Raw genomic sequence first — 115343 nt, 5'->3', positions numbered from 1 at the left:
GCGGCCCAACCACTGGTTTTTATCAAGACTGGTCACAATATCTTTCACCCATGCCTCATATATTCCTGACTTTAGTGATGCTGTTCATGCACAGTATCGCCCTAATCTTTTATTATCTTGGCTCAGGTGTTCTTGATGCCTATCAAAATTCATTTAAGTTACTTGATTTCTTAAATATTTTCTTTTCACCAAACAATGGTGTGTATCAAAGATGGAATTTGGGATTGATCATACGTGATATGATTTATCTTGGTTTCGTGGCGTTTGGCTTGATGATGATTGTCCAATGGATAAAATTCATCATTACCGATGGCCGAAAAGGACGCGAATGGCCAAAAGGCATTTCAATTACAATGGCTATCATCACGGCTATGCCTTTAATTATCAGTATGCTCACTACAATAGGTACTTCCGCTTCTCAGGATATTATGGGAAATGGGAACGTTAGTGTGCTAACCAAATTATGGCAAGGAAATTCAATAAATTTGAAAACCCTAGCTGAAGTAAATTTTGACATGGATCTTTATAAAAAAGATTCAAAAACACATGGCATTGACAGTAAATCAATTACTGGGTCCGACTACCATTCAGTGATGAGTGATCAGGGATACACTGATGGCTTAAACGATGATCAAAAGAAAGTATTTACGAAAAAAATTGGTGGAAACGAATCCAAACTTGTAGATACAACAGGGGGAACGCTTGTACTAGGTAAGACATTCGCAGACGAATATCCTGTCATGAAAACAAACTGGTTAGGTATCATTGCTGGGGAAATCGTCTTTATTTTCGTAGTTTGTGGTGCTATTATGCGTTTGTTTTCTTCAATTTACAAAATGGCCTTTATGTCTGGTTCAATTGTTTACTTTGGTTTGCGAGATGGGACACAAGGTAAACGTGCACAACAAATCTTAAGTATGATAGAAGGGCAAATTACTGGCATTGTAATGATGCCCATTTCGCTAATTTTCTTCTTCGCTTGGGTTGAATTTGCGTTCAACACAATAAACGCTTTGAATTTAACTGTCTGGCCGTTTACTATCCTATCAATTGCCGCCTTATACGCTGGTGGAAAAGGCCTATTCAGTGGTTTTGAAATGATAGAACAATGGACTGGCGTTCGTTCAGGGCATAATCCTGTGGCGTCAATGATGTTAGCGAGTCAGGCCTCACGAATGGTTGGTGGTATGGCTAAATCAGCTAAACAAAACATTGGTAAGGGGTTACAAGCAGTATCACCATCGCAACAGAAGAAAAATCGAGAGTCAGCTCAAAATCTCGCTAATCGCCATCCTTTGGGCTTAGAAAATGCCAACAAGCAAGACCATACAATAGAAGGCGCGCCTGAGCAAAATGGTAGCACCGGTAAGGCAGCAGCGTTCGCTTCAGGAGTTGGCCGTGTAGCTGGAGCGGTTAAAAATCCGTCACAGTTAGTCAAAAGTAGTGGACAAGCGGCACTTGATGGTGCGAAAGCCACTGGACAAGCAGCTCTAAGCAGAGCCAAGAACGGAGTAAATAAGGCAGTTGAAGGCGCTAAAAATTACGCCGGTAGCATCCAAGATGGTTTCGAGGGCGGACAACAAGCTGTTGACGCATTTAATCAGCGGCATACACCAGTCGATCCAAATCGGGCTTTGGATCAAACTGTTGGACAACACAACAGTGCACATGAAGCGCTTAGCCGCGCGAGAAACAGTATAGAACGTCAAGAAAATAAAAACAATCCAAACAGTGACAGTGCGATTGAACAACAAGACTCAACTCCAATTCCTCGCTTTGCTCCAGCCCCAAAGCCAACAGGAAATAAGAAATATCTAGATGGGGGAACCGTGGCACCGTTAAACCCACCAGCTGGTTATACTGGCCCAACATCAACATCAACGTCATCAATCAGTTCAAGTCATGAGCCGTCTATGCCATCAAGTCAATCTCAATTTGATACTGCACAAGGCACTGGTATGTCTACTCTAGAAACAAATCAGGCGACAACTAAGATTCCAATAACGCAAATGACAAAAGAACAGAGAAAGGCGCACGATCAAGCGATTGCTAGAGCAGCTATTGATCGCTCTATCGCAAAATATAACAAAGAACATCCTAAAAATTAGTTTGTGCCTTTCTTTTCAAACAAATTTTGGTTAAAATGATAATAACCGTTTAAGGGAAAGGTTATCATGAACAAAATTAAAAAAAATAAATTGTGGTTAACAGTTGTGGGCTTTGGTATCGTTATTGTTATTATATTGTCATTAATACTACTTAACCAAAATAAGGCTAAACCTGAATCAGAAACAATTTCTTTCCAATCTAGTGTTAAAGCTTCTTCTTCTTCACAAAAGAACCGAGATGAAGAGAACCAAAAAAAATATGCTGAAAAGGCCGAGAAAATGAAAGGGCATGTTTTTGGAATAGGAACAAAAGCACAGTTCACAAACTGGAATAAACAACAATTTATAGAATGGGCGCATCAATATAGTTTGTTGAATGAAGAAAATAAACATAACGCGTCAACTAATTTTGGCACTACTACAACTATATCTAATGATTCCCTAGACACCAGTGCTCTTGATGAAGTCGCAAAAAGTGTCATATCAAATGATTTTAAGTCTATTAGTTATTTTGAAACAGTAAAAGATTTTAACAAAGCATATCCAACAGTCAATCCTGATGATATAAAGAAATAAACTAAAAGCGACTTACCTCATATGGTAAGTCGCTTTTTTATTTTTGTTTTAAAACTTGCTCTAATATCAGATCAACGAATGCACTAGCTGATCTAAATCCTTGTTCAGCTGCTAATTTATCAATGCCTTCCTTAACATCTGGTCGGATGGTATAAGTCGTTTGAACTTTTCGTTGGAACTGTGATGTGCTGGGTAGATTGAAGTCATCGCTTAACGTCACTTCTTTTTGTTCTTCTTCTGGCTGCTTAGCAAATGCTTTAGCTAATTGTGCCTTTGATGCTTCATCATCAAATACGGCTTCTTTTTTCTTGTTGTAGTCCATTATTAATCTTTTATCCTTTCGAGTAACTGACCGTATACTTCTGCAATCTCTTTTTCGGCTTTCAGGTCATGTTTATGTGTATCATCCGCGAGCATGATTGGCACACCAATCGTGGTGGCATAGTTATAAATTTCTCGATGAACTGTGTAACCAACAAAGTCTGACATATCTTTTGTCATGCGTACAAACTCATGGCTGATTGAGGTGTTGTGTTTAACCTGTGTCCCAATATAAATTGGTTTTGCTTCAATTAATGATTCCCTTGTACGCACATCAACGGCATCAGCTTTGAAGGACTCAAAGTGCAAGTCGAATTGATTCTTTGCTTGAATAAAGCCATAATCTGTTGGCATCAAGGGGACAACCACGTAATCCGATACCGCAATCATGTTTTGCGTCACTGTATTGAACCCGGGGTGCGTATCAATCAAGATATAGTCGTAATCTGATATTAAATCAACATGATCTTGCAGCCACATCATCATCAAGAAATGCTTGTTATTCTTACTATTCAATAAGCCGTCTAATTCTTCAAGACGAGGACTTGCGGGTAAAATGCTCAACAGGGGGCTAATACCACGGATGAGCACGTCACCACCGTTGAAGACATTAAATAATGATTGATCGTTGGTAAATTGATTGTAGGTTGATGATAAACTCCCTTGATAATCACTGTCAATTAACAGGACTTTATAGCCCAAACTATTCAATAAACCAGCGAAGTTGAAAGTAACGGTTGTTTTACCAGCGCCACCTTTAGGGACTGAAAATGTAATTGTTTTACTCATGATAATGCTCCTTAGTTATTTTATCTGTCAAAACGAAATAACGAAAGACTTACCAATCCAGGCATGTAAAACTATCAATACCTATATTATAACATACTTATGGTGTAATGATACATACATCATAACACACTTATAAGATATAGACATATACATCATAACACACTCATAAGATATAGATATATACACCATAAGGCACCCATAAGATATTGATATATACATCATAGGGTACTCATAAGATATGGATACATACACCACAAAACATTTCGATAGTCAGTGTATTGCTGATTATTGAGGTGTTTTTTTGTTCTTTCATAGCTAAACAGGGCAGAGGTCAAATATTTCCGTTCCACTTTTTGTACTTTTATCATTACTTGTTATCATGACCACAGATTGATTTACAATCCAGGCTAATTAACAAATAAAGGAGTGTCTTATGTACGAAAAATTTACCCCAGGGCGTAATATTTGGAAAAAAGTATCGCGCTATTTCTTTTTCACGATGGAACGCATCACGATTGTCGGTATCATGTTTGGCATCACTTACATCATGATAAAGCAAGCCTTTCCATATAATATTGGTATCTTTGGTTTGATTCTTATCATAAACAATGCCTTGTTAACAATATTCTTTATCTTACCAAGTCCTAGTAACCCTAATGGTTTGATGTATCAAGAAATTGTCCGTGGGCTTTTCAAACTCGATAAGCCAGCTACCGCAGACATCTACTCAGTCACTAAAAACAAAAAAGAGGATATGTAATTATGGGTATTAAAAAGTCAAAGCAAAGCCAGGTCAAATCAATGACCTATATCAAAAATAAGATTGCCGCTAAACGCCCGATTGCGATTCCTTATTTTTTACCTTATAAGGACATTATTGTGAAGCGTAAGGGTGAGCCGATTTTGTTGCAGGATAATACATATGCTGACTTACTAAATTTGCCTGGCAAAGACCTAGATTTCCTGGATAGTGAGGGCATTAATAGTTCAAAGTCGATTATTTCTGATTTTCATTTACTACTGTCTGTTTATTTAGAAGATTTTGACATCAAAATCATTCAGCTACCAGCTGACACCAGAGTGCAACAAGCCTCATGGGGTCAAGAACTCGTCAGAATTGATGCACAACTAGCAGACACAAACCAATCAGAACAACACTACCAACAACTATTGCAACTGCGCCGCACTGTTCTTCGCGAAATCAGTATCGAAAAAGATGTTGTCAGTGACATTAAACATCAAGAATATACAGCCGTGATTTATGGGAAAACAATCGCTGCTTTGGAAAAGAATAAACGTGATTTCATTGAACATGCAGGCTTAGCTTTTACCCCAGAACCCGTTTCTTTGGAGCGAAAGAAGATGGTTTTGTATCAAATCAATAATCCTGGTGAAACACTCGAATTGGAGGAAAAGTAACATGAGAATGAGTATTAATAATGCCAAACGGTCTGCTTGGAAAGCGCAAGGCTATAACCTTGATTTCATTGAAGAAGTTCAAAACCCCAGCGGTATGACTTTTCACACAAATTATTTTGATGATGGTATGACAGCATCTGCGATTATTGACGTCTACGATTTTCCAAAAACAGCCCAAAGCGCTGGGTGGTTTAAAGAATTAATTAATCATAAAAATACCATTGTCGATATTAAGATTGGCACGAACAGTAAATTTGAAGTGCAGAAAGCTTTAGAAAGTGCGACGAACGCTTATAGTTCAAAAGCAAATAGTGATTTAACGTCTCAGGGTGATGCCTTGGAGGCTCGTAAAGACTCACAAATTACTTTGGATGATTTAGATGATGCACGTAATGGTCGTGAAATCTATAAACGGGTCTATGTCAGGCTATTAGTTTCGGATGTTTCACCAGAAGAGTTACGTCGTCGTGTGAAAGAAATCCAGCAACAGCTTTCAAACTATCGCATGAAAGTTTATCCTTCGGAGCAGCTAACACATTTCCAACAATTCTTCAAACCAGCAATGGCTATTGAAAACGATACGATTCGTGACAAAGGTTTTCCAATGAAAGCCTACGCCTTAGCTGGTTCTTATGCCTTCAATCAAACATTTATTGCCCACCCACGTGGTACATATCTTGGCTTAACTACTCAGCGTGGTGAAGTCATGTATGATCCAAGCTACAATGACCATCGCACCCAATTGACGGCTTATAACTTGATTGTCGGTGGTGAGCGTTCCGGTAAGAGTGCCTTTGCAAAAAAGAATCTGCCTTCATTACTAGCTAGAGGTGATAAAGCATGGGTATTCGATAAGTCTAACGAATGGCGTGACTTGGTTAATTATTATTTCGGGGTCACTTTAACTTTGGATGGTAGCCAAAATATCATTAATTTATTGCAGGTCTTTGGTACGGTATTGGATGCTGACGGTAACATTGACGTGATTGCGAGTTTCAACCAACATCGGACAAAAGTCATCACTTATTACGCAACATTGAACCCGCAAGCTGACAAAAAAGAATTAGAGATGTTAGGCAACTATATCACTGACTTCTATATTGAACGTCGCATGTGGTCACCATCACCAAAAGATAACCCACAAGATTTACGTGTCATTAATTTGCGTAATGAAGATTACCCCATTATGGAGGACTTTGAAACCTTCTTAGAAACTCAGAACATGATGACACGCAATATGACACAACCAGCAGTTGAGAGATTGGACAACATCTTATCAACTATCCGTAGTTTGATTCAGAATCATGGCGACATGGTCAATGGCATCACCACTATGCCTGATTTAAGTGATGAAAAGCTTGTCCGCTTTGACACAAGTGGGTTATCTCGTTTGGAGAGTGACCTCTACAACGCCCAATACTTCACCATTCTTTCTCTTATGGAAAGTTACATCACCATTAATGGCACCGTGCAGCGTCAACGGATTAAAAATGGGGAAGTATCAAATCAATCCGATACCTATCACAAAAAATACCCGCAATACTTCTGGTGGGTACAAGATGAAGCCGATGATATTTTCAATGCCAAACACGCTTTAGGGATTACGTTTGGTGATAACCTAATGGCACAACATGGTAAAGACTTCTTTGGTATGATTGCGATTTTCCCAGGACTTAAAAACGTTGTTCCAACTGGCCAAGCACAAGACAATGATGCTAGTCGTGCCGCTTCATCTTTTTTCGGTCGTTTCCCTAAGCAAATTATTGGCCGTTTATCAAAAGCCGACACGGTAAGATTGCGTTCCGTTGTGAGTGAAAATAATATTACTGATGGTCAATTAGCTGCTTTGCAAAATATATCTCAGGGGGATTTCTTAATGAATTTGATTGGCAAACAAGCCACATTTATGCACGTTGACTTGAGCCAAGAAGAAATCAACCTATTCGGTGGAGGACTATAAACTATGAAACTACCACATCTATTCAAACAGGCTAAAGAAAATCGCCAAAAGATGCTTAAACAAGCCGAAAAACAATGGCAAAACTTTTATGCGAATCAGCATAAGAGTCCAGTACAAAATCAAGTCATTTACTATATGATTGGTGGTTTTGTCTTCGTGGCTATTCTCAAATTATTATCTCACTGGATAGGAGGATGACATGTTTGAAAATTGGTGGCGATACAAAAAATTTAAACTATACGCTTATGGCACACTGATCGCAACAGCTGTTGTCGTCGTAATCGCTGCAATTATGATGTTTATCATGATTTTTTCGACTCAAAATGCTGAGTGTTTCAATGATGATCAAACCGTGGCTGAAGCAGGTCAAGGAATTGGCGGTGATTGGCAAGACCATAATTCAAATACTTACAAAGCTATGCGTCATGCTGCTGATCGTTTTCAAAAAGAACTCCACATGTCAGGTGACAACATCGCAGCAGCACTAGCTGTGGGATTACGCGAAAGTGGTTTCAATCCTAAAGCCGTTAATCCTGGCGGTGCTGTTAAAGGGATTTGGCAATGGGGTGCTGGTGGTATTAACGGTGATCGTTATAAAGATACGCAGGATAATGTCGAGTCGCAAGTGCAATTAGCCATTAATGAACTAAAAAGTAGCCATAAAGGGGCTTTGATTGATTTAGCAACAGCTGATAATATCAATAGTTCGTTGGTTGCTTGGGACACCAAATTTGAAGGCGTGGGGGTCAATGACCCACAAAGAAGAGTCGCTGATACATTGAAAACGGCTAATGAAATCAAAAAGGTTTTCGCTCTCGATTTTCCTGGCAGCATCAATGTGTTTGATCACGGCAACAATAATTCTGGCATAGGTGATAATTCAACTAATGCGAATACCAGTGGCTTATCAGAGGCCACTTGTGATTCAGGTTTAAGTTCTAATGACAACGGTTTACCGGTAAAAGGTCAATATAGCATTACTGGTGGTTATCCAAACTATGGTGGTTTAACCGGAGCTACTCATTATGGTGTTGATTTTCAAACCACTGATCATGCTTTGTCTAGTTCTGGTGGTAATGTTTATGCGGTTCATGATGGCACGGTTGTCGCTAAAAGTTCTGATAGTACCGGTGGAAATTGGCTTGTCATCAAATGCACAGACAACGTCTTCACTTATTATGGTCATGCGCCAACTCAAGAAGCAATTGTCGTTAATAATGGGGACAAGGTCAAAGCCGGGCAACACATTAGTCATCAAGGTCAAACTGGTATGGCAACTGGTATTCACGTCCATTTTGCAGTGAATACGCACGATCAATTTGGCTGGGCGCCACAAAGTAACGGCTTAAAATCACCTGGCGATTATCTTAAGCTACCACAAAAGGTAGGGACCAATGTCGTTGTGCCTAACGGCCCATTTGATTCTGACAAAAAATAGGAGAAAAAAGGATGACAAAAGGAATTAAGAAAACACGCATTAAAGCACTTATAGTTATTATCATCGTGTCGATAATTGTGTTGATCAGTGGTTTGTTGTATCAAAAATATAGCTTAAATGGTTATCCTGATACTAAAAACTTCAGTCAAAAAATCAATCAATTAGATGACACTAACAAACAAAAAACAGTGCTGATATTCCATCGTCCTGGTTGCTCTGATTGTAAGAACGTTCGAGAACTCGTTAATCAAACTATCAAAACCAATCACAAGCGTATCAATTACATTGTGACAAACGTCAACAACAATCAGGCTAAAACTTTCATGATTAAGTATGGTGTCACGGAAGTACCAACAATTATCTACCTTGAAGGTACACAAGTGATTGAAAGCACGACGTCAACCCATGCAAAAGATGTAAAACGTGTAATGACAGGGGAATAAACGATGCAAAAAAGAACATACAGAATGGTCTATGGCTTTATTACTCTCTTAGCACTTGTTTGTTTAATTGACGCAGTTGCTACTGCAAAAAGGAACAACGATACCATCAAAGCTTCACAGACTGAGATTAAACAATTGAGTCATCAGACCCAAACTAATCAAAAAGCAGCAAAAGCCTATGAGCAAGTTGAATCAAGCGACATACGCAATACTGATGACTTCCAAAAAATAGGTCATCAGTTTATCGTTGAAATGTTTGACCTTTTGAAAAAGCAACAGATCAATGACCCAAAAAGCAAGGTAGCGAATGATAAGGTTGTCTCAGCTTTTCTGGGCGCAACCTTTGGTGGTGATGTGGATGAAGGCCGGCCAGTCATAAAACTTCTTGAAGAAGATATGACCTATTCAAAGTCAGCTGATGGTACAGGTATTGGGTTTGGTCAGGTAAGCTATACGCAAAGCGGCAAGAAACAAGAAATATCTTTATTGATGCACATGCAGGGGAATCAAATTACTGAGTTACAGGTAGGAAAAGTACGCGATACTTCAGGGAGTGGGGAAAAATAGAATATGTACAAAAGAAACTTATGGTGGTGGAGCATTCCAATCGGCTTACTTTTGATGTGGGGCATGTTATCAGGCGTTAATCACTTTACCCAGTCAGTTATTAATCAATATCAAGTCAAGGTTAGTGCCGCGCGTTTAGACAAGCAGAAGTCAACCAAACAAATTAATGTAACGCTTGATGATAAACAGCCAAACATTGCCGCTGCAACCAAAAAATTAAATCAGCTTTATGCATTAGATTGGACGATTGCAAACCAAAAAGAATTTGATGGTAAGGCAAAGGCTATGAGTTCATTAGTCAGTCAAGAGGTAGTTAACCAAAGTTTAGATTTTAAACCCGATACTGATCGCATGATGACGCAAACAAAAGTAATCATGGCCTATGATCACATGGACTTTATGCCTACTAGTGTCACAGATCAACTCGTAAAGGGAAAAGTGGTTGTCTACATCAAAAGCCATTATGAAGGCAAGCCCGAAGCCACAACACGTTTCGTATACAACATCAGCTACAACACACAAACAGATGTCATTACACAATTAGATCGCATTGGGGCTTTCCAATTACAAAGCAACAGTTCTCTATTATAAAATAAAGTGCATAATTATGATTACGCTTCTTTTTCAAATATTTGTGTTTATAATATTGACTTTTCATGACGCCATTGTTGATGCTATGACAAAAAAACACTCCTTATTTTGCTAAGAAACATAAAATATCAATCACTTGGTTTAAAATATTGACCTTAAATAATTAGTACGGTATAGTACTAATATGAAAGTAAATCAACATAAAATACCCTTGAATAAAAAAATTGTCATTGAAACCTCTGCTCAACTCTTTTTTGATAAAGGGTATGGATACACAAGCATGGATGATGTAAGTATGGTAAGCGGGGTTTCAAAATCAAATATTTATTATCACTTCAAAAGTAAAGAAGATCTTCTAGTTGCTGTTATTGAGTATTGGAGTGAATATTATCGGAAGTTAATTGAGCAAGCCGTTTACGCTAAAACTCTTTCCGTCGAAAGTCGAATAATTTCTTTCTTGAATTCACTTTCTATGGAAATTTCAAAACGCGAATATAAAGGAAGTTGCCCGTTTATTACGCTATACATGCAAAGCCCAATGGAACCTACCGATGCTAAAAGAAAGATAACCTTTTTCTTCACAAGACTTGAACCCGCTTTTGTGGAATTATTTCAACAGGGCATAGACCAGGGTGAATTCCAGGGTAAAATTACAGCTGAAAGTATGGGCAGTTTATTTTTGACAACCATGGAAGGCGCGTTATTACTTTCAGAAGTCACACAAGACAGTAGCAAAATAATCACAACGGCAAAAAACTTTTGTAAAATGCTTTATTAGTTTAATGCATTTTTGTTTTGCAATTTAATAGTACTAATTAGTACTAAAAGGAGAAAGAATGAACACTATTTTAATCACAGGCAGTACAGGTGCAATTGGGAAACAAATTTTAAAATCCTTTGCAAACACAGAAGCATCTTTTATTTTATTGGTTCGTAACCCCAAAAAAATTTTGAACCAATTGTCTTGGGCTAACAAAGATTTTTTGAACCGCATTACAATAATCAGTGGTGACTTAACCGCCCCAAAATTAGGTTTATCACAAAACGATTATCAGATTCCGTTAAATTCCGATGTGATTATTCATGCTGGTGGCACAATGGATATTCAATTAGATGATTTAACTGCAAAAAACATGTTTGCTACGGGAGCTGAATCAATGATTGAGCTTGCAAAATTAATTCAGCAGAGACAGGGTTTAAAACATTTTATACATATAGTTGGCTACATGAGCCCATTTAATGAATCTAACTCAGAAACAACTGAAGATGTTTGGAAATCAAAACGTTTTAAGAAAAATGATAATGCATATGAACGATACAAGTTTCTGGCTGACTTATACGTTCGTCAACAAGCTTTAAAAAATGGATTTCCTCTCTCTGTGATCAATCCAAGCACAGTGGTCGGTGGTCAAGAGACTGGTGAAACTGAACAAGTTGGGGGTCTCGGCCATTTAGTTAACATGAGTCGTAGAAAACTTATGCCATTTGTTCCTGGTGGGGAAAAATATTGGTTACCTATGGTTTCTGATGTTGTTTTAGGCGATGCTATTGCTTACCTTGCCCAATCAAATAATGTAAAAAATAATACTTACTCATTTACGCCGAACAAAATGAATTCAATTAACATGACTCAATTGACTCGTCTTATCTCTACGGAACTGCAAGTATTTAAACCTAAATTGAAGATTTCAATTCCGATAATAAAAGTAGCTTTGCATTTAGGTTTGGCCAAACTATTTAGAATACCGACTGGATCAATTAATTTCGTTTCTAAAAAATCATTTGATAATTACGAAACAACTAAACTTTTAGAAAAAATCGATATCCATGAAATATTTGATGAAAAATTATTACCAAATATTGTTTCTGATTTAGATTATCGTTTGACCTATTCATATCAATCACATCTCATCAAATTTGAACGTAAGGTTTCCCATCAGACAATATATTTTAGCAAAAAAGGGTATGGTACACCTTGGATTATTGTTCATGGCTTGTTTAGTGATGCTATTGATTTCACTTCTCTCGCACTTGAAATTCATAAAAAAACAGGTAACCCTGTATATGTTATCGATTTGCCTGGGTTGGGGCATTCTCCAGCATTAACTGAGGATTCAACAATTGAAAGTTACGTCTCTCAGATTGAAAAAATAATAAATAATATTGGTGGTCCAATTAACTTCGTTGGCCATTCAGTAGGCGCTAATTTGGCTGCTAAAGTTGCTGAAAAAAATATTGGGTTAGTTTCAAAACTCATTTTACTACAACCACTTACCCGTAAAGTAAACAGTGGTTGGCATATTAAAGCAATAACAGAACATTCTAAAATATTAAAAAAAATTCTAAGGCATATGTCCCGAAAATTTATCAACAAATATTTGACAAAAAGTGGCTCATTTATAGATGGGGAAGCAAAAGTACAACGGCACTTTAGCCAGAGAATGTACGAAAGTCTATCTAGTCCCAGAATATTATCAACTAACGCGAATCTAATGGCTTTAATTACGCACCAATCTAGCAAAATTAATTGGTACACATTGCCTTCCAAAACATTTATTCTTTGGGGGAAAGCAGACAAAATATATTTACCGCCCGAACAAGAAATATATTCAGTAATCTATTTGCCCTATGGCCATCAATTTCCAATCGCAGAGGCACTCGAAACTTCAGAACTACTCGTTAATTTTTAAAAATAAATTGAATAAGAAAATGGCTAAAAAAAGTATTTTCATACCGATGTGTGTCAATTGTACTCACATCTTTTTTATTTATATGAAATTCAATCAAAGTATAAGAGGTTGTTTGGCACCCTCTATTTTTAGTGTCTTTAACTAAACTTTTAGCAGTTCAATTTTTGTGAAAATCAGCTCCCTTTTTATAGTATGCATGTGTTTCGGACACAAACTATAAAAAGTGGGCTTTTCTTATGAAAAAGTCAAATCATTATTTCTCCAGATATGGTCAGGTTTTACAATCAAAAACCAAACCGTTATCTGTCGTCTTCGGGACATATTATCCATGTTGATGCACAATGTCGCCTCGGCCGACGTTGGCGATGTTGCTAAATCAACAAGGTCAGATGTAGCCAAAATTTTGTTTATCACTCTGATTTTTATAGAGGTAAACGATATTTTCTTCTCAAAGCAATCTGAAAGTGATTGTATTTTCGTTTTGTCAAAAACTTTACTAATCTCATAATTTTTGCAATTTTTTAAATTTTAATTCTGAAGCCGAGCAATACGGATTGGGATAAATAGATATATCACAATAATATATTTCCTGTCCGTCAAAATAATAGTTAAGTCACTTAATTAATATGTTACAATGTTAAGTGACTTAACTATTGATAGGAGATACACATATGCTTGCAAATAATTTTTTAGATCATTTTAGTCACTTTATGACTGAATATGAGAATTCGAAAACTGACCAACACGTTATTGATGGATTTAATACTGCAGAAGTTCATACGATTGTTACGATTGGTAAAAATAAAAATATCAGTCTTCATGAATTAGCTTCTAAAAGAAAAATATCGACTAGTGCAGCATCACAATTAACTAGCAAACTAGAATCAAGGGGAATTATTAAAAAACAACGATTAGAATCAAATACAAAAAAATCAGCATTATATTTAACAAATGAAGGTCAAGCTATTTTTGAAAAACATCAAGAGCAACAAAAATATTTAGAAAATAATTTACAAAATATTGTAAATGAATTGTCTGATGAAGACCGCAACCTGGTAATTAAACTACTGGATGACATTGAAGGTAGTTGGAATTCTTTGCCTTGGAGAAAAGAAAGTATGAAGGGTGATAAATAGTATGAAACATTTTAAAATTCAAAAAAATTCTTCAGCGGTTGATGAGATCATTAAGATGCAACTTGAAAAATTGCCTCCTCTAACTAAAGTTGAAATAGTAGTACGTACAGTAACACCATACTATTGTATTAATGCACCTAAAAAAATAAGCAAGAACTGTAAATGGGAATCTAAAAATACGTTTCGAAGTAATAGCGATGGCTTGATTGATTTGAATACTTTTCCTAGTTTAGCTGGTACTTATAGTGGAGTCTATCCTATGGGGTGTTTAACTTTTTTAATCCCTTCCAAAAAGAATCTTCTTAATAAGGAACAAAAAAGTAATAAAACATCTTTCAATGAGTTTTGTGTTTTTGAAATTACTGCGTTACTTGATGGAGAAATTCTAGATCAATGCCGGATTAAGCGATTCTTCGTAAATAAAAATATTAAACATAAACTAGTAGAGAGTAATACCTTTCAAGGAAGATTTTTTTACCCAGAAAATGAAACCAATCTACCTGCAATTTTAATACTAAGCGGTAGTGAAGGAGGAATCGAAAAAGCGCAAGCAATAGCACAATTGATAGCTAACCACGGATTTGCAACACTAGCAATCGGCTATTTTGGAATAGGAAATTTAACAAAAGATTTAAGTCGGATTCCATTAGAAATAATTGAAGATTCCATATCGTTTTTTAAATCTCAAAAAATGATTGATAGTAAGCATATTGGTATTTACGGCCGATCAAAAGGAGCAGAATTCGCTCTACTTGCAGCAAGCTATTTCAGTGAAATTAATTGTGTTGTAGTTAACTCACCATCAAATGTTGTTTACGAAGGAATTAGCAATAAAGGATTTCCAACAAGGACTTCATCGTGGTCTTATAGAGGTAAAAATATCAACTATTTTCCTTTTTCATTTAAAACCTTCTTTCTTTCCAAAATCACTCATAAAGACTTTCCACTAATTAATGAAAATAGCTCTTGTGAGATTCCTGTTGAAAAAATTAATGGTAATATTCTATGCATTGCATCATCCAAAGATGAAATTTGGAACGCATTAGAGGCAAGCAAACGAATTCAAAAAAGATTAGCTAAATATAATTTTCAACATCAATTTAATTCAAATTATGTTGAAAATGCTGGGCACATGCTGACTATTCCGTGTCAACCTAATAGCCGATACAAAAATATAGATAAAAAACTACTTATGAATGATACTTATGAAACATGGAATAATACTGTTTCACATTTTAAAGATAACCTTAAACAAAACTCATACCAGTTGTAGTTAATATAATACAGGCTAGCAAAATTAGTGCTTCATCACTATTTTCAAGCACAAAAATTCATTCATGAATATAATTATCAATTCAAAATAGGAAGTCAAATTAAACAACACTAATCCAATCATCTGAATACTTTGTCATTTTTCAGAAAATTGGAGTTCCTTCTAATTATTGAAATAGAAGTAATCACACAAAATAAAACTTATTTTTAACTTGATTTGTTCCAGCTGGCCAAAACAGGAACGACACATCGTTTTTTATTTTAATTAATTTTTATCAGAGAATACTGAGAGTATCTAGCAAAGCTATATTCTATCAGTATTTTTTTCGGTTCACTTTTTGTTAAATTCAGCTCCCTTGTTATAGTATGCGTGTGTTTCGGACACAAACTATAAAAAAGGGGGCTTTTCTTATGCAAAAGTCAAAATATTCTTTCTCCAGATGGGGTGGTGTTTTAAAATCAAAAACACAATCCTTGTCTGTCGCATTCGGGACATCATTATCCATGCTGATGCCCATTGTTGCATCTGCCGACGTTGGCGATGCTGCTAAATCAACTGGTACGGATGTAGCCAAATTCCTGTTTATTGGTCTAATTATTGTTGGTGGAATCAGTTTGTTAGTCGCCGGCATCATGATGTCCAGTGGTAGTCAACGCTTGCATGAAAAAGGCCAAAGCCGACTGCTCAAAACCTTAATTGGTATTGTTGTTGGTTGCTTAACAGGTATGATTATCACTTGGATTTACGGGGTAATTACTTCTGCTGGTGGTGGTAACTTCATCACTTGGCCATTCTAAAACAATAGGGAAGAGGAGCGCACATGTTTGGATTTAGAAAAAAGGAAACTGTCATTGAGACAAACTATTATGCCCGCATTGATGAAAATACACTAGATTTTAATGAAGACTTGGTGCAAAGCTTGGCAGAGAAATCTGGTGATTTGGTGTCAACTTGGCCAAACGCTAATTTAGCTGACTTACAACAATTCTTGTTTTTGCTAACTAACGATATTGTACGAGCGAGCAACCGTAATTTCAAAATCGGTAACATTACTTATTTTGAAAAAGACCACAAAGGTCGTAGCGAGCCAACTGGTTTGAGTTGGGATAATGCTGAAATTACACCAGCCTTTGAAAACATTGCTGTGGCGACTGCTGAACACATTTTCAATGCAGCGTCAGTGAGACAAGACGAAGAGACTGACTATGACACAATTATTGATGCCTTGACACCTTTTCTTGAGGCTGTGCTTGAAAATACCAAATTGGCAGTTAACGATATGCCTGTCCTACCTGATGCACAACAGTATCGTCAAGCTCAGGAAGACGGAGAAATCATTACCGTTGAAGCCAAAAAATTTGTGATCCAACGGACTGAAACAAGACAACCATCTGACAACGGTAAGTTAGTAGATCATGTGGAAGTTAAAGAACAGGCTAATGGGCCTGTCACACCTAGTGTACCTGTAAAGCCGAAAGCACCTGCGCCACAATCTACTGTGGTCCCCGTAATCGGACATAGCAAAGAGGCGAACGTCAAAACACCACCTACTTTGGTGAAAGGTCTCTCTGAAGCTCAGAAACTCATTGATCAGGTTAAATTACAACCAAAGGGGTTTGATGTTTCGAAAGACTTACAAGAGGTAGCACCTGTTAATGAGCAATACGTGCAATCGCAACTTAATCAGGAACGTCGCAAGGCCAATACATTCTTGGACGAGACGAGCACCATGTACACCAAAAAAGTTCGTAAAACCTTAGCTGACTTGTTACATCGCTTAAATGAGAACAAGAAAGAACGCTTGCAAGCCTTGCAACAAACTGATGTTCTCAGCGCAATTAATGACACGTTAGCAACTGAACGACCAGTAGTCTACGAGGAACGTTTTAATCGAGCACAGGCCGCTCGAAGAGCTGGTTTTGATTCTGAAATAAGTGATGAAAATGCCCGCCATGAGCAAACACTCGTTTCTTTGAAAGGGTCTTATGTTCGTGACATTGAATCATTGAAAGTCTCAGTAAATCAAGAAATTGATGACTGGTATACTGAACGTTCAAAAGAACTCGCAAACAGTCTTCAAGCTTCTTTGTCAGAAGATATGGCCAAGTTAGCTCAGCAAGCTGAAGAAGATGCCATGACGCAATTAACAGCCTTGCGCGATGATTTATTGACTAAGAATATGCAGTCGCTTATGGATATGAAAGCTAATTTGGCTAACGGCCTTGAAAAACAAGCAACTCTTTATCAGAAGCAGCATGACGAGGCTGTCTTAAATGCGACAAAGTTAGCGGCAGCGCGTGTCCAAGAAGGCAGCTTGAGTGAACTAGAAAAGCAAATTCAAGTCTTAAAAACAGCAAATAATGAGTTGGAGAGTCAGTTAAAAGCAAAAGATGCGACTAGTAATCAAGCATTGACAGAATTACAAGCAAAGCTTACTCAGGCACTAGCAGAAAAAAATCATTCAAGTACAGATGAAAAGACTAATGATCGGCTATTAGATATTTTGTCTCATCAAATGCAAACGCCACCAGTGACAGAAGTTAAAAAGTTGCCAGTTTGGAAACCAATATTAATTGGCTTGTTATCAGCAGCAGCGATAACAACAGCTGGTATTGGTGGTTATGTCATGGCACAACATCAAAACGTGCCAACACGTAGTGCACAAAACGCAACAGTTCCTTCTGAGGCAACCATTGCTCAGACTTCATCCAAACTTGAAGCATCCAGTAACACCAATAGTAAAATAAAAACACAATCTGCCAGTTCTAATTCTTCAGGTGTAAGTTCATCTGTTTCAAAGAACGACAACCAAGCGGCAAATAATCCACTTTTAACTCGCTTTCATATTGGTCAAGATGTACCTGTGACCATCAACGGGGCGGCGGTGACGGCTAAAATTGTGTCAATTCAAGACAAAGCCATCACAGTCTTCCATGACGGTTATAACTATAACGTGCCAATGGATTAAGTAGGTGGTCTTGTGGGATTAAATCAACAACAATTGCAGCAACACACAACACATCGTGTCAAAGCTAAAAAGTTACCAACAAAATTGCTCAAAATAGCTGTTTTGCTAGTCCCTGCACTGACTTTCATTGCTATCTGTGCGATTTATGGTAATCACTCACAGTGGCAGACTGCGGCTCAGTTGAGTAAAACGATTAAAAAGCATCCAGGTAAATCTCAGGCATCTCATAGTGGCTCAATTACAAAAGCGGTGCCAGCCGTGGATGTTGCCAAAGTGAGCCAGCAGGAAAGGGTTACCCCTGATTACTCTGGGCAAGGTGGTTTGATATCCAAAGAACATATGCTGAAGTTGGCCGCAAGTAAACAACCAGAAATATTACGTGGACATGTCGCCATGCCGAGCTATCAGATTAGCGAGCCCGTGTATGAAGGGACGAGTAATCATGTACTGGCTATTGGTGTTGGGATTAACGCACCACATCAAGTTTTTGGGCAAGCCAATATATCAATCTACGGTCATAATATGGGTGACTATAATGCTTTATGGCCATACAAACCAACAAAATTCAGTGCATTGCAAAATATGTCTGAAAAAAAAGTGATGAATCAATCGATATATTTATCTGATGGTCGTTCTGTTTACGAGTACCATGTGATCAAGTTAAATTACGGTATTTCTGTTACTAATTACGAAGCTAGTTTAACCCAATCAAGCACGTCCAAATCAACAATCAATTTGGTCGCTTGTCTTGAAGATGATGCCTTCTGGGCACAGGTTAAGCGCAGCGGCTATACCAACTTTAAAGCTGATAAGCGCATCGTGCTGACTGGCCAACTCGTAAATCAAAAACCACTCAATGAAATAGATACTAAAATCAAACAACAATTACAGTGAAAGTGAAGGAAAATAGCATGACAAACAAAACAGTAGTGAAGACAAAATTACAAAAGAACTGGCGTACTGCCGTGATGCTAGCGGGGGTTTCGCTGCCAATGATTACAGGTGTGGCGTCTATTAGCGCCGATGACAACACATCTCAAGGTGCATCAACAGCCGACAAAAATAAAGGCATTGATGTCGCCGTTGATCACAGTAAACTTGACGATGCGGTCAAGCAGGCGCAGGCCGCGGGCGTTAAGGTCACCACTAAAGACCCTAAAGTGATCACTTCAAAGTCTACTGACTTGGAAAGGAATCAAAAAGCAATCGCAGAAGATTACGACTCGCAAATCAAGGCTATCACAGCAGCTGTGGAAAAACAGAAAAAAGCTGATGCGGACTACAATGACAAGAAAGCGAAAGCTGACCAGGTCAAGGCAGCTAATCAGGCCGCTGATGACAAGTATCAAAAAGACACAGAGCAGTACAAAGTAGACGAAGCGCAGCATCAAAAGGACATGACAAAATATGATGATGACCTCAAGAAGTACGAAGCTGATACGATAACTCACGAAAATGAAGATGGCAAAACGCAATCTAACACTTCTGACACTGATCAAGCCATGAAAATGGATAAAACCAGACCAGTTGATAATTCTGACGTTGAAGGGGACATTAAGCCCAAGCAAACCTTCCAAGATAAGCCCAATTTCAGTAAAACAGCTTATGATGGTGGCAAAATCATGTCCTTTGATGGCCAAGATTATTGGGGGCTAGGTGAGTCCACTGGTGTTGCGGTCTTTTCCGGTCATGATATTATTGGCAAAACACTGACGAAGACCTATAAAAATTCTGTCACGGTTGGTGGTCGAAAAGCCAATGTCACCATTGCCTTAACGCCAACTAAGTTCACTGGTACAAGTGATCAAAAGCCATCCGTAGCGATCTCAAACAACCTGATTGATAATTTCAATATTGCTCACGCATCCTACAAATTCCAACTGCGCTTCAATTGGAGTGATGACGGCAAAGAACTATCACTTGATGAGTTGAATGGCGCGAATAAGGACAGTAAGTTGTTCTTCTTGGGTGGTTCGTTGACCCCACATCGTTCAGGAAAAGCTAATGAATATATTCAAACTAATGATGCCAAAAATGCCTATATTGGCAATAAGTCATTTGTCAGCAATATCAAAGGCGCCCCTCAAGATGGGATTACTTCCTATTATGCGGTAGCAGCTGATAAAACAGCAGAAGCCACAAAGGCACAAGATGAGCAATCCAAAAAGAGTGGTAAGGGCGCTGATGAGGACCCCGAAAACTTTGCTCAAATGGTTGGTGTCACGTTTGGTGAATTCACGACGACGCAACCCACTTTTTACGGGGGTGGTGTGAACACAACAAATGGTGAGGCAGCCGACATTGATAACAATCACTTTATGAACTTTGATGATGTGGCTTTTAACCCAAGACCAGTGAAACCAACACCACCAACAAAGCCAGTTAAGCCAACACCTGAGAATGTTGTTGAGCCTGAAAAGCCTCAGTCCGAAACCGCAACGCAACAACTCACAACATTACTTGATCTACCAACGCCAACAAAAGACGTTAAAGCAGATGAGACGAATGATGCCAACGCAAAATCAATTGATAAGCAGGAAGTTAAAGTTGGGGATAAATTGACTTATGCTTTGCGTGCAGACGCTTTGCCAAAGGACAGAACCACTGATGTCACCTCACTGACATATTCAGATAAATTACCAGTTGAAGTGGATTACGAATCAGCGACAGTCACCACTAAAGATGGAAAAACTGATCTGAGCAAATTTGTGACCTTTGATTTCAACAAAGAAACGCATGAATTCACAGCAAAAGTTAGCGAGGACTACCTGAAGCAAATTAACCAAGCTAAGAACGTCGTGCAAGAACTACCAATTATCATGGTTCATGTGAAAGCCAATAAGGCTAACGCAACAATTAAAAACCAATATAACCTCTTGTTAAACGATGGATCGTATCAAAGTAATGAAGTGGCAAACAAGACTGGTGATCAACCAAAAGCGCCAGAAAAACCATCAACACCAGAAACACCTAAGACACCAAATACAAGTTATGGTGAAAAGCCAAAGGGTCTGCTGTATGCTTCATTGGCAGCTGTCAGTCTTGTTGTTGGCTTATTAATTTTCTGGAAGCCAATTAAGAAATGGTTTAATAAATAATTTAAACCATCAGTTGGACGTTACCCAGGCTCAGCCGTAACCGAATGGGGTGGGAAGCCCAAAAATAAAAGATTACTAGGAGAGTAACATGACGATTAAAACATTATTACTAAGCGCAGCGGTACTAGCAACAGTAGGTTTAGGTGGCGCAATTGGGGCGCAATCAGTTGCCGCAGATAATAACCAAGGGCAAACTTATGTTAAAAATATTGATGTGCAAATACCTACTAAGGGTAAAGACGGTGGCGTTTGGACACGTCCTTATGGTCAAAATGGTGCCAGTTATTTAGGTAATGTTCGCGATATTGCAGGACAAAAAGTCGCTGGGTACAGTGCATATAAAGATACGGATAGTGGTGTCCTTTGGGTTGAAATCAATTTTCATGGCCAACGTGGTTTCGTTGACTCAAACACATTAACCCAATCAAATGATGTTGGAAGTGTTGAATATTATACTAACGACCAAGCCTTTATTACTAAGCAAAGCCAGTCAGCAATCGTTCATTCAACCAATTCATGGGATAACCGCTTTAGCAATGACTGGGGACGCGATAAAGATGTCACTTTTGGTGGTTATTCAGGTATCGTGGGTAGTTTAAACCCTTATAATGGCAAGGCAGTTAAAGTGTCTGGTTCGTTCGTCGATAAGAATGGCATTACTTGGTCGCGTATCAGTCCTTTGGATAACGTCAATGAATTTTCATGGGTTGATGCAAGATGTTTGGAGATGAAAAATACAAAAGCCATAGAGTTAGCAAATACGACTAATCATACTTACAAAGTACAAATCAAAAGTAATGTGGGTGATGTTTGGACGCGCCCTTATGGCTTAGATAACAGCCAGTACATGCGTAGCGTGTCTAGTTTAGGGAATAAATTATACGACGTCGACAAGGTTGTTTCCGTTGGCGAACGTGGCAAAGACACCATTCAAGAGTGGGTCCACTTAACCAATGTGGGTTGGGTGCACCGCAATACGGTCAAATTCATCAACTTCCACCAAGGCGGACATTATGTGACTGATCCTAAGTGGCACACAACGTCTTATGTCGAAGACCAGTATGACCCATTTATGTTTGGTGGTATTTCAGGTTCAACGCTGTCACGAGGTTATGACGGCTTGCCAGGCTTTGATAATTGGTACTATTAATCAACTGAGCATTCAATTTTTAGCAAAAAACCATATCTTTTCAGGTATGGTTTTTTTTGGCTATTTTTAATTATTGTCTTGTGTAATATAAATAGAAATTGTAGACTGGAATGAACATGCAGAATTGAATGATGCATCATATATACGTACATCTATCAATACATCATCTTATACTCATAACATACTTATGTCCGTATATATCATTACATCATCTTATACCCATAACATACGGATATACGTCTATATGACAAGGTCATAACCTATTTTTAAAGTAGTTGGTTTGAGTTACTCTACAAGGAGTCTTGTGTTTCAAACCAAGATTTTCTGATTGAAATGGAGCATCATAATGGGGAGAAAATATTTACAACTGAGTTATCGTGAGCGACAAAAGATCGAGACACTCAGAGAAGAGGGATATACATACGCAGCTATTGCAGAAAGGTTAAATCGCTCCATATCAACAATTCATAACGAAATTAAAAGAAATACCATGCGCCCTGATGTCACCAATAATACCAAAATATTTCCATACAACGCAGATTGGGCAGAAGTGCATTCAAGGCGTAGACGTTCATCCGCTTCAAGAAGAAAAGTCAGGCTGACTCGTCATTGGCAAAAGGTCATTAATGGCTATCTAGAGAAAAATTGGTCATTAGAACAAGTTGCCCTGGGAACAAGGGTGCCATACACCACAAATACACTCTATAATTATGCGAAAGATGGTTATTTACGGTATAAGCCAAAAAAGTATCGCTTAAAGAAAAAGAAATATCATGGTGTAAAAACTGAGCGTGAGGTTTTTAGCTTGCATCACATTTCATCGCGTCCCCAAAAAATTGAGAATAGAACAGAATTTGGGCATTGGGAAATAGATGGCGTTGAAGGTCCGAGAGGAAGTGATTCGTTATTGTTGACATTTTTAGAGCGAAAAACACGTTATTTGGTTGCAGTGAAATCGAGAAGTAAAACAAACAAATCCATAAACGCAGCCATGAACTATTTTTTCAGCTTATATGGAAATTATGTTAAAAGTTGTACATTTGACCGCGGTAATGAGTTTACAAATATCGGAAACGTGATGAATATTACACATGCGCACGGGAAACAAATATACTTTACTGATGCGTTTGCACCATGGCAACGCGGTTCAAATGAAGAACGCAATAGCCGAATTAGAGAATACTACCCGAAGGGGACATCGTTTTCTAGTAAACTACAAATGAGCATTGACGCTGTTATGAAAGAAATCAACAGCAAACCAATGAAAGTTTTGGACTGGCATTCACCGCAGTTTAAATTTGATATGGCTACTCGAAAAAAGAAATAGTGGAAGCAAGCATGTGGTCTTTTGGGATTAATCTACAATTAGGGACTTAACATGTATCAAAAACAGTTTAGAATTGAAATCAAAAAACGTGACCATGTTTTCTAATTAGTTACGAAATGCACAGAATGGTACCAAAACCGGTGATTCTGTAATCTTATTGTAATAATGCGTCTTGTTGCTGATTTAATAGGCTTTTCGCTCTAATTTTTATGATTAGAACGATGGATTTTATGTAATTATTTCTAATTGGGGTTGACATGTGCCTGTTGAGTACAGGTTGACATAATCTGGCAAGCCTAAAACGAAAATGTTGATGTGTCAAGGTTTATCGGGCAATTCAACCTCTTGACAAATTGTTATTTCTTAACGTATAATGTAATACAGTTCGATTGTAGTGTCGCAAATTGCTATTTGCGACTTTTGTTGTTGAAAGGTGATTTATGGCGAATCGTATTCCAGAATCATTCATTGCAGAAGTGCGTCAGAAAGTCAACATTGTTGATGTCATCGGTCAATACACACAGTTAGTAAAGCGTGGCCGACAGTGGACTGGTTCCTGTCCATTCCATGATGACCGTCATCCTTCATTATTCGTGGAAGAAAATAAGCAAGTTTTTAATTGCTTCTCTTGTGGACGATCAGGCTCGGTTTTTTCATTTGTGATGGAAAAAGAGGGTATGAGCTACCCTGAAGCAATCATATCATTGGCTGAGTCAGTTGATATGCAAGTTGACAGTCAATTTGTGGCGGATGCCACACCAAGAATTGACCCAAAAACACAAGCTATCTTTGACTTGCAGGCCGCAGCACAGCGATTGTATCAACATATTTTACAGCATACAACGTCAGGCGAAACGGCGCTACATTATTTACACGATAAGCGACAATTGACTGATGAAACAATTAAACAATTTGGCATTGGTTTTGTACCTGATGATAATGTGTTGTTGCAATATGCTGAGACCCAAAATATTTCACGTGAAATTATGCTAGCGTCTGACTTGTTTTTGAGCAATGATGAGGGCCGCTTGCGAGATCGTTTTGCCGGACGTGTTGTTTGGCCCATACGATCTACGAATGGTCAAGTTGTCGGCTTTTCCGGTAGGACACTGGATTCAAAAAATAGTATTAAATATATGAATAGTCCTGAAAGCCCTTTTTTCAATAAAGGTCAAATACTTTATAACTTTGATTTGGCTAAAGGTGACATTCGTAAAACTGGTACAGCAATGATTTTCGAAGGGTTTATGGATGTCATATCTTCGGAAATAGCTGGTAGACCGGCAGCAGTTGCAACGATGGGCACAGCATTGACCCAAGACCATGTGAGACAACTGACGCGATTAGCAAAACGTATTTTGTTAGTATATGATGGTGATGAAGCAGGTCAAAATGCCGCCAAACGGTCAATTCATCTCATACAGGCGCAAAAACAAGACGTTGATATTGGCATTGTGCATTTGCCAGATGACCTTGATCCTGATGAAGTACGTGTGCAAAAGGGCAAAGAGGTTTTAAAGCAAGCTTTAGACCAAAACATTCAGACGCCGATTGCTTTCTTGATTCAAGCAGCTAGATACAATAAGAATCTGAGTAATCAAACGCAATATTTGGCTTTCTTAGGTGAAGCGATGACAATTCTTCAGCAGGCGACGCCTGTTGAGCAAGATATGCAGCTAACCCGCATTGCTAATGAATTTGGTACATCCAAACAAGCACTGATTGAACAGTTAAAACAAACGCCAAAGCGGCAGTCAAAAGAAACTGTCAATAGGACATCACAACATTTTCATCAGCAGTCGCCACAAATAACGGATATGGAAGAGCCACCATTGACTGGGGATGATGCGGCCTTTAGCAGTAATCAGCAAAGTACTAACCAAATTGAACAAGCTGAAAGAGCATTAATTATGGCGATGATCAAGTCACCGCAAGTATTAGAACAGGTCAGCGACACCACTGGCTTTGCATTTGTTCATCCAGAGTATCAATTATTAATGATGTTAATTGCCATCTATCAAAAGCAACAGGCTCATTTCGATTTGGCACAGTTTATGGATTTTATTCAGAAGCCTGAGTTGAATCAGCGTATTTTGGCAATTGATCGTACTTTTGGCGATTTGGCAGTAGAGCCTGGGGCTATATCCGATTATTTACGCATTATTATGCACGACGCACCAGTTGAAGCACAAATTAAAACACTACAACAAGCCATTGAGGTTGCCAAACAGCAACATGATGATAATAAATTATTACAGTTAACCACTGAATTAATTAACATAAAAAAACAGCGAAACAAGTAGTCGTATTTGAGAAACGACTTTTATTGAGGAGAGATATTAATGGCAACAATTTTAGCTTCAAGCAAGATTTCAGATATCAAAGCATATTTGGATTCACAGAACATCTCATATAACAGCCGTGCTAAAAAAGCTGAATTGCTTGCGCTTGCGCAAGGGAAAACACCGGAAGAAGCAGCCGCCGCCGGTAAAGCTTCCAAGCCCAAGGCAGCTAAAAAGTCTGGTATTATCAAAAATCCTGAGTACGATAAAGCTGTTAAAGCTTTGATTACAGAATATAAGCCAGCTAAGGAAGTGACTTATGCGATTCTTTCAAAGCGTTTGGCAGAACCATTTAATCTTGATGGTGAAAATATTGAACGTTTGATGGAAAAAGTTGAAGACGCCGGTGTTGCTATTGTTGATGAAAAAGGTGAACCAGCGCCGGAAGTTCTTCAGGCTAAGCAAAATAAGCCTTCTAAAGAAGAGTTAGCGCAAGCTGAAGAAACACCAGCAGGCATTAAAATTAACGACCCAGTTCGCATGTATTTGAAAGAAATTGGGCGCGTTAATCTACTAAAAGGTGACGAAGAAATAAATATTGCTAAGCGTATCGAAGATGGGGATGTTGAAGCTAAACAAGAATTGGCTGAGGCTAATTTGCGTTTGGTTGTGTCTATCGCTAAACGTTACGTGGGCCGAGGCATGCAGTTCCTCGATTTGATTCAAGAAGGTAATATGGGCTTGATGAAAGCCGTGGATAAATTTGATTATACCAAAGGATTCAAATTCTCAACTTATGCAACTTGGTGGATTCGTCAGGCGATTACACGCGCAATCGCTGACCAAGCTCGAACAATTCGTATCCCTGTTCATATGGTCGAGACAATCAATAAGTTAATCCGTATCCAACGTCAACTCTTACAAGACTTAGGCCGTGAACCTTTGCCTGAAGAAATAGGGGCGGAAATGGATTTGACACCAGATAAGGTGCGTGAAATCTTGAAAATTGCGCAAGAACCAGTATCCCTAGAGACACCAATTGGGGAAGAAGATGATTCGCATTTGGGTGACTTTATTGAAGATAACGAAGCTATTTCACCTGCTGATTCTGCAGCGTACGAAATGTTACGAGATCAACTTGAGTCTGTACTTGAAACATTGACTGATCGAGAAGAAAATGTTTTGCGCTTACGTTTTGGTTTAGAAGATGGTAGAACACGTACCTTAGAAGAAGTTGGTCGCGTCTTTGGTGTGACACGTGAACGCATTCGCCAAATTGAAGCAAAAGCGTTGCGTAAGTTGCGCCATCCTAGCCGTTCAAAGCAACTTAAAGATTTTATGGATGATGGTAACAACTAATAATAGTGCAAGAAGTCACGTATAACGTGGCTTTTTTTATTGTGCTGTGCTATGCTAATAAATAGCGGTTCATCAACCATCCCGCTTATCAAAACTAGGAGATTTTTTATGGAGAATAATAATTTACCGACATCACCAAACAAGGCTAGAAACATCACGTTAGTTGCGATTGTCGCTGCCATATATGCGGCAATCACTTTTGTGATTCAACCCATAGCTTTCGGACCAGTACAATTACGTGTTTCGGAGGGGCTAAATCATTTAGCTGCTTGGAATAAAAGATATATTATCTCATTGGGTATTGGTGTTTTGATTGCTAACCTGGTATCACCGCTAGGCTGGATTGATTGGATCTTCGGTACTTTAGGCACAGTAATTATGACTGGTGTCACTTACTTGTTGACACGCCGTGTGACGCAACCAATCATTAAGATATTGATTAGTACATTTGTGGTGGCAACACTTGGGATGGCGATACTTGCAGCAGAATTTACCTTTGCATTTAATATTGGTGCACATGGTGCCTCACCATCAGGTGCTAAGGGTGGGTTGTTGGCACAATGGGGAGCTTATTACGTTAGTTTAGTACCGGGCGAAGTTGTGTCATTAATTATTGGTGGTATTGTGGTTTATGCACTGAGCAAAATTATTAATTTGGAAAGATAACGATGACGCAAGATTATAGCAATAAAAATATCTTATTAACCGGTGCTGCTTCAGGCATCGGTTTTTCGCAATTAGAGGCATATCTGGCGGCGGGCGCAATAGTTTATGCTGTAGACAGGCAAGACATTGCTTATCAACACATTAATTTGAAAACATTTAAATTGGATATTAGTCAACATAAACAACTTAAGGTATGGCTTGAAACACTAACACAATCGGTATCTTTTGACATATTATTGAATACAGCTGGTGTATTAGATGATTACAAGACATCCTTAGACACCACGCTGGATGACTGGCAGCATGTGCTTGACATTAATTTGACCCCAATGTTTATTCTGACAAATGCTGTTTTGCCAGCAATGCTATCTCGAGGCTACGGTCATATTATTAATATGGCTTCCATTGCCGGTTTTTCTGCCGGTGGTGGTGGTGTAGCTTATACTTCAGCTAAACATGCAATTGTAGGTTATACGAAACAATTAGCTTTTGATTATGCTGCAAAAGGCTTACATGTTAATGCTATTGCACCAGGTGCGATTAAAACGCCGATGAATGCAGCAGATTTTGCAGGTGACGCTGAGATGGCAAAACAGGTGGCTGCGCAAACACCTGCCAAACGTTGGGCTAATCCTGATGAAGTTGCGCAATTATCTTTGTATCTGACTAGTCAACAAGCTGATTACATCAACGGCACTGTAATACCCATTGATGGTGGCTGGACTTTGGGACACTGAGCTTCTGTTGCGTGATTTGAATGTGATATACTTAGGAAAGATATAAGTTTGGGGGCAATTGATATGTCATTATTTGAAGAAATTGCAAATGATGAGGACAATAAGGTATATAAAGCAAAGGGATGGCTGCCTATATACGCTGCACCGAGAACGGCAGAAATATTGATTATTGGGCAAGCACCAAGTAAGCGCGTGCAAGAGACTGGTATTATGTGGCATGATGCGTCGGGTGATCGTTTGCGCGATTGGTTGGGTGTGTCGGAGACAGTATTTTATCAGTCTGGTAAAATTGGTGTTATTCCCATGGATTTTTACTATCCGGGAAAAGCCGCTTCGGGTGATAAGGCACCTCGAAAGGGTGTTGCTGAAAAATGGCACCCTAAATTACTCGGTGAAATGCCAAATGTCAAGTTGATTATTTTGATTGGGGCTTATGCACAGCGTTATTATTTGAATTTGACAAACAAAGAAACGATAACAGCGACTATTAAAAATTATCAGCATTATTTACCAAAATATTTTCCGATTGTCCATCCATCACCAAGGAACAATATTTGGTTGAAGAAGAATCCGTGGTTTGAGCAAGAAGTATTGCCAATGCTTAAGCAAGAAGTGCAGGCAATTTTGAAACAATAATCAAAGGACGTGTTTGAATACAATCAGACAGGTGCTTTTTTAGTTATTTACCATAGTATAAATTAACAAGGTAACTTTTAATGCGTATATGCGTTATAATTATCATCAGTGATTACGTGTAGATAATCACAAATTATAGAAGTGAGTACAGATGATGCGCATAAATAAACCGCCATAAAGTTAGTTAAACTATCATTAAATTGACAAATTCACGTAGCGTTGCTTCCGAACACGGCTACTAAAAAACAATAGGAGATAAAAGTCAATGAACACATTAACAGGTACCGTAGCACAAAAATGGAATCATTTTAAAACAGGCATGATATTGTTACCCAAACAGCTACAATACACTTTCAGCCTCAAAGCAAATTTAACCGACATACAGGCGTTAACTAAAACTTCAAGGTTATTGATGGGCGTTATGCTATTGGCAACGGTTGTGGCATTTATATTTGGTGATAATTTTTCTCCAATTGGTTGGATTAGCCTGATAACAGGTATTTCAACAGTTATTAATTTAATTTTGGTCGACCAAGGTCGCCTAACTAATTATAGTTGGGGTATGTTAAGCACCGTCGTTTGGCTCATTGTAGCATTAAATAACCACTTGATTGGTGATATTGCCTCGCAATCGTTTTACTTTGTAATGCAGTTTATCGGTATTTCAGTTTGGCATCAAAATAAAAGTAGTCGTCATGTCGTTGAGTCAAAAAAACTCTCTTTTCAAAAGGGAATGGCTTATTTTGCGATGACGATTATTATATATGGCGTGGTTTTATTTGTTAGTCACTCACTTCATGGTTCGCAAATTTATTTAGATGCAACGTTATTGCCACTGGGTATTGTCGGACAAATTTTAATGACTTATGGCTATCGCTCACAATGGATTGCTTGGATAACTCTTGATATTATTAATGTTATTATCTGGGCGAGAGCGTTAAGTATGGATGGCTCAGCCGGCGCAACCTCAATGCTAGTATTGCAAGTTATCATGTTAATTAATGCTTTCTATGGGCAGTATATGTGGTTTAATCAGTCTAAACAAAACTTAGTGCAATAAACAGCACGCATCATATCATAAATAAAAAGCAGTGCCAGCAATAAAAAAATTGCTGGCACTGCTTTATTTAGATGAATAAAATTAAACTGCCAATAATAACAAAAATAATTAAATAAATTAAATTCAGCCAAGTAAAAGTCTTAAAGAAAGTGACAGATGTTCTGTCTTGCGAAAAAATATTATATTGACGCAAGGCGAGCAGGTTAGCTAAGGAGGCAATTAGTGTGCCTAGACCACCAACTGTAACCCCTAAATAAATACCATAAAAATGATCTGTAAACTTGGATAACAGCACAGCAGCAGGTACATTACTGACGAATTGGCTTGATATAATTGCTGCAAAAAATGCATGAAATTGTGTTTGGGTTGTCGCTACTAAAAGCTGATGGATAATATCGATTCTGCTAACAGCACCGACAATAATAAAGAAATTGATGAAAGTTAAAATAATCCCATAATCAACTTGTTGGAATACTTGTTTATCAAGCAAGAAGGCACTTAATACACTGGCTAATAAGGACCACCAAATCGCAATAAAAGACAAAATTCCTAATAAGACAATCACTGTTGCAAGTATTAACCACCATACCTTGTGATGGTCTAGTGACACAGAATCAGTTGAGATATTATCAATAGGTTTGGCTGGAAATAGAAAACTCACAGCAAAGAGACTAATCAGTCCAATCAAACCCAAAGGGATAGACATGCCCAAAAATGTCGGTAAGCTTAAATGATAAAAAGAAACAAGGTACAGGTTTTGCGGATTACCAAAAGGTGTCAGCGCACTTCCAAGATTAGCATAGATTGTCAGTAGACTAATTGGAACAATTTTTTTGATGGCCACTTGCTGACTAATTTTAAAAAAAATAGGTACCAATGTCAGAATGGCCACATCGTTAGTGAACAGCATAGAACCGACAAATGAAAATAAAAGCATGACACGTATGATGTCACGAGTCGATCGACATTTGATGACAACTGTATTGGCGATATACTTTAACACATGTAATTGCTCATATACTGAAACGATGATGATAAGCGATAGTAGCGATAAAATTGTTTTGAGATCAATATCTTCAACAGTGACGTGCCCGAAAATAAAAGCAATAATTGCTAGGAATAGGGTAATTAAAAATGTTTTATCGGTGGCGATTTTTCTGATGACACTTGACATAATTATGCGATGTCCTTTGTGAATTTAGTATGATGATGCTTGTTCAATTATAACTGATTTTAAAGGAGAAACCAGCAAAAAAATAGGCAATGGCCATTTCGGCTATAGTTGTTGGGATAAGATATTCATTAACATACGTTCTTCAGTTGTTAATACATGATTTTTCCTGAATGCTACATTCACATTGAATGTTGGTTGTGATGAATCAAGTAAAGGCACCATGATAATATCGTCATGATTAGATTTGACAATATTGGTAAGGATGGCAATGCCAAGGTTTTCAGCAACTAGACTCATTAGAAAATAAACATCACTTGTTTTCATAAAAGTCTTAGGTCGATATCCGGCTTTTCTAGATAAAAGTTTAATAGCTTGCTCATGAATAAAACTACTATCCAAGGAAATAAATAGCTGCTCTTTTAGTGCTTCAAAATATAGACCAGGATTTTTGGCTAATGGATTTTTAGCAGACATATAAACATAGAATGTGGTTTTGGCAAAAGGAAAAATTTGTAATTTATCATCGACGGCATCACCTAAGGAACCCAACAGGGCAATATCGATGTCGCCATCAATCAGAGATTGCTTTAAACTATTGGATCCAGCTTCGTAAATATTCATGTGACTAATGTTAAATTGACGATCGAATTCTTTAGTAGCCATCGCTATTTTAGCAAAGTAGGCATTTTTGATAATTGGTGGTAGGCCTATTGTTGTGGTATGTGAACGCAAATGATCTAATTCGTGTTTGGCACTATCAATTTCATTTAAAATCGATAAACTATGCTCGTGTAATTGTTCACCAGCAGCAGTAAATTTTAACTCGGATTGGGCATTACCACGAATAACTAATTTAATCTGAAAAAAATTTTCTAGTCGTTTTATAGCACTACTAATGGAGGGCTGACTGATACCAAAAATTTTAGCAACTTTTGTAAAATTTTTTTCTCTGTATAATGCATTGTAGTACATTAAGTCATTGACTTGCATGTTTTTATCCTTTATTATCAACACTTTAGGCTAATGCTATAACTTTTAGTTATGACATGTTACTCATTTGACTATAAACTAAATAGCCGTGTATAGTCAAGGCTGTTATTAATCAATAAACATAATATTTGGAGGAAATAAGGCAATGACGATGACAGGATATGATGTATTACGTAACCCATTTTTGAATAAAGGGACAGGCTTCACAATAGAAGAACGTGAAGCGCTCGGTTTGACAGGTGCTTTGCCAAGTCGTGTGCAAACAATTGATGAACAGGCTGATCAAGCATATCATCAGTTTCAATCAAAGGATGCTCCTTTAGAAAAGCGTATTTTTTTGATGAATCTTTTTAATGAAAATGTGACTTTGTTCTATCACCTCATGGATCAGCACGTATCAGAATTTATGCCGATTGTTTATGACCCGGTTGTGGCAGAATCAATTGAAAAATATAATGATATTTTTACTAATCCACAAAATGCTGCATTCTTATCAGTTGATCGACCAGAAGATATTAAACAATCCTTGGTTAATGCCGCTGCAGGACGTGATATTAAGCTGGTGGTTGTAACAGATGCCGAGGGTATTCTTGGTATGGGTGACTGGGGTGTCAACGGCGTTGATATTGCAGTAGGTAAATTAATGGTTTATACAGCTGCTGCAGGCATTGACCCAGCCAGTGTATTAGCAATCAGTATTGATGCAGGGACTAACAATCAAGCACTTTTGGAGGATCCCCGTTACCTTGGTAATCGGCATACACGTATTGAAGGGGATGCTTATTTGGCATTTATTGACCAGTTTGTACAAGCTGAGCAATCATTGTTCCCTGAATCATTGCTACACTGGGAAGATTTTGGTCGAGGCAATGCGCAAGTGATTCTCGATAAGTATAAGGACCAAATTGCAACGTTTAACGATGATATTCAGGGTACAGGTATGATTGTTTTAGCAGGTATTTTTGGCGCTTTGAATATTTCAAAAGAAAAGTTAGTTGACCAAACATTTGTAACTTTTGGTGCTGGAACCGCTGGTATGGGTATTGTCAATCAAATATTTACAGAGTTGCAACAAGCTGGTTTGACAGCAGATGAAGCACGCCAACATTTTTATCTTGTTGATAAGCAAGGTTTGTTATTTAATGACACACCAGAATTAACAGCTGCACAAATACCTTTCACACGTTCACGTGATGAGTTTGCTGATGCCGAAACATTGACGTCATTATCAGCCGTTGTAAAGGCACTGCATCCAACAGTTTTGATTGGTACATCAACACAGCCGGGAACGTTTACTGAAGAAATTGTGAAAGAGATGGCCGCACATACTGAACGTCCAATTATTTTCCCACTATCAAATCCTACAAAGTTGGCCGAAGCCAAAGCTGAAGATTTGATCAAATGGACCGACGGAAAGGCGTTGGTTTCAACTGGAATACCGGCAGCAGATGTTGACTACCAGGGTGTAACCTATAAAATTGGTCAAGGGAACAATGCTTTGATTTATCCAGGACTTGGTTTTGGCTTGGTAGCGTCGACAGCAAAGTTGTTAACACAGGAAACAATTTCAGCTGCAATTCATGCATTAGGTGGCTTGGTAGATTCTGAAGAGCCTGGTGCAGCAGTCTTACCACCGGTCTCTCATTTAACGACATTCTCACAGAAAATTGCTGAAGTAACAGCGCAAAGCGTTTTGGACCAAAAGCTAAACCGTGAAGCTATAACTGATGCAAAAAAGGCTGTGCAAGACGCCAAGTGGTCAGCAGAATACTAATAGGATTATAATTTATGATATCTCAAAAATTTTGGGGCACAAAAATTAGTGGTGTGAGTCTACCACTTTATGTTGCCATGATGGTCGTTTTAGCTGCAACAATTGCTCTGAATAAATTGCCTTTAAATATGTTGGGACTGACGTTGATGTTAGTGTTGTTTGGCCATCTATTCTTTTATATTGGCAATAGGTTACCAATTGTCAAGTCATATCTTGGTGGTGGATCAGTATTTACGATTTTTGCTTCGGCTGCACTAGCAACGTCCGGAATCATTTCAGCACCAATCGTTAATGCAACAAAAACGTTTATGAACGATAACGGGTTGTTGGATTTCTATATCGCTGCACTTATTGTAGGGTCAATATTAGGTATGAATCGGAATTTGCTTTTAAAGGCCGCTGTACGCTTTATACCGGTATCTTTGGCAGCAATGATTATTGGCTTCTTTTCTGTCGGACTGGTGGGCATGATTTTGGGGGTTGGTTTTGGCCATGCAGTCATGTTTATTTCGATGCCGATGATGGCAGGCGGTATAGGAGCGGGCGCTGTGCCACTTTCTCATATCTACGCACAAGGCTTGGGTGTTAGTTCTGGCACAATGTTCTCTGAAATTATTCCAGCAATTACGTTAGGCAATGTGCTGGCGGTAATTGGTGCTGCATTGATTGCAAAAGTTGGTGCCAACACTAAGTATGATGGACATGGTGTGTTACTCCCAATTAGCGAAGATGAAAAAACCAAACCACTACGCACGTTAGATGCAACGCAAATCGGCGTCGGTATGATGATTGCATTTACGTTTTTCCTTTTGGGAACAATATTGAATTATTTTGTACCTAAAGTACACACTTATGCTTTTATTATTATTTTAGTAATTATATTTAAGGCGTTTAATTGGGTTCCTAAGCAATTAGAGGAATCTGTGGTTATGTTTAATAAAGTGATTATGGGTAATTTAACACATGCTGTGTTGGCCGGTATCGGTTTAGCACTGATTAACTTACATGTCTTGGCGCAATCTTTGACTTGGAAGTTCGTTATTTTGACCTTAACAAGCGTAGTTGTCATGGGTATTGCTAGTGCTTTTATTGGTAAATTATTTGGACTATATCCTGTTGAGTCAGCTATTGCTGCAGGTATGAGTGATAATAGTATGGGTGGCACAGGTAATGTTGCCGTACTATCTGCGTCAAATCGTATGGAAATGATTGCCTTTGCACAAATGGGTAATCGTATGGGTGGTGCGCTTGTTTTGATATTTGGCGGCATTTTGATTCATTATTTACATTAATTAATATTTGACTTTTGACGATATAATCTTACGGTTATATCGTTTTTTCGTGGTTATGTGAAAGAGAGTTGCAACTTTTAATTTTTAGGCGTATACTAACAAATAGTAAGTGAAAAGGAGAATTAATTGTATGACTAAGTTTGGTGTTGTTGTTGGATCGACGCGTAAGAATTCATATTCTCATGGCGTCGCTGAAGCTATTGTTGCTGGATTGCCTGAAGAAGCGGAGGTAACTTTCTTGAACATTGCAGAGTTGCCACTTTATAATCAAGATTTTGATGAAGAATCACCAGAAGTTTACACGCAATTTAGAGCAACAGTGGCAGCACAAGATGCATTTATTTTTGTCACGCCAGAGCACAATCGTAGTATTTCTGCTGCATTAAAAAATGCTTTAGATGTTGCTTCAAGGCCTTGGGGACAAAACGTTTGGCAAGGCAAGCCAGCTTTGGTGGCCTCACAATCTATTTCTGGTATCTCTGGTGTCTTAGCGCATCATATCTTGCGTCAATCATTAGTTTTCTTGGATATGCCAACGATGCAACAACCAGAACTCTATATAGGTAATGTTGCTAATCTTGCTGATGAAACAGGCCAGATTAGTAATGCTGATACGAAGGCGTTTCTTGCCAACGCAGGGAACCAATTTGCTGATTTTGCTCAGCGCTTTATTAAGTAATAAGCGATTAAGTCATTCACAAAAAAGCCAATGCGGTTGAGCATAGGCTTTTTTTTTCATCATTATCTACGGTATAAACTTGTTGAAACGTTTTAACATGCTTTTTTGATGCAAAATCGAGGTGACTTGATAGGCATTAGCAATTAATGTGTTATCACTTAAAATAACCCCTTGCCAAAATAACAACCATGTCTGTAATGCTAAATCATCGGTTAATATAGCCATGCTTTTGAGTTGATTAATAAGATGTTGTGTGAAAGTATAATTATTTTGAACAACGCTAGCTTCTAATAAGTTATTAATTACTTTTTTTAATGTGCGTTCTGAGTGTGTAGATAGTTCATGCTGTCTGTATTGGTTTAGTATATCTTTAATGTATGGTGAAAGTCGGTTAACTGGTACCATGTATACAATACGGCTAAACAATAGGATATCGTAATACTGCCAGTTTTCTATGTCAAAAAAATAGTCGACTAATTCATCTTGTATCGCATGAGGCGCTAGCTGTTTTTTTAGATGGTACTTTGTTGCTTTTGTCATCAAGAATAAGTGGCGATTAAGCAAGCTATCAGGTTGGCTACGTGACTGTGACTGGGTTAACACGTATAATTTATCGAGCATGACACCATCGTTGTTGTGATCAATTATTTCTAACTGGTTTGCTAAGGCAGATAGCTTGGATTGCTTTTTATCAAAAATACTATAAAAGTATTCTTCAAATGTAATCATTAATGCATCACAAAGCATTAAAACAGTTTGATCACTTGGGTCAGTTTGATTGTTTTCTATTCTGGAAACCATTGACTGTGATCCGATTAGCGCACCAAGCTTGGCTTGAGACATGCCACGCTTTTGCCTTGTTTTACGAATGAGTTCACCATTTTTGTAATTCATATTTTCCCCTAGACCTAATATTAAGATTTGTATATTATAAGGCCCATTATTTCACACTGTCTATGGAAATGGTTAACGTTTCACAATTGGTTTTTTTGATGTCGTTGCGCTGTGAAGTATTCAGCGAATAAAAGTAAATGAAAATTATAAAACAGTCACAATATACTTATTATTGAGACATTATATAGTCTGAAAAAATTAATAAAAAGACGAAATCAAGTGTTATAATGAAGCTAGAGGCAAAGGACTTGTCTTGTCACATATACAGTAAAGGAGTATATTACTTATGAAAGCAGCAGTATGGCATGGTGTTAAAGACGTTCGTGTTGAGGACGTTGAACTAAAACCCATGAAGTCAAATGAAGTCGTTGTTCGTGTTGCTTACGCTGGCATTTGCGGTAGTGATTTACATGAATACCTTGAAGGACCAGTGTTCATTCCAGTTGATAAACAAGATGAGTTGACTGGTGGACAAGCACCATTGACAATGGGCCATGAATTTTCAGGCATTATTGACAAAGTTGGTGCCGATGTGACTAACTTCAAAGTCGGGGATCATGTATCTATTAATCCAACAGTTACAAAGGGTAACTGGGCAGATGATGTCGATGTTTATGATGGTTATAGTTTTATTGGCTTAAGTACAGATGGTGGTTTTACGTCATTTGTCAATGTGCCTGAAGAGAATTTGTATCATTTACCCGAAGACTTCTCATTGAAGCTGGCTGCAACAATCGAACCAACTGCTGTGGCTGTTCAAGCCGTTAAAGAGGGTGGTTTGCGCTTTGGTCAAAAAGTTGTTATTTTTGGTGCTGGGCCTATTGGTGTGTTGGTAGCGGCTGCAGCAAAAGCTGCCGGTGCAACTAAAATTGTCGTTGTCGATTTATCTGAGGTGCGTTTGAATAAAGCACTTGAGATGGGTGCAACAGATGTGATTAACCCTAGTCAAGTTAAAGACGCCATCGGTGCTATTAAGGCGATTATTCCTGAAGGAGCAGATGTTTCCTTTGAAGTTGCTGGCGTACAACCTACGTTTGAACAGGCAATTGATGCTACGCGACCACGTGGAACCATGGTAATTGTATCTATTTTTGCTCGGCCAATTAGTTTTAATCCAATGCAATTAATGAATGCAGGGGTTAAACTGACAACAACGATTGCCTATTCAAAAGAAACCTTCCAACAAACTGTTGACCTTGTAAGTAGTGGCCAAATCGATGTTGAGCCTGTTATTACAGATACGATTGTATTAGATAATATTGTAGAAGCAGGATTTGAATCGTTAACACATGACAAGTCTCAAGCAAAGATTTTGGTTGATCTTAGCCAAGAATAAATATTGATTTTTAAGTGGTCGTTATCCACATCAAAACGACTGCTTTTCTTTTTAACTAATTATGATAGTTGGAGGTGTAGTATGGCAGATACAGTATATAATTTTGATGTGGTAAAAGAAGACGGGAAACTATATTCTTTGGCTACACTAAAGGGCAAAATCATTATTATCGTTAATACGGCAACTAAATGTGGCTTCGCACCACAATTTGAAGAATTAGAAACGTTATACCGGACGTATGGTGATAAGGGACTAGTTATTTTAGGGTTTCCATCAAATCAGTTTAAACAAGAGGTTAATTCGAGCCACGAAGCTGCTGAAGCCTGTCGATTAACCTATGGTGTTTCTTTTCCGATGCACCAAATTATTGCAGTGAATGGCAAAAATACTGATCCGTTGTTTAAATATATCAAACAGAATACCCCAAGCCCATTGGGTAGCACAATTAAATGGAATTTTACTAAGTTTTTGGTCGGACGTGATGGCGTACCAGTGAAACGCTATGCTCCAAAAACACGACCACAGGATATGACTGCAGATATTGAACGGCTATTATAGTAATGTCATGTCGTATTAATTTAAACGATGACTTGATTAAGGAGATATTATGTTATTTCAAAATGTAATGTTTGGGACATATACGCGTCGCCAATCATCAGGGATTTATCAGGCTGTTTTAGACTTAGAGACTGGTAAACTAACCAAACCAACACTATTGATTCAAACTGGATCGCCTACCTACACTGTGATGAGTCAGGCAGGTTTTTTATACGCGGTTAATCGACAAAATGGTCAAGGGCCAACAGGTGGTCTTGGTGGTTTCAATGTGTATGATTTTAACAATTCTGGCGAACCAAAAAAAGTTCAAGAATGGCTAACCCCTGATGCTTCAGAAGCTTATTTAGCAATTGACGAGAAACGTCAGCTGCTTTTTGCGGCAAATTATCATTTAGCAACATTAACTATTTTTAAAATCAAAAGTGATGGGACTGTGACGCAAACCGATCAGTATACGGCTTCTGGTAAGGGACCAAGACCGGAACAAAATAAAGCACATATTCATTTTGCTAATTTAACGCCTGATGGTCGGCTTGCAATCGTTGATTTAGGATCTGACAAAGTTACAATATTTGATGTGACGGATGGCAAGTTGACGTTACAAAATGTTTTTGAGACTGGGACTGGATTTGGCCCGAGACACATGCGCTTTAATCCAATTTACCAAAATGTTGCCTATGTGTTAGGCGAACTCTCATCACTTATCTCAGTTGTTAAATACGATACAGACACTGCTGCATTGATATTACATAAAACTTACCCTACTATTCCCAATGATTGGACTGCTCACAATGGGGCAGCAGCTATTCGTGTATCTCATGATGGTCGATTTGTTTATGTTTCTAATCGTGGGCACAACTCGCTAGCTGTATTTAAAGTGACACATCAAGGTAGAGTGTTAGATTTAGTACAAACTATTGGCACTGCAGGCGATTTTCCTAGAGATTTCAATATTGATCCATCTGGTCAATATATTGTTGTGGCTAATCAAAATACCGATAATGTCACCGTGTTTAGGCGTAATCAAGAAAGTGGTTTATTAACTAAAATACAACAGGATTTTCCGATACCAGAAGGTGTCCGTGTGATGTTTTATTAATGATAAAAGACTTGTATCCGTGTGCAAGTCTTTTTCTTTGTATTGATTTTATGATGCAAAAAAATAGCTATATATTTCTTTGCAAATGTGAGATAATAATCGCCATACAGAAGTAATTAATTAAATTCACAGAGGTGAAAAATGGCTATGGAAAAAAGTCCTAAATGGCTACCGATAGGCGCAGTAATTGCCTTAGGCATTGTATATGGGGATATTGGTACTTCTCCACTGTATACTATGAATTCTATCCTAAACAGTGCACGTAGTGCCGAGCAAATCAACACGTTTGTATTAGGTTCGGTGTCTTTGGTATTTTGGACACTGATGCTTATTACGACAGTTAAATACGTGTGGATTGCTTTGCGAGCTGACAACCATGGCGAAGGTGGTATATTTGCTTTATATAGTCGTGTCAAACAGAGCAATAAGAAGTGGCTGTTAATTCCGGCCCTAATTGGCGGTTCTGCTTTACTGGCTGACGGAACTTTAACACCAGCAGTGACTGTCACAACCGCAATAGAAGGACTAAAAAATCAAAAAATTGGTTCTTTCTTGTTCCCCGATAATCAAACTGTCGTAGTTGCTGTGGTGACAGTCCTTTTGTTGATTATATTTGCATTTCAAAAAGCTGGAACGAAAAAAATTGGTAATATATTTGGACCAGTCATGTTGTTATGGTTTCTTTTTATCGGGACATTTGGTTTATTAAACATTTTTTCTGATCTCAGCATTTTAAAAGCACTTTCACCAACATACGCAATTAGCGTGTTAATGAGTCCAGAAAACAAAAGCGGCCTTTTTATTTTAGGTAGTGTTTTCTTGGCAACTACTGGTGCTGAAGCATTGTATTCAGATATGGGCCATGTTGGCAAACGTAATATTTATATCAGTTGGCCGTTTGTATATACGATGTTAATCTTAAATTATATGGGCCAAGGCGCATGGATTATGACACATGCGACCAAGGTGAACATACGAGCACAATCTGTTAATCCTTTTTTTGAAATTTTACCAGGACAGTGGCGCTTTATTGGTGTCATATTAGCCACGTTAGCCGCAATAATTGCTTCTCAAGCACTCATTTCCGGCGCGTATACGTTAGTTAGTGAAGCAATTAATCTGAAAGTCGTACCACGATTACGAACTTTTTATCCTAGTGTTGCACGTGGTCAAATGTATATTGGCACCGTGAACTGGATTTTATGTGCTATTGGTTTATTGGTTGTATGGTTTTTCCAGACATCGCACAATATGGAGGCTGCCTATGGTTTGGCCATCACAATTACGATGTTGATGACAACATTGCTCTTGTTTGAATTTATTAGACAAAATGGTCAACGCGTTTTGGCTATGGTCTTTATTGTTGTCTTTGGTTTCATTGAAACTGTTTTCCTAATTGCTAGCCTAGGTAAATTCATGCATGGTGGTTATGCAACATTAATTATTATGCTTGGTATTTTGTTAATTATGGTGGTGTGGTTTTACGGTAATAAACGACGTGAAGCAATTTCTAAACAGAACGACTATTTATCTTTAAAAGATTACCGTAAGCAGTTAATTAATTTGTCAAAAGATACTGAGGAATCTGTGTTTGCCACGAATTTAGTGTATATTGCCAATATGCATCAGAACTATATGTTGAAGCGTTCGATTATATACTCATTGATTGGTTCAAGACCCAAACGAGCTGCCATTTATTGGTTTGTGACCATGCGTGAATCTTCGGATCCGTTTGGAAAGAGTTATGAAGTTGATATGTTGGGAACAGATAATATCGTGCATGTCACATTTTATTTGGGTTTTAAGGTAGAACCACAAATTCATATTTATCTGAAACAAATTGCAAGTCTTTTGATTAAACAAGGCGTTTTGAAGCCACAATTTCAAAAGTATGCGATGGAAAAGCACGGTAACGTTGGTGATTTTAAGTATGTTATTGCTAGTCAATACTATGCAGATCTGTTAAATTTGCCTAATATTCATGCCTGGGATCGCTTTTTAATTGGTGGCCGTGTTTGGTTACAATCACATACAGCGACGCCAAGCGACTTTTATGGTTTAGAATTTAGTGATGTCGTCGAAGAAATCGTACCATTATTTATATCTAGCACGAACCGCAAAAAACTAACACAATTGACAGTTAAAAATGTCGTTAAACCAGATGCTGAATAAGTAATCAATCGTTTGATTTTTGTGAAAGGAAAAGCGAGCTAAAATTAATTTAAATTGTTAATTTGGCTCGTTTTGTGTTAAATTTAATATTATATAAAAAATAGCATATTGCCGGGGGATAGACCTTCATGTCTAACGAAAACAAACGCTCAGACAATTTATCAAATCAAGATCAAACAACTATGAGCCGTGTTGAGCAACGTCAGCCAAAAAAACGAGGCAAAAAACGAATTATTTTAATGATTTTAGGATTTCTCATACTTCTAGGTGCAGGTTTTGGTACCTACTATGCAAGTAGTGTGAAGAGTTCGTTGGATAAAGCCTACTTTGCAACCGGACTAGGTTCAGAAAAAGAAGCAAGCACACTAATTAAAGAAAAAAAGCCGATTTCATTTCTAGTTCTCGGGACAGACACTGGAACGGATGGTGGCTTTGGCTCTGGAAGAGACAGAGTTGGGCTAACTGATTCCTTGATGTTAGTGACGGTGAATCCACAAAAAGAGACAACAACATTAGTTTCAGTACCCCGAGATATTATGACCTCTATTTCAGGATTTGAAAGCAGCTTTCCACAAAAGCTAAATGCCGCGTATGCATTTCGTGAAGCCTCAGACGATAAAGCCTCTTTAGGAGACGGTGTTGGGACAACTATGGAAACGATTCAAAAAATGTTTAACATACCAATTAACTATTTTGCCATGGTTAACATGAGTGGTTTGGGAGATGTTGTTGATCAATTAGGAGGTGTCAAAGCCAAATCACCATTGAGCTTTAAGTTTAGCCAAGACACGGCGCATGAGGACGGTAATAATTTGTACGATTTTACCGAAGGCAAAACAAGCTTTGAATACGCTGCAGACGGCGAAAACTTTAAAAAGTATGACAAGATGGATGGCAAGGCGGCGTTAGCCTTTTCACGTATGAGATATCAAGATCCGCAAGGCGATTATGGTCGTACGCAACGCCAACGAATTTTGTTGCAGGCCATTATGACAAAAATTAAATCTGATCCGTCAACGATTCTCAATACGAAGTTTATTAGTGCCACAACTAAAAACATTGCATCAAATATGAAGATGTCGGATATGTTGGCACTCGGCTCAAATTATATGAATGCGACAAAGACAATTGACTCATATACAGTTCAAGGTGAAGGTGAGATGTATGACGGTGTATCTTACCAGCGTGTGACAACGGCGCAACGACAGGCTATTACTAACAAGTTGAGAGCAGCACTTGAATTAAAACCTGAAGATACTGGTTCGGAATTTGGTAGTACAGTGACAGAATCACAGATTGCACAAGTGGGTTCTGCCGATACATTATTCTCACAATTCAATACAAAATCGAACGAAAATTTGACATCTAACTAATCTTGTCATGTACTAAGTTAGTGTGTTAAAGAGGGAGCACTACATGAACATATTTTCATCATTTCAAAATCGCCGATTCTATCGGTATTTTGTTTTGTCTGTCATTATTTTACTGATTGTTTTACTCAAACAGTTTATGACGTTACTGTTATTAACAATTATTTTTTCTTATCTTGCGATGAATGCTGGCAAAAGGGTGCAACGCGTGACACGCCTGTCAAGGTCATTATCAATTGCGCTTGTTTATATCGTCGTGATGGCTTTTATCATCTGGGCTGTCGAACACGGGGCAAATACTGTTGCACATCAAGTTAAGAGCATGATTCACTTAGCAACCGATTCTAGTTGGCACACAACGGGTATTTTTAAAGAAGTCTACAAAAATATTCAGCAGTACAGTAACTCTTTGAATACAGAGCAGTTAATCTCTAAAGGATTTACCCAATTGAATCAAGTTGGGCACGTCCTTTATGAACTGATTTTAGCGTTACTGTTTAGTTTTATATTCAGCATGACTTACCCACAATTACGGTCATGGTCTATGACTTTCATACATAGCCCGTATAAAAGATTTCTTGGTGAGTTTTATATTATCGTGCATCGCTTTATCATTATTTTAGGCCGTTTATTTGAAGTCCAGCTAATGATTTGTGTAATTAACACGATTGCAATGGTTATCGTATTAACCTTTTTGAATTTCCCTTATTTAATTGGTTTTGCAATTTTGATTTTCATCTTAGGTTTGATTCCGGTTGTCGGTGTGCTTATTTCACTTGTACCGCTGACAGTGACCGCGTTTATTATCGGTGACTGGCATACAGTATTGGTTATATTGGTTGCTGTTGCTGTAATTCATTTTATGGAGTCATATTTTTTACATCCGCACTTTATGTCACAACGCACGCATATGCCAATATTAGTTATTTTACTTAATCTAATTATTATGGAAAAAGTTTTTGGTGTTTGGGGTTTAATCATTGGGTTGCCAATCTTAACATTCTTGTTAGATTTCTTCCGAATACAAAAATTCAAAGCGTAATATCAGAATAATTTGTTTACAGCGTACATTATTGTGCGTTTTTTTATTGACATAGCATTGTTCAGATGTTAATCTGTAAATGTTAAATTAATTAATCTTCGGGGCAGGGTGTAATTCCCGACCGACGGTAAAGATCTTTAAGATCTAAGTCCGTGACCTGCATTATTTATTAATAATGCAGTTGACACAGTGTAATTCTGTGACCGACAGTTAAAGTCTGGATGGGAGAAGATTTAAAATAATAGACTTAGCTAGGATAAGTCTGTCTTTTTTGAATCGATCTAAATACTTTAAACCCGATGTTAATAAAATACGTCGGGTTTTTTGTCCTGAACAAACAGGAGGTAAAAGATGGATGATTTAACATATATGGCATTAGCAGCAAAAGTAGCTGCCAAAGCAGGACCAGATGAAACATATGAAAATCCACGCGTTGGGGCAATTATTGTTAAAAATGGGCAGATCTTGGCGACTGGATATCATCATTCTTTTGGCGCAGCGCATGCTGAAATTAATGCTTTTGAAAATTTAAAGGATCAAACAGATATTGTTGATTCAACGATGTATGTCACATTAGAGCCGTGCTTTGTCACGGGAAAGGTAGGTGCGTGTGCGTTGGCAATAGCCCAATGGGGAGTCAAACGTGTTGTAGTTGGTAGTTTTGATCCTAATCCCGATACACATGGACGCAGTGTTACATTTTTAAGACAAGCAGGTATCCGTGTCGATGTTTTGGGAACAGAAGATAGTCAAATATTAAATCCCGCATTTTATCATTATTTTGAAAGACATTTACCATATGTACAGTTGAAACTAGCGGAGTCCGCTAATCACTTTGTGGCGTCTTCACAAGGACAATCCACAAAAATTACGAATCGGTTAGCTGACATTGATGTGCACAAAGAGCGTGCTAGTAAAAGTGCTATTCTAATTGGTAGTGAAACTATGTTGATTGACCAACCAAATTTAACAGTCCGACATGTACCAATAAATCATCCACAACCTTTAAGGGTAGTGATCGATCGACGTGGCCGCTTACAAAATAAAATGGATCGAGCGACAAATAATTGGTTAATCTTCACGACAAACACGGACTTTGCAAAACAATATGACAATGTTCTTTTAATGTCACATGGTTTACTTAGTGTCCTGACAAGTTTAGCTAGTAAGAATATTCAGTCTGTTATGGTAGAGGGTGGGCCGTCATTGATTACAGCATTCTTAAAAGCGAATCTCTGGCAAGAATTCATTGTTTATACAGCAGATAGTATATTATCTGAAGACGGGGTTCCCAGTGTACAACCATTGTTTAATTCAGTGTCTTCATACCGTGTGGGTAATACGCTTAAGAGTCGTTATCTAAATGATAGGAGTGTGTCATGTTTACAGGAATAACACAGACAGTGGGTCAAGTTATAACAAATGAAAGTCACACAAAAAATAATCAGCATATCACAATTGAAACAAAAACGCCCTATTTTTCAGAGGCAACTATCGGTGATAGCATAATGGTCGACGGCGTATGTTTAACTATTACTCATAAAACAGACCATACTGCTAAATTTGGTATTATGAGACCAACTTATGAAACAACCATTATTGGTGATTACATGATGAGACAATCAGTTAATCTTGAAAAGGCAATAAGTGCGGGGGAGAGATTTGATGGCCACTTTGTCCTTGGTCATGTTGACGGCAAAGCTGAAATTGTGAATAAGCAGGTGATAGATAACACGATTTTACTTAGCTTCAAGCCTAAAGAGTCTATCTTGATGAGAGAAATAGTTGCTAAAGGTTCTGTCGCAATATTAGGCGTAAGCCTCACGGTGATTGAAAAAACCAGTCAGACGTTTCAAATTGGATTGATTCCCCATACGCAGTTACAAACAACATTATCAAAATTAACTGTTGGTCATTGGGTAAATATAGAAACGGATATTTTGGCTAAATATATGACAGGAGGGCAATATGTTGGATAATGTTGTTGAACAAAGCGTGCGAAAAGCAGTTACTGCCCTAAAACAAGGCGCATTTGTGATCTTGACTGATGACCAAAATCGCGAACACGAGGGTGACTTAGTAGGACTTGCATCGTTTGTGACACCTGAACGAATCAATAGTGCATTGACATTGGCTCGTGGTGTGCTGGCCGTTCCTATGAGTAAACAACGCGCAGATAAGCTAGGTCTGAGGCAAATGACAGACCATAATTCTGAAAAATTTGCCACACAATTTACCGTCAGTGTTGATCATATCATGAGCACGACTGGTGTATCCGCTTTTGAACGGGCAAAAACTATTCGTGAGCTTGCAAATCTTAGTGCGTCAGCTGAAGATTTTGAGACACCGGGACACGTATTTCCTCTAGTAGCTAACGAAGGTGGCGTGTTATCAAGGCAAGGGCACACAGAAGGGGCTGTTGAATTAGCCAAAATTGCTGGAGTACCACCGATTGCTTATATTATTGAAATTCTTGATAAAGACGGTCAAATGGCCCGAGAAAAAGCATTAGAAAGTTTAGCAGAACAGGAAGGCATGATTAAATTGGCGATTTCAGATATCGTTGCCTTTAAACAAGCCCAAAATCAGTATCACGTTAAAGAAGGTGTGACTGTGAATCTGCCCAGTACCTATGGCAGCTTTCAGATGACTGACTATGATACAGGTGACAAAGAACCGGCTCTGTTGATTCGTAGTCAAACACAAACTGCGACGACAAATAACCCTTTAGTTCGGCTCCATTCTGAATGTGCGACGGGCGATATATTTGGCTCATATCGCTGCGATTGCGGACCGCAACTTCAAGCAGCATTGCGTCAGATTAATGAAGAAGGTGGTGCGCTTTTATACCTTAGACAAGAGGGACGAGGTATTGGACTCGCAGAAAAACTGAAAACGTATGTTTTGCAGGAAAATAATTATGATACCTATGAAGCCAATGTCCACCTAAATCATGCACCGGATGAAAGAGACTATCAACAAGCAGCAGAAATTTTGAAACTAGCTGGTCTAACGAAAATAAGATTGTTGACCAACAATCCAGATAAAATCAATCATTTAAAAGTGGCTGGCATTGAGATAGTTGACCAAGTTCCGTTAATTACTGGGATAAACGATATTAATAAGCACTATCTCGCGACGAAGAGAAAAAAATTTAAGCACATACTCTAAAAATAGAAACCGAGGAAATGACAATGATATACACAGGAAAATTAACAGGGCATGAAGAACGGCGTATTGCCATCGTAGTTAGCCGCTTTAATGCATTAGTGACTGAGCCTTTATTAAAAGGCGCGCGGGATACATTAAGTATGCATGGTGTTGACGATCATCACATCAGTGTTTTCCGGGTTCCAGGTGCTTTGGAGATTCCTATGGTCTCGAGTCAGTTGGCAGAATCAGGTATGTTTGATGGGATTGTCACATTGGGCGCAGTTATTAAGGGCGATACAGATCACTACAATCTTGTCATCAACGGTGTAGCAAATGGGGTATCTCAAGTTAGCTTAAGTACGAATACGCCTATCGTGTTTGGTGTCTTAACAACAGATACACTAGAACAAGCGCAACAGCGTGCAGGTGCTAAGGCAGGAAATAAGGGTGCTGAAGTCACGGTAAGCTTGTTAGAAATATTAAGTTTATATGATGACATAAAACAACTGTCTTGACAATATTGGTTATAATTTTAAAATATCTGATTTAAGCGTATACTTAAACCAGATATTTTCTTTTGCTTTAATTGGGGGCATATATGATGGCGCAATTTATTCAAACAAAACATGGGAAACCAGTTTCAGTCAACTTGAATCAACTATTATCACATCACTTACTCGTTACCGGTATGACGGGTAGTGGTAAATCAAGTACCTTGTTAAGCTTGGCTGAACAATTACAACGTGAAAATCACATTGGTATTATTTTTGATGCGACCGGTGAATTTAATCACTTGCATGATGCCATTATTTATAAGTTAGGTGTTAACGCTAACTTGCCGCTATCACAGTTATCGGTTGATAATATTGCTCGGATATTATCTTTTGATGCATCAACGATGTATAAAAAATTGGTTGACGCAGTGCAGTCTTTAAAAATAAATCAGAATGTAATGCATCAATCTGGTACTTATATCAAAATCAATCAAGAGTTGACAACGTATAACAAACGGGTACAAGCTTTACGTTATGCTGGTAGCGATTACGATGCATCAAAATTGGCTGATCAAATAACAGAGGAATTTATTCAACCATTAGAGAATAGTACAGCCAATTTTAACTTCTTAGGTCAGCAATACAATCATGCTGAAATTCAGAAATATTGGGATGATATTTTACATGCTAAATTACTATTATCCAACCGTCACACGCAAAAAGTCTTTGGTTTACCTCATTCTTTCGCTAATAGTGATCAAGATACTGAAACACAATTTGATTTAATCTATGTGTTGAAGTTATTTTCAGGAATGAAGAGTAGGCATCGTACATTAATTATCGATATTAGTGACATACAAGACGATACTAAGACCAGTCAACTTGTGATGGATATCTTACTCAAACAATTATTATTTATTCGTGCAAAAAGTAATCTTCGCCTACCGGTCACTGTATTGTTAGATGAATATCATCGGTACGTACCAAAAAATGCTGAGGTAATGGATTCAGGTGTTTTTAAATTACTTCGAGAAGGTCGTAAATATGGTCTTTATGCGGTATTATCAACACAATCACCACTAGATTTACCGACTCAAATTCGTGGCCAATTTGGTAGTGTTTTGGCACATCGATTGCAAGATAGTAGTGAAATTGATAGTATTTTAGCTAAACAGAGTCGAAAAAAACTACCACAATTAGCAAATGGGGATGGTCTGCTTAAATTATATGAAAGCAAAAAGCCCAAATTAGTTCATGTTGTGGCACCTGAGACGCAGCATGACACAGATTCGCCACGTTTTTGAATGGCGAGTCAGGATGATTTTCATTTTATTAATCAGTAGTAGTACATCATGATGTCGGTCAATTAATAGGTTGTGGGTATGATAAAACAGTCATTTAAAGCACTTGGAACAAAAATTAATTTAACGATTTTTGATGATGTCTCAGATTATATACTTGTAGAGACGCGTCGCTTAGTTACAAATTATGAGAATCGCTTAACTGTTAACCGAGACCATTCAGAGGTTGTCAGTATTAATCAAAATGCTGGTATTATACCGGTTAAAGTGTCTCTGGATACTTTTTTCTTGATACAGCAAGCTGTGCAGGCTAGTCAATTAGGACTTGGATTCAATGTTGCCATTGGGCCACTAGTTAAACTATGGAAAATTGGCTTTGAAGGGGCTCATAAGCCTGAAAAAAAAGCTATTGAAGCTGTTATAACACAGATTAATCCTGAGAATATTATATTAAATAAAGCCCAGTGTAGCGTCTTTTTGACGAAAAAAGGTATGGCCCTTGATTTAGGTGGTATAGCGAAAGGTTACATTGCTGATTATATCAAAACGATATGGCTCAAAAATCATATTAAATCAGGCATAATCGATCTTGGAGGTAATATTTTACTAGTTGGACAGCATTTATCTGATAATCAAGCATGGCGAATAGGTATCCAAAATCCAAGTGATTTACGTCACAAAGTTGTTGGTTATATTAGAACGTCAGCGTGTGCTATTGGCACTTCTGGTATCTATGAAAGGCGACTCATAGTAGGAAATCGGACATATCACCATATGTTTGACAGTCAAACAGGATTTCCCATTGAAAATAGTTTGGCCAGTGTGACGATTGTCAGCAAGTTATCTATTGACGGCAAAATTTGGTCAACAATTGCGTTCTATCAAGGATTAGAGGCCGGTAAACGATTAGTTGAAAGTTTGCCAAATATTGAAGCAATATTTATTACAAAGCAAAATGAAGTCGTGTTAACCTCTGGGTTAATCCAACGTTTTGATAGCGTGCGCTGACATTTTTTTGATACACAATAACGATTGATTTGTCATCAAGAACGATGTACAAAGCACTTGTGAAAATAAAGACAAAAAATGAGGCGATATGATGAAAAACTTTGTTGCATTAGTTGGCTCCGAATCCTCGACTTCGACAAATAGACATTTGTTACAGTACATGAAAACACATTTTTCAGAGGAAGCGACTATCGAGCTTATTAATTTAACTAATTTACCGATTTTCAAGAAAACTGCCGACCGATTCATGCCAGAACCAGCATTAGCGCTAATAAACAAAATTCTGCCAGCAGACGGTGTCATCATTGGTACGCCAGAATATGATCATGCTGTTCCGGCATTATTACTCAATGCGCTAGCATGGGCATCGTATACTTCACATCCTTTTGTGAATAAACCAGTCATGATTACTGGCGCTTCTTATGGTTCATTGGGTTCCTCGCGGGCGCAAGCCCAACTTCGACAGGTGCTTGATTCACCAGAAATTAAGGCGCGTGTCATGCCAGGGTCTGAATTTTTATTAGGACATTCATTGGAAGCGTTTTCGGAACAAGGACTGATTGATGAAGAAACAAGTCAACAATTAGATGGCCTGTTTAAGGACTTTTTGTTATTTGTGGATATATCTGCAGCGCTGAACAATACGGATGATATAAAAAAAGCCCAGTCTGAGGCTTTTTCTTGGGATGACAAGTGAGGGATTTCAAATGATAAAATTAGTTGGTATCGCAGGCTCCATTGCAGAAGAATCATACAATCGCACACTATTAAAGTTTATTGCTATGCAATTTAATCAAGAGGTTGACATTGAGTTGTTAGATATTAATGATGTACCAATGTTTACCCAAGATGATGCAACAGTGGATAATCATGCCGTAGCATTTTTAAGTCAAAAAATACAGTCAGCTGATGGTGTAATTATTGCGACCCCAGAACATAATCACACAGTTCCGGCAGCATTAAAAAGTGTGATTGAATGGTTATCTTATAAAGTACACCCGTTTGATGGGAAACCAGTGATGATTGTGGGTGCTTCTTACTTAACGCAAGGCACATCCCGCGCACAATTACATCTACGTCAAATTTTAGAAGCGCCGGGTGTCAATGCAGTTGTGTTGCCAGGCAACGAGGTCCTGGTTGCTAATGCTAAGCAAGCGTTTGATGACTTTGGTATTTTAAAAGATACTGACACGGTTAATTTCATACATGCTGTTTTACGTAAGTTTATCACTTTTGTTAAGGTGATTAATACATTAGATAAGCAAGAAGATACAGCGTACGAATCGAAAAAATTTGGATGCCACCAATGGTACCGACACGACAGTTTCGGATGTTGATATGACAGCTAGTGATTGGTTAGAACAAGCTGCACTTAAAACAAATGCAGTTGATGGGAATGCTTATGTCAAGTTAGACAGAGGATTGCTGACAGTTAATCAATTGAACTATTTTCTTAACACAATGCCAATAGAACTAACTTTTGCTGATGATAATAATCAGTTTATTTACTATAATAAGAATTTAGCTACCGAAGATATGCTTGCGCCCAGAAAGCCAGGACAGGTAGGAAATCCTATGTCTGCTGTTCATCCGCCACGTGCTGTTAAACATGTTAAGCAAGTTATTCATGCTTTACGGGAAGGAAAAGTGGCGCGCATTGAAATGCCAGTACCGGGTAATGGTCCAAAAAAGCATGTTATGCATTATTACCAGGCGATGCATGATGAAACAGGTCAGTACCGTGGCGTTAACGAATGGGTAGTTGATTTATGGCCTATTGTGGCTTCTTATCTCAGACAGACAGGCAAAATTCTAATAGACAATCCTATGTCAGTAAAGGATGCGAATACAGGTGCCTCAGAACATTCAGCGACATCTGATAGCCAGCAGACTACTGATGCAGATACAAGTGCTTCAGAGCACGCTAATGACAAACCAGTAACAACTAATAAAACGGCTGATGCGGATACTGGCGCTTCAGAACATCAATAAAATAAATTGGATTAAACAAAAAGGAGCAAAGTATTTTGCTCCTTTTATGGTGAAAATATGATTTTATAGCCATAAAAAGAATAGGTAAACATGAGAAAAACAGTTTCAATGCCAATCACAAGTCATCTGTTACTAAAAATAATGTTACCTGAATGATATCGAACAATTAAGCCTGGTCGCGTACATCTCTGCTGATTAAATGCCGAAAAACAAAAAAATACGTTGCTATATAGTCAATCGATAAAATCTCACTAAAGTATAATGTTAACAACTGCGTGGTATATCGTATAATAGGCTTAACAAATTAGAATGAATAGCATTGGAGGCATAAAATGAACGATAAAGAATTAGCTGCTCGTAAGACAGCATTAGAGCCATTAGTTTACGATGTCACACAAAATCGTGCAACTGAAAAACCTTTTTCTGGTCAATATGATGCTTTCTATGAAGATGGCATATATGTTGATATTGTTAGTGGAGAGGCCTTGTTTAGCTCCAGAGACAAGTATGATGCGGGTTGTGGTTGGCCGTCTTTTACGCAACCAATTGACAAGCATATAACAGAGATTGCCGACCATTCTCATGGTATGAAACGTATTGAAGTGCGCTCAACAGAAGCCGATTCGCATTTGGGTCATGTATTTCCTGATGGTCCAAGCGAAAGCGGTGGGATGAGATATTGTATTAATTCAGCTGCTCTGAAATTTATACCAAAAAAGGATATGGCGAAGGCGGGTTATGCTGAGTACCTCAGCACGTTGTAATGACTATGTCAACACATGTTGGCTGAATATCATGCTTTTAGCTTAGGAAAGATTATGAATAAGAAAATATGGTTGAGCAGCCTCATTGCTGTGCTTGTTATCTTAGCGGTTGTTACAACCATTTTTTATTATCTGCCACAATGGCAGCGTGCTCGTGAGGGATCAAATAAAACAACGCAACAAGCAAAAAACAAGTCTATTGAGCCAGCCAAGCAACCAGAAACATTGTCAACAGTCACTGCCGATACTAACCTAGATCGTTACATTTCAGAACTTGGATTCTCAGGTTCTGTTTTGGTTGTAAAAGATAATAAAGTTATCTTACGTAAAGGCTACGGTGAAGCTAATTATGAGCAAAAGATACCGAATAGTCCCAATACTTTATTTCCGATTGGATCAACACAAAAAGCAATGATTGCGACAGCTATTCTACAGTTACAAGAAAAGAAACAGCTTCAAGTAACGGATGCCATTGCAAAATATTTTCCTGATTTTCCAAATGGCCAAAATATTAGGCTATTCAACTTGCTCAATCATACATCGGGTATTTTTGGTCGAAATCAAACAAATCAGGCTGAGACGAGTGATGAATTGGTCAATGAAATTAAAGCCAATGGGACGGTAGGACAACCAGGGCGCTGGCATTATTTAGATGCTAATTATATTATTCTGACCAAACTGTTAGAAAAAATTACGCATACCGATTATCGTACTTATCTAAAGCAACATATTATAGCGCCAAGTTATATGACGGGGACAGGCTTTATGAATGATACGACTTATCAGCAATCTAAGCAAGCCTCGGTTGGTTATGAATTGGAAAAAGGGCATATGACACCGGGCGCGTTACCTAATTTTTCTCAACTGTTTGGTGTTGGGGATATGTATATGAACCCTACTGACATGTACCTTTTTGATAGAGCGCTCTTCACACACAAACTATTAAAATCAGACAGCTTAAACGCCATGTTAAAACCAGGTAGTAGTTCACAATATGGGATGGGTTTCTATAATGACCCTGCCTTAATTGTTAATCGTGGGTATTTGTCGGGTTGGAGTGTGTCAAATGGCTTTAGTCATGGTGGGCGAATTTACATTGTTTTATTTTCTAACGTTAGAAATCATGCCATTTCGTTAAGCGACATGAATAGTAAAATATACACACAACTTACTAACTAAATTAAAAACATACTAGTGATTTTTTGCTGGTGTGTTTTTAATTTGATGTGATTTAATTCACTTACTGAAACAAATGAAAAAATTTGAGACATATTGTAAGCGTTTTCATTGTATGATATAATTTATATAATAAGTAGCGCTACTTAGAACATCCGATTTTAAAAGGAGGATAGAATTATGATTTGGTCATTAATTGTTGGTGCTATTATTGGTGCCATTGCAGGTGCGATTACCAATCGTGGCGAATCAATGGGGTGGATTAGTAATATTATTGCTGGATTAGTTGGTTCAGCAATTGGTCAGTGGCTCTTAGGAGATTGGGGTCCAAGCTTGGCTGGCATGGCACTTATCCCTTCTATTATTGGTGCAGTTATTCTTGTTTTGGTGGTTTCATACCTGTTCGGTATTAGATCCAGAGGATAAGCTCAGCCAGTAAAGAGGTGAGATATGAAAAAATGGCAAAAAGTAGTATTAAGTTTTTTGAGTATTGTGTACTTAGTCGGGATTGCTTTATTAATCTGGCCTGACAGTTTAGAGCGAGCCTCTGACAAATTGAATGATGTTGGTTTCAAATGGGCCATTGATAGTCAAATGATTATCACCGACTATGGCTTTGTGCTATTAGCCTTAACAGTTCTTATCTTTTTAGCCGTAGTCATGCAGCCAACACAGAAAAAAGATATTCTTTTGCTTGAAGGTAAGCAAGGTCGATTGGCTTTAAGCAATGACGGGATAAATCATTTTATTAGGACAGAATTATCAGGTGAAGGCTTAACTAATGTGCGTGTTAAGATGAAAAATACGCGACGACAAAAGCAGTTTAAGATTTTAGCTGATGCAACTTATCAGCAACATGTTATCGCTAAGTTGCCAGAAATGACTGAGAAACTCACGCAACAAATATCAACACTTCTGGCAGGCGTTGATCAAGCACCGATTAAGGTCAATATTCAAATTAATAAATCATCCAGTGGTCAGCGTAAGACATCACGTGTGATTTAAGAGCTGGGGTATAATTATGATTAAAAATAACAAAATGGTTATCGGTGGCATATCGGGATTAGTGTTTGCCACCTTATGGATGACAATTGGCTTTCCAAAAACTATCTTTGTCCTGCTAATCACAGTCATTGCAGCTTGGATAGGGTATTTGTTAGATAGCTATCATGTTGATTTATCCCGTATTACCGATATATTTGATCAGAAAAACTAATAGTAGAATAATTGGAGGAATGAATAATGGTTACTGAGAACAAAAGTGTACAGGCTACAGAAACAGCACCTAAAGGCGAATTGACGTTTAATGACAAAGTCATTCAAAAGGTTGTCGGTTATGCCATTGAAAACGTTTCTGGTCTACTAGGCGTTGATGGTGGCTTTATGGCCAATATCAAGAATAAAATTGTGAACAGTGATAACCCAGTAGATGGTATTGAAGTTGAAGTAGGCAAGGAGCAAGTAGCTGTTGATTTAAATATTATTATGGCTTTTGGTCATAATGCACATGATATTTACAAAGAATTAACCAAGGTTATTACTAAACAGTTAACTGAAACAACGAGCTTAGAGCTAGTGGAACTAAATGTTGAGGTGATTGATATTCAGACAAAGGCGGAATTTGATAATGCGCAAGTGTCTCTTCAAGATCGTGTGACAGATGCAGGCAACACACTCAAAGAAAAAACAAGTGATGGTGTTAATGCCGTTAAGCGCTCCGCTTCGGAAATGGGCGATGATGCTGACCGTGTTAAGTAAGACAGTAAGAAAAATTTCTTATCCCAAAAATGACATGTTACATAGCATGTCGTTTTTTTAATGGTCTTGCCTGATCTGATTGATTTCTTTAAGTAATGAAGTGAATGTCATAATTTCCGCATTGGAATACTTTGACATAACAGTTTGTAATGCTTGGTCATTATCTTCATGATATTGTTGATGTATGGTCGCAATGATTTTGCCAAATTGCGTCAACGTTAAATAAGTCTCTTTTTTGTTGTTAGGGTGGTGAGATTTACTAACAAAGCCTAACTTGGTTAAACGAGTGGCTATTTTAGACACTGCCCCTTGGGTTAAAGTTGTATGTGCTAGTAAATCACTGATACGAGAATCGTCATGATGATAAATTAATGTGATGACATCAAGATCAGAAATATTCAATTGCTGACTATTTGGTACTTGATCATAATTTGTCAGATAACGGTGAATATTTTCTTCTCCAGAATGTTGACGAAAAATATTTAGTTCGGAAACGAGTAGATGGTATGAATTTTTCATTTTAAATTCCTTGGAATATATATTGACAGATATTAATTTTAGACTATACTTATTATATTCCTTGGAATATAAAATAACAACAAATATTATCGATGGAGGTATATATTTATGAAAGTAGTGATTGTCTTTGATCATCCTTATGGTCAAAATTCAGGCTATAATGAGCCACATAACCGATCCTTTACAGCGGCTTTACTTGTTGCTACGGTAAAGTCTCTAACAGCTCAAGGTAAAGAAGTTGATATTATTGATTTAAATCAAGATAATTTTGATCCGAGAATGCAACGTCGTGATTTAGTCAATTGGCGTACAGCACCCTTTGTTGATGCGCAAACGGAAAATTATTTTACCAGATTATACGCTGCTGATGAAATAATTATGCTCTTTCCAATATGGTGGGAAATGATGCCCGCTATGACAAAAGGTTTTTTGGATAAAGTATTAGCAAAAGGTCAAGTCAAGCGCTCTGGAAAGGGCGCACCACGACAAATGTTTCCAGTGAATAAACCAATCCGCATATTGACTATTTCAGGTACACCTACTTGGATTTATCGGTTAGTTTATGGTAATCCGATTGAAAAAATGTTGAAACGGGGTGTTTTTGGCAAGCTGGGTATGAAAAATTTTAAATGGCATAATTTTAATGCTGAAGATACAAATGCGGCAGGTCGTGCCAAAATGTTAACTACTGTGGGGAAGTACATTTAACCTGACGCGCACCACAACATTTTTGTTTTACAAGTTAGCTATGTTATCATGATAACAAGATGATTTGTGGAGATAAAATAACATGTCAATAATTCCAAAAAAGCTAAAAGTGGGCGATCAGATTAGAGTGATTTCGCCAAGTTCTTCTATAGACAGAGTCGGCGGATTTGAGGATAACCTTATTGCTAAAGTGCGTTTGGAAGCAATGGGTTTTCATGTCACTTTTGGACAACATATACACGATAATGATGAATTTTACTCCAGTAGTATTAATGCTCGCGTGATGGATCTGCATGCTGCTTTTTTAGACAAGCAGGTTGCTGCTGTTTTAACGACAATAGGTGGCCTTAATTCGAATGAGTTATTACCATATATTGATTGGGATATTATTAGAAATAACCCAAAGCCATTTATCGGCTACTCTGACATTACTAGTTTACATAATGCTATTAGAGCCAAAACTGGTTTAATGACTTATTACGGACCGTGTTATTCTTCATTTAAGATGGATGCGCTACAGTTATATCAGACAAATGCTTGGTTTCTAGCGTTGACAAAGACTAGTTATGAGCTTTTGCCAAGTGATGTCTGGACAAGCGATCCATGGTTTGATAAAACTAAAGCAAGAAAGCCATTATCCAATCAATGGCGTATTTTTCAGCATGGTAGTGCTCAGGGCATTATAACAGGTGGTAATATACAAACGTATTATCTACAGGCCGGCACAACATTTTTTCCGCAAGTCCTGAACCCCATTGTCTTTGTTGAAGAAGCTGAAGGGGGACAACCACTAGAGTTTTCACGTGAACTAGCACAAATTATGCAGATACATCCTGATTTAAAAGCGTTAGTGATCGGACGTTTTCCAATTGAAAACAATATGACTGAATCCGCACTACACATGATACTGCATAAATTTCCTAAATTAAGGCAAGTACCAGTGATTTATGGTGTGGACTTTGGGCACACGCAGCCTATATTCACTATGCCTCTGGGGGGAGAAGTGTTGATTGATGCAACGACAGATACACCGAAAATTACTATTTTGAAAGGGTAAGAGAGGATAATTAAAATCTTGCATTTTGCAATAGCTATATGATTAGGGGCTTTAGTGTCGTGAGATAGCATTAATAATTGAATATGACATGGTATACTCATATATAAGAGGGAGGCATAAATGAAACAACATCGTCAAGAGACATTAGCTTTTTGGATTTACATTGTTTTTATCATCAGTGTATGGTGTGTTTATTTTGTGCTGACAACAGTTATTTTGCTATTTTTTCTAAAATTATCGCTCGCGCTTACTGTTGGTTTAATTGTGACAACCGTCATGACTTTATTATTTGTGTTAGTTCAGCGAATTTTTCATAGTCTTAGTCAATAATCATTGATTGCTGTTTTCATTGTAATAATAAAAGTCACTAAATACTGTCATTAGTATTTAGTGACTTTTAAATTGTTGGTATTGTAATCATGTGGAATGGGGCAGCATATGCATTTAAAAGTTAATCGTTTTATTAAATGGCTGATTTTAACAGTTATAGCAATAGTTACGTTAGTTATTGTTGCTTTGACAGTATCACCTTGGCCAAGTGCATATCTCGTTAGTCGTCTGTTCAGTGGTCCTGTTGTCATACAAGATGCGACAAGTTATGATGTTGCTAAACAACATGTTATTATTCAAAAAAATATACTTTACCCGTCATACCAATCAAAAAATACATTAGATGTTTATACGCCAAAGGGGATGAGTAAGCCAACAACACTGGTTATATGGGTGCATGGTGGTGGTTATGTTGGTGGCGATAAATCTGGCGTGCAAGAATTTGCAACAAGACTAGTCAATGATACACATGTGGCCTTTATCAGCATTAATTATCAAACTGCGCCTGCTGCGATTTATCCGAGTCAAGTCAAACAACTAAATGATGCTGTCCTTTTTTTTAAAAAGGACGCCCGTTTGCGTGAAAGGTATAATTTTAAGCAAACTATTCTGGGTGGTGATTCGGCTGGTGCACAAATTGCTTTACAATACGCTGCCGTGCAGACAAATTCGCAATATGCTAAATCGCTAGGCATGGCCAGAGTGCTGCATGTTAATCAACTACGTGCCACGGTGTCTTACTGTGGGCCGTTGAATTTACAGCAAATCCGACATGAGAAAAGTGCATCAATCATGATGAAGTGGTTTATTAATACGGTAGCATGGAGTGAATTGGGCACTCAAAAATGGCAATCTTCTACTGCCCTACAACAAGCGTCTCTTGTGCAACATGTCAATAAGGCGTTTCCACCGACATATATTACAGATGGCAATATTTATTCTTTTCAGTCACAAGGTATGGCATTTGCCAATAGACTACGTGAGTTAGATGTTAGTGTCGAAAGCCGTTTTTTTAATGCGCAGTCAGAAAAAGTTTCACATGAGTATCAGTTTAACTATAAAACCAAAATTGCGCAACAAACTTATATAGAGACACGCAACTTTGTAAATCGTTTTAAATAGACCATTATTCCGTCAAGACCCATCAAGTTAATTCATCAATCATCTTATATTATAAGTAAGTGGTAACAAAACATAAATTCAAATAATAATTAACATTGTAATTTTTATTTGAATAATAATAATGCCAATGATAGAATTATATTATATTAAAGATGTAATTACGGAGGGTATCAATGCAAAAAACAACTATAAAACATATGTTTTTAATTGCAGCAACATTAGCCACGTTAGCAGCTACTGAAGTGGTCAGTCAAGAATTAGATTTAACTCAGGAGGTATCGGCAGCTACTATGACACAATCTGATATTGTGGTTAGTCAAAATAATCGTGATGATGCCTTTTGGACCAAACCATATGGTCAAGATGGGGCACAATATTTGGGCAGTATGAAACAGTATGAAGGTCTAAAAATACCGGCTGCTGAAGTTGGCGAGACAATTACGATTGGCGAAACAACTTGGCGGCATATCACCATTCATGGTCAAACTGGGTACGCTGATGTGAATGCGTTTGCTAATGTTGTTCGTGGTGCAGTTATTGACATCAGTCCATTCCGATATCAAGTTGCCTTTAACTCAGGTGGTGGCGGTATCTGGACAAAACCATATGGTGTTCCAGGTGCAGAATATTTAGGCGGGACAGTTGGCGACATGCGTTCTTTCTATGTTGACAAGATAGCTAAAATTCAAAATAATGGTATTATCACAGAATGGATTCACTTACAAAATTATGGGTGGGTTGATCGGACAAATACACGTTCTCAAATTATTATGTCTGAAATCAACTACACGTTATTTGGTAGATATGGCATTTTGCCACGTAATTATGATTTATATAGTGAATATGGTTCACAATTGCGGCAAGCTGGATTGACGGGCATCAATCAATTAAATTTTTAACAAGATAGATAATTGCTTTAATCAGGAAAAGATTTTCCTGATTTTTTTGTAGGCATTTCAGCTATTTTAATTCGTTGAAAGTTATGATAATATCGAGATAGTGTTGTCACAAAATTTTTACAATTTAGCAACCATAAATGTTGGATTCGAGACAATCTTGTCTAAGAAGAAAAGGCATACAATAATCATAGACTAAAAGATAAATATATAATCTTTTAACGCATTATGATGAATAAAGGAGAATTTAAAATGACTGCCAAATTTCAGTCGTTCATTGTTTGGAGCATGGTTGTATTAGCTGGCCTAATTAGTCTCTCTGTACTTTTTTCTGGTCATCTTTTTTCACCTAATGCTACTTTTAATGGTAAATTTGAAGCCTACGCCTTAGTGAAAGATATAATCTTGTGCGTTTTTTTGATTATTGTTGTAACCCTAATTGCCAAAATATCGCATAAATATCATCGTTTTGTTAGACTGTTGCTGTGGTTATTAATTATTAGTGTTGTTGCTGGTGCATTAATATATCAGCCCTATGCACCGGTCTATGATAGTATGGCTGTTAATGTGCAAGTGTATAGATTATTGCAACCAGAATCAGGCGCTGGTGCGTTGTGGTCACATTATTTTAGTACGTTTCCAAACAATGTGCCAATAACTGTTTTTCTATTCTGGCTTGATTCGCCTTTTAAATCTATTGTGCACCATTTTGATGATTTATTATTATTGCACGCTATTTTTGGACAATTATTGCTACTATTTTCAATATACCACCTAGCTAAAATTATCGACGTTATTTTTGGGAAAAGAGTAGGGAATACTTTTTTACTTTTTTGCTTATTTATGCCAACTTATCTCATGCAATTTACACAAATTGCTTATTCTGACACGTTTGCATTACCATTTTTAATCGTTGGTGTGAGATTTGCGATTGCAATATTTGATCATCAAGCGCAGCATAAATATGCTCATATGGCGTCAAACTATTGGCTAACGACTAAAAATATTATCTTGTCAGCATTATTTTTAGCAATATCTATATTTCTAAGACCCAACGTCATCGTGGTCATATTAGCGCTTAGCATCATTTTAATTATTTTTTATGCGCGACAGTGGCGTTTAATGTTAGCATTAATCTGTGCTTTAGCAGTTTTTTCATTCTCAACTAAGGCCGTTGCTAATGTAACATTGTCAGAGACGCACTACCAAAAAGTTCAAGATAAAAATAGTCAAATGCCTATTGAGTCATGGTTCTTGACAGCCTATTATCTTGGTGGCCGCTCCGGAAATGAAATTAATGCAATCACAGACAAATATCATAATTATGATCAACGGAAAGCCTATATTAGAGAGAAACTATTTGAGAAGTTTGCTGCGTTGAAACTAACAGGCATTATTAGAACATGGCATAATAAAATTAATGTTTTGTTTGGTATTAAAACTGATTTTGGTATGCAGTATTTTAATTCCTTTAGAAAAAAATCAGATTTGCGAGCTCAAAAAAAATATTTAAAAATTTATCATCAGTTAACACCAAAAATGATACATTTGTCAACAATAACAGTATTAACTGCTGTCCTATCGCTGTTTATATTACCCATTTATTACCTGTTTAAAAATAATGGTGACCTTAAAAATGAACAGCAACGTTACGCTATGAGCATGCTGCTCATGACATTTGAGGCGTTGACGTTATTCTATGTACTATTTTGGGAGGTGCAAGAACATTACATCTATATGATGTTGCCATTCTTATTAGCTATTGGTGCAATTTTATCCACTTTTTTGGCAGATAAGATACTGAGTTCAATGTTTGGTGGCAAAAAGCTGAAGGGATTATGATGAGATGAGTTTAACGTTAGAACCAATGTCACAGGGAAGTTTTCGTAATTACTTAAACCATGCAATAAAAAACTACGCACTCGAAAAAGAAAAAATTGGTACTTGGACATCTGACACTGCTGTCGATAAAGCTTATGAATCCTATGAACGCTTATTGCCAAAAGGCTTAGCAACACCCAATAACTACCTTTTTTCTATTATGTTTAATAGCGTAACAGTTGGTTATATCTGGATTGCAAAAGATGTAGAAAACGAGACTGCCGCGTTTATTTTTGATTTTGAAATCTACTCAGATTACAGAAATCAGGGTTTTGGCACGGAAGCTATAGCGCTAATAGGTCAAAAGGCCCAAAAACTTGGATTTTCCGCGTTAGGACTTCATGTTTTTGGCAACAATTCAGCTGCAATACATGTTTACGACAAAGCAGGTTTTTTTCCAACTGACATACGAATGAAGAAAATGCTCTAAATTTTTGCCTGATTACCAGTGACATGACGATGTTGATCACTATGAATAGCAACATTATTTAAGATAACATCCTATCAAGACATGCGATTGCGCATGTCTTTTAATTTTGATGTTTCTGTTGATTCCACAGTTTTCGCGTACCCGTATGATAGTCAGAATAAAAGTTTGACATCTTATATGGCTTTGCACGGGATGACGGGTATTTTCTTATGATAACCAGGTATTATTGGAAACCGTATGACAAATAGTTTAAGACAAATACCAAGATTTATGGTGACTAATTCAAGTGTGAAAGCACTTCAAAAGTGTCTCGAAGATAAAGCATAAACTAGACTGTAAATGATAGAGAGTAAACTTACGTTCGTCGTGTTAGGGCGCTTAAATAATAGGTGGATAGGACAATATTAATGGCTCTTTATCCCAAATTGACAAAATGTATACCAAAACTATAATGTTGTCTGGTAGCCTTAACATAGAGGTGATTTATGAAAAAAATAGTGAGGCGTTTTTCGCCAGCAGAACGTGGTTGGATGCTATATGATTGGGCGAATTCGGGCTTTAGTTTGATTGTTGTAACAGCTGTTTTGCCCCTCTGGTTGAATGCAGTTGGACATAATATTGGCCTATCCACTGCTCAGACGACATCATGGTGGTCTTATGCCAATGCTTTTTCGACACTATTAGTGGCATTTTTGGCACCGCTATTAGGCTCACTAGCCGACTTTAGAGGTTGGAAGAAAACATCATGGCTTGTGACCACATTAATGGGCATTGTTGCGACATTCTTACTGGCGTTCGTACCTGATCAAGGTTTTTGGTTGTTGCTAATATTATTCATTATTGCAAATATTGGTTTTAGTGTGGCTAATATTTATTATGACGCGTTTTTGACAGATGTAACGACACCGGAGAGAATGGGACAGATATCAAGCTGGGGTTTTGCAGTAGGTTACATTGGTGGTGTTTTACCATTTATTATATTCTATGTTTTGCAAAATGTGATATCTAATAAGCAAAGTATTATGCTCGCATTTATCTTAGCAAGTTTATGGTGGGCTTTGTTTTCTTTGCCAATGTTGTTGCGCGTCCAGCAAAAATATTTTATTAGTGTGCCAAGAGACCCATTCCATCAAACGTTAATTCGGTTGAAAACAACATTAAAGCATCTTGCTGAATATCCTAAAATTGTCGGTTTTCTAGTTGCTTATTTCTTCTACATTGATGGCGTTAATACCATTATCACCGAAGCCTCTTTATTCGCAACGGCAATTGGTATTCAGATGGCACAGTTACTCACTATATTATTGTTCGTCCAAATCGTCGCATTTCCTGCTTCAATTATGTTTGGACATTTAGCCAAAAGTGTTGGTGAGCGTTTGATGATTATTATAGGTATTATTATTTATATTGTTATTGCCATTATGTCTGTTTTTATTACCCATGCTTGGGGCTTTTGGGTAATGGCCTTTCTGATTGGTAGTGCACAAGGGGGTATTCAAGCATTGAGTCGTTCGTACTTTGGCAAAATTATTCCAAAAGCTTTCGCGGGGGAGTTCTTTGGTTTTTATAACATCTTTGGCAAATTTTCTGCTGTTCTAGGCCCGTTACTTTTTGGTAGTGTTGCAGCAATAACAGGACAGGTGCAATTAGGCGCAGCATCGCTGTTAATTTTCTTTGTTTTAGGAGGCTGGATTTTCATCAAGTATGCATAGATAAGAGCTAAGTAATAATTTGTTTTTTTAATCACAAAATTTTGTGAAATAAATGTTTTATGCACGATAGCAAGTAAAAAAGACCAAGTTTGAGAACTCAGTCTTTTTTATTAGACTATTTATAACGAGGTAATGAATGTAATTGTGCCTAGAACAACGCCAGCCAAGTTAGGTGTAATAAGAATATAGTCTCTTTTAGGCGTATTTGTGAAACCGTATATAACCCAAAGTAAACAAGAAAAGGCAGCAACCAGTGGCTGCCAAGGTTGCCCTTTGTCACCAGCTAGATTAGCCATAATTTGAGGAATATAAGCGATAAATACAAAAGTACCAATCAGCGCACCAATTGATCCGACAAAATTATGAATTTTTGCTTTCATAGATAATTTCTCCTGCGATATATTATAGCATAGGCATTTTTAGTTTGGCGTGAGAGTCATAGTTATCGTAAAGTACAGGTTTAAAATTTTGAAAGTGTTTTCATAAAATGTTATATTGTTGGATAACGATACAGTATTGTTTGATATTGTTTAAAGTAGGTTTTCAAGGAGGCGCGTCATGGCGGAAAAAGAAAAACACAACTTGTACAATCAACATGGTTTTCCCACACAAAGTCAAAAAGAACCAGGTATACAGAGTCAGATGTCACCGATTCCTGATGATGGAGCCACAACATATGTTGGGCATAATCGGTTGAAGCATAAGAAAGCAGTCATTACTGGTGGTGATTCTGGTATTGGCCGCGCTGTTGCTATTGCCTATGCCCATGAAGGCGCTGACATTGTTTTAAACTATTTGCCCGAAGAAGAAAGTGATGCATTAGAAGTTAAAGGCATCGTTGAATCATTAGGTAGGCGTATTAAGCTAGTGGCTGGTGATTTAAAGTCAGAGGCATTCAATCAACAGTTAGTTACCGAAGCAGTCACGTTTTTGGGAGATATTAATGTTTTAGTGATGGTTGCAGGTAAGCAGCAAGCAGTACAAGACGTTTTGCAATTGAAAACACAGCAATTAATTGATACTTATACGACAAATGTGTTTAGTATGATTTGGTTAGTTAAAGCAGCATTACCGCATTTACAGCCAAATAGTAGTATTATCACAACAAATTCTATTCAAGCTGAGCAGCCAGCTGCTTTCTTAGTAGATTACGCAGGCACAAAGGCGGCAATTAAAAATACCACAAGGAGTTTAGCAAAACAATTAGCTAATCGTGGGATTCGTGTTAATAGTGTTGCACCAGGTCCTGTCTGGACACCATTACAGGTCTCAGGTGGCCAGTTGCCCGAAAACATTCCTGAATTTGGGCAAAACACACCAATTGGTCGGGCGGGTCAACCCTCTGAGATTGCGGGTGCATATGTTTTCTTAGCGTCTGATGAAGCCAGTTATCTGACAGGTGAATCGATTAATGTCACCGGTGGTTTAAAATAGTTAAATATTGCCAATCAAATCTTATGGTTAGCAGTTAAATTTGAAAAAGGAGAGACTAATTATTATGTGGCAAGAAGAACGATATGAACTTAATGACGGGCATTTTTTACCAAAAATTGGATTAGGCACATTTCAAGTTCGTGGGGCGCAAGGTGTTAACCAAATCCTTAATGCCATTCAAAGCGGCTACCGATTAATTGATACTTCTACAAATTACGATAGTGAAGGGGCAGTTGGTGAGGCTATTAGGCAGTCGGGCCTACCGCGTTCGGCGTTTTATGTGACCACAAAACTACCAGGTCAATATCATCATTTTGATGATGCATTGAAAATAATCGAAGAATCACTTTTACGTTTACGCTTGGATTATTTAGATTTGTATCTGATTCATTGGCCATTGCCGAAACGTGATAACTATATTGAAGCTTGGCAAGCACTTATTGAAGCTAAAAAAAGAGGTTTGGTCAGATCTATTGGGGTATCTAATTTTGAAAAAGCGCATTTAGATAAGATTATCAAAGCCACTGGTGTTGTACCAGCAGTCAATCAAAATGAAATTCATCCATACTGGCCACAAAAAGATTTGGTTGCAATCAATCAAAAGTACAATATTTTAACAGAAGCTTGGAGTCCTTTAGGACGTGGTAATCAGGCTGAATTATCGGAAGCAACGATCAACATACTTGCTGAAAAGTACAATAAAAATAATGGACAAATTATTATTAAGTGGCTATTACAACGAGGTATTTTGCCCGTTGTTAAATCTGCATCCCCACAAAATCAACGCGCCAATCTTAACGTTTTTGATTTTCAGTTAACAAGTGATGATATGAAACAACTGGATCAGCTTGGAAGAGCAGACGGTCGTGTTGATAACCAAGATCCCAAAACTTATGAAGAATTTGTTTAAGGTTTAGACAATTTGGAGACTTTGACAGTCTCTTTTTTATTTTTCCCGCATTGTCACAAAGCCAAAATAATTTTTAAAAGTTGAAGTAAGGTATAATGGTATATTGAAAAGGGGGAGATATAATGCAGAACATTTCAATAGTAGGCGCCGGTGTTGGTGGATTAACTACTGGTATCTATTTACAGAGTGAGGGTTACCAGGTCACGATTTATGAAAAAAATGATCATCCCGGTGGTAAAATGGATACCATTCAAGCCGATGGCTTTAAGTTTGATACTGGACCGACAATAGTTATGATGCCTGATATTTATAAAAAACCTTTTGCCGATACAGGGGTTAATTATGAAGATTATTTCACCATGATACGCGTTAATCCGTTTATGGATGTTTGGACGGATGGCGAAAAGATTCCCTTATCTTCTGATTTAGCCGACATCGCCAAGGTGTTTGAAGCACAAGGTGAAACTGAAATGCTAGGCTTTCTTAAATATTTAACAGATATTTATGGCAAATATATTAATGCTAAGAATAACTTTATTTATCAAAGTTTTCGTGGCCCACGCGATTTTTTTAATCTGAAAACACTTTGGCATGCGTACCAACTTAAAACATTTTCTTCGTCTTATGCTGCAATTAAAAAAAATATTTCAAGTACTAACTTACAGTATTTGATGTCGTTTCAAACGCTATATATTGGTATCTCACCATTTAACGGGCCGTCCATTTACAACATTATCCCGATGATTGAACTCATTTATGGCGTTTGGTTTATTAAAGGCGGCATGTTTCAATATGCTAAAGCCTTAGAAAAACGATTTATAGAGTTAGGCGGGCAAATTGTCTATCAAGCTGAAGTTCAAGAAATTGCGGTTTCTGATCAAAAGCATGTTACCGGGCTTAAAATTAATGAAGAATTTAAAACCGCTGATGCGGTAGTTGCTAATGCCGATTTCCCATACACAATGACAAACTTGTTAGGGGTAGCCGACAAGGCAAAAGGTAAATATAAGCAGGAAAAAATCGAAAAAATGGATTACTCAATGTCTTGTTTTTTGCTATATTTAGGCGTTGACAAAAAATATGATGAATTACGGCTACATACAATTAAAATGGCTAGTGACTTCGAGAAAAATGTTGCAGACATTGATCATGGCATACTACCTGAAGACCCTTCATTTTATGTTTACAATCCAAGTGTGATTGATGACACTTTTGCCCCAGATAATCAGTCAGCGCTTTATGTATTAGTACCAGTAGCTAATTTAAAAGAAAATAATAACTGGGATAAGGAACAGATTGATCTGTTTGCTGAGAAAATCATTGCTAAAGTTGAAAACGAGTTAGCGCTAGAAGGTTTATCGCGCCACATTATTTACAAAAATATTTACACACCTAAAACGTTTGAATCTAGATATAATAGTGCTTTTGGGTCAACATTTGGTTTAAAACCAACGCTTAAACAGAGTAATTACTTTAGACCACACAACAAACATGCTAAGATTGATAATCTTTATTTTGCTGGTGCTAGCGTCCACCCTGGTGCTGGTGTACCTATTGTCATTACTAGTGGCGAATTAGCGGCGAGGGAAGTGATGAAGGATAATTAATGAATACAAAAGCAAAAAAGCAAGCCATTGACTCAGTGTTAGTGCATTTATTAGATAGTCGACAGGCAATAAAAAAGAAATCATCGTCTTTTTACTTCGCCTTTTCAAGATTACCGCGTTATCAAGCGTTTAGTATCTTTGTTTTATATGATTTTTTGCGACAATTAGATGATGCTGCCGATACAGGAAACGCAGATGCTTTCAATGCGTTGGTCAATAGTTGGCAGACTGCAATGATTGCTCACGACATTATTGTGACCTCTCTTTCTACAATTGGCGAAAAAGTTGCTTACATATTCCATGTGTTTGATATAGATGCGCAAGATATGCTTGATATGATTGCTGGGCAAAAGTCAGATCTCAATCATGTCTCATTTGAAACTGTCCAAGAGCTTGAAGTCTATTGTTATCAAGTTGCTGGTACGGTAGGTTGTATGATTTACACCATTTTATCGGGAAAACCTATTCAAATGATGAAGCAAGATATTATCAACGTTGGCATAGCCTTGCAATTAACTAACATTATTAGAGATTTCCATGAAGATTTGTTGGCGCAGCGTTGTTTTATACCAAAATCGTTGTTACAATTCGATGCCGAGTTATCCAGCGAAGATATCATGCTGAAAAAAGAACAGGATATAAAAAAAGCATTACAACAGCTCAGTGACATTGCTATCAGTCACTATAACTGTAGTGCAAAAATAATAAAACATTTAGATAACAAAACATCGCAATTTGCCCTTGAATTGTCAATAGAAGTTTATAAAAAAATATTATTGAAAATGATAGCTAACAAATTTGAATTGTCAGACCAAAGAGTATTTGTCACACGAACTGAAAAAATAATGTTATTTCAAGCAATTGCGGTGAAATATATTGTGGCATAAACCATAACCTATTTTGTGGGGGGAACAACTAATGACCAATCAACTTTATAACCAAGCGCAAGCGTTTCACCGCTTTTTTGATGATCGAGAACCAGCCGCGCCAAAAAAATTACAGCAGGCTGACCTGATGAACCGAGTTGGTTTTATTTTGGAAGAACTAACTGAACTCGCAGTAAGTAATTGTGATAAAGAGGAGGAAATAGCGCAAACATTTCAAGAAATTAATCGACGTTTACTGGCTGCAAAAGAGAAAATTATGACTAAGGGAATGAACCAAAATGATGTCATTGTGCAACAAGCTGATTCACTTGGAGACATTATTTATTTATCATTTGGCAGTTATGTTTTAATGGGTGTTGATCCAACCGAAATATTAGATATTATACACAATGCGAACATGCAGAAATTATTTCCTGATGGTACAGTTCATCGTGATAAGGTCACTAATAAAGTTCTCAAGCCAGTGCGTTGGGCAGAGAAGTACGCACCAGAGAGACAGATTAAACAGGTAATCACTACGCAACGGCAGTCTTGATAGGTGACCAATATACAGCTTGTTTGAAAATAAGCGTTTAAAAGGGTATAATTAGGGCAAGGTTAGAAATACCAGAAGCAGAAAGAGGTGTTTATTATGAAAAAATTAAGAACCGGAACGGGATTTTGGAGTAAGTTATCACTTTTACTTGCTGTTGCACAACTGATGTTCAGTGTTTATCATGAAATTAAAGCGACACGCCCTAAAATTGAGAAAAAATAAGGGTGTATAACTAAAGTTAAGATTAATGGAGGAATAGTATATGCTGAAGTCTATTTTTAAATTTATGGTTGCCTCGAGCCTTATTGTTGGTGGAATTGTTGTGGCGGGAACTATTTTCACTGCAAAAAGTATTGATAAAGCTGGTGACAAGCTGGAAGACCAGATTCATGGTTAAACGCTATAAAATGATGAGATACATGCGTAATTGATTAAATCATCCTGTAGTAGTATAATGGATAATAGTTCTAAAAGGAACTAGAAAGTGAGGGTATTATGGGATTGATATGGACACTTATTGTTGGCGCAATTATCGGTGCTATTGCTGGTGCCATTACTAGTCGTGGTGCAGCCATGGGATGGGTTAGCAATATTGTTGCAGGATTAGTTGGTTCTTGGCTTGGCGAGCATTTACTAGGTGCATGGGGCCCAAGTCTTGCTGGTATGGCTCTAATTCCTTCGATAATCGGTGCGGTAATTCTGGTACTTATTGTTTCATGGATTACAAGCAAAACAAGTAAATAGTAGTTACCATAGTCGACAGGTTATAACTTGACTAAGCTGTTTGTACAGATATAAAAAGGAGAATAATCACATGACTAATAACGAAGAAGATATTGATGTAAAGAAGCAAAATAAAAAAGACGATCCAAACTCAACGGATAAGGAAGATGTGTTTGAACACAATCCGAAAAACGCTGATTATAAAAAAGCGGATTAATATTAATGTAACAAAAAAGCACAACGTTAGTCGTTGTGCTTTTTTGTTACATTAATGCAGACAAACTATCGGTCATTGCGTTTTTTTAATTGTTCAAGAATTTGGTGTTGAAGTGCAATTGTTTTTTCGTTTTGTTGCTGGAGTTTTAGTGCATCAGCGTGTGCTTGATTATATCCCCACTTATCAACTGAGTTGACAATTAAAGTATCATTGATAAATTTTATTGTATAAAAAACAATAAAAGCAATAAAAATCATCGTAATTAAACTATTAAAAAATGCACCAAAGGGTTTTGTGATGAAGGTATAGTTCATGACATGTGATTTTGAAAAAAGCCATAGATGTACAAAGGCTAATACACCAGAAACAGTGTTGACTAATTCCTTGACTGTTGCACCAAAACTATTACCAACAACAACTGAGATAACAAATGTTAACAGGTTTGGGGCAAAAAGAAATTGTTTGAATTGGCCAAAAGATTCAGTTGATTTATTGATGACTTGGTTCGTTTGTGCTTTAAAAAATTGTTGGGGATTTTTCATAATGTCCTCTTAGATAGATGTCATGATCTTAGTTACGTGCAAGATACTCGTAGTAACAATAAAAATGACCACCATATTCGATGGCCATTCATTAACATGTTTAAGAAAATTGCGCGCCTATTATACTTGTAGGCGATTTATACATACAATCGACCATTGCTACGGATTTATTATAACATAGCCAGTTTTTGATGTCATGTAACGTTAAACCATTGGCACTTTATTAAATACTACAATGCTTCCTTTATCATAGCGGTGACGTGTCTGTGCATATTCGAATATACGACCATCTTTTAAACTAACAGTTTGTGAGACTTGCAAAATAGGGTCGTGCGTTTCACAGTCAAGGTATTGGATATCGTCATTTTTCGTTTTGTCTGCACTTATTCGTCGAACAGCATTACCGATTTCGAGTCCTAAATCATGCTGGATAAAGGCAAAAATAGAACGCTCTGCAACTTCCTTAGTTAAATTTGAAATGACAGATAACGGCATGATAGATTTAGTTAATTCGTATGGATTATTATCTAATTTTCTTAAGCGGTAGATATCATACACAGGTATTGTACTTTCAATATGCAGTTTTTGACTTTCTTCATCTGTTGGCAGGCGAATTTCAAAGTGCAATACTTGTGTTGAAACAGTTGCTTTGCCAGCAAATAACTGTGTTGTACCACCATATTGAGATGAAATAATGTCTAGCGCTGAAGAATAAGTGGGCGAGACGTACGTACCACTACCTTGTTTCCTAATAATTAAGTTATCGTTAAAAAGAATGTCTAGTGCCTTCTGGATTGTGACGCGAGATGTATTAAATTCTAGTGCTAATTCAGCTTGTCTCGGTAATGCTTCGCCTGGTTGGTAATTACCTGCTTCGATGCGCTGACGTAATTTTTTTGCAACTTGTTGGTATAAGCTCATACTGGAAATCCTTTTTCTAGTTAATCAACACTATAATACCATATTTTATATAGATAAATATATATTCTTATGTTGTAAATATAAATATATAATTTGTATTGACAAATTATATAAAAGCGAGATAATACGTGTATAAGTTACTTATTTTTTATGCGGAGGTTATGTTTTATGGTAAAAAAACGGTTTTTATGGGGTAATTCGGTTTCAAGTATGCAAACCGAAGGCGCTTGGAATATAGCGGGAAAGGGACCATCAGTTTACGATATTAAGCAAGCTAGTCAGGAACAAAGCGACTTTAAGATTGCAATTGATTCGTACCACAAGTATAAAGAAGATTTTGTTTTGATGAAGCATGCCGGAATGAATGCTTATAGATTTCAAATCTCTTGGTCACGTGTTATCCCAGATGGTGATGGCGCTGTTAATGAACAAGGACTAAAATTCTATGAACAATTTATTGATGACTTAATAGCCCAAGATATTACACCAATTGTTTGCTTATATCATTTTGATATGCCGCTATCGCTAGCGCAAAGATTTAATGGACTTATCAGTGATCATGTCAGAGAAGCTTTTGTACGATTTGCCAAAATTGTAATTGATAAATTTGCTAAAAAGGTGCCTTACTGGATTCCGATTAATGAACAAAATTGTATGACCTTTGCAGAAGGGTTTGGCAATTCGGGTTATTTGGTCGGGGAACAAACGCTTACTGAGCTGTACAAATAGCCAACAACTCGCTCATTGCTTATGTTGAAATTGCTGATTATATACATCACTTTTCGAACCTTAAAGTTGGTGGGATGGTTGCCTATCAAGAAATGTATCCAGCATCTCAACTACCTAACGATGTGATGTATACACGTAAAGCAATGGAATTTATAAATGAAGATTTTCTCAGTTTTTTTGCTACAGGTAAACGTTCACCAGAAGTGATCAAGTATATGCAAAAACATGGTTTCACGCAACTGCTTGATGAATTGGAACAAGCTGCGTTGAACTATCCCAATATAACCAGCGACTTTCTAGCTTTCAGTTATTATTATAGTTTGGTTATTGATAGTAACTTAATCGATAACAAGCGTGCACCAAATACATTTATGTCAGATGGGCATATTGCTAACGTCAACCTAAAGACGTCTGATTTTGGTTGGCAAATTGATGCAATAGGCTTTAGAAATACAATTACAAAAATGCATAATCGCTATAATTTACCAATTTTAGCTGCAGAAAATGGTATTGGTGCGATTGAACATTACGATGGCAAAAACATGATTAACGATGATTACCGTATAGCATATCATCAAGAGCATATTAACGAAATGTGTAAAGCCATTGAGATAGATGGCGCAAATGTTATTGGGTATTTAGGTTGGGGATTAATTGATATTCCAAGTTCAAAAGGGAATGTTGAAAAAAGGTATGGTCTAGTCTATGTTAATCGTACAAATAAAGATACAAAAGATCTCAAACGCATTCCTAAAAAAAGTTATTTTTGGTTTAAAAAGTTCATAGCTGAAAAAGATACTCAGCTGAGTCAGAAAGGAGAAGTGTATAATGACGACTAAAAATCTTTGGCAACGCTTCATAGAAAGGTTCACGCAAATTTCTATCAAAGTGGGAAATCAAATTTATCTAAGATCCTTAAGGGACGCTTTTGCGATGATTATGCCTTTATTTATTTTGGCCGGTTTAGGTGTATTGATTAACAATGTGTTTTTTCCACTATTCTTAAAGGGCAGTTTATTAACAAATTACCAAACTTTTGGAAATCTGATAGTTAATGGTACGCTAAATATAGCTGGACTACTGATTGCACCAGTTGTTGCTTATTGTCTAGCACAAAATCGTAATTACAAAAATGCATTAGGTACAGCAATTGTTGCATTAGCTGGTTTAATTGTCGTGATGCCGACAACGATACAAGCGTTACCAGTGGGGACAAAGAAACTAGTTGATATATCAGGTTTCTTGTCTTATAGTAATATTGGTGTGACAGGTATGTTTGCAGGCATTATTATTGGTTTATTTGCCGCTGAATTATTTATCAAGCTGTCTAGGATTGAAAAAATAAAAATTAATCTTGGCGAAAACGTACCACCAGCAGTTAGTGCCTCTTTTCTCACGTTGATTCCAACCATAGTTGTTATTGCAATCTTGGCCATTATTTCTGCAGTCTTACTGGTTGTGTTTCATACTGATCTTATCAAGCTGATTACAACGATTATTCAAGAACCTTTACGACGCGTAAATACCAGTCTGCCTGGCTTTTTATTAATTTACACAGTGGGTAATCTACTATTTGGATTTGGCATACATCAGGCTGTAATAAATGGGACGTTATTGGATCCGGTACTATTGATTAATACAAATAAAAATATGCAGGCTTTCGCAGCCGGGGATCATGTACCATATATTATTACCAGTGTTTTCAGAGATACGTTTGGTATGATGGGTGGGACTGGTAGTACCTTGTGTTTATTAGTTGTTACGTTCATATTCTCGCGAGTCAAAGCAAGTCGAGAAGTTACTAAACTGTCCATAGTCCCTGGTATTTTTAATATTAACGAGCCAGTTATTTATGGGTATCCTATTGTTTTTAATATTCCACTACTCATTCCATTCGTTTTAACACCAATTATTTCGTTGTTAATTGCCTATTCTGCTACTGTCCTTGGTCTAATGAATAAAACGGTGGTATTAGTGCCATGGACGACACCGCCGTTGCTTAATGGCTTTTTGGCAACTGGTGGCGATTGGCGAGCCATTGTTGTTCAAGTTATTAGTTTTACCGTTGGAGTCTTGTTTTATATACCATTTATGAAGATAAGCGAGGCTGTTTTGGCCAAGCAACGTTAAGAAATAGAAGTAGACTATTATGTCAAAAAAAACAATTATGCTATGTTGCGCAGCTGGTATGAGTACCAGTTTACTTGTGAGTAAAATGAAGAAATCAGCTGAAACGTTAAAAGTTGATGTTGATATTTTTGCGACGGCTGTTTCTGGTTTTGACCAAGAACTGGCTAGTCGACAGGTCGACTGTGTGATGTTAGGACCACAAGTTAGTTATATGGCGGATGACTTTAAAGCAAAGTTATCAGAACGAAACATTCCTTTGGTTGTAATCAGTATGCAAGATTATGGTCTGATGAATGGTGAACGCGTTTTGAAACAAGCACTCGATTTGTTGAATTAACTTGTTACCATACCATTGTGTTACAAAAAATATAACACAAACAAAAAAACGCCAAAATGGCGTTTTTTTGTTTGTGACTACATTGAATATTCATCGTTTTCACGCTGATGTTTAATTGCTAAATCTTGATTCATCTGCTTTTCTTTCTCTGCAGTTAAATTAAAAAAAACGACAAGCATAAATCCAATAAAGAGAGCGATGAGAGGAATCCAAACGTAATTAAATTCGATACTCAACAGCGAAGAGGCACTTTGCGTCTTATTTGGAACATATTGTCCCAGTGCTAAAAGCCAACCTGTGATTGCGCCACCTAATCCCATACCAAATTTAGCGGTAAAACTGGAGGCTGAAGTGACAATACCTTCTGCACGTACGCCGTTTTTCCATTCGCCGTAATCAACAGCATCAGATAACAATACCGCTGGTAGTGCACCCACAAAGCCATTACCAAAATTACCGACGATTATACCAATAATAACAATTGGAATATTTAACATATGGGCGCCAATGCCTAGAATGGCTTGACCAATAATGCCAATAAATAACCCAGCCAGCATGGTATTCTTCTTGCCTAATTTGCCAACCACATATGGCGTTAAGAAAACCGAAATGATACCTGCTGCATTAAAGAATAGCGCTAACGGAATTAAACCTGGGGCGTTTAGATTATACTTGAAGAAGTACATCGTTACCTGTCCCTTAGCACTCATGCCAATCCAATAAATAAAAATTTCCAAAACAACAATTAACCAAGGCCAATTTCTTTTTAGTGCTTTTAAAGACTCTTTAATTGGCAAAGCTTGTTGCGATGAACGTGTCTGAACGTGTTCTCTTAAGTTGAAAAACGCGACTAGATAGAGTACAAAGAATACTGAGGCGCCTAGTACAGCTACCCAGAAAAAACCGCGGCTTTGATCTTTACCACCAATCAGTGTAACTAAGGGTAAGGCAATAACGGATATTAAAGTACCACCAAAGTTAGAGAACAACGAACGGATTGTTGATAGTAAAACACGTTCTTTTGGATCAGTTGTCATACTTGGTAAAATTGATGTTAATGGAATATTGATGGCTGAATATAAAACGTCTACACCAATATAGGTGACATAGGCCCAGACAATTTTCCAAGTCATGGGTAAGTCGGGCGTTGTGAAGCAAAGAATGGAGAAAAAAGTGAAGGGGGCATTAAACCACAAAAAATAAGGTCGACTTTTCCCCCATCTTGTGTGTGTATGATCAATTAAAATCCCCCAAATTGGGCCGTCAATAGCATCAATAACGCGGGCTACGAGCATTAAAGTACCGACGGCACTAGCTGTAATACCGAATACATCAGTATAAAAATACATTAAATAGGTGCCAACAAGGTTAAAGCTAAAGCTACAAGCAAAATCACTAATACCATAGCTTAGACGCTCATTCCAAGGTAGCTTGCCGCTATTTTGTTCAATACTTACATTACTTGCCATAATAATAACCTTCTTTATTCATTAATTTTCTATGGAAACATTAAGCGTTCGGGGCATATTGATAAACTTTAACTTCGTATGGACGGATTATATCTAACAAATCATCATGATAATTTTGAATGAGACACTTATAATGTTTTGGTAAATCAAAGTGCCGGTTGACCGTTTTGTCGGTGAAATTAGCAATGATGAGTAATACCATGTCACTGTTTTGTCGCGTATAGGCAAAAATGTGATCATCTGTTTCATTATTTGCTACAAGATCAAATCGGCCATTTGTGATGACAGGCAATTTGTGACGTAAGGCAATGAGTTGTTGGTAAAAATAAAAGATGGAATTTTGATTTTCAAGGGCGGCCTCGGCATTAATGGTTTTATAATTAGGATTAACTTCTAACCAAGGTTTATGCGCGCTGAATCCAGCATATAACTGGTTACCCCATTGCATAGGCGTTCTTGCATTGTCGCGAGAATGTACGCGAAGATAATCTAGCATGTCATTTGAGGTTGCCAAACCTTTTTCTAGCACGGTAGTACGGTATAGGTTGATTGCTTCAACATCACGATATTGTGAAATATCTTGAAAGTTATCATTATTGGTCATGCCAAGTTCTTCACCTTGATAAATATACGGTGTGCCTTGCATGAAATGGAGGAGTGCTGCCAGCATTTTAGCTGATAAGTCGCGAAATTCCGGAGCTTTATTGCCAAACCAGGATACAGCCCTTGGCTGATCATGGTTACTCCAATACAAACTAGTCCAAGCACTACCAGCAAAGGCCTTTTGCCATTTTACGAGACTCTTTCTGATGTCATGCAACGTTGGTTTGTATCCGGAAAATTGTCCTAAAGCTGCATTTGAGTTGCCATCATAGCCAACATGTTCAAATTGAAAAAGCATGTTCAGTTCGTTTCCATCCAAACTTGCATACCTTTTTGCTTCATCAGTCGTGACACCAGTTGTTTCTCCAACCGTCATCCAATGATGCTTTGAGAGCACTTTTTGGTTCATTTCTTGAATATACTGATGGACACGTGGACCGTTAGAAACTACTACGCCTGGGTTACCGTAGGTATCATTTTCTTCGACTGGGGCATCAGGTAAATTCTTAGGTTTAGAAATCAGTGAAATGACATCCATTCTAAATCCGTCGATACCTTTGTCTGCCCACCAATTCATCATTGCAAAAATAGATTCTCTAACATCAGGATTATCCCAGTTTAAATCAGGTTGTTCTTTTGTGAATAAATGCAAGTAATATTGACCAGTAGGCTCATCATACGTCCATGCAGGACCCGAAAAAAAAGAGCCCCAATTATTTGGTTCGTGTCCGTTTACTGGGTCTCGCCAAACATAATAATCACGATATTTGTTTGTTGCTGACTTGCTGACCATACTTTTTTGGAACCACTCATGTTGAGATGACGTGTGATTCACTACTAAGTCCATAATGATTTTCACATCTAGATGATGGGCTTCGCTAATTAACGACTCAAAGTCAGACATCGTACCCAGTTGCGGATTGATACTTTGATAATCAGAAATATCATAGCCGCCATCAATATCCGGTGTTTGATAGATAGGGTTTAGCCAAATGACATCAACACCTAATGCTTTGATATAGGGTAAACGATTAATAATACCTTGTATATCTCCGACGCCATCGTTATTGCTATCTTGAAAACTTTTTGGATAAATTTGATAGACAACAGCCTTTTGCCACCACTTATCATAAGTCATAATAGGTTACTCCTTTTGTTAGTTCGTGCGTATTCGATGCTTTAAATAACTAGCTGTAGGATAAATAAATATCACATACTAAATGGAACGTTCCAAGTTATGCCACAATTATATAGCTTAAAATAATAAAATGCAAGCGCTTACATTTTATTATTTATCATTTATTGGCAATTGATGTATACAAAAAAGTGATTACCATTGTTGGTAATCACTTCTAAAATCTTTAGCGTAATCGTATTGTTTTACATTTTAAAAAGCTGGTTCTCCGAGGGCATGTTGTGCTGCTAAGTTGAGTAGACTCCATTGACGGTCAAATTCTGGTTGAAAGAAAAAGTCTGCTTCAGCTAAATCTTCTAAGCGGAGATGATGTTGAATAGCTAGCGCAATGACATTGCCCTGGGCAGTAATGTCATAAGTAGAGAGAACTGCGCCGCCCAAAAGACGATGAGTTTGTGGCTCATAATCTAAGGTGACATAGACATCACAGTTTCCTTTACTTTTGGGCACATAATTTGGTCTTAATTGATCTTGATAATATGCACTCCGCAATGTTACGTTAGCCTTTTCTGCTGTAGTTGTATTTAAACCGGCCGTGGCAAATTTATAATTAAAGACACTCAATGCAGATGATCCCACAACACCATTAAAAGGTAATGCAGGTTGATTTTCAAACAAGTGGGTAATCACATAACGTACCTGACGACGAACGACTGATGCCAAAGCAATAGGTAATTTAGTTTGTGCAGGTATCGAGTAGGAGAGAACAGCATCTCCAACAGCATATACATCTGATACATTCGTGCGTAAATACTCATCAGTCTTAATCCAGCCACGATTATCAAGTGCAACAACGCCATCTAACCAACTTGTATTTGGTTGAACACCAACAGCTTGAATGACCAGATCTGTCGGATAATTATTGTTGTTGGTCTTAACAGCAGTGACTTTATCTTGACCTTCAAAACTTTGAATGTTGGCGCCAGTAACAACGGTCACACCATTATCTTTTAGTTCCTTTTCTATGATGGTTGTTAGCGGTGCATTTAAATAGTTACCCAAAGGACGATCGATGACATCTATGAGTGTCACGTTTTTACCTGCTTTGACGCTTGCTTCTACAGCCTCAATGCCAATATAACCAGCACCAACCACTGTAATGTTTTGAACTGAGGGATCTTCCAATTTGGCTTTTATTTTTGTCGCCCAATCTTTGCCACGCATTAAATAAACGTTTTCAAGTGTACTACCGGCAACTGGCAATCGTTTAGGTGTAACGCCAGAACTTAGTATCAACTTGTCATAATCATATTCTTGTGTTTGATTAGCCGTTGTGTCCCTGACTGTTACAGTTTTCTGTTGTGTATTGATTGCGATGACTTCGCTGTTATTATAAATTTCTGCACCGAGGTGACTGATATTTTCCGGACTGAAATTGCGAACATCATTGACGTTAGTTACACTATCTTCCAGATAAAGTTCCATCCCACATGACATGAATGACACAAAATCTCCGGCTTCAAATAACTTAATATCAAGCTCAGGATATTGACGCGTTAACTCTAAAATAGCTTGGTGTCCACCGTGTGAAGCACCAACTACAATAACTTTTGTCTTTGACATCTTATGTCCTCCTTAACATCATTGTAAAACAGTTGCGCTTGTAATGAAAGTTTCGAATAACTGCAGCATATTTGCGGTATGAAAAACCCGTAACAAAAGACTTTTATAAATTCTAAGGTTAAGACATGTTTTGCGTAATGATTGTCAACATATCATGATAGTTTTGCGCAACATAATCAGGCTGAATCGTAGTACTTGATTGTTCATTACGTGGATTAAACCATATGTTTGGTAATGCAGCATTTACTGCCCCTTGTATATCTGCAGATAAACGATCACCAACCATGACAGTATTATTTCGGGTTATATGATGCCCATGTTTTAATATATGGGTAAAGAATTGTGGATTAGGCTTGTTATAACCGATTTCTTCTGAGATGAAAACATCATCAAAATAGGGCATTAAACCTGCACCTTGCAACCGCGCATATTGTGTTTTGGCAACGCCATTTGTGCCAACGATAAGTTGATAGTTTTGTTGTTTCAGGCTATCAAGCAACTCTATAGCTCCTGGGATAACATGATAATTTTGGTTTAGTTTAGCGCGATAAGTTTTTTCTAATTGCCCACCGTCAGCTGATATACCGAATTGGGCAAGTGTGTCTGAAAATCTGGTGTTAAGTAATGGTTGTGCTGGATGCCCATTTTCAATTTGGAGCCATACTTGTGTGTTTATTTTGTTATAGGTTTGGAAAACCTTGTCTAAATCTTTGATCCCTTGGGCAATAAAAATGTCACGTAACCCTTCATATTCACCACGTTTAAAATCTAAAAGGGTGTCATCCAAATCAAATATAATATTTTTAAGCATCGTTATTATAGCTCCTGTTCAATCGTTCAATCTTTTTGCTAGTACAAGTAAGTATACTGAATATGTTAAAATAACAATATGCTATAATGCACATTTGGAGTAACTATGCTTGATGTCAAAATTATTGAAGATAATCAATTACAATTTCTACCATCGGCAGTCGTTAACGGTAGTTTTTTAACACATTTTAAAAACGGAGACATAATTACCACCTCAGAAAGCAATAACCACACGGCCAGACTATATTATATGGTTAAGGGTCGTGCAAAAGTCATTTTTTTATCACAAGAAGGCCAGACCAATTTGATTCAATTTCTAAAGCCCAATGATTGGATAGGTGAACTAGAATTTTTAACGACTGAAAATACTTCAAAACAGGTTATTGCTATTGGGGATACAACGTGTATCACAATACCTAATGTACTGGTCAATCAGTATTTATTAACTAACGTTGACTACTTAAAAAACATGAACCAATACCTGACAAGAAAACTATTAGAGCGTACAGACATGATGATTGTTGGCCAATCGTACCCGTTCAAATTTCGTTTAGCATCATTTATTTTAGCTGATACTTATCGCGGTGAATATAGCGAACCGCACGCTGTTGTGATGGCTTATCTTGGTACCAGTTACAGGCACCTATTAAACACCTATCAGCAGTTTGAAACGGCACAGCTATTGATAAAAGTCGGGCGTAATCGTTACCAAGTCAATACTGCAAAACTAAAACAATTAGCTGGCAAAGCTATTTCGCGCTAAAACAGTACAGAGCCTAAGATAAAGTAGCCAAATTGATTGAGTTTTATATCTCAACCGTTGTATAATAAAGAAATTTAAAAATCAAACAAAGGATGTCAAGTGCATGTCAAACTTATTTTCAGTTGATACACCGGCTATCGAACCACATAATAATCAATATGAACCGCAATCTGTTACTGCAAAGGCGTTGATGTCTGATCCTGAAGTGATTAAAATAGCTGACAGTATTGATTTGACAAATACGGTCGCTTTATATGATTTAGGGAAAGAACCAGCAGATGAAATGTCAGCCATTGCTGGTAAACTACTTGATAAACTCACTGTTGCTGATACTATTGGCTCAACTAAAATTCTAGACGCATTAGTCAAATTAACAAAACAAATTGAGTTTAAGGAACTTAAGTTAGATCAAGAGCGTGGACTGAGGGCTTTATTTCATAAGGCAGAAGCAACACTGAAAGCACGTGTAGCAAAATACCAGTCAATTGGTGGTGAGGTTAAAACGTTATTTGTTGAGCTCAAATCCTATGAAAACACCATTCAAAAACGTGTGGATGATATGGATCAACTTGCTGTGGCCAATACAACATATGCTAAAAATTTGGATCAATATATTGCGTTAATTTATATTTTGCGTAATCGACAAGCTATCACGATTCAAAATACACTGTTGTCCGCACAAGGTGGTGACGAAGATGCGCAAATTGCATTACCAAAGTTGCAACAAGCAGCTGAAGTTTTGGATAAACGCGCATTTGATTTAGAGCAGGCTAAAACGATGGCAACCATTACAGCCCCTCAAATCAAACAAACCCAAGATAACAATCTGAATTTAATTCAACAGTACCATTCGGCATTTATTAACACGATTCCGGCCTTACAGACAGGCCTTATTCAAGCTGTTACAGCGTTGCAAGGCAATTATGCGCAACAGGGACTTAATGCACAAAAACAGGCAACAGCAGACTTGATGAAGAAAAATGCGGAACGTTTGGCCGTCAACAATAAATTTATTTTGGAGTCAAGTGGTCAACCAACGGTCTCTGTTGAAGATATGCAAAGTATTGTCACAACAATATTAGATGCAGTTCAAGAAACTAAAATGATTGAGCAGGCGAATGCTAAAAAGCGTGAAGCATCACGTCAGCAGATGAACAAAATAATGACTGATTTTAAAGCAGCCGTTAATGATGTTAAGGTAGACAATAATGGTCAAGAAAACAATTAAAACATTAGCACGTCAGGCGCAAGATGAACTTCTTGAAGAATCACAGAACAGTGCTTTATTGCAGGAAGATTTTGCCACAAAGGCTTATCAAATGGATGTTGTGCGGATTGAAACAACATTAGCTGAATTAAATATTTTGCTTGGTATGCCAGCAGTTATTCGTTCTGGTTTTGTACAAGATGATGCTAATAAATTAATCACTATCCCGACCGTTTTTGCTAAGGTTGATGGGCTGCCAGCTAATGAAAAACCATATTGGCAACACCTTGACAGTATTCGTGATACAAATGGGTTACAAGCATTAGTTACGCGTCATATGAACACAAGTGACTGGCGAATTTCATCAGAAGACTTTAATGCTATTATGTCTAATTTTACGGCACAAGCGTTACAACAATCTGATGCTTGGGCTTATCAATTACTGAATAAGTTATTGCAAAACCAAATTGCCGAAGCAATTGTTGCACTGCTTAGTGATTGGCCGTTCAGCGTCTCGCAAACAATCGAAAATCAGCAGTTTGTTTTATCGGTATTGCTAGACCTACCTAAAGAGTTATTAGAAATGAGTCTGGAAGTTGACTATCCAAAAGAAGTCCCATTATTGGCTGTGGTGCATCAAGAGTCCCTGGGTGAATTAACATTCGAAGATATTGTGGCTTTTAACATGTTTCATCAGCTAGGTTGGGATGTTGTTGTTTATTCACCACATGCTTTTGCATCGTTGGAAAATTATATGACAACAGACAGCTATGATAAATTCAGTTACGATAAAGTCAGAACAACCTCATCAGCAACTGGTGATCCGAAAAAATCCTTCCTACAAAAGTGGTTTGGTAATTAGGAGAAAGAAATTGAAAAGTATTACACATCACATGGCCAAATTATGGCTAATATTATTGATTGCACCATTGGTCGCTTTTGCACCGGAGAATGCTTCGGCTCGCAGTTTCAGTGGTGGGAGCCATACAACTGGTGGTGGACGTACCACATCACGTTCAAACCCCTCGTCAACGTTTAGGAGCTATCAAACACCCAAATCAGAGACACCACGTTCTGGCACTGACAGAGTGCAACAAAAAAAGTATCGTATCAATCGCGACAATAATAGGCAAACACGCTATCAATCTTATCGTTCGCAACCCAGACAAGGTGGCATCATGTCTGACTTTGGGCGTAGTTTAACGCGTGGCATCGGTTGGGGTGTTGGTTGGTCGATTGGCAGTCATATGGGAAATTCCTTATGGCATACTATGTTTGGATTTGGCAATAACACTTACTATGATCAAGACGGTCGCATGCAAACACAATCGGGTGGTTTTGCTGGCTGGTTTATCTTAATCTTATTAATTATCATCATTGTAGTGGTGGTTAAATTGCTACGGCGCTCAGGAAATAATTATCGACGCCATGAATACTAACCTGATAATAGGTCTAATTATGCTTAGAAACGATGACTATCGTTTCTTTTTTATTTGTGATAAATGGTTCAAAATAGGAATATATAGTGTTTTTCGATATAATATAACTAACAGGTTAGTTGGAGACATATCGTCTGTAACACCCGGAATGAACTTGGAGGAAAACTAAATGGCAACATATGATTATGACGTTTTGTACATTGGTAGTGGGCACGGTACCTTTGATGGGGCTATTCCCTTAGGTGCCAAAGGCAAAAAAGTAGCCGTGGTGGAGCAAGATTTAGTAGGTGGCACATGCCCTAATCGTGGTTGCAATGCGAAAATTATTCTTGATTCCCCAGTTGCGTTACAAAGACATATGGAAAATGTGCATGGGGTTGTCACTGGTGAGACAACAATTAATTGGCCAGCTAATCAGGCACACAAGCATGCCGTAATTGATGGTTTGCCAGCCTTCATTCAAGGTTTATTAGATAACAATAATATTGATATTATCTTTGGCCGTGGCATCTTAGCCGATGAGCACACGGTAAAGATCAAGGGGCAAGCCAAGACAGCAGATAAAATTGTGATATCAACAGGTCTACGCTCAAATCGATTAGATATTCCGGGCACAAATTTTGCTCATGATTCTGAAGAATTTTTAAACTTAGAGCAGATACCACAGCACGTTACAGTGATTGGTGCGGGTTATATTGCCATGGAGTTTGCAACGATGGCAAATGCAGCGGGTGCAAAAGTGACAGTCTTGTTGCGAGGCGATAAAGCGCTTCGAGCATATCATCAGCCGTTTGTAGAAAAAATCATTAACGATTTAACCCAGCGCGGTGTAACCTTTATGCGTGGCGTAACTGTCGAAGAAATCATTGAAAATGGGCAGCAATATACTGTTAATACTGGCAGTGCAACGATTGAGACCGATTGGGTACTTGATGCGACAGGGCGTATCCCCAACGTTGAAAATATTGGCCTAGAAGAAGTTGGTGTGAAATACAACGCAAAGGGTATTGTCGTTGATGATTATTTGCGCACTTCGGTCCCTAATATCTATGCTTCTGGGGATGTTATTGATAAGTCTCAGCCTAAGCTAACGCCCACAGCTATTTTTGAATCATTGTATTTGATGCACACATTTGCAGGCGAAACAACAGAACCAATTGTTTATCCGGTTATTCCGTCAGTTGTCTTCACTTCACCACGTTTAGCGCAAGTTGGTGTTACGGTGGAGGAAGCAAAGGCTCATCCGGAAAGTTACACGCTGGAAACAAACCACATACCAGATGATTGGTATCGACAAGTTGATCAAGAACAAATGGGTGATAATGTATTAATTTTTGATAAAAATCACAAACTTGTTGGCGCGACTGAAGTATCACATAAAGCAGATGATGTCATTAATGCCTTATTACCTGCTATTGAATTCAAATTTGGACCCAGTAAAATTGAACGTATGGTACATCTATTTCCAACCATTGCCTCATCTGCATGGGGACAATTATAAAAAATCAAGAGGCGTCTCTCATGATAATGACAAGGTGCTTTTTTTAAGCGTTATTAGTGATGTGTATTGATGAACTTAATGATCTAGAAAGTGTGAAAGAATGAATCAAGCAGAACAGATGTTACAAGACATTGTCGGGATGAACACAGCCGGTAATCATGAGGCTGATGTTGCAGCATACCTAGAAGCGCTCTTTAATCAGCACAATATTACGAATAAACTTGTTAAATTATCTGACAGGAGGATAGGTGTAATTGCTGAAATTGGCAATGGGAATGGACCAATATTAGCTTTTGATGGACACGAAGATACAGTAGCACTGGGCGACATGAATAAATGGCAGCATAATCCACTGAGCGGTGAGAAAATCGATGGTAAAATATTTGGTCGCGGTATAACTGATATGAAGTCTGGATTAATGGCAGCCGCAATTGCTATGGTTAATTTAAAGAAACAGGAATCCAAACTAAACGGTACTTTCAAATTTTACGCAACAGTCGGCGAAGAAAGTGGTGAAATCGGTGCCAAACAAATGGTTGAATTAGGCTTAGCTAGCCATATTGATGCCTTATTGATTGGTGAACCGAGTGGTTTACCGCTTGTCGGTTTACCAAAAAACCACAGTTCAGAAGCTTTACCGGGTATTGTTTTGCAAGAAAATCTGGATGAGTTGATAGTCAAAAATAATACGCAGGAACAACATTTTTTGGAAATTGCACATAAGGGTGCTTTATCATATCAAGTGACAAGTGAAGGACGTGCTGCACATAGTTCAATGCCCGAGCTAGGCATTAATGCGGTAGAGGCATTGCTGGTATTCATATCACAGCAAAAAAAATATTTCGAGTCACTCACTAGTATAGCTAACGACTTTTTAGGTACTACAACACCAGTTATTACCGAGATTAGTGGTGGCGAGCAACCCAATACTGTACCTGGTCATGCAACAATGACTGTTTTTATACGTACAATTCCAGAAGTAAGTCAAGAGCTGATTATCCGAAACATTGAGACAATTATTAATCAGTTGAATGATACATTGTCAGCAACGCTTCGCTTAGATGTCACAATTAAACATGCGCCAGTATCATCCTCACCAGAAAGTAGGTTGAGTCAGATCGCTAAAAATGTCGGTGAAAAAATATTAGAGCAAAAGTTACCTTTTATTGGCGTTTCTGGTGGAACCGATGCCTCACAGTTTATCAAAGTTAATCCTGATATGGCAGTACTGGTTTTTGGTCCGGGTAATGTGACAGCGCACCAAGTTAATGAATTTGTGTATGCCGACATGTATCATAAATTTATTAAAGTTTATGAAGAAATTGTGTCCCAATATTTAGCTTAGTTATTTTTAAATACGTCGTGACTTGTTATGACATTTTTTTAGATTTTAACCGTTAAAGAATACTGTTTTAAAGCAGTGTTCTTTTTTATTTTCATGCAATGAGTAACAAGTGCGATACTAGGTTATTGTGTTTGAGTTGAATTTTTTTCATGATACAATGGTTTGAGAAAAGAGGGGCGTTAATTTATGGGAAGTATGACAAATTTTTACTATATTTTTACTATATTATGTTTATTTGTTTCTATTTTACTAACAGCAGTGACGTGGTTTCTAATTAAAAGAAACAGGTATCGTTTACTTTGTGGTATGGCACTTATTGCAACTATGATGAGCTATTTCCTGACGCTGTCCATTTTTGTGCTGCAGATAAATAACCAGTTGGTTATTTATCTGTATTTGATCCTAATGGCACTGATATTGATACCTGTTGTTTTGCTGACTATCTTCAGTGCTTTTTTATTTATTTGGAATGGGTTAATTGTTTGGCGGCGTGAAAGTCATTCTTTAGGTAATTTACTGACCTTAGTCATTGGCATATTACTCATTATGATGCCAGTCCTGTTTAATTTACTGAATCATTATCTACCAAATAACAAGATTGTGACTTTCATTGAAAATGTGTCCTACTCATGTCAGAATTATCTTGTATTTTGGGTTTTGGCATTCTTGGCGTCATATTTTTTGACGAAAATTGTTAAGCCGAAGTACAATAAAGAATATGCAATTGTACTAGGATCCGGCTTAATTAATGGGGATACCGTTTCGCCGTTATTAGGTTCAAGAATACTAGTTGCCGCCAAGTTTAAAGCAAAGCAGTTGGCGAAATCAAAGAAGAAAATGATTCTTATCATGTCTGGTGGCCAAGGTTCAGATGAAAAATTACCCGAATCAGTTGCCATGAAAGCTTATGCTATCAAAAATGGCGTCCCTGAATCTGACATTTTAGTTGACGATCAGTCAAAAAACACATACCAAAATATGTTGTTTTCTAAACAAATCATCATCGATAATGGGCTTGATTTACAAAAAGGTATTTTTACAACGAATGATTATCATGTATTCCGAGCGGCTGGCTTTGCAAGATTAGTGGGCTTAAATATCGATGGCATTGGATCAAAAACAAGTAAATACTTTTTACCTAATGCATTAATTAGAGAATACATTGCAATCTTAGTTAAACACAAGAAATTTCATTTTTGTGCTGTTATATTAATTATTATCATCAATAGTTTGATTTTTATATCATAAGTCTAATCAGAGATAGGAGAATATATGAAAAAGAATACCATCATCATTGCTGTTATTTTAACTCTATTTTTAGTATTCGGGTTAGCAATTCAAATTCGTCATTATTATGATAATACTTATGCTTCCGTGACAGCTTACACTAGAGCACCTGAAAAGATTCCTAGTAAGGCGCAAACGCGAGATCATAGCGGCAAGGTAATTGAGGGCTCATATAGTTATCAGTATCATTTTAAGTTTGTAACAAAAGATGATACCACTAAGGAAATTGAATTTGAATTATCGGGCGAAAATATTAAACCCTTCAAAGCCAATCAATTGCTCAAAGCAGAGATTTCAAATATACGAGTGGTGAATGGGCCAAACGAGGTGAAAATTGCCGATATTCCAAAAACAGTGCTCGAAAAACTACCCAAAAACAATCCCTCAAATTAGATAAACGACCATTACTAATTTTTCCCCAACAGGATAAACCACAAAACGTGAGAATGGCATTAAAATGACAAGTAGAAAAACATCAGAAGTAGAAAAGGGTCATAACAAACAACATCGCTTATTAAGAGACGCTCTGGCCGTTTTTTTTAGAGATTGGTTCGCATATTTTTTCCTGGTATTAGCAGTTAATAGCTTGATTATAAATTTAATATTACCCATATGTAATTATGTCATGCGTTTTATTTTGTATGTTAATGATATTCCTTTTTTATCCTATACTAATATTTTACTGATTTTGATTTACCAGCCCTTTGCCGCGATTGAAATAATCTTTCTGGTAATTGTTTTGTTTTTTGGGACATTCTTACATTTTTCTTTTTTAATCCAAGGTGTGATGTATATTAAAGTGTATCACCGGCTGGACTGGATTAACATTATTAAAATAACAGGGAAAGACCTGGGAAAAATTAGTGTTTTTAATTTTTTAATTTACGCTTTTTATTTTGTTTTGATATTACCCATTAGTGGTGTTTTCTTCAAATCGCCATTTATTGCGAAAGTTAAGTTGCCAAATTTTTTATTAGATTTTATTTTAAGTAATACTATTTTATCAACATTGCTCGTAGCAATCTATATTATTTGCCTTTATTTTTCACTACGAATGCTGATGGTCTTGCCGCTAACTTTTTTTGAGAAACAAAAAATTTCGGTCATCATCAAAAAAAGTTGGCTTTTAACACAAAAAAACTTATGGCAGCTCATTTGGCGCAGTGTACTTTTGGTCATACTAATTGCACTGCTTGCTGTAGGCCTGTTATACATCTTGTATTTTATACAGATATATATTGATAGTATTCATCATAATAGAATTGCTTTATTGACGGCAATTTTAAGTGTCTTGCTGTTTCAATTCATGATTATTTTTTTCAATACGCTTAATTTTGTTACTTTTTTTAATATGTTAACCAGTTATACGAAACATGAGTTTAAACAACCGGCAATGCCATCGACCACGCTGAAAAAAAGGTCATTATTGCAAATTATATTTACGATATTCTTTTTGGTTTTCATTATAAAAGGTGTGTATGATAGTTATGTCTATATGACTAGTACAGCAGCAAACAATATTGTAACTATTTCACATCGCGGTGTTACTAATCGAAATGGGGTTCAAAACACAATACCAGCACTCGAAAAAACGGTTAAAAAAGAAAAACCAGATTACGTTGAAATCGATGTACGTGAGACAAAGGACAATCAGTTTGTTGTTTTGCATGATGAAAATCTTGCTTTATTAGCACGTATTTATAAAGCGCCACACGATTTGACGCTTGATGAACTAAAACAAACAACCATTAGAGAAAATGGCTATACAGCTAAAATTAATAGCTTTGATGATTATTTAGCTGCAGCAGAAAAGACTCACCAAAGATTATTAATTGAAATCAAAACTACGAAACGTGATTCAAAAGACATGGTTAACAATTTTGCAACCAAATATGGGCCAAGACTTAGAAAAAATAAATTTCTTGTGCAGTCATTTGATTATAAAGTCGTTACGCAATTACGAAAGAACCATGATGATTTATTTAGTAGTTATATTTTACCTTTCAGTTTAAGTTTTCCAAACACAGTGTCTGATGCTTATTCATTAGAAGAAACAACGTTGACTAAAAAGAATGTTTCAACGGCGCATAAGCAAGGTAAAATAGTTTTTGCTTGGACAGTCAACGAGGTCGAAGACATGAACCGTATGGTTATTTTGGGGGTGGATGGTATTATTACTGATAATCTTGAAGATCTCAATAAAATAGCAGGAAAATACGCCACAAAAGAAGGTTATGCCGAACGCTTCTTTATCTATGCTAATGATCTATTAAGCGTACTGGATACTGGTAATAGTGAGACGCCGTAGACAGTTAGCATCATTTATAAATAATTACTCAAAAGACACTTATGTGTCTTTTTTTTTAATGTCAAAAACCATTTAGTAAACATTGACTAAATGATTACTAAACATTATAATAAAAGTGTTGAAAGCGGTTACAAAAGGAGAACGATATGCCGGAAAAGAACGCAAAACTAGTACAAGTGTTTATAGACCAATTCAAAGAGAGACCAACTGATCAATTCTTTTCGCCTGGTCGTATCAATTTAATTGGTGAACATACAGATTACAATGGTGGTCATGTGTTTCCAGCAGCAATTACAATTGGTACTTACGGTGTTGCACGTCTTCGTGATGACATGCTGGTGAAATTATATTCATTAAACTTTCCTGACCAAGGTGTCATTACATTTGATGTCAACGATGAAACAAAGTTGTCACATGGATCATGGGGGAACTTTGTCAAAGGCGTATTACAGGCTTTACGCGGTTATGGTAACGTTTTTAATCAAGGCTTTGAATTAGTCATTGAAGGTAATATTCCCAATGCCTCTGGCCTCTCATCCTCAGCCTCCCTAGAATTATTGATAGGCGTTGTTGCCCAAAAGTTGTATCGATTGAAAGTACCACGCTTGCAGTTAGTTGCTTCTGGTCAACGTGCAGAAAATGATTTTGTCGGCGTCAACACTGGTATTATGGATCAATTTGCTATTGGTTTTGGTGAGAAAGCTCATGCAATTTATTTAGATACAAATACTATGATTTATGATATGGTACCGGTAGATTTGGGTGACAACGTGATTGTCATTATGAATACAAATAAGCGCCGTGAATTAGCCGATTCTAAATATAATGAACGTGTCAAAGAGACGCAAGAAGCGGTTTATGAATTGCAGCAATCGCTGCCAATACAATCGTTAGGCCAATTGACTAGTGGTACGTTTGAAGCGAATGCACATTTAATTAAGAATGACACAATTTTACGACGTACGCGTCATGCTGTGACAGAAAATGAACGTACGCAATTAGCGGTAGAGTCACTGCGAGCTAATGATTTAGTCAAATTTGGCGAGTTGTTGAATGCATCACATGACTCTTTAAAAAATGATTACGAGGTGACTGGAATAGAGCTAGACACTTTAGCAGAAACAGCACAAAAAATACCGGGTGTTTTGGGAGCACGTATGACAGGTGCCGGTTTTGGTGGTTGCGCTATCGCCTTAGTTAATCGTCAGGCTGTCGATGACCTCAAGACAAAAGTAGGTCAGATTTATGAAGAAACGATTGGTTATGCGCCATCATTTTATGTTGCTGATATTGGACCAGGGGCCCACTGGATTGGTGAGGTAAAAAAATGACAACTGCAGCTGTTGTGAGTGGCTTTGTACAGCAAATTATTATGCATTCAGAATATGAACCACTCGACACACAATATTTAGTTAATCGTGTATTGGCATTGGTTGGGGAAACATCTTTCCAAGATACTGAGTCACGAAAGGGCACAACATTGCAATTATTAGATGCTTTGTTAAATATCGCTGTAGCCAATCAAGCTATTCGTGACATTACAGCGCAGCGTGACCAACTTGCATCACAGTTAATGAATTTCTTTGCCAGTACACCCAGTCGCGTTAATCAACGTTTTTGGCATTTATATAAAGAAAGTCCAAGTGTCGCTACGGACGATTTTTATAATTTCTCAAAAAGAACGAATTATATTAAAACCCGTGAAATTGCGCAAAATATTTTTTATCAAGCGAATACAGATTTTGGACAAATTGATATCACCATTAATTTGTCCAAACCAGAGAAAAATCCGCGAGATATTGCAGCTGCGCTTCAAGCGCCAATAACAACTTACCCAGTCAATCAATTATCTTTTCAAAATGAAGGGTTTATCGGAACTGCTACGTATCCCGCACGCACTAATCATCGGATTATTCGCGTCCCATTAGTGGGTGAAAACTGGGGATTTCAATATTCACCGTACGCTTACTTTAACGAACATGCCATTATTTTAGCACCAGTGCATCGACCAATGAAAATTGATAGGTTAAATTTGTCACGCTTGTTAGCGTTTGTCGACCAATTTCCAGATTATTTTGTCGGTTCAAATGCTGATCTGCCGATTGTAGGTGGTTCGATTTTGTCTCACGATCATTTTCAAGGTGGTCGATACGATATGCCAATGGCTAAAGCAAAAATGGCTTCTCATTTTCCGTTGGGCGGCTTAAAAGATGCGGGTATCTTAAAATGGCCGATGTCAGTTATTCGATTAGTTGATTCTAACCAAGTAAAGCTATTAGATGCGGCTGAACAAATTATGGCCCATTGGCAATTTTATGCAGATGTTGGTCGACATATCGAACCTTACAGTACAGATGGCACTAGGCACCATACCGTGACACCAATTGTCCGTAAAAAGGGTAATGACTATGAATTAGATCTTGTATTACGAGATAATAACACTTCAGCCGAATTTCCAGAAGGTATATTCCATCCCCATCCTGATGTACAGCATATTAAGCAAGAGAATATTGGTTTGATAGAAGTCATGGGGTTGGCTATCTTACCGCCACGTCTCAAAAATGAATTACAGGCTGTCCAAAATTATTTAGTCGATTCACAAACACCAATTGTATCGAAACATGCGGTGTGGGCACAGCAACTGCATGAAAAACACGGTAATGTGTCGCTGCAAGAGGCTAAAATAATTGTTCGTCAATCTGTCGCAGATATCTTTATTCGTGTTTTGTCGGATGCAGGTGTGTTCAAATGTACGCCTGATGGGCAGGCAGGTTTCAAGCAATTCATCGATACACTGCGTTAAGTTAAAAATATAGCTATTTTTACGATAGTTATCACGTAAAAATGATAACCTTTGTTTTTTAAAATAAAATGTAAGCGCTTACTTAAGGAGAAGAAATATGCAAGCGAAAAATTGGAAGCAACGTATCAGTTATGCGTTGGGTGCTTTCGGGCACGATAGTTATTATGTCACTCTGAGTACTTACTTTATCCTTTTTGTGAGTAGCTCGATGTTTGATGGGTTACCCAATGAATCTGCCTTAATTGGTATTGTTACAAGCTTAGTGGTCGGTATTCGATTAGTTGAAATTTTCTTTGATCCATTGATTGGTAATGTCATTGATAATACTGAAACAAAGTATGGTAAATTCAAGCCTTGGCTTATTGTTGGTGGCTTGGTGTCATCCTTAGCGTTATTGGCTATTTTCACTAATTTTGGTGGTTTAGCTGAGCGTAATCAGACGTTATTTATTGTACTATTTGTGATTGTTTTTATCATTTTGGATGCATTCTATTCATTCAAAGATATTGCTTATTGGTCAATGATTCCAGCAATCACTACCGATACGACAGAACGTGAAAAGCTAGGAACCGTTGCCCGTTTTGGCTCATCTTTAGGTGCCAATGGTACCACGATGCTGGTTGTCCCAATTACGACATTTTTTACTTATTTGGCTACAGGTCGACATGAGCAAGGTGCTGCTGGTTGGTTCTGGTTTGCCATGATTGTTGCCTTAGTATCTTTTGGAACAGCTGCAATTACAGCATGGGGGACAAAAGAAAATGAATCTATTATCCGGCAAAAAGCACCAAAAGTTAAAACAACGGATGTTTTCAAAGCTATTTTGAAAAATGATCAATTAATGTGGTTAGCTTTGTCATATATTGCCTATGCGTTAGCCTATGTTGCTACAACTGGTGTGCTGTATCTGTTCTATAAGTTTGTATTGGGACAACCTGGTTCATTTTGGATGGTTGGTTTAATTGGAACAATTACTGGATTTGTTGCTGTACCATTGTTTCCTTGGTTGGCTAAGACAATCACGCGTCGCTGGGTTTATATTGGTAGTATTGTCATGCAGTTAGTGGCGTATATGCTCTTTATTTTTGGTGCCAAAAGTGCAATTATTGTCATTATTGCGACTATCTTGTTCTATTTCCCATACCAGCTAGTCTTTTTATCAGCATTAATGACAATTACAGATGCCGTAGAGTATGGTCAATTGAAAAATGGTGTACGTAATGAAGCTGTGACATTGTCAATTCGACCTTTGCTTGATAAAATTGCAGGTGCATTTTCAAACGGTATTGTTGGATTCATTACTGTTGCAGCCGGTATGACAGGGCATGCAACGGCGGCCAGTGTCAGTGCACATGGCATTAATACTTTTAACATGTTGGCCTTCTTGCTGCCTGGTGCGTTAATGTTATTTGCTGCGGTAATCTTTGCTTGGCGTGTCAAATTAACCGAAAAAATGCATAATCAAATTGTTGAAGAGTTAAAAGCCAACTTAACAGCAAAATAGGAGGCCAATATGACACAAACATTAGCGCAAATTTTAGCACGCCGCGATTGGGAAAATCTCGGCGTGATTGCCGTTAATCGCTTATCAATGCATGCACCATTGCAATTTTGGCATAAAAATGAAAAGCCAGTGTATGGGCAGAAAAGTAATAATGAGTCGGTTTTAAATGGTGAATGGCAAATGAGTTATTTTGACCAGCCAGAACATGTACCCGAAACATGGTTACAAACAGACCTAGTTACTGGTGACAAAATCACTGTTCCTGCTAATTGGCAGTTACAGGGTGACTACGATGTTCCTATTTATACAAATGTAACTTATCCAATTCCAGTGAAGCCACCTGATGTACCCGAACAAAATCCAACTGGGGCTTATAGCAAAGTATTTAATTTACCAGAAGATTGGTTATCAGCTGGTTACGTCCATGTGACATTTGATGGGGTGGGATCTGCGTTTTATTTGTGGCTTAATGGTGAGTTTATTGGCTACTCTGAAGACAGCCGATTACCCGCAGAATTTGATCTCACCTCAGCCGTGCAGCTGGGTGAAAATCGTCTTTGCGTGCTAGTATTGCGTTGGAGTAAAGGCACCTATTTAGAAGATCAAGATATGTGGCGTTTGTCTGGTATTTTTCGTGATGTCACCTTGAGACATCTGCCCGAACAGCATTTGTTAGACTATTGTGTCACAACAACATTAGATGCCGATTTCGATCAAGCCATTGTCAGTGTTCAGACAAAGAGTACCGCCGATGTATTCATTCAAGCCGCTTTATATTGGCAAAATACGTTGGTTGCAACACAAATCAACAGTCCTGGTACAGAAGCAATCGATGAACGCGGCGCTAATCCGAATGCGTTGCAATTGGATTTGATTGTTGACAAACCCTATTTATGGTCTGATGAACTACCTCACTTATATGAATTAGTGTTAACAGTTTCTGATAAAAATAAAGTAGTAACACATATTGAGCACGTTCAAGTTGGTATCCGCAAGGTTGCTATTGTAAATGGCCTATTAACTTTAAACGGCAAGCCATTACTCATTCGGGGTGTTAACAAACATGAATTTCACCCAGAAAAAGGTTACGCTATTGATGAAACCACCATGCGGCGGGATATCGCGTTATTAAAACAGAACCATTTTGATGCAGTCCGCCTATCACATTATCCCAATCAGCAGCGTTGGTATGAATTGGCAAATGAATACGGAATACTTTTGGTTGATGAGGCGAATATTGAAACACATGGTATGATACCGATGAACTTACTGACTGACGACGTCAATTATCTACCACAAATGCTTGCCCGATTGACACGTATGGTGTTGCGTGATCGCAATTTTCCGGCCATTATTTTGTGGTCATTAGGAAATGAATCTGGCTATGGTCATAATCACGATGCACTATATCAGTGGTTAAAACAAACAGATACGACTCGGCCAGTACAATACGAGGGCGGTGGAGCGGATACAATAGTGACAGATATTATCGCGCCAATGTACGCTCGTGTATCCGAAGACCAATGTTTTCCAGTTAACACCAAATCGTCGTTAAAACGCTGGATAAGCAAACCAGGTGAACAACGGCCGTTAATTCTATGTGAATATGCCCATGATATGGGAAATAGTTTAGGGGGTTTTGATAGGTATTGGCAAGCCTTTCGACAATTTGAGCGATTGCAAGGTGGGTTTATATGGGATTGGGTCGATCAAGGATTAGCGAAAGATGGAGATTATGCTTATGGTGGCGACTTTGGGGATTCACCTAACGATCGCCAGTTCAGTTTGGATGGGTTACTGTTTCCAGATCGAACGGCAAAACCAGCGCTGCAAGAGGTTGCCTATCAGCAACAATATCTGCAATTTAGGTGGCTGAATGGTCAGCTAAGTGTACGTAGTGAGTACCTATTTAAAACGACTGATGCGACATTAACGTATACTATTGTTGTAGATGGTAAGCCCATGAAAGAAGAATCGTTGACGCTGAAGTTGCCACCAGAGACAAAAAAAGACATTGTCGTTTGTTTACCCAAAATTGGTCAACAAGATGTTTTTTTAAATATTAAGGTCACACAAAATGTGGCGACAATTGATTTGCCAGCTGGTCATTTATTAGCTGAAGAACAATTTGTTTTACAGCGCAAGACACAATTTGTATCCTTACCAGTGACTGATAGGCCAATGGTTGTTGAGACTTCACACGCTGTGATGATTACAAGTAGACATAATAAATGGTACTTTGACACAGATACGGGTTGGTTAACTCAGTGGTTAAAAGATGGCGAGCAACAATTTATTACCCCCTTACAAGATCATTTTACACGCGCACCAATTGATAATGATATTGGCGTGAGTGAGGTGGCAAATCCAGATCCTAACGCTTGGGAAGCGCGTTGGCATGATGCCGGTTGGTTTAATTTGTCAGCACAATTAGACGACTTTGCAATCGCGAAAGTCGGGGCATTTATTGAAGTACAAACGATACACCACTTTTTAGCTGGTCATGAGCAAGTTCTATCCTCACGTAAGACTTACCGCTTCAACGCGGACGGCATGTATTTAACAGTTGATGTGTCAAGAAATATCAATAGTTTACCACCGGCACGTGTCGGATTGCAGGTTCAAGTAGGTATATTTGATGGCTTAAGTTACGTTGGTCGGGGACCCCTTGAAAACTATCCTGATAGACACAGCGGCGCACGCATGGGCTATTGGACACAAACACTTGACGAATTAACGACGCCCTATATTTTTCCGAGTGAGAATGGCTTGCGTATGGCAGTTAGTTCATTGCATTGGGGCAGTCATCATATTTTGGCACCCCAAACCCCCTTACAAATCGGTGCGAGTCGCTATAGCGAAAAAGCTTTGATACAAGCCAAACATCGTACAGCGTTAGTTGCTGATGCAGGTGTTTGGTTAAATTTAGATGGCCAGCATATGGGTGTCGGTGGGGATGATTCTTGGTCGCCTAGTGTTGCGTCAGAATACTTATTGACAGCACCATTTTATCATTATGAACTCATGTGGACGGTAAATTAGAAAGGAAGTAATATGATTACAATCACTGATTTTGGCCAACATCACGGTCAAAAAGTCTACAAATATACATTACAGAATAAAAACGACACGCGTTTGGGTGTGTTGAATTTTGCTGGCATTTTACAAGAATTTTCAGTTGCCACACCATCAGGTGAACGGGTCAATTTGGTGCTGTCTAGTGATAAATTAGAAAATTTACTTGCTGATTATAATATTAATCGTGTGATTGGTCGAACGGCAGGTCGTATTAGAAATGGCCAGTGGGTACAAAATGGGCAGCAGATTACAACTCCGAGTAATGAAAATGGTCATACATTGCATGGCGGTGCGCAAGGTTTAGGTGAACAATTCTTTGAAGTAACAATTAACGAGTCCAATAATTCGGTTACACTTTATCGCAAGCAGACGTCCGATGATGATGGTTTTCCAGGCACATTAGATGTGTCGGTTACCTATCAACTAACGGCCGATGACCGTGTCATAATAACCTTTACCGGAACACAATTTGACACGGACGGTGTCTTTAATCCAACAGTGCACACATACTTTAATCTTGCAAATAAAGAAGAGCAGACCGTTTTAGAACATGATTTGTGGCTGAATAGTACGCAACATTTAGCGGTTAATCATGATAAGGTACCAACTGGTGGTTTGATTGACAATGCTGACTCTTTGTTTGATTTGAAAAATCATTCCGATTTTGGACAGGCGCTCCATAGTTTACAGGAAACGACAAGTGAAGGTGGATTTGATGATGTCTTTTTAGTCAGACCGGATTTGACAACACCCATTGGTTACCTAGAAGATCGCCATTCTGGTAGACGAATAACAATCTATTCAGATCGCAATGCGGCTGTGATTTTTACAGCGGGACAACTCGATAGTCAGGTCGTAAAAAATCTGAATCGAGGGGATGGCCATCCATCATTAGCAGTTGCTATTGAAGCACAAACGGCACCAAATAGTGAAAATTTACGGGCATTAGGTGATACATTTTTGCCCGCTGGAGAAAAGCGAACGCACACCATTATATATGCGTATACGCAAAAATAATCTTCTTAAGACAATACTTTAAGTGTTGTCTTATTTTTTGTTTGAATTTTGTTTACTAAACAGCGTATAATCATACTCAATGAGGTGAATTATGGTAAGTATTCGAGATGTTGCTCGACAAGCAGGCTTATCACCTGCGACTGTGTCACGTGTTTTAAATCAAGATGACACACTGCAAGTTACTGAACAAACGCGCCAACGCGTTATTGAGGTGGCTAATAAATTAAATTATCAATTGAAAAAATCGGGTCGCCGAACTGCTGCTCACCATAGCACAGATAAACTATCCATTGCGTTAATCAGTACATTTAGTGAGGAACGCGAGTTAAATGATCCATATTTTCGTTCAATTAGGACTGGCATTGAAGTTGCCGCAACGCGCTGGCAGATCAAAGTTGATATGGTATTTCGATTAGATGCACCTAAAAAAAATTGGAAACAATTATCGCAATACGGTGCAGTCATTATTGTTGGCAATGTGAGCCCTACTTTACTTGCAAAAATCCAATCGTTGAACCCACATGTGGTTATGGTAGACGATGATCAGCCTGTAACAAATTACGATACCGTACATAATGATTTTTCCGCCCAATCTTATCGGGTACTAGACTACTTATTTGCAAAAGGACACCGAAATATTGCCTTTGTTGGGGCAGATGTGGCGTTATACGATGAACACGGTATGGTCGTTAACGAAAGAATTGATCCCAGGCACCGCGTCTATCGTACGTGGATGGCTACCCACGGCTTGACAGAAAATTTATCTTCTTTTTTAGTTGGTTGGGACACTATGCAAGCATTGGAAGTTGTACCAATTATTCTCAACAAAAACCCACGCCCTACTGCAATTTTTGCTGCTTCAGATCCGATTGCTATCGGCTTGTATCGTGGTTTGCAAACTGCTGGTTTTAAAATCCCAGAAGATATTGCTATTGTGAGTTTTGATGATATTGAGGTTGCTGGATTTTTAACGCCGTCTCTGACTACTGTTCATCCAGAGGCTGAGGAAATGGGCAAGGCTGCCTTACGTTTAGCTCGCGAACGCTTGGTAGGCGAACGAGAATTACCAGTAGAATTGATAATTCCGTCAACTTTGATGATTCGTGAGAGCGTCTAATGATTCTGAATATTATGTTTTAAGTCAGTATTATCGTTTAAAAGCACTTATACGCAATTATCTAGCTGTATTTGACGCAGCCATAATTTTGTATAAGTGCTTTTATTAATGCTTGTCTTTACCACTCAATAAGAATCCAGGAATTACAATTGCCAGGGCAAGTACACCCAGCCAAAAGAAACCGTGTTGTAGTGCTAAAGCATAGACGTGTGGGGAAAACGTCATGTGTTTTGTGGTTAGTAGGTGAGTCAATTGACTCGCGACTAGCATTGCCACTAAGGAAGTACCATATGCACCTCCGACATTTTGAAAAATTCGGGTACCAATGGTTGCTTCAGGGACATCTTGTTTTGGCATGCCAGTATATGCATCTGTCATTAAAGGCATGAAAACTGTATTAATCCCAATGCCACTGATGAATAAGATGGCGCTGATTAACCACATACTAGTTGTTTCATCTACTTTTGTTAGCGCGGCTAGACCACCAACTACTAATACTAAACTACAGAAAACTAAATTCTTCATACCCAGCTTATCCATTAGTTTTCCTGTTAGTGGTCGAGCCAAAAACATACCGATACCTTGTGGAATTAATGCATAAGCAGCATTTAAAGCACTGAATCCTCGTGCCGATTGGAAATATGTGGTTAACAAGAGCGAAGTACCATTCATAACAACGCCTGCTAAAATCAAGCCAAGCGTGGCACCAACATATGATTTGAAACCAAATAGATGTAATGGTAAAACCGCATTTCCTTTACGGAAATAGGCCCATATGAGATAGACAACAAACAAGGCAAGTCCCAATATAATAAAGGGCTTTGTATCTTGATTCCATAAAGTTTTATTAGCCTTAACCACAGCATAAATCAAAGATGTAGCAAACCCTCCGAATAGCAGAGTCCCGATTAAATCAAATGGTTTCTTAGTATTTTGCGCAGGCATAGAAGGTAACTTCCAAAAAATACCGATAATTGCTAATGCACTGACAGGTACGTTCACCCAAAAAATCCATTCCCATGACACTGAGTTCATAATTAGGCCACCAATAATTGGTCCAAATATAGGCCCTAGCATCATTGGTAAAGCAACGATGAGCATTAACTTTCTAAAGTAGACACCAGCTTGCTGAACAAGTAGTGTTGTAAGCATTGGAATAACTAGTCCAGCGCCAAAACCTTGTACTACTCGAGCACCGATTAACCAATTCAAATCAGGAGACAATGCTGCTACGATTGAGCCAATCAAGAAAATAATTTGTGCCCATAGATAGGCCAAACGACCATTAAAGTGGTTTAATAGCCATCCTGAAAATGGAATCGCAATTCCCATGGTGAGCAAGTAAGCACTTGCTATCCACTGCACGTGAGATAGCGATGTGTGAAAAGTACTGACCAAGTGGGGGATAGCAATATTGACCATTGTTCCGTCTAACATGGGGGCAAGACCCCCTAAAACTAGAACCCAAGCCATTGCCATTAAGGCACTTGGGACTTTATTATCTTTTTTTCTGACATACTTCACTCCTTTTTATATTAGGTACATAACGTACACTAAATAGAATACGATTAATTTAATCGTTAAGCAATGCTTTTTTAGGGTCAAAAGGTGCATTGTGTATCTTAAATGTGTTATAATAACGCTATGGCAGACAAAAGACGTCGAGGAGATCAACTCGAAAACACAATTTATGAAACAACTTTGCGTATTTTAGAAAGAGATGGTTATAACAAGACGACTTTCGCGCAAATTGCTCGAGAAGCAAAAACTAGCCGAACTGTGTTATATCGCCGTTGGGATAGTGTTTTTGAGTTGGTTCATGATGCGATTACAGCTAATGAGTTTAGCGAACCACCGTATGATATTGCGATTAATACTGGCAGTTTGCGCTCTGATTTAATTGCACTTGGTCATTATTATGAAAACTATGGCTCACATGTTAATAATGAATTTGTTCGCGCAAGTGTTCAAGAGTTTAGCCAGGGTTCTTTACTTGCAAAACGTTTGATGTCACAAGTTCGTCGCTCTAACTTAGCTACTATGGCGAAAATAAGCAATCACGCTATTGAAAATCAAGAATTAGATCAAGCACCCAGTGAACAGGTGCAGTTACTTTTATTTGAAATACTGCGCTATCATAGTATTTTGGTGAATAATGCAACTGGCCCAGATATTCCGACTTTAGTTGATGAAATTATATTACCGGCATTCTATGCCGGCGGTAAGTTGTAACCAAACGTAATCAAGCAGGTCAATATTATGGTTATGTAACATGCTGTGCCTGTGAACCCTTAACGCCGATAAATCAAAATATAAAAAGACAGATAAAACAAATGAAGTATTTATCTTTGAAGCAGCAAACATTTCAAAAATATTTACCAAATTTATTGCAGGTATTGTAGTTTTTTTGACATGGTATTTCGATATATTTAGAAATGAAGAGGCATCTATGTGCCTATTTTATGCTTCTGGTGCTAGCTCGTTAGCCCACATATTTTACTCGAAGAAAGTGGTTTACCATACTTCATCGAAAAATTGACAATTTTGCCTACTTAGAAAATTTAAGCCTATTTAGTAATCGCATGAGAAATCGACCGGCTGTTCAAATCGTTTTGACAAGTGAAGGACAGCCACATGCCTTGCAAGATAGTTAATATTATGATGAACAAAAAAGATATCATTTGATATACTCAAATTATGAAAACGAATAAAAATACAATAATTTATGATACGGTCGAAAAAAGAATCGTGAGCGAATTTTTAAAATTACTTCAAAGTGTTGGTTATAAACAAATAACTGTCAGCCAATTAATTATTAATAGCCAAATTAACCGTTCAACGTTTTATGCACATTTTTTAGATAAAGAAGACTTAATCACGCATTTACAGGTGAATTTATTAACTGAACTAACGAAAGATTTGCCTGAAGTTAATGTATATAGCTTAAACGACCAGGACATTGTGAGGGGCAGAATTGAAACTATCATAAATCGTGTTTACGACAAGAAAGCTTTATTTAAGTTATTTTACAGCGATAAATCAGATGGTTTGTTTTTTTCACGTTTCTCAAATTTTTCAGAACAATTATTATTACAAACTGATATACCCGAGCGTATGACTGTACCGGAAGTTTATTCGTTTGCTGTCATTGATGGGGTTATGGTTAATTTAATTCAGAATTGGATAAAACGAGATTTTGTTGAGACGCCAGAAGAATTTTCAGGTATTGTCAGTCACATATTACCAATAATGTTTAAAGGAATCATCGCATAAGAACCGACACTTTTCGAAAATTGTTGGTTCTTTTTATTTTTCTCCTTTGCTATGATTTGTTTATTGAAAACAAAAGGGGATAACAAATGAAACCTAAATCTACATGGCGATTCATATTGACTTTAACTATTGGCTTAACTGCAGTTCTAGCGATTATGATGACAGCTTTTTCACTACCAGCAGTTAATTCGGGCATTAATAGTGTGCCAATTGGTATCATTGCCACTAACGATGAAACTTTTCAGAAAATGGCAAAACCATTACGAAACAAAGAATTCAAAGTGAGTGAATATGCGACGGCGTACCAAGCAAAAGCGCAAATTAATAAGCGTGATATTTATGGCGCCATATCACTTGATGCTTCGGGAAACTTAACAGTCTACGAAGCTACCGCAGCATCGGCTGCCGTGGCACAGGCTTTAACGCAAATCGGAAACAGTGTTGTAACACAACAAAAGGCTATTGGGTCAGCACAAATTAATCAGATAATTGGCAAAACAAATGACGTTAACACAATTAAGGCTTTAAATCAGAAGCTCGCACAGTTGAATGCTAAAACTGCTAAGATTGTTGAAGTCAGGGCTTTCCCAAAGGCTGATTCCAAGGGAACTGGTTTAGCAGCCGGGGCATTACCAATTGCTCTTGGTGGTTGGATTGGGGCGGTTGCTATTGCTAACATGGTTAAAGGTAAAAGACAAAAATTTGCCGCAGTCATTAGTTTTGCGGTAATTGGGGGCCTGGGATTAGTTGCTGTTATTCAATATGGCATTGGTACATTTGATGGCAATTATTTCTTAACTTCATTAGGGGCTATGTTAGGCATTGCTGCAACAGGGTTCTTTGTACTTGGTATATTAGAAGTTTTGGGTAATCCAGGACTAGGTATTGCAGCCGTATTGCTAATATTGTTGGGCAATCCTCTATCTGGATTAGCTTCCGCACCAGAAATGTTACCAACTGGTTGGGGAGCGCTGGGGCAATTACTACCACCAGGAGCAACTGGTACACTACTAAGAAACATTGCCTTCTTTAATGGACATGCTATTGCATACCCATTAACTGTATTATTAGCTTATGTCGTTGTTGGTATGTTGTTATTCAAAATTGGTAAAAAATCGAAAGTATAGGAGATATTCATTATGGCAAACTACAAAATTACTTTTAGATTCGATGGACAAGTTGTCACAGAAGAAGACATTAGAGCTGTTGAATTACAAAGGTATCATCATGTATTTAAAATATTTGATGCAAAGGCTATTCCCATAACTTTAGATAATCAAATACTAGATTTGGAATCGCTACTTCAGTTGCCACTCGAAAATGCCAAAGTGGCATTAGCAGAAACTAGAGAAAAAATTGGCAAACAAAAAATGCTAACCTTATTTCAATCTGAAATCGAGGAAAGCAATGACATGTGGCGTGAAATAGCTTTAGCATCGCCTAATCCTCAAAAATATCAAGCAGGTATTGTAGAAGTTGAAACAGAAAATATTTCTCTTGTGCAATTTATGATGTTTAATCAGTTACTTGCTAAGAAAAATAATCTCTATTTGCCTTCAACAATTCACCCAGAGCACTATTATTTCGATGCCAATAGCAAAGGGGAGCAAACAATTATTGAAACCTTTGGGATGTATAAAGAACCATCTTACTTAGATCTGCGTCCAGACTCGGATATTAAGTATCCCATAGCACCAGATCACAATGTTAGCTTAGTGATGGCTGGGAAAACGTACTTGAAATCACTAAATATTGATACAAAACTAATTGGCATGCATCAGTTGACTCAAACAACAACTGGTATGAAAGTAAAACTTGGTGTATTTTTACCAACTGCTGCACCAAAAGAAATTGTAGATGGGCATAAATGGCACCTAATGGTTGAATTCAACAATGGCCTGCACATTGCCGCAGAACAACAACCTAACGCAGTTCAAAAATTTATGTTAGAAATGGCAATTAAACATATGGAAAAGAAGCAGCACGTGGCAAAGCAGGTTAAGCATGAATAATAATATATGAAACCTTGCGATTAACTATTATGTTAATGGCCATCAGTATGAATTTAAAAGAACGAGAACAGGCAAGCAATTGCCTTTTTTTGATGTTTATCGCAGATTAGTTTGTCTTACTGCATTTCAGAAAAGTAGTTACAAATCACGTGATTAATGTTTAGTCATATATAAAGGACATTGGAGAGCATCATGAACCATATCAAAATGTACCACAAAGCAAAAAAATGTCACAATATGAGTTAGCACAGGCCGTTGGCGTAGCTAGGCAAACCATTAATTTGATTGAGAACGTCAAAAATAATCAAACGCTTTTATGGTGTTCAAGGGGTATTAGACGAATATCGGCGTCAGGAGCTCTATAAAATTGGTAATACCGGATTTATGGCACTGTTTTGCTATACCTTAATTAGTAACGTTATTGTTTTTGTAATTGTCAGTTTAGATAACTACAAGCACGTACAAGATATTCTAATATGGTACATGTCAATCAATATATTATTCTTAACGTATGGTATTTGTGGTTATGTTCTCATTGCCACCCGCCGTCGTCATTTACTGGAAAACGAGGTTCTGGATATTCAAAGTCAAAAATTGCATCTCACGTTTTTAGCAACACGACAAGGCATTTTTTTGGACTATTCAATTATTTATTTAATGTATTAATGTACATGTTCCAAAGATTAAATTTAAAGAAAGTACAGTAACGTAGCATTACTCATTTTTGTTTATTGCTTATTAAATAATTTGAATCACTTGCTAGACTAATAGTGAATAAAAATACATTACAGAATCGCTTTTAAAAATTAGAAAAAGCATTCTAAAGAGCCCATAACGTCTTTAGAATGCCTTTTTGATATATGATATACTATTAAAAGCAAACAAGTTAAGATGGTGGCTATCCTGAATGGAGGTGGTGCTTATGGTGTTAAAACTGTAAACTCAGATTCTAGGAAAGGAGAGGCCTTGTGTCCGTACCGGATACATTACAGCTGATGATTAGCTTTGGGATGTTTATCCTAGCGTTAATTACTTTAGTTGTTGTGTTGATCAAAAACAGCACAAAAAAATGACCATCTTAGCTTCGCACAGCTGATGATCATTTAAGTGAATTATTAGTGATGCCACCGTCTAAAACGGGTTTGCTAGGAGTCGCAGTTGATGCTGCGACTTTTTCTATACGTTTATTATAGCATAACTGCCTTTTTTGCGTAAATAATTTATTTGTTGGGTTGTGTCTATCATAACTAATAAACTAATCACTTTTTTTCAGTTTTAAAGCTTTAAGATGCCACCACATGTTAACAGATTGGCCAATCAAAAGACCTTTCACCGAACCTCCTAAAGTAGCATAAACTATCATGTACTGAAAAGAATGATAAGCTATTGGATTTACAAAACTATGAAAACTTAATAGCAGCATTATAAAAATGTTAGCTAGCATTAAAAAGATACTATAAGTACCACCAACCATCTCGGTTTTATTGTTGTAATAATAAAACTGCTGTAATTTGTAAGACCAATGCGCTCCAATAAAGCCAAATAGTATAATCATAAATACAAAAAGAATAATCGTAGGTAATAAATATTTAAAATGAGTCATTTTGTTAAGTCCGAAAAGCAAAAGTAGTATTGGGGCAACATACACTTTTAAAGCACCCAAACGACGGCTACTTAAATATTTTTTTGTTAGTAGTGTGCTGATAAAAGCAATCCAAGCGCCTACTAACAGCACAATGTACCAATATTCTATAAGGGTATTTATATCTTTTTGCATGAGATGTCTCAGACTTTGAATTACATACTTTTATTATTTTTTAGCTGCGTTTTATTTGACAGTAGTAGCGTTGGGAGAAGAATAAGTAGACTCGCAATTGCAATAACAAGAAATCCCACTTGAAATGATTCAACTCTGATATTTAACAGATGTTCATGGACAAAAGTAGCCATTTCATTAGGTTTAATATGGTATTCACCAACCTTTAATCGCTGTTGGAAGTTTTTGACGTGATTGGCTGAGAAAGCAGTGACCACTGTCGTTACAATGGCTGAACCAAAAGCACTACCAATATTTTGTATTAGACGTGAACCTACTGTAGCATTAGCAATTTGTTTTTTTCTCATATTTGTGAAAGAATCGGTCATTAATGGTGTTAAAATGCCACCCGTCCCTATGCCTCGTAGTAGCAGTAAGGCAGCAATAATCCAATAACTTGTATATTGGTTAATCCAATAAAAAGGCATAGTGCTTATAAAGGTAATTATCGTACTGACTGCGACGACGTATTTTGCACCAAACTTATCTGTCATTCTGCCAGTCAAAGGGCGAGAAATAAGCATACCAATACCTTGTGGTACTAAGGATATAGCAGCCGCGGTAATCGTCATATCACGTACATTTTGAAAAAATAGGGGTAGCAATATCATTGCACCATTGAGAACTGTGCCTGCAATAAATAGGCCAATAACTGACCCGTTAAAAGAGGAAAAACTGAATAATTCGAGTGGCATAACTGCCTTATCACCGAGCCGAAGCGCCCATATTATGTACAGAATAATGCTCAAAAAACCAATTGACAGACAAGTTAGTGTTGTTTTATTGGAAAAACTGGCAGTTTGAGTAGCAGCAACAATACCATAAATGATGGTGATTGTTGTGATAATAATGAGTGTTGTCCCAATAAAGTCTAGTTTTGCTGTTTGATTTTGTGGCCGGTAGTGGGGCATTTTAATCATAATTAAAATAATTGAAATGATAGTAACCGGAATATTTATCCAGAATAACCAGCGCCAAGATAGATATTTTATAATAAAGCCACCTATAATTGGCCCTAATAATGGCCCGATTATCATAGGTAATCCTACAGTAGCCATCATTTGCCCCATAACATCGGCTCCCGCAGTTTGCACTAATAAAGTGGTTAGTAACGGCATAATTAAGCCACCAGCAAATCCTTGTATCAGTCGAGAACCAATTAAAAATTGAATATTCGGGGAAATCGCTGCCAAGATTGATCCTAGACTAAATAGCAGTTCACCAACTAAGAAAACATATTTGCCATCATACTTATTTAGTAGCCAACTTGAAAAAGGTACTGCTGCACCGGTAGCTAACATATAACACGTAATCGTCCATTGAACAGTGGTGACTGAATTATGAAAATCATTGACTAAACTATTAATAGCGATATTCATCATAGTGGCATCCAACAAGGGAGCCATAGCGCCAAAGACAATCACCCATGCGACAATTAAGGTAGATTTAGGTATTTTTACTGTTGCCATCATTTTCTCCTATTAGATAATATTAGTATCTTACTATAAATGATATAATACTACTTGTAGAGAAATAAAACAATAAGAAACTAAAATTATCTTATTTGAAGGGTGAGTTATCATGGTTAATAAACGTCGACGTGGCACAGAATTAGAAACTGCTATTTATCAAGCCACACTTGAAGCATTGGAAAAAGAAGGTTTCTTAAAATTGAATTTTGGTCATGTATCTGAATTAGCTGGAACGAGTAAATCCGTCCTATACAGAAGGTGGGACACGCCATTTGAATTAGCAGTTGCGGCTATAAAATATAAGATTAAAACAGAAAACAGTGGACAAATGGATGAAATCGTTTGGCAAGGCCACTCACTGAAAGAAGACCTAGAACAATTATTAAATCGTTTTATCGTTAGTATACGTACTTTTGATGTTTACAGTACAGGCGGGATAATGATTGAATCGAGTCAGCAACAACAAGATGTCTTAAAAAAGGTGCTTGATGAGGGAATAGAAGTTGATATTAGAGCTATTGAACAAATTCTTCAGAGAGCTCAGGCCAGAGGTGAAATCAAATATGTTAACCTCAAAGAAGAAATAAAATTATTACCATTTGATTGGATAAGATACCAAATACTAATTAGAGGCTCGCTTGAACAAAAGGATGTGCAGATAATAATTGAGGATGTCTTACTGCCAACTTATTTAAGCGCATTAAATTAATAGAAAAATATAACAAACTGGCGCCCATAGTAGCTAGTGCGGTAGTTTGGATAACTGTTACTAATTTCAATGTCCATCAAAATAGCACAATGGCAGTCTAAGTGAGATTGATGTATTAAAACTATTTAATTTCGTTTCTCAATATGCCATATTTTATCGCATCGTAATACTCACTTTTCCAATATCTGACATTTCTAATAACGCCTTCTTTTGTCATACCAACCTTCTCACCTAATACTTGCATACCTTTATTGCCTGACCATGTCGTAAAACCAACATGAGGTAAATAACTAAATAGGTCAAACATTTCCTGAATCCATAGTCTAAATGCGGCCGTCCCAATACCATGCCCCCAACTATCAGAGTCAAAAAGGACGATACCTAGCTCTAGCCACTGTTTTAGCGTACCATCTGTCCAATAAGCTGATAATTCACCTACAATGGTGCCATTATAGATGATCAGTTTGCGCATCGGATTATTGACTGACCTTGTCAGATGATGGTCATAAAATGCTTCCCAAGTTAGAACGGGATCTTGAAAGTAGGGCCCGTTGAATTGCATCCACTTTAGGTCTGCTTCAGGACCGTAACTTTTTTCCCACCATTGTTTCAAATCAGCTTTCGTCACAAATTGTAATTTAACAACTTTATTCATAGTGCCTCCTCAGTGCTCATAATATTTAGATTGTAAGTCACAGCTACTATTATATCAATTTTAAATGACACATTTTATGTGTAAAGTGAGAGCACAACGCAATTATAGACTACTACTAAACACTTCGACTTGTAATGCTGAAAATGATCGTTCAAGCATCATTTTGATGATACTGGGCGATTTATTACCTAATTGATTAAACCTGATGTCACGATTTGTTTGATTGCTTTCACAAGAGCATGGTGAAGAATCTTAAGACTAATTCTTACTTTTAAGATTGTTTCGTTGACAATTTTACTAAATTAGAGCATAGTTTAATAAAATATAAATTTGAGGTACGCGAAGTATGGGACTGTTAGATAACAAAAAAATTATTATTATGGGTGTAGCAAATAAAAGTAGTTTGGCTTTTGGATGTATGCAAGCAATTATTAATCAGGGGGGGCAAGTCATTTTGACTTATCAAAATGATCGAATGAAACGCAGCCTAGATAGATTTGTTGATGATTCAGTTTTAAAAGTTGAGTGTGATGTTGCTAAGCCAGAAAACATAGAAATTGCTTTTGCAAATATCGCTGAAAAAGTTGGTAAAGTGGATGGTATTGTACATGCCATCGCTTATGCTGAAAAGAGTGATTTAGACAATAAAGTGACCGACGGTACTTTAGATAGCTTTTCATTAGCCCAAAATATCAGCGTCTATTCCTTAATCGCTGCGGCTAAATATGGTCATGAAATCATGAATGAAAATGGTGCCATCGTAACACTCACTTATATGGGTTCTGAAAGAGCAATACCTAATTACAACGTTATGGGAATTGCTAAGGCAGGGCTTGAATCAGCAGTGCGATACTTAGCACGTGATTTGGCTGATAAGGCTATTCGCGTCAATGCTATTTCCGCTGGCGCAGTTAAAACATTAGCAGTTACTGGTGTTAAAAATCATGGTGATTTAATTAAAATATCAGACGAACGTACTGTTGATGGGGTTGGCGTTACAATTGAAGAGGTCGGCAATGCGGCGGCTTTCTTATTAAGTCCCTTTGCTAGTGGCATCGTTGGAGACACAATTTACGTGGATAAGGGTACCCACCTTATTTAATTATCTGGTATATCCAATCACAGTAATATTAATAAGTAACAATAATAGGCGCTCCAATAATTTGCGAAAATTTCTTGGAGCGCCCGTTTTAATGACTAATGTTACACTATATTCGAGTGCCATAGGACAATAATGCTTATCATCTGTATAATACAAGCAACATCAGTTCTCACGTTAATTTTATGGTTGTAATAAAAAGGAGAGTAGTTTCATGAAACTGGCGTTGGAAAATTTTACTTGGACACAAGATGTCAAAGAATTTGACATAAAAGATGATTATATCAAAATCGTTTCTTTGCCTTTTACAGACTTGTGGCAACGAACTTACTACCATTTTCAAAATGATAACGCACCATTATTTTTAACTAGTACAAAAGAAAAGTATTTTTCTTTTTCAGTCAAAACCAATTTTATTGATAGTAATCACCGTTTTGACCAATGTGGGATAGTCATGTATTTGAACAGTCAAAATTGGTTTAAGGCAGCAGTAGAATTTGATGATGGTGTCACGCAACACTTGGGAAGCGTTGTGACTAATCAAGGTTACTCAGATTGGGCAACAACAAATGTAGCAGGCGATATTTATGAGGTTTGGTATAGAATGAGCCGAAGAAACAATGACTATTTGATTGAGAGTTCTTTTGATGGTAATCATTTCACACAGATGAGAATATTTCATATGTTAGAAGATGACGACGAAATAGCTTTTGGCATTTATGCTTGTTCGCCTGAAAATTCATCATTTCAGTCAATATTTACAAATTTTGAAATGACTGATTGTCAATGGCTAGCCCATGATGGGCAACAGCCAGATTAAGTGTGCAACATAAAAAGCGTTATTTTAATCAATAACGCTTTTTAATCGAGCAAAAACAACATCTTTTAGAATAACCACCGTGCTTATATTATGCCGTAGGCCTATTCAGCGTGTGATAATAAGAAAGATTGAATAACGTGAAAAATTAGCAGATACACCAACCGTTTTGAACAGATATAGGTTTGATCCCAAAGTAGTAAGCTTTTTCACCTAAATGCCCGTATGCATCATTACAACATCTTATACTCATAACATACTCATGTTCGCATGTATCAATACATCATCTTATACTCATAACATACTTATGTTCACATGTATCAATACATCATCTTATACTCATAACATATTTGTTTATTTTCATATCATCATTCTGATTTGTGTAACGGCTAGCCTACACCATTCGACATTTACTGAATACAGGGGAGACAATGAATGCCATCAACATACAAGAGGATTGATTTCGAAGAAAGACTGCAAATTAAAAATTTTATAGATGCAGGCTTGTCTAATAGTGAGATTGCTAGACGTTTACATCGTTCACGGGCCGCTATTACGCTTGAATTACAGCGTAATGCTCGGGTCGTACTGTGGCGTGGTAAAAAAACTGTTCTTAGGCACACGTACGAACCACATCAGGCTGAAAAAAGAGCTCAAGTATTTGCTCAAATCAAGCATAAAAAAGCAAGTAAATTAACACCTCGTCGAAGGAAGATCATTGACGATTTAATCATCAAAAAACATTGGTCACCAGATCAAATCGCGAAAGGCGTGCCAAATCTCAATATTTCTACACGAACCATCTATAACTGGGTTATCAGTAACCAACTACAAGCTAAAGTATCTGATTTACCGCTTAAGGGTAAACGACGACGAAAATTACGTTTGAAACCAGCAAACGAAGGAAAAACCAGAGTTGCGATAGAAAAAAGAAGTATCCGTTTCAGACCTGAAATTATAAATAGTCGTAGTACCTTTGGCCATTGGGAGATTGATGGTGTCATGAGTCCACAAGACTCACAGTCATTTGTGATTACCTTTGTGGAACGTAAAACTCGCTTCATGGTTGGTATCAAAACAACAAGTAAAAACGCTGAAGATGTTCGGACGACTATTGACACATTTATGTCGCGTTTTCAGCTTGTATGTGATAGTTTAACTTGTGACCGTGGTACCGAATTCACAAGTGTTATGTTCATCAATCAAATAGAAAATACTTATAAAAAGAAATTATATTACGCTGATGCGCAATCTCCAGGACAACGTGGCACTAATGAGCGTTTTAATCGCGATTTAAGACGTGTTTTTCCATCTGGATACAACTTTAACCAATTAACGCAAAAACGTCTTCAGCGAGCGATTAAAGACATAAACGAGCGTCCAAGAGTCGTACTAGCATATAAAACGCCGAGAACGGTATTTAATGAACGAATTATCACAGCATAAAGTAATTTAAGTTTTAATTACAAAAGCATAAAAAATAAAAAAGACAGTAAAAAACTGCCTTGTTTTTGTGTTGACGTCTTGTTATTATGTGTATTAAAATTTACCATCAAAAAATTGTATTACAATTTACAGCGCATATACTCAATGTAACATAATTGTAAATAAGTAGGATCAAGAGCGTCATAACAATTGATATAACACGTTTAAACAAATAATTTTCGTTCGTTTGTTAAAATAGCACTTGACAAGTTCAATACCAATTGAAGTTAACATAATATATATTATCGAAAGTAACTAACGTGGAAAGCATTACCTACGTTTTTAAGTACCTTCTAAACGCTCTCCTGCAATTCAACACAACATCAGTATGATTGATTGTGTGCTTTAACGATTATTCATATAAAAGTATCTTTAGAAATTTTTTTTGGTCTTTAATATGCTTATAACCAATATGCTCGTAAAAATTATGAGCAGCGGTTCTTGACATGCCAGAATTTAGACGAATGTTAGTCAAGCCGTTTTTTAGAGCCTGATCTTCAAGCCATCCCATAAGCTGCGTGCCTATCCCAGATTTTTGACTATCTGATGATACGGCTAAGGCAAGGACATTGAGGCTTGGATCAGCGTATATCTCTTCATAAATTTCAGCATGAACATAACCAAGAATTTTATGATCAAAATCATTCTGATATAGTGCTAAAAAATGATGGTTTGGATCATTTAAAATTTTACGTAATTGATTTAAAGATTTGTCTAACGGATAATCATAACCTAATTCATCTCTATTT

General features: G+C 37.4%; 110 protein-coding genes, 3 pseudogenes and 1 riboswitch (2 of these 114 running past the window's edge). Of the genes and pseudogenes, 95 read left to right on the top strand and 18 right to left on the bottom strand.

Features of this window, described 5'->3' with window-relative positions:
• Nucleotides 1-2108, top strand: the 3' portion of a protein-coding gene (locus C5L21_RS06075) for a pLS20_p028 family conjugation system transmembrane protein (protein ID WP_133286173.1). 34 nt of this gene lie to the left of the window's left edge; the window shows 2108 of its 2142 coding nt (coding positions 35-2142); the start codon falls outside the window, past its left edge; its stop codon occupies nucleotides 2106-2108.
• A 66-nt stretch (nucleotides 2109-2174) separates the two neighbouring features.
• A complete protein-coding gene (locus C5L21_RS06070; protein WP_241652882.1) occupies nucleotides 2175-2684 on the top strand; it encodes a hypothetical protein in 510 nt (169 codons plus the stop codon).
• 37 nt (nucleotides 2685-2721) lie between these two features.
• Here C5L21_RS06070 and C5L21_RS06065 read toward each other — a convergent pair whose 3' ends face one another.
• A complete protein-coding gene (locus C5L21_RS06065) occupies nucleotides 2722-3006 on the bottom strand; it encodes a hypothetical protein (protein WP_133286172.1) in 285 nt (94 codons plus the stop codon).
• A 2-nt stretch (nucleotides 3007-3008) separates the two neighbouring features.
• Complete coding sequence (locus C5L21_RS06060; protein WP_133286171.1) at nucleotides 3009-3794, bottom strand: ParA family protein; 786 nt, start codon at nucleotides 3792-3794, stop codon at nucleotides 3009-3011.
• Between the two features lie 433 nt (nucleotides 3795-4227).
• Here C5L21_RS06060 and C5L21_RS06055 point away from each other — a divergent pair, with 433 nt between their 5' ends.
• The 24 genes from C5L21_RS06055 (at nucleotide 4228) to pnuC (ending at nucleotide 30594) form a co-directional block, all read left to right on the top strand.
• Nucleotides 4228-4554 (top strand): hypothetical protein, encoded by a 327-nt coding sequence (locus C5L21_RS06055; protein ID WP_099044434.1) that lies wholly within the window; start codon nucleotides 4228-4230, stop codon nucleotides 4552-4554.
• 2 nt (nucleotides 4555-4556) lie between these two features.
• On the top strand, nucleotides 4557-5213 hold the full coding sequence (locus C5L21_RS06050; RefSeq protein WP_133286170.1) for a hypothetical protein: 657 nt from the start codon (nucleotides 4557-4559) through the stop codon (nucleotides 5211-5213).
• A 1-nt stretch (nucleotide 5214) separates the two neighbouring features.
• Nucleotides 5215-7173, top strand: coding sequence for a type IV secretion system protein VirB4 (locus C5L21_RS06045; protein ID WP_133286169.1), 1959 nt, complete (start codon nucleotides 5215-5217; stop codon nucleotides 7171-7173).
• A 3-nt stretch (nucleotides 7174-7176) separates the two neighbouring features.
• Complete coding sequence (locus C5L21_RS06040) at nucleotides 7177-7371, top strand: hypothetical protein (RefSeq protein WP_133286168.1); 195 nt, start codon at nucleotides 7177-7179, stop codon at nucleotides 7369-7371.
• A 1-nt stretch (nucleotide 7372) separates the two neighbouring features.
• Entirely contained in the window at nucleotides 7373-8611 is a 1239-nt protein-coding gene (locus C5L21_RS06035) for a phage tail tip lysozyme (protein WP_133286167.1), read from the top strand.
• A gap of 11 nt (nucleotides 8612-8622) precedes the next feature.
• Nucleotides 8623-9054, top strand: a complete 432-nt coding sequence (locus C5L21_RS06030) for a thioredoxin family protein (RefSeq protein WP_133286166.1) — start codon at nucleotides 8623-8625, stop codon at nucleotides 9052-9054.
• Nucleotides 9055-9057: 3 nt separating this feature from the next.
• Entirely contained in the window at nucleotides 9058-9621 is a 564-nt protein-coding gene (locus C5L21_RS06025) for a hypothetical protein (protein WP_133286165.1), read from the top strand.
• A gap of 3 nt (nucleotides 9622-9624) precedes the next feature.
• Entirely contained in the window at nucleotides 9625-10212 is a 588-nt protein-coding gene (locus tag C5L21_RS06020; RefSeq protein WP_133286164.1) for a hypothetical protein, read from the top strand.
• A 184-nt stretch (nucleotides 10213-10396) separates the two neighbouring features.
• Nucleotides 10397-10990, top strand: coding sequence for a TetR/AcrR family transcriptional regulator (locus C5L21_RS06015; protein ID WP_133286163.1), 594 nt, complete (start codon nucleotides 10397-10399; stop codon nucleotides 10988-10990).
• Between the two features lie 58 nt (nucleotides 10991-11048).
• Nucleotides 11049-12902 (top strand): alpha/beta fold hydrolase, encoded by a 1854-nt coding sequence (locus C5L21_RS06010; RefSeq protein WP_133286162.1) that lies wholly within the window; start codon nucleotides 11049-11051, stop codon nucleotides 12900-12902.
• A 671-nt stretch (nucleotides 12903-13573) separates the two neighbouring features.
• Nucleotides 13574-14038, top strand: coding sequence for a MarR family winged helix-turn-helix transcriptional regulator (locus C5L21_RS06005; protein WP_133286161.1), 465 nt, complete (start codon nucleotides 13574-13576; stop codon nucleotides 14036-14038).
• Nucleotide 14039: 1 nt separating this feature from the next.
• Nucleotides 14040-15311, top strand: a complete 1272-nt coding sequence (locus C5L21_RS06000; RefSeq protein WP_133286160.1) for an acyl-CoA thioester hydrolase/BAAT C-terminal domain-containing protein — start codon at nucleotides 14040-14042, stop codon at nucleotides 15309-15311.
• Between the two features lie 410 nt (nucleotides 15312-15721).
• Nucleotides 15722-16108 carry a hypothetical protein gene (locus tag C5L21_RS05995; protein WP_133286159.1) on the top strand — a complete coding sequence of 129 codons (387 nt, stop codon included), beginning with the start codon at nucleotides 15722-15724 and terminating at the stop codon, nucleotides 16106-16108.
• 23 nt (nucleotides 16109-16131) lie between these two features.
• Nucleotides 16132-18279 (top strand): hypothetical protein, encoded by a 2148-nt coding sequence (locus tag C5L21_RS05990; protein ID WP_133286158.1) that lies wholly within the window; start codon nucleotides 16132-16134, stop codon nucleotides 18277-18279.
• Nucleotides 18280-18291: 12 nt separating this feature from the next.
• Nucleotides 18292-19173: a class A sortase gene (locus C5L21_RS05985; protein ID WP_133286157.1), complete on the top strand. Its 882-nt coding sequence runs from the start codon at nucleotides 18292-18294 to the stop codon at nucleotides 19171-19173.
• 17 nt (nucleotides 19174-19190) lie between these two features.
• Entirely contained in the window at nucleotides 19191-21377 is a 2187-nt protein-coding gene (locus C5L21_RS05980) for an LPXTG cell wall anchor domain-containing protein (RefSeq protein WP_133286156.1), read from the top strand.
• An 88-nt stretch (nucleotides 21378-21465) separates the two neighbouring features.
• Nucleotides 21466-22527, top strand: coding sequence for a GW dipeptide domain-containing protein (locus C5L21_RS05975; RefSeq protein ID WP_133286155.1), 1062 nt, complete (start codon nucleotides 21466-21468; stop codon nucleotides 22525-22527).
• 346 nt (nucleotides 22528-22873) lie between these two features.
• Entirely contained in the window at nucleotides 22874-23854 is a 981-nt protein-coding gene (locus C5L21_RS05970) for an IS30 family transposase (RefSeq protein ID WP_133286154.1), read from the top strand.
• A gap of 440 nt (nucleotides 23855-24294) precedes the next feature.
• Complete coding sequence (gene dnaG, locus C5L21_RS05965) at nucleotides 24295-26157, top strand: DNA primase (RefSeq protein ID WP_085698996.1); 1863 nt, start codon at nucleotides 24295-24297, stop codon at nucleotides 26155-26157.
• Between the two features lie 39 nt (nucleotides 26158-26196).
• Nucleotides 26197-27495 carry an RNA polymerase sigma factor RpoD gene (gene rpoD / locus C5L21_RS05960; RefSeq protein ID WP_004905722.1) on the top strand — a complete coding sequence of 433 codons (1299 nt, stop codon included), beginning with the start codon at nucleotides 26197-26199 and terminating at the stop codon, nucleotides 27493-27495.
• Nucleotides 27496-27603: 108 nt separating this feature from the next.
• The gene (locus tag C5L21_RS05955; protein ID WP_004906961.1) at nucleotides 27604-28161 is read left to right on the top strand and encodes a QueT transporter family protein; all 558 of its coding nucleotides are present in this window, start codon (nucleotides 27604-27606) and stop codon (nucleotides 28159-28161) included.
• Between the two features lie 2 nt (nucleotides 28162-28163).
• On the top strand, nucleotides 28164-28898 hold the full coding sequence (locus C5L21_RS05950) for a 3-oxoacyl-ACP reductase (RefSeq protein WP_004901702.1): 735 nt from the start codon (nucleotides 28164-28166) through the stop codon (nucleotides 28896-28898).
• Between the two features lie 63 nt (nucleotides 28899-28961).
• Complete coding sequence (locus tag C5L21_RS05945) at nucleotides 28962-29534, top strand: uracil-DNA glycosylase family protein (RefSeq protein ID WP_004906957.1); 573 nt, start codon at nucleotides 28962-28964, stop codon at nucleotides 29532-29534.
• A 265-nt stretch (nucleotides 29535-29799) separates the two neighbouring features.
• Entirely contained in the window at nucleotides 29800-30594 is a 795-nt protein-coding gene (gene pnuC / locus C5L21_RS05940) for a nicotinamide riboside transporter PnuC (RefSeq protein WP_085698998.1), read from the top strand.
• A gap of 67 nt (nucleotides 30595-30661) precedes the next feature.
• Here pnuC and C5L21_RS05935 read toward each other — a convergent pair whose 3' ends face one another.
• Nucleotides 30662-31768 (bottom strand): SLC13 family permease, encoded by a 1107-nt coding sequence (locus tag C5L21_RS05935; protein WP_085699000.1) that lies wholly within the window; start codon nucleotides 31766-31768, stop codon nucleotides 30662-30664.
• Between the two features lie 102 nt (nucleotides 31769-31870).
• Nucleotides 31871-32758, bottom strand: a complete 888-nt coding sequence (locus C5L21_RS05930) for a LysR family transcriptional regulator (protein ID WP_004905711.1) — start codon at nucleotides 32756-32758, stop codon at nucleotides 31871-31873.
• A gap of 145 nt (nucleotides 32759-32903) precedes the next feature.
• Between C5L21_RS05930 and C5L21_RS05925 the strand changes: the two genes are divergently transcribed.
• From C5L21_RS05925 to C5L21_RS05915, 3 genes are all read left to right on the top strand, one after another.
• On the top strand, nucleotides 32904-34532 hold the full coding sequence (locus tag C5L21_RS05925; protein ID WP_085699002.1) for a malolactic enzyme: 1629 nt from the start codon (nucleotides 32904-32906) through the stop codon (nucleotides 34530-34532).
• Nucleotides 34533-34546: 14 nt separating this feature from the next.
• A complete protein-coding gene (locus C5L21_RS05920; protein WP_004901689.1) occupies nucleotides 34547-35824 on the top strand; it encodes a 2-hydroxycarboxylate transporter family protein in 1278 nt (425 codons plus the stop codon).
• A 130-nt stretch (nucleotides 35825-35954) separates the two neighbouring features.
• On the top strand, nucleotides 35955-36503 hold the full coding sequence (locus C5L21_RS05915; RefSeq protein ID WP_004901684.1) for an NADPH-dependent FMN reductase: 549 nt from the start codon (nucleotides 35955-35957) through the stop codon (nucleotides 36501-36503).
• Nucleotides 36504-36569: 66 nt separating this feature from the next.
• Here C5L21_RS05915 and C5L21_RS05910 read toward each other — a convergent pair whose 3' ends face one another.
• On the bottom strand, nucleotides 36570-37397 hold the full coding sequence (locus C5L21_RS05910; protein WP_004901681.1) for an Rgg/GadR/MutR family transcriptional regulator: 828 nt from the start codon (nucleotides 37395-37397) through the stop codon (nucleotides 36570-36572).
• A gap of 286 nt (nucleotides 37398-37683) precedes the next feature.
• Between C5L21_RS05910 and C5L21_RS05905 the strand changes: the two genes are divergently transcribed.
• The 20 genes and pseudogenes from C5L21_RS05905 to C5L21_RS05810 all read left to right on the top strand — a co-directional run bounded on the left by C5L21_RS05905 (nucleotide 37684) and on the right by C5L21_RS05810 (nucleotide 56620).
• On the top strand, nucleotides 37684-38733 hold the full coding sequence (locus C5L21_RS05905; protein WP_040190188.1) for a 2,3-butanediol dehydrogenase: 1050 nt from the start codon (nucleotides 37684-37686) through the stop codon (nucleotides 38731-38733).
• Nucleotides 38734-38814: 81 nt separating this feature from the next.
• Complete coding sequence (locus tag C5L21_RS05900; protein WP_133286153.1) at nucleotides 38815-39291, top strand: glutathione peroxidase; 477 nt, start codon at nucleotides 38815-38817, stop codon at nucleotides 39289-39291.
• A 49-nt stretch (nucleotides 39292-39340) separates the two neighbouring features.
• Nucleotides 39341-40390, top strand: coding sequence for a lactonase family protein (locus C5L21_RS05895; RefSeq protein ID WP_004905701.1), 1050 nt, complete (start codon nucleotides 39341-39343; stop codon nucleotides 40388-40390).
• Nucleotides 40391-40531: 141 nt separating this feature from the next.
• Nucleotides 40532-42562, top strand: coding sequence for a KUP/HAK/KT family potassium transporter (locus C5L21_RS05890; protein ID WP_085699004.1), 2031 nt, complete (start codon nucleotides 40532-40534; stop codon nucleotides 42560-42562).
• Between the two features lie 128 nt (nucleotides 42563-42690).
• On the top strand, nucleotides 42691-43935 hold the full coding sequence (locus tag C5L21_RS05885; protein WP_085699006.1) for an LCP family glycopolymer transferase: 1245 nt from the start codon (nucleotides 42691-42693) through the stop codon (nucleotides 43933-43935).
• A gap of 43 nt (nucleotides 43936-43978) precedes the next feature.
• Nucleotides 43979-44974 carry an AI-2E family transporter gene (locus tag C5L21_RS05880; protein ID WP_085699008.1) on the top strand — a complete coding sequence of 332 codons (996 nt, stop codon included), beginning with the start codon at nucleotides 43979-43981 and terminating at the stop codon, nucleotides 44972-44974.
• A gap of 90 nt (nucleotides 44975-45064) precedes the next feature.
• A riboswitch (FMN riboswitch) is annotated at nucleotides 45065-45211 on the top strand.
• 114 nt (nucleotides 45212-45325) lie between these two features.
• Nucleotides 45326-46369 (top strand): bifunctional diaminohydroxyphosphoribosylaminopyrimidine deaminase/5-amino-6-(5-phosphoribosylamino)uracil reductase RibD, encoded by a 1044-nt coding sequence (ribD, locus tag C5L21_RS05875; protein ID WP_085699010.1) that lies wholly within the window; start codon nucleotides 45326-45328, stop codon nucleotides 46367-46369.
• Nucleotides 46354-46953, top strand: a complete 600-nt coding sequence (locus tag C5L21_RS05870) for a riboflavin synthase (protein WP_085699012.1) — start codon at nucleotides 46354-46356, stop codon at nucleotides 46951-46953. Before ribD ends, C5L21_RS05870 begins: the two co-directional genes overlap by 16 nt.
• Nucleotides 46943-48145 carry a bifunctional 3,4-dihydroxy-2-butanone-4-phosphate synthase/GTP cyclohydrolase II gene (locus C5L21_RS05865; protein WP_004905688.1) on the top strand — a complete coding sequence of 401 codons (1203 nt, stop codon included), beginning with the start codon at nucleotides 46943-46945 and terminating at the stop codon, nucleotides 48143-48145. Before C5L21_RS05870 ends, C5L21_RS05865 begins: the two co-directional genes overlap by 11 nt.
• A 23-nt stretch (nucleotides 48146-48168) precedes the next feature.
• Nucleotides 48169-48642: a 6,7-dimethyl-8-ribityllumazine synthase gene (gene ribH / locus C5L21_RS05860; RefSeq protein ID WP_085699014.1), complete on the top strand. Its 474-nt coding sequence runs from the start codon at nucleotides 48169-48171 to the stop codon at nucleotides 48640-48642.
• An 83-nt stretch (nucleotides 48643-48725) separates the two neighbouring features.
• Nucleotides 48726-49925 (top strand): ATP-binding protein, encoded by a 1200-nt coding sequence (locus C5L21_RS05855; protein WP_223246001.1) that lies wholly within the window; start codon nucleotides 48726-48728, stop codon nucleotides 49923-49925.
• A 78-nt stretch (nucleotides 49926-50003) separates the two neighbouring features.
• Nucleotides 50004-50930 (top strand): FAD:protein FMN transferase, encoded by a 927-nt coding sequence (locus tag C5L21_RS05850; RefSeq protein ID WP_085699016.1) that lies wholly within the window; start codon nucleotides 50004-50006, stop codon nucleotides 50928-50930.
• Between the two features lie 91 nt (nucleotides 50931-51021).
• Complete coding sequence (locus tag C5L21_RS05845; RefSeq protein WP_133286242.1) at nucleotides 51022-51627, top strand: NADPH-dependent FMN reductase; 606 nt, start codon at nucleotides 51022-51024, stop codon at nucleotides 51625-51627.
• Nucleotides 51617-52922 (top strand): annotated as a pseudogene (locus C5L21_RS05840) (NAD(P)H-dependent oxidoreductase). The gene C5L21_RS05845 and the pseudogene C5L21_RS05840 overlap by 11 nt, the downstream one beginning before the upstream one ends.
• A gap of 332 nt (nucleotides 52923-53254) precedes the next feature.
• Nucleotides 53255-53686: a peptide-methionine (R)-S-oxide reductase MsrB gene (gene msrB, locus C5L21_RS05835; protein WP_004905680.1), complete on the top strand. Its 432-nt coding sequence runs from the start codon at nucleotides 53255-53257 to the stop codon at nucleotides 53684-53686.
• 54 nt (nucleotides 53687-53740) lie between these two features.
• On the top strand, nucleotides 53741-54865 hold the full coding sequence (locus C5L21_RS05830; protein ID WP_223246002.1) for a serine hydrolase domain-containing protein: 1125 nt from the start codon (nucleotides 53741-53743) through the stop codon (nucleotides 54863-54865).
• Nucleotides 54866-55042: 177 nt separating this feature from the next.
• Entirely contained in the window at nucleotides 55043-55288 is a 246-nt protein-coding gene (locus tag C5L21_RS05825) for a GlsB/YeaQ/YmgE family stress response membrane protein (protein WP_085699024.1), read from the top strand.
• Nucleotides 55289-55312: 24 nt separating this feature from the next.
• A complete protein-coding gene (gene amaP / locus C5L21_RS05820) occupies nucleotides 55313-55867 on the top strand; it encodes an alkaline shock response membrane anchor protein AmaP (RefSeq protein ID WP_085699026.1) in 555 nt (184 codons plus the stop codon).
• Between the two features lie 16 nt (nucleotides 55868-55883).
• Nucleotides 55884-56078 carry a DUF2273 domain-containing protein gene (locus tag C5L21_RS05815; RefSeq protein ID WP_050809372.1) on the top strand — a complete coding sequence of 65 codons (195 nt, stop codon included), beginning with the start codon at nucleotides 55884-55886 and terminating at the stop codon, nucleotides 56076-56078.
• 26 nt (nucleotides 56079-56104) lie between these two features.
• Nucleotides 56105-56620, top strand: coding sequence for an Asp23/Gls24 family envelope stress response protein (locus C5L21_RS05810; RefSeq protein ID WP_085699028.1), 516 nt, complete (start codon nucleotides 56105-56107; stop codon nucleotides 56618-56620).
• Between the two features lie 57 nt (nucleotides 56621-56677).
• On the opposite strand, the gene C5L21_RS05805 is transcribed toward C5L21_RS05810, so the two are convergent.
• The gene (locus tag C5L21_RS05805) at nucleotides 56678-57139 is read right to left on the bottom strand and encodes a MarR family winged helix-turn-helix transcriptional regulator (protein WP_004901631.1); all 462 of its coding nucleotides are present in this window, start codon (nucleotides 57137-57139) and stop codon (nucleotides 56678-56680) included.
• Between the two features lie 108 nt (nucleotides 57140-57247).
• Here C5L21_RS05805 and C5L21_RS05800 point away from each other — a divergent pair, with 108 nt between their 5' ends.
• From C5L21_RS05800 to C5L21_RS05765, 8 genes are all read left to right on the top strand, one after another.
• On the top strand, nucleotides 57248-57847 hold the full coding sequence (locus C5L21_RS05800; protein WP_085699030.1) for an NAD(P)H-dependent oxidoreductase: 600 nt from the start codon (nucleotides 57248-57250) through the stop codon (nucleotides 57845-57847).
• Between the two features lie 82 nt (nucleotides 57848-57929).
• The gene (locus C5L21_RS05795) at nucleotides 57930-58904 is read left to right on the top strand and encodes a S66 family peptidase (protein ID WP_004901626.1); all 975 of its coding nucleotides are present in this window, start codon (nucleotides 57930-57932) and stop codon (nucleotides 58902-58904) included.
• Nucleotides 58905-59024: 120 nt separating this feature from the next.
• Nucleotides 59025-59234: a hypothetical protein gene (locus C5L21_RS05790; RefSeq protein ID WP_133286152.1), complete on the top strand. Its 210-nt coding sequence runs from the start codon at nucleotides 59025-59027 to the stop codon at nucleotides 59232-59234.
• Nucleotides 59235-59342: 108 nt separating this feature from the next.
• Nucleotides 59343-60356 (top strand): alpha/beta hydrolase, encoded by a 1014-nt coding sequence (locus C5L21_RS05785; RefSeq protein WP_085699031.1) that lies wholly within the window; start codon nucleotides 59343-59345, stop codon nucleotides 60354-60356.
• A 173-nt stretch (nucleotides 60357-60529) separates the two neighbouring features.
• A complete protein-coding gene (locus tag C5L21_RS05780; protein ID WP_085699033.1) occupies nucleotides 60530-61255 on the top strand; it encodes an SH3-like domain-containing protein in 726 nt (241 codons plus the stop codon).
• A 249-nt stretch (nucleotides 61256-61504) separates the two neighbouring features.
• Nucleotides 61505-63094 carry a glycosyltransferase family protein gene (locus C5L21_RS05775; RefSeq protein WP_085699035.1) on the top strand — a complete coding sequence of 530 codons (1590 nt, stop codon included), beginning with the start codon at nucleotides 61505-61507 and terminating at the stop codon, nucleotides 63092-63094.
• 4 nt (nucleotides 63095-63098) lie between these two features.
• Complete coding sequence (locus tag C5L21_RS05770) at nucleotides 63099-63563, top strand: GNAT family N-acetyltransferase (protein ID WP_085699037.1); 465 nt, start codon at nucleotides 63099-63101, stop codon at nucleotides 63561-63563.
• Nucleotides 63564-64048: 485 nt separating this feature from the next.
• Nucleotides 64049-65275, top strand: a complete 1227-nt coding sequence (locus C5L21_RS05765) for an MFS transporter (protein ID WP_085699038.1) — start codon at nucleotides 64049-64051, stop codon at nucleotides 65273-65275.
• A 119-nt stretch (nucleotides 65276-65394) separates the two neighbouring features.
• Here the strand turns inward: C5L21_RS05765 and C5L21_RS05760 are convergent, their stop codons facing one another.
• Nucleotides 65395-65655, bottom strand: coding sequence for a SemiSWEET family transporter (locus tag C5L21_RS05760; protein WP_004901606.1), 261 nt, complete (start codon nucleotides 65653-65655; stop codon nucleotides 65395-65397).
• Between the two features lie 178 nt (nucleotides 65656-65833).
• On the opposite strand from C5L21_RS05760, the gene C5L21_RS05755 reads away from it, so the two are divergent.
• The 9 genes from C5L21_RS05755 to C5L21_RS09565 all read left to right on the top strand — a co-directional run bounded on the left by C5L21_RS05755 (nucleotide 65834) and on the right by C5L21_RS09565 (nucleotide 71588).
• Nucleotides 65834-66709 carry an SDR family oxidoreductase gene (locus C5L21_RS05755; protein ID WP_133286151.1) on the top strand — a complete coding sequence of 292 codons (876 nt, stop codon included), beginning with the start codon at nucleotides 65834-65836 and terminating at the stop codon, nucleotides 66707-66709.
• Between the two features lie 64 nt (nucleotides 66710-66773).
• Entirely contained in the window at nucleotides 66774-67619 is an 846-nt protein-coding gene (locus tag C5L21_RS05750; protein ID WP_040190209.1) for an aldo/keto reductase, read from the top strand.
• A gap of 122 nt (nucleotides 67620-67741) precedes the next feature.
• Nucleotides 67742-69226 (top strand): phytoene desaturase family protein, encoded by a 1485-nt coding sequence (locus C5L21_RS05745; RefSeq protein WP_085699042.1) that lies wholly within the window; start codon nucleotides 67742-67744, stop codon nucleotides 69224-69226.
• Entirely contained in the window at nucleotides 69226-70113 is an 888-nt protein-coding gene (locus tag C5L21_RS05740; RefSeq protein WP_040176881.1) for a phytoene/squalene synthase family protein, read from the top strand. Before C5L21_RS05745 ends, C5L21_RS05740 begins: the two co-directional genes overlap by 1 nt.
• A gap of 31 nt (nucleotides 70114-70144) precedes the next feature.
• Nucleotides 70145-70648, top strand: a complete 504-nt coding sequence (locus tag C5L21_RS05735) for a pyrophosphohydrolase domain-containing protein (protein WP_012305131.1) — start codon at nucleotides 70145-70147, stop codon at nucleotides 70646-70648.
• A 96-nt stretch (nucleotides 70649-70744) separates the two neighbouring features.
• Complete coding sequence (locus tag C5L21_RS09575; protein WP_004901588.1) at nucleotides 70745-70870, top strand: hypothetical protein; 126 nt, start codon at nucleotides 70745-70747, stop codon at nucleotides 70868-70870.
• A gap of 40 nt (nucleotides 70871-70910) precedes the next feature.
• Nucleotides 70911-71045, top strand: a complete 135-nt coding sequence (locus C5L21_RS09570) for a hypothetical protein (RefSeq protein ID WP_004901585.1) — start codon at nucleotides 70911-70913, stop codon at nucleotides 71043-71045.
• A 98-nt stretch (nucleotides 71046-71143) separates the two neighbouring features.
• Nucleotides 71144-71392: a GlsB/YeaQ/YmgE family stress response membrane protein gene (locus C5L21_RS05730; RefSeq protein ID WP_004901582.1), complete on the top strand. Its 249-nt coding sequence runs from the start codon at nucleotides 71144-71146 to the stop codon at nucleotides 71390-71392.
• A gap of 70 nt (nucleotides 71393-71462) precedes the next feature.
• Nucleotides 71463-71588, top strand: coding sequence for a hypothetical protein (locus tag C5L21_RS09565; protein WP_004901579.1), 126 nt, complete (start codon nucleotides 71463-71465; stop codon nucleotides 71586-71588).
• Nucleotides 71589-71653: 65 nt separating this feature from the next.
• Here the strand turns inward: C5L21_RS09565 and C5L21_RS05725 are convergent, their stop codons facing one another.
• Entirely contained in the window at nucleotides 71654-72130 is a 477-nt protein-coding gene (locus tag C5L21_RS05725) for an MscL family protein (RefSeq protein WP_040176890.1), read from the bottom strand.
• Between the two features lie 204 nt (nucleotides 72131-72334).
• Nucleotides 72335-73051 (bottom strand): GntR family transcriptional regulator, encoded by a 717-nt coding sequence (locus C5L21_RS05720; protein WP_004906438.1) that lies wholly within the window; start codon nucleotides 73049-73051, stop codon nucleotides 72335-72337.
• A gap of 168 nt (nucleotides 73052-73219) precedes the next feature.
• On the opposite strand from C5L21_RS05720, the pseudogene C5L21_RS05715 reads away from it, so the two are divergent.
• From C5L21_RS05715 to C5L21_RS05705, 3 genes and pseudogenes are all read left to right on the top strand, one after another.
• Nucleotides 73220-74619: pseudogene (locus C5L21_RS05715) on the top strand (glycoside hydrolase family 1 protein).
• A complete protein-coding gene (locus C5L21_RS05710) occupies nucleotides 74609-75910 on the top strand; it encodes a PTS sugar transporter subunit IIC (RefSeq protein ID WP_085699046.1) in 1302 nt (433 codons plus the stop codon). The pseudogene C5L21_RS05715 and the gene C5L21_RS05710 overlap by 11 nt, the downstream one beginning before the upstream one ends.
• Nucleotides 75911-75929: 19 nt before the next feature.
• Nucleotides 75930-76247 (top strand): PTS sugar transporter subunit IIB, encoded by a 318-nt coding sequence (locus tag C5L21_RS05705; protein ID WP_085699048.1) that lies wholly within the window; start codon nucleotides 75930-75932, stop codon nucleotides 76245-76247.
• 77 nt (nucleotides 76248-76324) lie between these two features.
• Here C5L21_RS05705 and C5L21_RS05700 read toward each other — a convergent pair whose 3' ends face one another.
• The 4 genes from C5L21_RS05700 to C5L21_RS05685 all read right to left on the bottom strand — a co-directional run bounded on the left by C5L21_RS05700 (nucleotide 76325) and on the right by C5L21_RS05685 (nucleotide 81888).
• Complete coding sequence (locus tag C5L21_RS05700) at nucleotides 76325-77716, bottom strand: glycoside-pentoside-hexuronide (GPH):cation symporter (protein ID WP_133286150.1); 1392 nt, start codon at nucleotides 77714-77716, stop codon at nucleotides 76325-76327.
• Nucleotides 77717-77756: 40 nt separating this feature from the next.
• Nucleotides 77757-79457, bottom strand: coding sequence for an alpha-glucosidase (locus C5L21_RS05695; RefSeq protein ID WP_085699050.1), 1701 nt, complete (start codon nucleotides 79455-79457; stop codon nucleotides 77757-77759).
• A 249-nt stretch (nucleotides 79458-79706) separates the two neighbouring features.
• On the bottom strand, nucleotides 79707-81077 hold the full coding sequence (locus C5L21_RS05690) for an FAD-dependent oxidoreductase (RefSeq protein ID WP_085699052.1): 1371 nt from the start codon (nucleotides 81075-81077) through the stop codon (nucleotides 79707-79709).
• Nucleotides 81078-81195: 118 nt separating this feature from the next.
• Nucleotides 81196-81888 carry a YjjG family noncanonical pyrimidine nucleotidase gene (locus C5L21_RS05685; RefSeq protein ID WP_004903809.1) on the bottom strand — a complete coding sequence of 231 codons (693 nt, stop codon included), beginning with the start codon at nucleotides 81886-81888 and terminating at the stop codon, nucleotides 81196-81198.
• A gap of 105 nt (nucleotides 81889-81993) precedes the next feature.
• Between C5L21_RS05685 and C5L21_RS05680 the strand changes: the two genes are divergently transcribed.
• The 15 genes from C5L21_RS05680 (at nucleotide 81994) to C5L21_RS05610 (ending at nucleotide 101256) form a co-directional block, all read left to right on the top strand.
• A complete protein-coding gene (locus C5L21_RS05680; RefSeq protein ID WP_085699054.1) occupies nucleotides 81994-82650 on the top strand; it encodes a cyclic nucleotide-binding domain-containing protein in 657 nt (218 codons plus the stop codon).
• Nucleotides 82651-82753: 103 nt separating this feature from the next.
• Nucleotides 82754-83878, top strand: a complete 1125-nt coding sequence (locus tag C5L21_RS05675; protein WP_133286149.1) for a toxic anion resistance protein — start codon at nucleotides 82754-82756, stop codon at nucleotides 83876-83878.
• On the top strand, nucleotides 83859-84719 hold the full coding sequence (locus tag C5L21_RS05670; protein WP_004903814.1) for a YceG family protein: 861 nt from the start codon (nucleotides 83859-83861) through the stop codon (nucleotides 84717-84719). The genes C5L21_RS05675 and C5L21_RS05670 overlap by 20 nt, the downstream gene beginning before the upstream one ends.
• A 10-nt stretch (nucleotides 84720-84729) precedes the next feature.
• Nucleotides 84730-85296 (top strand): hypothetical protein, encoded by a 567-nt coding sequence (locus C5L21_RS05665; RefSeq protein ID WP_223246003.1) that lies wholly within the window; start codon nucleotides 84730-84732, stop codon nucleotides 85294-85296.
• A gap of 169 nt (nucleotides 85297-85465) precedes the next feature.
• Nucleotides 85466-86797 carry a dihydrolipoyl dehydrogenase family protein gene (locus C5L21_RS05660; protein ID WP_133286148.1) on the top strand — a complete coding sequence of 444 codons (1332 nt, stop codon included), beginning with the start codon at nucleotides 85466-85468 and terminating at the stop codon, nucleotides 86795-86797.
• Nucleotides 86798-86897: 100 nt separating this feature from the next.
• Nucleotides 86898-88142: an ArgE/DapE family deacylase gene (locus tag C5L21_RS05655; protein WP_085699062.1), complete on the top strand. Its 1245-nt coding sequence runs from the start codon at nucleotides 86898-86900 to the stop codon at nucleotides 88140-88142.
• Nucleotides 88143-88448: 306 nt separating this feature from the next.
• Nucleotides 88449-89390, top strand: coding sequence for a YdcF family protein (locus C5L21_RS05650; RefSeq protein ID WP_241652881.1), 942 nt, complete (start codon nucleotides 88449-88451; stop codon nucleotides 89388-89390).
• 24 nt (nucleotides 89391-89414) lie between these two features.
• On the top strand, nucleotides 89415-89822 hold the full coding sequence (locus C5L21_RS05645; protein WP_085699066.1) for a DUF1093 domain-containing protein: 408 nt from the start codon (nucleotides 89415-89417) through the stop codon (nucleotides 89820-89822).
• 64 nt (nucleotides 89823-89886) lie between these two features.
• Nucleotides 89887-91737: a glycerophosphoryl diester phosphodiesterase membrane domain-containing protein gene (locus tag C5L21_RS05640; RefSeq protein ID WP_085699068.1), complete on the top strand. Its 1851-nt coding sequence runs from the start codon at nucleotides 89887-89889 to the stop codon at nucleotides 91735-91737.
• A gap of 146 nt (nucleotides 91738-91883) precedes the next feature.
• On the top strand, nucleotides 91884-93068 hold the full coding sequence (locus tag C5L21_RS05635) for a galactokinase (RefSeq protein WP_085699070.1): 1185 nt from the start codon (nucleotides 91884-91886) through the stop codon (nucleotides 93066-93068).
• Nucleotides 93065-94540, top strand: a complete 1476-nt coding sequence (locus C5L21_RS05630; protein WP_085699072.1) for a UDP-glucose--hexose-1-phosphate uridylyltransferase — start codon at nucleotides 93065-93067, stop codon at nucleotides 94538-94540. Before C5L21_RS05635 ends, C5L21_RS05630 begins: the two co-directional genes overlap by 4 nt.
• 97 nt (nucleotides 94541-94637) lie before the next feature.
• Nucleotides 94638-96044: a glycoside-pentoside-hexuronide (GPH):cation symporter gene (locus C5L21_RS05625; protein WP_012305145.1), complete on the top strand. Its 1407-nt coding sequence runs from the start codon at nucleotides 94638-94640 to the stop codon at nucleotides 96042-96044.
• A 9-nt stretch (nucleotides 96045-96053) separates the two neighbouring features.
• The gene (locus C5L21_RS05620; protein WP_133286147.1) at nucleotides 96054-99086 is read left to right on the top strand and encodes a beta-galactosidase; all 3033 of its coding nucleotides are present in this window, start codon (nucleotides 96054-96056) and stop codon (nucleotides 99084-99086) included.
• Nucleotides 99087-99098: 12 nt separating this feature from the next.
• Nucleotides 99099-100139: an aldose epimerase family protein gene (locus C5L21_RS05615; protein ID WP_085699076.1), complete on the top strand. Its 1041-nt coding sequence runs from the start codon at nucleotides 99099-99101 to the stop codon at nucleotides 100137-100139.
• A 91-nt stretch (nucleotides 100140-100230) separates the two neighbouring features.
• Entirely contained in the window at nucleotides 100231-101256 is a 1026-nt protein-coding gene (locus C5L21_RS05610; protein ID WP_004905817.1) for a LacI family DNA-binding transcriptional regulator, read from the top strand.
• A 105-nt stretch (nucleotides 101257-101361) separates the two neighbouring features.
• On the opposite strand, the gene C5L21_RS05605 is transcribed toward C5L21_RS05610, so the two are convergent.
• Nucleotides 101362-102735 (bottom strand): DHA2 family efflux MFS transporter permease subunit, encoded by a 1374-nt coding sequence (locus C5L21_RS05605; RefSeq protein WP_133286146.1) that lies wholly within the window; start codon nucleotides 102733-102735, stop codon nucleotides 101362-101364.
• A gap of 165 nt (nucleotides 102736-102900) precedes the next feature.
• Between C5L21_RS05605 and C5L21_RS05600 the strand changes: the two genes are divergently transcribed.
• The 7 genes and pseudogenes from C5L21_RS05600 (at nucleotide 102901) to C5L21_RS09460 (ending at nucleotide 107614) form a co-directional block, all read left to right on the top strand.
• Nucleotides 102901-103488 carry a TetR/AcrR family transcriptional regulator gene (locus C5L21_RS05600; RefSeq protein WP_085699078.1) on the top strand — a complete coding sequence of 196 codons (588 nt, stop codon included), beginning with the start codon at nucleotides 102901-102903 and terminating at the stop codon, nucleotides 103486-103488.
• A gap of 465 nt (nucleotides 103489-103953) precedes the next feature.
• Nucleotides 103954-104529 (top strand): TetR/AcrR family transcriptional regulator, encoded by a 576-nt coding sequence (locus C5L21_RS05595; RefSeq protein ID WP_012305151.1) that lies wholly within the window; start codon nucleotides 103954-103956, stop codon nucleotides 104527-104529.
• Between the two features lie 86 nt (nucleotides 104530-104615).
• On the top strand, nucleotides 104616-105656 hold the full coding sequence (locus tag C5L21_RS05590; RefSeq protein WP_133286145.1) for an ABC transporter permease: 1041 nt from the start codon (nucleotides 104616-104618) through the stop codon (nucleotides 105654-105656).
• A gap of 12 nt (nucleotides 105657-105668) precedes the next feature.
• On the top strand, nucleotides 105669-106541 hold the full coding sequence (locus tag C5L21_RS05585) for a hypothetical protein (RefSeq protein WP_085699082.1): 873 nt from the start codon (nucleotides 105669-105671) through the stop codon (nucleotides 106539-106541).
• Nucleotides 106542-106733: 192 nt separating this feature from the next.
• Nucleotides 106734-106906: pseudogene (locus tag C5L21_RS05580) on the top strand (helix-turn-helix transcriptional regulator).
• Nucleotides 106827-107207: a DUF3278 domain-containing protein gene (locus tag C5L21_RS05575; protein ID WP_223246005.1), complete on the top strand. Its 381-nt coding sequence runs from the start codon at nucleotides 106827-106829 to the stop codon at nucleotides 107205-107207. The pseudogene C5L21_RS05580 and the gene C5L21_RS05575 overlap by 80 nt, the downstream one beginning before the upstream one ends.
• 302 nt (nucleotides 107208-107509) lie before the next feature.
• Nucleotides 107510-107614, top strand: coding sequence for a putative holin-like toxin (locus C5L21_RS09460; protein WP_186727984.1), 105 nt, complete (start codon nucleotides 107510-107512; stop codon nucleotides 107612-107614).
• A gap of 182 nt (nucleotides 107615-107796) precedes the next feature.
• Here the strand turns inward: C5L21_RS09460 and C5L21_RS05565 are convergent, their stop codons facing one another.
• Nucleotides 107797-108318 (bottom strand): hypothetical protein, encoded by a 522-nt coding sequence (locus tag C5L21_RS05565; protein WP_085699084.1) that lies wholly within the window; start codon nucleotides 108316-108318, stop codon nucleotides 107797-107799.
• 20 nt (nucleotides 108319-108338) lie between these two features.
• Nucleotides 108339-109829, bottom strand: coding sequence for an MDR family MFS transporter (locus C5L21_RS05560; RefSeq protein ID WP_170167812.1), 1491 nt, complete (start codon nucleotides 109827-109829; stop codon nucleotides 108339-108341).
• A gap of 109 nt (nucleotides 109830-109938) precedes the next feature.
• On the opposite strand from C5L21_RS05560, the gene C5L21_RS05555 reads away from it, so the two are divergent.
• Complete coding sequence (locus C5L21_RS05555) at nucleotides 109939-110538, top strand: TetR/AcrR family transcriptional regulator (RefSeq protein ID WP_085699086.1); 600 nt, start codon at nucleotides 109939-109941, stop codon at nucleotides 110536-110538.
• 121 nt (nucleotides 110539-110659) lie between these two features.
• Here the strand turns inward: C5L21_RS05555 and C5L21_RS05550 are convergent, their stop codons facing one another.
• Nucleotides 110660-111193, bottom strand: coding sequence for a GNAT family N-acetyltransferase (locus C5L21_RS05550; protein ID WP_004905806.1), 534 nt, complete (start codon nucleotides 111191-111193; stop codon nucleotides 110660-110662).
• A gap of 346 nt (nucleotides 111194-111539) precedes the next feature.
• Here C5L21_RS05550 and fabI point away from each other — a divergent pair, with 346 nt between their 5' ends.
• The 3 genes from fabI to C5L21_RS05535 all read left to right on the top strand — a co-directional run bounded on the left by fabI (nucleotide 111540) and on the right by C5L21_RS05535 (nucleotide 114555).
• On the top strand, nucleotides 111540-112295 hold the full coding sequence (gene fabI, locus C5L21_RS05545; RefSeq protein WP_004902875.1) for an enoyl-ACP reductase FabI: 756 nt from the start codon (nucleotides 111540-111542) through the stop codon (nucleotides 112293-112295).
• Nucleotides 112296-112506: 211 nt separating this feature from the next.
• On the top strand, nucleotides 112507-113112 hold the full coding sequence (locus tag C5L21_RS05540) for a DUF1349 domain-containing protein (RefSeq protein WP_133286144.1): 606 nt from the start codon (nucleotides 112507-112509) through the stop codon (nucleotides 113110-113112).
• Between the two features lie 432 nt (nucleotides 113113-113544).
• A complete protein-coding gene (locus C5L21_RS05535) occupies nucleotides 113545-114555 on the top strand; it encodes an IS30 family transposase (RefSeq protein WP_133286143.1) in 1011 nt (336 codons plus the stop codon).
• Between the two features lie 391 nt (nucleotides 114556-114946).
• Here the strand turns inward: C5L21_RS05535 and C5L21_RS05530 are convergent, their stop codons facing one another.
• On the bottom strand, nucleotides 114947-115343 hold the 3' portion of the coding sequence (locus C5L21_RS05530) for a GNAT family N-acetyltransferase (RefSeq protein WP_085699138.1). The gene runs 47 nt beyond the window's last position; only the last 397 of its 444 coding nucleotides appear in the window; its start codon lies beyond the right edge, outside the window — the gene reads right to left on this strand; its stop codon occupies nucleotides 114947-114949.

This window comes from Leuconostoc citreum, assembly GCF_004354555.1.
In the GTDB taxonomy this organism is placed as follows: Bacteria; Bacillota; Bacilli; order Lactobacillales; family Lactobacillaceae; genus Leuconostoc; species Leuconostoc citreum.
The sequence above is the reverse complement of the archived record's forward strand: the minus strand, read 5'-3'. Positions and strand labels throughout refer to the sequence as shown.

Excerpts from the sequence above, each read along its gene's own strand:
- C5L21_RS05655 (WP_085699062.1), top strand. The coding sequence starts at position 86,898 with ATGAATCAAGCAGAACAGATGTTACAAGACATTGTCGGGATGAACACA.
- C5L21_RS05660 (WP_133286148.1), top strand. The coding sequence starts at position 85,466 with ATGGCAACATATGATTATGACGTTTTGTACATTGGTAGTGGGCACGGT.
- C5L21_RS05700 (WP_133286150.1), bottom strand. The coding sequence starts at position 77,716 with ATGGCAAGTAATGTAAGTATTGAACAAAATAGCGGCAAGCTACCTTGG.
- C5L21_RS05950 (WP_004901702.1), top strand. The coding sequence starts at position 28,164 with ATGACGCAAGATTATAGCAATAAAAATATCTTATTAACCGGTGCTGCT.
- C5L21_RS05880 (WP_085699008.1), top strand. The coding sequence starts at position 43,979 with ATGAACATATTTTCATCATTTCAAAATCGCCGATTCTATCGGTATTTT.
- C5L21_RS05705 (WP_085699048.1), top strand. The coding sequence starts at position 75,930 with ATGTCAAAAAAAACAATTATGCTATGTTGCGCAGCTGGTATGAGTACC.
- C5L21_RS05790 (WP_133286152.1), top strand. The coding sequence starts at position 59,025 with ATGAAACAACATCGTCAAGAGACATTAGCTTTTTGGATTTACATTGTT.
- C5L21_RS05780 (WP_085699033.1), top strand. The coding sequence starts at position 60,530 with ATGCAAAAAACAACTATAAAACATATGTTTTTAATTGCAGCAACATTA.
- C5L21_RS05760 (WP_004901606.1), bottom strand. The coding sequence starts at position 65,655 with ATGAAAGCAAAAATTCATAATTTTGTCGGATCAATTGGTGCGCTGATT.
- C5L21_RS05540 (WP_133286144.1), top strand. The coding sequence starts at position 112,507 with ATGAAACTGGCGTTGGAAAATTTTACTTGGACACAAGATGTCAAAGAA.
- C5L21_RS05935 (WP_085699000.1), bottom strand. The coding sequence starts at position 31,768 with ATGTCAAGTGTCATCAGAAAAATCGCCACCGATAAAACATTTTTAATT.
- C5L21_RS05690 (WP_085699052.1), bottom strand. The coding sequence starts at position 81,077 with ATGTCAAAGACAAAAGTTATTGTAGTTGGTGCTTCACACGGTGGACAC.
- C5L21_RS05865 (WP_004905688.1), top strand. The coding sequence starts at position 46,943 with ATGTTGGATAATGTTGTTGAACAAAGCGTGCGAAAAGCAGTTACTGCC.
- C5L21_RS06035 (WP_133286167.1), top strand. The coding sequence starts at position 7,373 with ATGTTTGAAAATTGGTGGCGATACAAAAAATTTAAACTATACGCTTAT.
- C5L21_RS05730 (WP_004901582.1), top strand. The coding sequence starts at position 71,144 with ATGGGATTGATATGGACACTTATTGTTGGCGCAATTATCGGTGCTATT.
- C5L21_RS05855 (WP_223246001.1), top strand. The coding sequence starts at position 48,726 with ATGATGGCGCAATTTATTCAAACAAAACATGGGAAACCAGTTTCAGTC.
- C5L21_RS05915 (WP_004901684.1), top strand. The coding sequence starts at position 35,955 with ATGACTAAGTTTGGTGTTGTTGTTGGATCGACGCGTAAGAATTCATAT.
- C5L21_RS06030 (WP_133286166.1), top strand. The coding sequence starts at position 8,623 with ATGACAAAAGGAATTAAGAAAACACGCATTAAAGCACTTATAGTTATT.
- C5L21_RS06045 (WP_133286169.1), top strand. The coding sequence starts at position 5,215 with ATGAGAATGAGTATTAATAATGCCAAACGGTCTGCTTGGAAAGCGCAA.
- C5L21_RS09565 (WP_004901579.1), top strand. The coding sequence starts at position 71,463 with ATGACTAATAACGAAGAAGATATTGATGTAAAGAAGCAAAATAAAAAA.
- C5L21_RS05775 (WP_085699035.1), top strand. The coding sequence starts at position 61,505 with ATGACTGCCAAATTTCAGTCGTTCATTGTTTGGAGCATGGTTGTATTA.
- C5L21_RS06055 (WP_099044434.1), top strand. The coding sequence starts at position 4,228 with ATGTACGAAAAATTTACCCCAGGGCGTAATATTTGGAAAAAAGTATCG.
- C5L21_RS05755 (WP_133286151.1), top strand. The coding sequence starts at position 65,834 with ATGGCGGAAAAAGAAAAACACAACTTGTACAATCAACATGGTTTTCCC.
- C5L21_RS05930 (WP_004905711.1), bottom strand. The coding sequence starts at position 32,758 with ATGCAAGTCAATGACTTAATGTACTACAATGCATTATACAGAGAAAAA.
- C5L21_RS05720 (WP_004906438.1), bottom strand. The coding sequence starts at position 73,051 with ATGAGCTTATACCAACAAGTTGCAAAAAAATTACGTCAGCGCATCGAA.
- amaP (WP_085699026.1), top strand. The coding sequence starts at position 55,313 with ATGAAAAAATGGCAAAAAGTAGTATTAAGTTTTTTGAGTATTGTGTAC.
- C5L21_RS05810 (WP_085699028.1), top strand. The coding sequence starts at position 56,105 with ATGGTTACTGAGAACAAAAGTGTACAGGCTACAGAAACAGCACCTAAA.
- fabI (WP_004902875.1), top strand. The coding sequence starts at position 111,540 with ATGGGACTGTTAGATAACAAAAAAATTATTATTATGGGTGTAGCAAAT.
- C5L21_RS05910 (WP_004901681.1), bottom strand. The coding sequence starts at position 37,397 with ATGAATTACAAAAATGGTGAACTCATTCGTAAAACAAGGCAAAAGCGT.
- C5L21_RS06000 (WP_133286160.1), top strand. The coding sequence starts at position 14,040 with ATGAAACATTTTAAAATTCAAAAAAATTCTTCAGCGGTTGATGAGATC.
- C5L21_RS05670 (WP_004903814.1), top strand. The coding sequence starts at position 83,859 with ATGGTCAAGAAAACAATTAAAACATTAGCACGTCAGGCGCAAGATGAA.
- C5L21_RS05845 (WP_133286242.1), top strand. The coding sequence starts at position 51,022 with ATGAAAAACTTTGTTGCATTAGTTGGCTCCGAATCCTCGACTTCGACA.
- C5L21_RS05995 (WP_133286159.1), top strand. The coding sequence starts at position 15,722 with ATGCAAAAGTCAAAATATTCTTTCTCCAGATGGGGTGGTGTTTTAAAA.
- C5L21_RS05945 (WP_004906957.1), top strand. The coding sequence starts at position 28,962 with ATGTCATTATTTGAAGAAATTGCAAATGATGAGGACAATAAGGTATAT.
- C5L21_RS05795 (WP_004901626.1), top strand. The coding sequence starts at position 57,930 with ATGTCAATAATTCCAAAAAAGCTAAAAGTGGGCGATCAGATTAGAGTG.
- C5L21_RS06010 (WP_133286162.1), top strand. The coding sequence starts at position 11,049 with ATGAACACTATTTTAATCACAGGCAGTACAGGTGCAATTGGGAAACAA.
- C5L21_RS05955 (WP_004906961.1), top strand. The coding sequence starts at position 27,604 with ATGGAGAATAATAATTTACCGACATCACCAAACAAGGCTAGAAACATC.
- C5L21_RS05920 (WP_004901689.1), top strand. The coding sequence starts at position 34,547 with ATGATATCTCAAAAATTTTGGGGCACAAAAATTAGTGGTGTGAGTCTA.
- C5L21_RS05765 (WP_085699038.1), top strand. The coding sequence starts at position 64,049 with ATGAAAAAAATAGTGAGGCGTTTTTCGCCAGCAGAACGTGGTTGGATG.
- C5L21_RS05595 (WP_012305151.1), top strand. The coding sequence starts at position 103,954 with ATGAAAACGAATAAAAATACAATAATTTATGATACGGTCGAAAAAAGA.
- C5L21_RS05620 (WP_133286147.1), top strand. The coding sequence starts at position 96,054 with ATGACACAAACATTAGCGCAAATTTTAGCACGCCGCGATTGGGAAAAT.
- C5L21_RS05585 (WP_085699082.1), top strand. The coding sequence starts at position 105,669 with ATGGCAAACTACAAAATTACTTTTAGATTCGATGGACAAGTTGTCACA.
- C5L21_RS05550 (WP_004905806.1), bottom strand. The coding sequence starts at position 111,193 with ATGAATAAAGTTGTTAAATTACAATTTGTGACGAAAGCTGATTTGAAA.
- C5L21_RS05825 (WP_085699024.1), top strand. The coding sequence starts at position 55,043 with ATGATTTGGTCATTAATTGTTGGTGCTATTATTGGTGCCATTGCAGGT.
- C5L21_RS05650 (WP_241652881.1), top strand. The coding sequence starts at position 88,449 with ATGGCACTTATTGCAACTATGATGAGCTATTTCCTGACGCTGTCCATT.
- C5L21_RS05600 (WP_085699078.1), top strand. The coding sequence starts at position 102,901 with ATGGCAGACAAAAGACGTCGAGGAGATCAACTCGAAAACACAATTTAT.
- msrB (WP_004905680.1), top strand. The coding sequence starts at position 53,255 with ATGAACGATAAAGAATTAGCTGCTCGTAAGACAGCATTAGAGCCATTA.
- C5L21_RS05770 (WP_085699037.1), top strand. The coding sequence starts at position 63,099 with ATGAGTTTAACGTTAGAACCAATGTCACAGGGAAGTTTTCGTAATTAC.
- C5L21_RS06060 (WP_133286171.1), bottom strand. The coding sequence starts at position 3,794 with ATGAGTAAAACAATTACATTTTCAGTCCCTAAAGGTGGCGCTGGTAAA.
- C5L21_RS05610 (WP_004905817.1), top strand. The coding sequence starts at position 100,231 with ATGGTAAGTATTCGAGATGTTGCTCGACAAGCAGGCTTATCACCTGCG.
- C5L21_RS05850 (WP_085699016.1), top strand. The coding sequence starts at position 50,004 with ATGATAAAACAGTCATTTAAAGCACTTGGAACAAAAATTAATTTAACG.
- C5L21_RS05710 (WP_085699046.1), top strand. The coding sequence starts at position 74,609 with ATGACGACTAAAAATCTTTGGCAACGCTTCATAGAAAGGTTCACGCAA.
- C5L21_RS05565 (WP_085699084.1), bottom strand. The coding sequence starts at position 108,318 with ATGCAAAAAGATATAAATACCCTTATAGAATATTGGTACATTGTGCTG.
- C5L21_RS05800 (WP_085699030.1), top strand. The coding sequence starts at position 57,248 with ATGAAAGTAGTGATTGTCTTTGATCATCCTTATGGTCAAAATTCAGGC.
- dnaG (WP_085698996.1), top strand. The coding sequence starts at position 24,295 with ATGGCGAATCGTATTCCAGAATCATTCATTGCAGAAGTGCGTCAGAAA.
- C5L21_RS05830 (WP_223246002.1), top strand. The coding sequence starts at position 53,741 with ATGAATAAGAAAATATGGTTGAGCAGCCTCATTGCTGTGCTTGTTATC.
- C5L21_RS05680 (WP_085699054.1), top strand. The coding sequence starts at position 81,994 with ATGCTTGATGTCAAAATTATTGAAGATAATCAATTACAATTTCTACCA.
- ribH (WP_085699014.1), top strand. The coding sequence starts at position 48,169 with ATGATATACACAGGAAAATTAACAGGGCATGAAGAACGGCGTATTGCC.
- C5L21_RS05685 (WP_004903809.1), bottom strand. The coding sequence starts at position 81,888 with ATGCTTAAAAATATTATATTTGATTTGGATGACACCCTTTTAGATTTT.
- C5L21_RS06050 (WP_133286170.1), top strand. The coding sequence starts at position 4,557 with ATGGGTATTAAAAAGTCAAAGCAAAGCCAGGTCAAATCAATGACCTAT.
- C5L21_RS05890 (WP_085699004.1), top strand. The coding sequence starts at position 40,532 with ATGGCTATGGAAAAAAGTCCTAAATGGCTACCGATAGGCGCAGTAATT.
- C5L21_RS05745 (WP_085699042.1), top strand. The coding sequence starts at position 67,742 with ATGCAGAACATTTCAATAGTAGGCGCCGGTGTTGGTGGATTAACTACT.
- C5L21_RS05590 (WP_133286145.1), top strand. The coding sequence starts at position 104,616 with ATGAAACCTAAATCTACATGGCGATTCATATTGACTTTAACTATTGGC.
- C5L21_RS05925 (WP_085699002.1), top strand. The coding sequence starts at position 32,904 with ATGACGATGACAGGATATGATGTATTACGTAACCCATTTTTGAATAAA.
- C5L21_RS06015 (WP_133286163.1), top strand. The coding sequence starts at position 10,397 with ATGAAAGTAAATCAACATAAAATACCCTTGAATAAAAAAATTGTCATT.
- C5L21_RS05630 (WP_085699072.1), top strand. The coding sequence starts at position 93,065 with ATGACAACTGCAGCTGTTGTGAGTGGCTTTGTACAGCAAATTATTATG.
- rpoD (WP_004905722.1), top strand. The coding sequence starts at position 26,197 with ATGGCAACAATTTTAGCTTCAAGCAAGATTTCAGATATCAAAGCATAT.
- C5L21_RS05735 (WP_012305131.1), top strand. The coding sequence starts at position 70,145 with ATGACCAATCAACTTTATAACCAAGCGCAAGCGTTTCACCGCTTTTTT.
- C5L21_RS05750 (WP_040190209.1), top strand. The coding sequence starts at position 66,774 with ATGTGGCAAGAAGAACGATATGAACTTAATGACGGGCATTTTTTACCA.
- C5L21_RS06070 (WP_241652882.1), top strand. The coding sequence starts at position 2,175 with ATGAACAAAATTAAAAAAAATAAATTGTGGTTAACAGTTGTGGGCTTT.
- C5L21_RS05740 (WP_040176881.1), top strand. The coding sequence starts at position 69,226 with ATGAATACAAAAGCAAAAAAGCAAGCCATTGACTCAGTGTTAGTGCAT.
- C5L21_RS05885 (WP_085699006.1), top strand. The coding sequence starts at position 42,691 with ATGTCTAACGAAAACAAACGCTCAGACAATTTATCAAATCAAGATCAA.
- C5L21_RS05815 (WP_050809372.1), top strand. The coding sequence starts at position 55,884 with ATGATTAAAAATAACAAAATGGTTATCGGTGGCATATCGGGATTAGTG.
- C5L21_RS05605 (WP_133286146.1), bottom strand. The coding sequence starts at position 102,735 with ATGGCAATGGCTTGGGTTCTAGTTTTAGGGGGTCTTGCCCCCATGTTA.
- C5L21_RS05805 (WP_004901631.1), bottom strand. The coding sequence starts at position 57,139 with ATGAAAAATTCATACCATCTACTCGTTTCCGAACTAAATATTTTTCGT.
- ribD (WP_085699010.1), top strand. The coding sequence starts at position 45,326 with ATGGATGATTTAACATATATGGCATTAGCAGCAAAAGTAGCTGCCAAA.
- C5L21_RS05560 (WP_170167812.1), bottom strand. The coding sequence starts at position 109,829 with ATGATGGCAACAGTAAAAATACCTAAATCTACCTTAATTGTCGCATGG.
- C5L21_RS05725 (WP_040176890.1), bottom strand. The coding sequence starts at position 72,130 with ATGAAAAATCCCCAACAATTTTTTAAAGCACAAACGAACCAAGTCATC.
- C5L21_RS06005 (WP_133286161.1), top strand. The coding sequence starts at position 13,574 with ATGCTTGCAAATAATTTTTTAGATCATTTTAGTCACTTTATGACTGAA.
- C5L21_RS05905 (WP_040190188.1), top strand. The coding sequence starts at position 37,684 with ATGAAAGCAGCAGTATGGCATGGTGTTAAAGACGTTCGTGTTGAGGAC.
- C5L21_RS06040 (WP_133286168.1), top strand. The coding sequence starts at position 7,177 with ATGAAACTACCACATCTATTCAAACAGGCTAAAGAAAATCGCCAAAAG.
- C5L21_RS06020 (WP_133286164.1), top strand. The coding sequence starts at position 9,625 with ATGTACAAAAGAAACTTATGGTGGTGGAGCATTCCAATCGGCTTACTT.
- C5L21_RS06065 (WP_133286172.1), bottom strand. The coding sequence starts at position 3,006 with ATGGACTACAACAAGAAAAAAGAAGCCGTATTTGATGATGAAGCATCA.
- C5L21_RS05535 (WP_133286143.1), top strand. The coding sequence starts at position 113,545 with ATGCCATCAACATACAAGAGGATTGATTTCGAAGAAAGACTGCAAATT.
- C5L21_RS09575 (WP_004901588.1), top strand. The coding sequence starts at position 70,745 with ATGAAAAAATTAAGAACCGGAACGGGATTTTGGAGTAAGTTATCACTT.
- C5L21_RS05695 (WP_085699050.1), bottom strand. The coding sequence starts at position 79,457 with ATGACTTATGATAAGTGGTGGCAAAAGGCTGTTGTCTATCAAATTTAT.
- C5L21_RS05555 (WP_085699086.1), top strand. The coding sequence starts at position 109,939 with ATGGTTAATAAACGTCGACGTGGCACAGAATTAGAAACTGCTATTTAT.
- C5L21_RS09570 (WP_004901585.1), top strand. The coding sequence starts at position 70,911 with ATGCTGAAGTCTATTTTTAAATTTATGGTTGCCTCGAGCCTTATTGTT.
- C5L21_RS05970 (WP_133286154.1), top strand. The coding sequence starts at position 22,874 with ATGGGGAGAAAATATTTACAACTGAGTTATCGTGAGCGACAAAAGATC.
- C5L21_RS05675 (WP_133286149.1), top strand. The coding sequence starts at position 82,754 with ATGTCAAACTTATTTTCAGTTGATACACCGGCTATCGAACCACATAAT.
- C5L21_RS05895 (WP_004905701.1), top strand. The coding sequence starts at position 39,341 with ATGTTATTTCAAAATGTAATGTTTGGGACATATACGCGTCGCCAATCA.
- C5L21_RS05870 (WP_085699012.1), top strand. The coding sequence starts at position 46,354 with ATGTTTACAGGAATAACACAGACAGTGGGTCAAGTTATAACAAATGAA.
- C5L21_RS05990 (WP_133286158.1), top strand. The coding sequence starts at position 16,132 with ATGTTTGGATTTAGAAAAAAGGAAACTGTCATTGAGACAAACTATTAT.
- pnuC (WP_085698998.1), top strand. The coding sequence starts at position 29,800 with ATGAACACATTAACAGGTACCGTAGCACAAAAATGGAATCATTTTAAA.
- C5L21_RS05645 (WP_085699066.1), top strand. The coding sequence starts at position 89,415 with ATGAAAAAGAATACCATCATCATTGCTGTTATTTTAACTCTATTTTTA.
- C5L21_RS05640 (WP_085699068.1), top strand. The coding sequence starts at position 89,887 with ATGACAAGTAGAAAAACATCAGAAGTAGAAAAGGGTCATAACAAACAA.
- C5L21_RS05625 (WP_012305145.1), top strand. The coding sequence starts at position 94,638 with ATGCAAGCGAAAAATTGGAAGCAACGTATCAGTTATGCGTTGGGTGCT.
- C5L21_RS05980 (WP_133286156.1), top strand. The coding sequence starts at position 19,191 with ATGACAAACAAAACAGTAGTGAAGACAAAATTACAAAAGAACTGGCGT.
- C5L21_RS05900 (WP_133286153.1), top strand. The coding sequence starts at position 38,815 with ATGGCAGATACAGTATATAATTTTGATGTGGTAAAAGAAGACGGGAAA.
- C5L21_RS06025 (WP_133286165.1), top strand. The coding sequence starts at position 9,058 with ATGCAAAAAAGAACATACAGAATGGTCTATGGCTTTATTACTCTCTTA.
- C5L21_RS05615 (WP_085699076.1), top strand. The coding sequence starts at position 99,099 with ATGATTACAATCACTGATTTTGGCCAACATCACGGTCAAAAAGTCTAC.
- C5L21_RS05975 (WP_133286155.1), top strand. The coding sequence starts at position 21,466 with ATGACGATTAAAACATTATTACTAAGCGCAGCGGTACTAGCAACAGTA.
- C5L21_RS05785 (WP_085699031.1), top strand. The coding sequence starts at position 59,343 with ATGCATTTAAAAGTTAATCGTTTTATTAAATGGCTGATTTTAACAGTT.
- C5L21_RS05635 (WP_085699070.1), top strand. The coding sequence starts at position 91,884 with ATGCCGGAAAAGAACGCAAAACTAGTACAAGTGTTTATAGACCAATTC.